This window comes from Nocardiopsis tropica (assembly GCF_042660575.1).
GTDB lineage: Bacteria > Actinomycetota > Actinomycetes > Streptosporangiales > Streptosporangiaceae > Nocardiopsis > Nocardiopsis tropica.
Map to the genome: position 1 here is coordinate 1 of NZ_JBHSUF010000019.1, position 112,687 is coordinate 112,687.

The 112,687-nt window shown below is 73.8% G+C and carries 101 protein-coding genes, 1 pseudogene and 1 riboswitch (1 of these 103 cut by a window edge); of the genes and pseudogenes, 58 read left to right on the forward strand and 44 right to left on the reverse strand.

Annotation, left to right across the window (positions count from 1 at the left end; genetic code table 11):
• Both ACFQBR_RS25745 and ACFQBR_RS25750 read left to right on the forward strand, forming a co-directional pair.
• A pseudogene (locus tag ACFQBR_RS25745) lies at positions 1-934 on the forward strand (hypothetical protein); the annotation flags it as partial.
• Between the two features lie 54 nt (positions 935-988).
• On the forward strand, positions 989-2,179 hold the full coding sequence (locus ACFQBR_RS25750; RefSeq protein ID WP_344184570.1) for a lactonase family protein: 1,191 nt from the start codon (positions 989-991) through the stop codon (positions 2,177-2,179).
• On the opposite strand, the gene ACFQBR_RS25755 is transcribed toward ACFQBR_RS25750, so the two are convergent.
• The 5 genes from ACFQBR_RS25755 to ACFQBR_RS25775 form a co-directional block, all read right to left on the reverse strand.
• Positions 2,168-2,824, reverse strand: a complete 657-nt coding sequence (locus tag ACFQBR_RS25755) for a MerR family transcriptional regulator (RefSeq protein WP_344184571.1) — start codon at positions 2,822-2,824, stop codon at positions 2,168-2,170. The two genes, ACFQBR_RS25750 and ACFQBR_RS25755, sit on opposite strands and share 12 nt — an antisense overlap.
• 195 nt (positions 2,825-3,019) lie before the next feature.
• Positions 3,020-3,811 (reverse strand): AfsR/SARP family transcriptional regulator, encoded by a 792-nt coding sequence (locus tag ACFQBR_RS25760; RefSeq protein ID WP_344184572.1) that lies wholly within the window; start codon positions 3,809-3,811, stop codon positions 3,020-3,022.
• Between the two features lie 350 nt (positions 3,812-4,161).
• A complete protein-coding gene (locus ACFQBR_RS25765; RefSeq protein ID WP_344184573.1) occupies positions 4,162-4,806 on the reverse strand; it encodes a response regulator transcription factor in 645 nt (214 codons plus the stop codon).
• Entirely contained in the window at positions 4,803-5,945 is a 1,143-nt protein-coding gene (locus ACFQBR_RS25770; RefSeq protein ID WP_344184574.1) for a sensor histidine kinase, read from the reverse strand. The genes ACFQBR_RS25765 and ACFQBR_RS25770 overlap by 4 nt, the downstream gene beginning before the upstream one ends.
• A gap of 763 nt (positions 5,946-6,708) precedes the next feature.
• On the reverse strand, positions 6,709-7,299 hold the full coding sequence (locus tag ACFQBR_RS25775; RefSeq protein WP_344184575.1) for a TetR/AcrR family transcriptional regulator: 591 nt from the start codon (positions 7,297-7,299) through the stop codon (positions 6,709-6,711).
• 81 nt (positions 7,300-7,380) lie between these two features.
• Here ACFQBR_RS25775 and ACFQBR_RS25780 point away from each other — a divergent pair, with 81 nt between their 5' ends.
• Positions 7,381-8,274 carry an oxidoreductase gene (locus tag ACFQBR_RS25780; RefSeq protein ID WP_344184576.1) on the forward strand — a complete coding sequence of 298 codons (894 nt, stop codon included), beginning with the start codon at positions 7,381-7,383 and terminating at the stop codon, positions 8,272-8,274.
• 84 nt (positions 8,275-8,358) lie between these two features.
• Here ACFQBR_RS25780 and ACFQBR_RS25785 read toward each other — a convergent pair whose 3' ends face one another.
• Positions 8,359-10,902 (reverse strand): penicillin acylase family protein, encoded by a 2,544-nt coding sequence (locus tag ACFQBR_RS25785; protein ID WP_344184577.1) that lies wholly within the window; start codon positions 10,900-10,902, stop codon positions 8,359-8,361.
• A 142-nt stretch (positions 10,903-11,044) separates the two neighbouring features.
• Complete coding sequence (fepB, locus tag ACFQBR_RS25790; RefSeq protein WP_344184578.1) at positions 11,045-12,034, reverse strand: Fe2+-enterobactin ABC transporter substrate-binding protein; 990 nt, start codon at positions 12,032-12,034, stop codon at positions 11,045-11,047.
• A 58-nt stretch (positions 12,035-12,092) separates the two neighbouring features.
• Between fepB and ACFQBR_RS25795 the strand changes: the two genes are divergently transcribed.
• Together ACFQBR_RS25795 and fes are read left to right on the forward strand one after the other, a co-directional pair.
• Entirely contained in the window at positions 12,093-12,563 is a 471-nt protein-coding gene (locus tag ACFQBR_RS25795) for a MarR family winged helix-turn-helix transcriptional regulator (protein WP_344184579.1), read from the forward strand.
• A gap of 154 nt (positions 12,564-12,717) precedes the next feature.
• Complete coding sequence (gene fes, locus ACFQBR_RS25800; RefSeq protein WP_344184580.1) at positions 12,718-14,091, forward strand: enterochelin esterase; 1,374 nt, start codon at positions 12,718-12,720, stop codon at positions 14,089-14,091.
• A 115-nt stretch (positions 14,092-14,206) separates the two neighbouring features.
• On the opposite strand, the gene ACFQBR_RS25805 is transcribed toward fes, so the two are convergent.
• The 3 genes from ACFQBR_RS25805 to ACFQBR_RS25815 form a co-directional block, all read right to left on the reverse strand.
• On the reverse strand, positions 14,207-15,241 hold the full coding sequence (locus ACFQBR_RS25805) for a nitronate monooxygenase (protein WP_378554641.1): 1,035 nt from the start codon (positions 15,239-15,241) through the stop codon (positions 14,207-14,209).
• A 267-nt stretch (positions 15,242-15,508) separates the two neighbouring features.
• A complete protein-coding gene (locus tag ACFQBR_RS25810; protein ID WP_344184582.1) occupies positions 15,509-16,744 on the reverse strand; it encodes an MFS transporter in 1,236 nt (411 codons plus the stop codon).
• A gap of 72 nt (positions 16,745-16,816) precedes the next feature.
• Positions 16,817-17,743, reverse strand: coding sequence for a LysR family transcriptional regulator (locus tag ACFQBR_RS25815; RefSeq protein ID WP_344184583.1), 927 nt, complete (start codon positions 17,741-17,743; stop codon positions 16,817-16,819).
• 142 nt (positions 17,744-17,885) lie between these two features.
• On the opposite strand from ACFQBR_RS25815, the gene ACFQBR_RS25820 reads away from it, so the two are divergent.
• The 6 genes from ACFQBR_RS25820 (at position 17,886) to ACFQBR_RS25845 (ending at position 23,271) form a co-directional block, all read left to right on the forward strand.
• Positions 17,886-19,148: an MFS transporter gene (locus tag ACFQBR_RS25820; protein WP_344184584.1), complete on the forward strand. Its 1,263-nt coding sequence runs from the start codon at positions 17,886-17,888 to the stop codon at positions 19,146-19,148.
• A 195-nt stretch (positions 19,149-19,343) separates the two neighbouring features.
• Entirely contained in the window at positions 19,344-20,099 is a 756-nt protein-coding gene (locus ACFQBR_RS25825) for an SDR family oxidoreductase (RefSeq protein ID WP_344185201.1), read from the forward strand.
• A gap of 132 nt (positions 20,100-20,231) precedes the next feature.
• Entirely contained in the window at positions 20,232-20,696 is a 465-nt protein-coding gene (locus ACFQBR_RS25830) for a MarR family winged helix-turn-helix transcriptional regulator (RefSeq protein WP_344185200.1), read from the forward strand.
• 317 nt (positions 20,697-21,013) lie between these two features.
• On the forward strand, positions 21,014-22,123 hold the full coding sequence (locus ACFQBR_RS25835; protein WP_378554645.1) for a methyltransferase domain-containing protein: 1,110 nt from the start codon (positions 21,014-21,016) through the stop codon (positions 22,121-22,123).
• A gap of 138 nt (positions 22,124-22,261) precedes the next feature.
• Positions 22,262-22,396, forward strand: coding sequence for a hypothetical protein (locus ACFQBR_RS25840; protein WP_344185198.1), 135 nt, complete (start codon positions 22,262-22,264; stop codon positions 22,394-22,396).
• A complete protein-coding gene (locus tag ACFQBR_RS25845; RefSeq protein ID WP_344185197.1) occupies positions 22,381-23,271 on the forward strand; it encodes a dihydrodipicolinate synthase family protein in 891 nt (296 codons plus the stop codon). The genes ACFQBR_RS25840 and ACFQBR_RS25845 overlap by 16 nt, the downstream gene beginning before the upstream one ends.
• Positions 23,272-23,379: 108 nt before the next feature.
• On the opposite strand, the gene ACFQBR_RS25850 is transcribed toward ACFQBR_RS25845, so the two are convergent.
• From ACFQBR_RS25850 to pfkB, 3 genes are all read right to left on the reverse strand, one after another.
• Positions 23,380-23,577: a hypothetical protein gene (locus ACFQBR_RS25850; protein WP_267947898.1), complete on the reverse strand. Its 198-nt coding sequence runs from the start codon at positions 23,575-23,577 to the stop codon at positions 23,380-23,382.
• A gap of 165 nt (positions 23,578-23,742) precedes the next feature.
• Positions 23,743-24,012: an HPr family phosphocarrier protein gene (locus ACFQBR_RS25855; RefSeq protein WP_267947899.1), complete on the reverse strand. Its 270-nt coding sequence runs from the start codon at positions 24,010-24,012 to the stop codon at positions 23,743-23,745.
• Between the two features lie 64 nt (positions 24,013-24,076).
• Positions 24,077-25,018: a 1-phosphofructokinase gene (gene pfkB, locus ACFQBR_RS25860; protein WP_267947900.1), complete on the reverse strand. Its 942-nt coding sequence runs from the start codon at positions 25,016-25,018 to the stop codon at positions 24,077-24,079.
• Positions 25,019-25,352: 334 nt separating this feature from the next.
• Here pfkB and ACFQBR_RS25865 point away from each other — a divergent pair, with 334 nt between their 5' ends.
• From ACFQBR_RS25865 to ptsP, 6 genes are all read left to right on the forward strand, one after another.
• Entirely contained in the window at positions 25,353-26,114 is a 762-nt protein-coding gene (locus ACFQBR_RS25865; protein ID WP_267947901.1) for a DeoR/GlpR family DNA-binding transcription regulator, read from the forward strand.
• A gap of 145 nt (positions 26,115-26,259) precedes the next feature.
• Complete coding sequence (locus ACFQBR_RS25870) at positions 26,260-27,369, forward strand: PTS mannitol transporter subunit IICB (protein ID WP_267947902.1); 1,110 nt, start codon at positions 26,260-26,262, stop codon at positions 27,367-27,369.
• Positions 27,366-27,674: a PTS sugar transporter subunit IIBC family protein gene (locus tag ACFQBR_RS25875; protein ID WP_267947903.1), complete on the forward strand. Its 309-nt coding sequence runs from the start codon at positions 27,366-27,368 to the stop codon at positions 27,672-27,674. Before ACFQBR_RS25870 ends, ACFQBR_RS25875 begins: the two co-directional genes overlap by 4 nt.
• The gene (locus tag ACFQBR_RS25880; RefSeq protein WP_267947904.1) at positions 27,664-28,107 is read left to right on the forward strand and encodes a PTS mannitol transporter subunit IIA; all 444 of its coding nucleotides are present in this window, start codon (positions 27,664-27,666) and stop codon (positions 28,105-28,107) included. Before ACFQBR_RS25875 ends, ACFQBR_RS25880 begins: the two co-directional genes overlap by 11 nt.
• Before the next feature lie 110 nt (positions 28,108-28,217).
• Complete coding sequence (locus ACFQBR_RS25885; protein ID WP_267947905.1) at positions 28,218-29,258, forward strand: zinc-dependent dehydrogenase; 1,041 nt, start codon at positions 28,218-28,220, stop codon at positions 29,256-29,258.
• 579 nt (positions 29,259-29,837) lie between these two features.
• Entirely contained in the window at positions 29,838-31,538 is a 1,701-nt protein-coding gene (gene ptsP, locus ACFQBR_RS25890) for a phosphoenolpyruvate--protein phosphotransferase (protein WP_344185196.1), read from the forward strand.
• Between the two features lie 179 nt (positions 31,539-31,717).
• Here ptsP and ACFQBR_RS25895 read toward each other — a convergent pair whose 3' ends face one another.
• The gene (locus ACFQBR_RS25895; RefSeq protein WP_344185898.1) at positions 31,718-32,380 is read right to left on the reverse strand and encodes a TetR/AcrR family transcriptional regulator; all 663 of its coding nucleotides are present in this window, start codon (positions 32,378-32,380) and stop codon (positions 31,718-31,720) included.
• A 146-nt stretch (positions 32,381-32,526) separates the two neighbouring features.
• On the opposite strand from ACFQBR_RS25895, the gene ACFQBR_RS25900 reads away from it, so the two are divergent.
• Positions 32,527-34,125: an MFS transporter gene (locus tag ACFQBR_RS25900; protein WP_344185897.1), complete on the forward strand. Its 1,599-nt coding sequence runs from the start codon at positions 32,527-32,529 to the stop codon at positions 34,123-34,125.
• Between the two features lie 123 nt (positions 34,126-34,248).
• Here the strand turns inward: ACFQBR_RS25900 and argJ are convergent, their stop codons facing one another.
• Positions 34,249-35,409 carry a bifunctional glutamate N-acetyltransferase/amino-acid acetyltransferase ArgJ gene (argJ, locus tag ACFQBR_RS25905; protein WP_344185896.1) on the reverse strand — a complete coding sequence of 387 codons (1,161 nt, stop codon included), beginning with the start codon at positions 35,407-35,409 and terminating at the stop codon, positions 34,249-34,251.
• Between the two features lie 210 nt (positions 35,410-35,619).
• On the opposite strand from argJ, the gene ACFQBR_RS25910 reads away from it, so the two are divergent.
• Positions 35,620-36,651, forward strand: a complete 1,032-nt coding sequence (locus tag ACFQBR_RS25910; RefSeq protein ID WP_267947910.1) for a serine hydrolase domain-containing protein — start codon at positions 35,620-35,622, stop codon at positions 36,649-36,651.
• Here the strand turns inward: ACFQBR_RS25910 and otsB are convergent.
• Both otsB and ACFQBR_RS25920 read right to left on the reverse strand, forming a co-directional pair.
• Positions 36,620-37,447, reverse strand: coding sequence for a trehalose-phosphatase (otsB, locus tag ACFQBR_RS25915; protein WP_267947911.1), 828 nt, complete (start codon positions 37,445-37,447; stop codon positions 36,620-36,622). The genes ACFQBR_RS25910 and otsB overlap by 32 nt on opposite strands.
• Before the next feature lie 309 nt (positions 37,448-37,756).
• Entirely contained in the window at positions 37,757-38,041 is a 285-nt protein-coding gene (locus tag ACFQBR_RS25920) for a DUF3263 domain-containing protein (protein ID WP_267947912.1), read from the reverse strand.
• Between the two features lie 230 nt (positions 38,042-38,271).
• Here ACFQBR_RS25920 and ACFQBR_RS25925 point away from each other — a divergent pair, with 230 nt between their 5' ends.
• Together ACFQBR_RS25925 and ACFQBR_RS25930 are read left to right on the forward strand one after the other, a co-directional pair.
• Positions 38,272-39,438 carry a S8 family serine peptidase gene (locus ACFQBR_RS25925; protein ID WP_352982995.1) on the forward strand — a complete coding sequence of 389 codons (1,167 nt, stop codon included), beginning with the start codon at positions 38,272-38,274 and terminating at the stop codon, positions 39,436-39,438.
• 398 nt (positions 39,439-39,836) lie between these two features.
• A complete protein-coding gene (locus tag ACFQBR_RS25930) occupies positions 39,837-40,436 on the forward strand; it encodes a GrpB family protein (RefSeq protein ID WP_344185778.1) in 600 nt (199 codons plus the stop codon).
• A 334-nt stretch (positions 40,437-40,770) separates the two neighbouring features.
• On the opposite strand, the gene ACFQBR_RS25935 is transcribed toward ACFQBR_RS25930, so the two are convergent.
• Positions 40,771-42,207: an alpha,alpha-trehalose-phosphate synthase (UDP-forming) gene (locus tag ACFQBR_RS25935; protein ID WP_344185779.1), complete on the reverse strand. Its 1,437-nt coding sequence runs from the start codon at positions 42,205-42,207 to the stop codon at positions 40,771-40,773.
• Between the two features lie 303 nt (positions 42,208-42,510).
• Positions 42,511-42,652: riboswitch (SAM riboswitch) on the forward strand.
• Between the two features lie 13 nt (positions 42,653-42,665).
• Here ACFQBR_RS25935 and thrC point away from each other — a divergent pair.
• From thrC to groL, 6 genes are all read left to right on the forward strand, one after another.
• Complete coding sequence (thrC, locus tag ACFQBR_RS25940) at positions 42,666-43,925, forward strand: threonine synthase (protein ID WP_344185780.1); 1,260 nt, start codon at positions 42,666-42,668, stop codon at positions 43,923-43,925.
• 79 nt (positions 43,926-44,004) lie between these two features.
• Entirely contained in the window at positions 44,005-44,283 is a 279-nt protein-coding gene (locus ACFQBR_RS25945) for a ubiquitin-like small modifier protein 1 (protein WP_267947919.1), read from the forward strand.
• A 249-nt stretch (positions 44,284-44,532) separates the two neighbouring features.
• The gene (locus tag ACFQBR_RS25950; RefSeq protein ID WP_344185781.1) at positions 44,533-45,132 is read left to right on the forward strand and encodes a PadR family transcriptional regulator; all 600 of its coding nucleotides are present in this window, start codon (positions 44,533-44,535) and stop codon (positions 45,130-45,132) included.
• A gap of 416 nt (positions 45,133-45,548) precedes the next feature.
• Positions 45,549-46,520 carry an ATP-binding cassette domain-containing protein gene (locus ACFQBR_RS25955; RefSeq protein WP_267947921.1) on the forward strand — a complete coding sequence of 324 codons (972 nt, stop codon included), beginning with the start codon at positions 45,549-45,551 and terminating at the stop codon, positions 46,518-46,520.
• A complete protein-coding gene (locus ACFQBR_RS25960) occupies positions 46,517-47,314 on the forward strand; it encodes an ABC transporter permease (protein ID WP_344185782.1) in 798 nt (265 codons plus the stop codon). Before ACFQBR_RS25955 ends, ACFQBR_RS25960 begins: the two co-directional genes overlap by 4 nt.
• Positions 47,315-47,724: 410 nt before the next feature.
• Positions 47,725-49,356, forward strand: a complete 1,632-nt coding sequence (gene groL / locus ACFQBR_RS25965) for a chaperonin GroEL (protein ID WP_378554656.1) — start codon at positions 47,725-47,727, stop codon at positions 49,354-49,356.
• Positions 49,357-49,542: 186 nt separating this feature from the next.
• Here the strand turns inward: groL and ACFQBR_RS25970 are convergent, their stop codons facing one another.
• From ACFQBR_RS25970 to ACFQBR_RS25980, 3 genes are all read right to left on the reverse strand, one after another.
• On the reverse strand, positions 49,543-51,357 hold the full coding sequence (locus tag ACFQBR_RS25970; protein ID WP_378554658.1) for an ABC transporter ATP-binding protein: 1,815 nt from the start codon (positions 51,355-51,357) through the stop codon (positions 49,543-49,545).
• On the reverse strand, positions 51,354-53,102 hold the full coding sequence (locus ACFQBR_RS25975; protein WP_344179982.1) for an ABC transporter ATP-binding protein: 1,749 nt from the start codon (positions 53,100-53,102) through the stop codon (positions 51,354-51,356). The genes ACFQBR_RS25970 and ACFQBR_RS25975 overlap by 4 nt, the downstream gene beginning before the upstream one ends.
• Positions 53,103-53,219: 117 nt before the next feature.
• Positions 53,220-53,651 carry an NUDIX hydrolase gene (locus tag ACFQBR_RS25980; protein WP_344179979.1) on the reverse strand — a complete coding sequence of 144 codons (432 nt, stop codon included), beginning with the start codon at positions 53,649-53,651 and terminating at the stop codon, positions 53,220-53,222.
• A gap of 120 nt (positions 53,652-53,771) precedes the next feature.
• Between ACFQBR_RS25980 and ACFQBR_RS25985 the strand changes: the two genes are divergently transcribed.
• The gene (locus ACFQBR_RS25985; RefSeq protein ID WP_344179977.1) at positions 53,772-54,851 is read left to right on the forward strand and encodes a zeta toxin family protein; all 1,080 of its coding nucleotides are present in this window, start codon (positions 53,772-53,774) and stop codon (positions 54,849-54,851) included.
• 48 nt (positions 54,852-54,899) lie between these two features.
• Here ACFQBR_RS25985 and ACFQBR_RS25990 read toward each other — a convergent pair whose 3' ends face one another.
• The 3 genes from ACFQBR_RS25990 to ACFQBR_RS26000 all read right to left on the reverse strand — a co-directional run bounded on the left by ACFQBR_RS25990 (position 54,900) and on the right by ACFQBR_RS26000 (position 56,480).
• Positions 54,900-55,184, reverse strand: coding sequence for a DUF397 domain-containing protein (locus tag ACFQBR_RS25990; protein ID WP_344179974.1), 285 nt, complete (start codon positions 55,182-55,184; stop codon positions 54,900-54,902).
• Positions 55,185-55,427: 243 nt separating this feature from the next.
• Entirely contained in the window at positions 55,428-55,595 is a 168-nt protein-coding gene (locus ACFQBR_RS25995; protein ID WP_267950229.1) for a DUF397 domain-containing protein, read from the reverse strand.
• Between the two features lie 33 nt (positions 55,596-55,628).
• A complete protein-coding gene (locus ACFQBR_RS26000; protein WP_267947929.1) occupies positions 55,629-56,480 on the reverse strand; it encodes a helix-turn-helix domain-containing protein in 852 nt (283 codons plus the stop codon).
• Between the two features lie 192 nt (positions 56,481-56,672).
• Here ACFQBR_RS26000 and ACFQBR_RS26005 point away from each other — a divergent pair, with 192 nt between their 5' ends.
• The 5 genes from ACFQBR_RS26005 to ACFQBR_RS26025 all read left to right on the forward strand — a co-directional run bounded on the left by ACFQBR_RS26005 (position 56,673) and on the right by ACFQBR_RS26025 (position 58,876).
• A complete protein-coding gene (locus ACFQBR_RS26005; protein WP_344179972.1) occupies positions 56,673-56,876 on the forward strand; it encodes a hypothetical protein in 204 nt (67 codons plus the stop codon).
• Positions 56,873-57,241 (forward strand): hypothetical protein, encoded by a 369-nt coding sequence (locus tag ACFQBR_RS26010; protein ID WP_344179970.1) that lies wholly within the window; start codon positions 56,873-56,875, stop codon positions 57,239-57,241. Before ACFQBR_RS26005 ends, ACFQBR_RS26010 begins: the two co-directional genes overlap by 4 nt.
• A gap of 62 nt (positions 57,242-57,303) precedes the next feature.
• Entirely contained in the window at positions 57,304-57,444 is a 141-nt protein-coding gene (locus tag ACFQBR_RS26015; protein ID WP_344179968.1) for a hypothetical protein, read from the forward strand.
• A gap of 95 nt (positions 57,445-57,539) precedes the next feature.
• A complete protein-coding gene (locus tag ACFQBR_RS26020; protein WP_344179966.1) occupies positions 57,540-58,700 on the forward strand; it encodes a methyltransferase domain-containing protein in 1,161 nt (386 codons plus the stop codon).
• Positions 58,697-58,876 carry a BldC family transcriptional regulator gene (locus ACFQBR_RS26025; protein WP_344179964.1) on the forward strand — a complete coding sequence of 60 codons (180 nt, stop codon included), beginning with the start codon at positions 58,697-58,699 and terminating at the stop codon, positions 58,874-58,876. Before ACFQBR_RS26020 ends, ACFQBR_RS26025 begins: the two co-directional genes overlap by 4 nt.
• A gap of 45 nt (positions 58,877-58,921) precedes the next feature.
• Here the strand turns inward: ACFQBR_RS26025 and ACFQBR_RS26030 are convergent, their stop codons facing one another.
• Positions 58,922-59,926 (reverse strand): R2-like ligand-binding oxidase, encoded by a 1,005-nt coding sequence (locus tag ACFQBR_RS26030; protein WP_344179962.1) that lies wholly within the window; start codon positions 59,924-59,926, stop codon positions 58,922-58,924.
• A 245-nt stretch (positions 59,927-60,171) separates the two neighbouring features.
• On the opposite strand from ACFQBR_RS26030, the gene ACFQBR_RS26035 reads away from it, so the two are divergent.
• The 4 genes from ACFQBR_RS26035 (at position 60,172) to ACFQBR_RS26050 (ending at position 64,315) form a co-directional block, all read left to right on the forward strand.
• Positions 60,172-60,408, forward strand: a complete 237-nt coding sequence (locus ACFQBR_RS26035; protein WP_344179960.1) for a hypothetical protein — start codon at positions 60,172-60,174, stop codon at positions 60,406-60,408.
• A gap of 279 nt (positions 60,409-60,687) precedes the next feature.
• The gene (locus tag ACFQBR_RS26040) at positions 60,688-61,215 is read left to right on the forward strand and encodes a PadR family transcriptional regulator (protein ID WP_344179956.1); all 528 of its coding nucleotides are present in this window, start codon (positions 60,688-60,690) and stop codon (positions 61,213-61,215) included.
• Positions 61,212-61,940 carry an ABC transporter ATP-binding protein gene (locus ACFQBR_RS26045; protein ID WP_344179954.1) on the forward strand — a complete coding sequence of 243 codons (729 nt, stop codon included), beginning with the start codon at positions 61,212-61,214 and terminating at the stop codon, positions 61,938-61,940. The genes ACFQBR_RS26040 and ACFQBR_RS26045 overlap by 4 nt, the downstream gene beginning before the upstream one ends.
• A complete protein-coding gene (locus ACFQBR_RS26050) occupies positions 61,937-64,315 on the forward strand; it encodes an ABC transporter permease (RefSeq protein WP_344179951.1) in 2,379 nt (792 codons plus the stop codon). Before ACFQBR_RS26045 ends, ACFQBR_RS26050 begins: the two co-directional genes overlap by 4 nt.
• Positions 64,316-64,388: 73 nt before the next feature.
• On the opposite strand, the gene ACFQBR_RS26055 is transcribed toward ACFQBR_RS26050, so the two are convergent.
• From ACFQBR_RS26055 to ACFQBR_RS26075, 5 genes are all read right to left on the reverse strand, one after another.
• Complete coding sequence (locus ACFQBR_RS26055) at positions 64,389-66,035, reverse strand: DNA repair helicase XPB (RefSeq protein ID WP_344179949.1); 1,647 nt, start codon at positions 66,033-66,035, stop codon at positions 64,389-64,391.
• Between the two features lie 235 nt (positions 66,036-66,270).
• The gene (locus ACFQBR_RS26060) at positions 66,271-66,732 is read right to left on the reverse strand and encodes a hypothetical protein (protein ID WP_344179947.1); all 462 of its coding nucleotides are present in this window, start codon (positions 66,730-66,732) and stop codon (positions 66,271-66,273) included.
• Positions 66,733-66,874: 142 nt separating this feature from the next.
• Complete coding sequence (locus ACFQBR_RS26065) at positions 66,875-67,327, reverse strand: hypothetical protein (protein WP_378554666.1); 453 nt, start codon at positions 67,325-67,327, stop codon at positions 66,875-66,877.
• Positions 67,328-67,461: 134 nt separating this feature from the next.
• Positions 67,462-67,977 carry a hypothetical protein gene (locus ACFQBR_RS26070; RefSeq protein ID WP_378554668.1) on the reverse strand — a complete coding sequence of 172 codons (516 nt, stop codon included), beginning with the start codon at positions 67,975-67,977 and terminating at the stop codon, positions 67,462-67,464.
• A gap of 45 nt (positions 67,978-68,022) precedes the next feature.
• Positions 68,023-70,584 carry a helicase-associated domain-containing protein gene (locus ACFQBR_RS26075; RefSeq protein ID WP_344179940.1) on the reverse strand — a complete coding sequence of 854 codons (2,562 nt, stop codon included), beginning with the start codon at positions 70,582-70,584 and terminating at the stop codon, positions 68,023-68,025.
• 165 nt (positions 70,585-70,749) lie between these two features.
• Between ACFQBR_RS26075 and ACFQBR_RS26080 the strand changes: the two genes are divergently transcribed.
• From ACFQBR_RS26080 to ACFQBR_RS26095, 4 genes are all read left to right on the forward strand, one after another.
• On the forward strand, positions 70,750-71,544 hold the full coding sequence (locus ACFQBR_RS26080) for an HAAS signaling domain-containing protein (RefSeq protein ID WP_267947944.1): 795 nt from the start codon (positions 70,750-70,752) through the stop codon (positions 71,542-71,544).
• Positions 71,545-72,117: 573 nt separating this feature from the next.
• Positions 72,118-72,501, forward strand: coding sequence for a cold-shock protein (locus ACFQBR_RS26085; RefSeq protein WP_344179937.1), 384 nt, complete (start codon positions 72,118-72,120; stop codon positions 72,499-72,501).
• 185 nt (positions 72,502-72,686) lie between these two features.
• Entirely contained in the window at positions 72,687-73,442 is a 756-nt protein-coding gene (locus tag ACFQBR_RS26090; RefSeq protein ID WP_267950231.1) for a DUF3027 domain-containing protein, read from the forward strand.
• A gap of 150 nt (positions 73,443-73,592) precedes the next feature.
• Positions 73,593-76,853, forward strand: coding sequence for a sacsin N-terminal ATP-binding-like domain-containing protein (locus ACFQBR_RS26095; protein ID WP_344179989.1), 3,261 nt, complete (start codon positions 73,593-73,595; stop codon positions 76,851-76,853).
• A gap of 46 nt (positions 76,854-76,899) precedes the next feature.
• On the opposite strand, the gene ACFQBR_RS26100 is transcribed toward ACFQBR_RS26095, so the two are convergent.
• Entirely contained in the window at positions 76,900-77,760 is an 861-nt protein-coding gene (locus ACFQBR_RS26100) for an MOSC domain-containing protein (RefSeq protein WP_267947946.1), read from the reverse strand.
• 101 nt (positions 77,761-77,861) lie between these two features.
• On the opposite strand from ACFQBR_RS26100, the gene ACFQBR_RS26105 reads away from it, so the two are divergent.
• The 3 genes from ACFQBR_RS26105 to ACFQBR_RS26115 are packed head-to-tail and all read left to right on the forward strand — an operon-like array spanning position 77,862 to position 79,360.
• Positions 77,862-78,281 carry a hypothetical protein gene (locus tag ACFQBR_RS26105; RefSeq protein ID WP_344179934.1) on the forward strand — a complete coding sequence of 140 codons (420 nt, stop codon included), beginning with the start codon at positions 77,862-77,864 and terminating at the stop codon, positions 78,279-78,281.
• 60 nt (positions 78,282-78,341) lie between these two features.
• A complete protein-coding gene (locus ACFQBR_RS26110; RefSeq protein ID WP_344179931.1) occupies positions 78,342-78,701 on the forward strand; it encodes an ArsR/SmtB family transcription factor in 360 nt (119 codons plus the stop codon).
• Between the two features lie 23 nt (positions 78,702-78,724).
• The gene (locus ACFQBR_RS26115; protein WP_344179929.1) at positions 78,725-79,360 is read left to right on the forward strand and encodes an SRPBCC family protein; all 636 of its coding nucleotides are present in this window, start codon (positions 78,725-78,727) and stop codon (positions 79,358-79,360) included.
• 102 nt (positions 79,361-79,462) lie between these two features.
• Here the strand turns inward: ACFQBR_RS26115 and ACFQBR_RS26120 are convergent, their stop codons facing one another.
• On the reverse strand, positions 79,463-80,959 hold the full coding sequence (locus ACFQBR_RS26120; protein WP_344179927.1) for a DUF7059 domain-containing protein: 1,497 nt from the start codon (positions 80,957-80,959) through the stop codon (positions 79,463-79,465).
• A 54-nt stretch (positions 80,960-81,013) separates the two neighbouring features.
• Positions 81,014-81,280, reverse strand: coding sequence for a DUF2530 domain-containing protein (locus tag ACFQBR_RS26125; RefSeq protein WP_267947950.1), 267 nt, complete (start codon positions 81,278-81,280; stop codon positions 81,014-81,016).
• Positions 81,281-81,499: 219 nt separating this feature from the next.
• Here ACFQBR_RS26125 and ACFQBR_RS26130 point away from each other — a divergent pair, with 219 nt between their 5' ends.
• Positions 81,500-82,969 (forward strand): NCS2 family permease, encoded by a 1,470-nt coding sequence (locus ACFQBR_RS26130; RefSeq protein ID WP_267947951.1) that lies wholly within the window; start codon positions 81,500-81,502, stop codon positions 82,967-82,969.
• A gap of 157 nt (positions 82,970-83,126) precedes the next feature.
• Complete coding sequence (locus ACFQBR_RS26135; RefSeq protein WP_344179924.1) at positions 83,127-84,515, forward strand: MFS transporter; 1,389 nt, start codon at positions 83,127-83,129, stop codon at positions 84,513-84,515.
• A gap of 70 nt (positions 84,516-84,585) precedes the next feature.
• Here ACFQBR_RS26135 and ACFQBR_RS26140 read toward each other — a convergent pair whose 3' ends face one another.
• Positions 84,586-85,308, reverse strand: a complete 723-nt coding sequence (locus ACFQBR_RS26140; protein ID WP_267947953.1) for a sulfite exporter TauE/SafE family protein — start codon at positions 85,306-85,308, stop codon at positions 84,586-84,588.
• Positions 85,309-85,398: 90 nt separating this feature from the next.
• On the opposite strand from ACFQBR_RS26140, the gene thpR reads away from it, so the two are divergent.
• Positions 85,399-85,989, forward strand: a complete 591-nt coding sequence (gene thpR / locus ACFQBR_RS26145; RefSeq protein WP_267947954.1) for an RNA 2',3'-cyclic phosphodiesterase — start codon at positions 85,399-85,401, stop codon at positions 85,987-85,989.
• Positions 85,990-86,245: 256 nt separating this feature from the next.
• Here the strand turns inward: thpR and ACFQBR_RS26150 are convergent, their stop codons facing one another.
• The gene (locus tag ACFQBR_RS26150; RefSeq protein ID WP_267947955.1) at positions 86,246-86,971 is read right to left on the reverse strand and encodes a 3-keto-5-aminohexanoate cleavage protein; all 726 of its coding nucleotides are present in this window, start codon (positions 86,969-86,971) and stop codon (positions 86,246-86,248) included.
• Between the two features lie 90 nt (positions 86,972-87,061).
• Between ACFQBR_RS26150 and ACFQBR_RS26155 the strand changes: the two genes are divergently transcribed.
• Positions 87,062-88,129, forward strand: coding sequence for a hypothetical protein (locus ACFQBR_RS26155; protein ID WP_267947956.1), 1,068 nt, complete (start codon positions 87,062-87,064; stop codon positions 88,127-88,129).
• A gap of 152 nt (positions 88,130-88,281) precedes the next feature.
• On the opposite strand, the gene ACFQBR_RS26160 is transcribed toward ACFQBR_RS26155, so the two are convergent.
• Positions 88,282-88,893: a CGNR zinc finger domain-containing protein gene (locus ACFQBR_RS26160; protein WP_344179919.1), complete on the reverse strand. Its 612-nt coding sequence runs from the start codon at positions 88,891-88,893 to the stop codon at positions 88,282-88,284.
• 74 nt (positions 88,894-88,967) lie between these two features.
• Between ACFQBR_RS26160 and ACFQBR_RS26165 the strand changes: the two genes are divergently transcribed.
• A complete protein-coding gene (locus ACFQBR_RS26165; protein WP_267947958.1) occupies positions 88,968-89,417 on the forward strand; it encodes a VOC family protein in 450 nt (149 codons plus the stop codon).
• A gap of 77 nt (positions 89,418-89,494) precedes the next feature.
• On the opposite strand, the gene ACFQBR_RS26170 is transcribed toward ACFQBR_RS26165, so the two are convergent.
• Entirely contained in the window at positions 89,495-90,508 is a 1,014-nt protein-coding gene (locus tag ACFQBR_RS26170; RefSeq protein WP_267947959.1) for a glycerophosphodiester phosphodiesterase family protein, read from the reverse strand.
• Positions 90,509-90,605: 97 nt separating this feature from the next.
• Entirely contained in the window at positions 90,606-91,730 is a 1,125-nt protein-coding gene (serC, locus tag ACFQBR_RS26175) for a phosphoserine transaminase (RefSeq protein WP_344179915.1), read from the reverse strand.
• Between the two features lie 232 nt (positions 91,731-91,962).
• Between serC and ACFQBR_RS26180 the strand changes: the two genes are divergently transcribed.
• The 5 genes from ACFQBR_RS26180 (at position 91,963) to ACFQBR_RS26200 (ending at position 100,953) form a co-directional block, all read left to right on the forward strand.
• Complete coding sequence (locus tag ACFQBR_RS26180; protein ID WP_344179912.1) at positions 91,963-95,487, forward strand: ABC transporter substrate-binding protein; 3,525 nt, start codon at positions 91,963-91,965, stop codon at positions 95,485-95,487.
• Between the two features lie 60 nt (positions 95,488-95,547).
• Positions 95,548-96,201 (forward strand): pyridoxamine 5'-phosphate oxidase, encoded by a 654-nt coding sequence (gene pdxH, locus ACFQBR_RS26185; RefSeq protein WP_267947962.1) that lies wholly within the window; start codon positions 95,548-95,550, stop codon positions 96,199-96,201.
• A gap of 392 nt (positions 96,202-96,593) precedes the next feature.
• The gene (locus ACFQBR_RS26190; protein WP_344179910.1) at positions 96,594-97,295 is read left to right on the forward strand and encodes a metal-dependent transcriptional regulator; all 702 of its coding nucleotides are present in this window, start codon (positions 96,594-96,596) and stop codon (positions 97,293-97,295) included.
• Between the two features lie 152 nt (positions 97,296-97,447).
• Positions 97,448-99,724: a SpoIIE family protein phosphatase gene (locus ACFQBR_RS26195; RefSeq protein ID WP_267947964.1), complete on the forward strand. Its 2,277-nt coding sequence runs from the start codon at positions 97,448-97,450 to the stop codon at positions 99,722-99,724.
• 389 nt (positions 99,725-100,113) lie between these two features.
• A complete protein-coding gene (locus ACFQBR_RS26200) occupies positions 100,114-100,953 on the forward strand; it encodes an NPP1 family protein (RefSeq protein WP_344179907.1) in 840 nt (279 codons plus the stop codon).
• A gap of 100 nt (positions 100,954-101,053) precedes the next feature.
• On the opposite strand, the gene ACFQBR_RS26205 is transcribed toward ACFQBR_RS26200, so the two are convergent.
• Together ACFQBR_RS26205 and ACFQBR_RS26210 are read right to left on the reverse strand one after the other, a co-directional pair.
• Positions 101,054-101,221: a hypothetical protein gene (locus ACFQBR_RS26205; RefSeq protein ID WP_267947966.1), complete on the reverse strand. Its 168-nt coding sequence runs from the start codon at positions 101,219-101,221 to the stop codon at positions 101,054-101,056.
• 32 nt (positions 101,222-101,253) lie between these two features.
• Positions 101,254-102,396 carry an acyl-CoA dehydrogenase family protein gene (locus ACFQBR_RS26210; RefSeq protein ID WP_267947967.1) on the reverse strand — a complete coding sequence of 381 codons (1,143 nt, stop codon included), beginning with the start codon at positions 102,394-102,396 and terminating at the stop codon, positions 101,254-101,256.
• 197 nt (positions 102,397-102,593) lie between these two features.
• Between ACFQBR_RS26210 and ACFQBR_RS26215 the strand changes: the two genes are divergently transcribed.
• Together ACFQBR_RS26215 and ACFQBR_RS26220 are read left to right on the forward strand one after the other, a co-directional pair.
• Positions 102,594-104,624: an MDR family MFS transporter gene (locus tag ACFQBR_RS26215; protein ID WP_344179905.1), complete on the forward strand. Its 2,031-nt coding sequence runs from the start codon at positions 102,594-102,596 to the stop codon at positions 104,622-104,624.
• 79 nt (positions 104,625-104,703) lie between these two features.
• Positions 104,704-105,846, forward strand: coding sequence for an acetyl-CoA C-acetyltransferase (locus tag ACFQBR_RS26220; protein WP_267947969.1), 1,143 nt, complete (start codon positions 104,704-104,706; stop codon positions 105,844-105,846).
• Positions 105,847-105,921: 75 nt separating this feature from the next.
• On the opposite strand, the gene ACFQBR_RS26225 is transcribed toward ACFQBR_RS26220, so the two are convergent.
• Positions 105,922-107,148 (reverse strand): winged helix-turn-helix domain-containing protein, encoded by a 1,227-nt coding sequence (locus ACFQBR_RS26225; RefSeq protein ID WP_344179903.1) that lies wholly within the window; start codon positions 107,146-107,148, stop codon positions 105,922-105,924.
• A gap of 438 nt (positions 107,149-107,586) precedes the next feature.
• Here ACFQBR_RS26225 and ACFQBR_RS26230 point away from each other — a divergent pair, with 438 nt between their 5' ends.
• Positions 107,587-108,420, forward strand: a complete 834-nt coding sequence (locus ACFQBR_RS26230; protein WP_344179901.1) for an exodeoxyribonuclease III — start codon at positions 107,587-107,589, stop codon at positions 108,418-108,420.
• Positions 108,417-109,373: a ribokinase gene (locus tag ACFQBR_RS26235; protein ID WP_344179899.1), complete on the forward strand. Its 957-nt coding sequence runs from the start codon at positions 108,417-108,419 to the stop codon at positions 109,371-109,373. The genes ACFQBR_RS26230 and ACFQBR_RS26235 overlap by 4 nt, the downstream gene beginning before the upstream one ends.
• Before the next feature lie 91 nt (positions 109,374-109,464).
• On the opposite strand, the gene ACFQBR_RS26240 is transcribed toward ACFQBR_RS26235, so the two are convergent.
• From ACFQBR_RS26240 to plsX, 3 genes are all read right to left on the reverse strand, one after another.
• Positions 109,465-110,070, reverse strand: coding sequence for a YceI family protein (locus ACFQBR_RS26240; RefSeq protein ID WP_267947973.1), 606 nt, complete (start codon positions 110,068-110,070; stop codon positions 109,465-109,467).
• A gap of 301 nt (positions 110,071-110,371) precedes the next feature.
• Positions 110,372-112,117 (reverse strand): arginine--tRNA ligase, encoded by a 1,746-nt coding sequence (argS, locus tag ACFQBR_RS26245; protein ID WP_267947974.1) that lies wholly within the window; start codon positions 112,115-112,117, stop codon positions 110,372-110,374.
• A gap of 112 nt (positions 112,118-112,229) precedes the next feature.
• Positions 112,230-112,687, reverse strand: partial view of a phosphate acyltransferase PlsX gene (gene plsX, locus ACFQBR_RS26250; RefSeq protein WP_344179895.1) — the 3' end only. It continues 679 nt past the right edge of the window; only the last 458 of its 1,137 coding nucleotides appear in the window; its start codon lies beyond the right edge, outside the window; the stop codon is at positions 112,230-112,232.

Consider the following 112,687-nt stretch of genomic DNA (forward strand, 5'->3'; position numbering starts at 1 on the left):
CGGCGGCGCGGGGAGCGGGCCCGCGGCCACGGGGCGGCGCCGCCCGGACCGGGGGGCCGGTCCGACGACCGGCGCCCCCGGCCTCCCGTGGAGCGCCGCGGCGGGCGCCGCGGCCGTCGCCCTCACCGCGGCGCTGTTCGCCGACTGGGACACCCTGGTCGGCCCCCTCGCCGGGGCGGTGACCGGCCGGGGCTTCCCCCTGCCCGGAGCCGTCACCACCCCGTGGCCGGACCTGGCGGTCCTGACCGCCGTGCTCGTCGCCGCGCTGCACCCCCTGCTGCGCCGCGGAGCCCGGACGGACACCCTTCCCGGCGCCTGGTCGGTCCCGGTGGCCGCGTTCGCCGCCGCGGGGCTGGCGGGCGCCGCCGCGGGCCTGCTGGCCGGCGGGTCCGCGGGAGGGGCCGCCGCGACGGTGTGGCACCTGCTCGCCCAGACCGGGCAGGGCGGCCTGTTCGGCCTGCTGTTCGGGGCGCCCGCGGCGGTCGCCGTCCTGGCGGCCGAACGCCTGGCCCCCGGGGCCCGGCGGGGCCCCGCCGGGGCGGGGGGACCACGCCCCGGGGCGGCGCCGGCCGCCGGGGACCCCGGCGGGGCGCGGACCCGGGGGCGCTCCCCGTACGCCGCGCTCACCGCGGCCCTGCTCCTCCTCCCGACGGCGGTCATGGGGGCGGGCGCGTACCTGCTCGGCACGGACGCCCCCGGCGACTGCTCCCCGCTCGCCTGCGCCTCACCCGTCGACGAACTCCTGCTCAACGGCGAGGTCGGGCTGCGCCTCGCGGTCCCCGGGTGGGCGGCGGCCGTCGCCGTCGCGGCGGCCCTGCGCGCGCTCCCGCCCACCCGCGGGTGGCCCCTGTGGTCTCACCTCCTGCTCGCGGTCGGCGGGACCGGGCTCGCCGTCGTCCTGCTCTCCGGCCTGGTCGTCGGCTCCGACGTCTGACCCCGGCCCGCCCCGCACCGGCCGCCCGCACCCTCGCACCCCCAAGGACAGACGATGACCGGAAGAAGCCCCGCACCCAGCAGACGCGCCTTCCTCGGAACCGCCGCGGCGGCCGGGATCGGCGGGCTGGCCTGGTTCGCCGCCCGCCCGGCGACGGCCGCCCCGCCCCCTCCCGCGGCCCGCCGCGCCTACATCGGCGGGTTCACCGCCGGCGAGTACGGGCTGCCGGGGCTCCCCGGCATCGGGATCGGCAGCGTCGGCGCGGACGGCTCCCTGCGGATCGACGGCTACCACGAGGGCATCGACAACCCCTCCTACCTGGCGGCGGGTCCCCGGGGCGACGTCCTCTACGCGGTCAGCCAGACCGGCGACGGCCACGTGCACGCCTTCCGGATCGGGGGCGACGGCGGGCTGGAGCCCCTCAACGCCGCGCCCACCGAGGGCGCCGCCCCCGTCCACCTGGCCGCCCACCCCGACGGCCGGTTCCTCATGACCGCCAACTACGACTCGGCGGGTGTCGCCGTCCACGCCCTCGCGGAGGACGGCTCGATCGGGGCGCTGCTGGACCTCGTCGAGCACGAGGGCTCCGGCCCCGACCCGGAGGAGCAGGCCGCCCCGCACCCGCACATGTGCCTCTTCGTGCCCGGGACCCACGACGTGATCGTCCCCGACAAGGGCAACGACCACGTGTACGTCTACTCCCTCGACCCCGGCACCGGGAGGCTCACCGAGCGGAGCCGCACCCTCGTCGCGGAGGGGGCCGGCCCCCGGCACGCCGCGCTCCACCCCTCCGGCCGCCACCTGTACGTCTCCAACGAGCTCGGGTCCACCGTGACCGCCTTCGCCTACGACCCCGTCGGCGCCGTGCTGACCCCGGGGGAGTCGGTGTCGGTGGCCGCCCCGGGCGCCGACCCGCGCAACGCGCCCTCCGGCGTGGTCGTCGACGCCGGCGGCCGGTTCGTCCTCACCGCCGACCGGGGCCTGGACACCGTGGTTTCCTACGCGGTCCGCGACGGCGGCGCCTCCCTGGACCTGGTGGAGTCCCAGCCGGTCACCACCAAGGGCCCGGGGACGCGCTGGCCCCGGGGCATCGCCCTGGACCCCTCCGGCCGCTACGTGTACGCGGCCAACCAGGCCGGGCAGTCCGTCACCGTGCACCGCGTCTCGGCCGCCGGGCGGCTCACCCCCGTGGGCGCGCCGGTCCCGGTGGCCAGCCCCTCGTGCGTCGTGCTGTCAGAGCGCTGACCCGCGGTCGGCCGGGGAGAACTCCCGGTCGAACACCCTCCCGGACGTGTGCTGGCGGGCGATCCGCCGCAGCGCCGCGAGCAGGGGGTCGCCGAACACGGTCCACAGCACCAGCCGCTCGACCAGGGCGTCCTCGTCCGCGTACAGGCCCAGGACCCCTATCTCGGCGCCGGTCATCCGGTCGGCGGCGGCCGCGTAGGCCTCGACCACCACCGCGGTGTCGGCGTCGTCCAGCCAGTGGAGGGTCCTGAGCAGCTTGACCAGCGTGCGCCAGGACGCCGTGTCCTGGTCGACCGTCCACCCGTGCCGGTCGGCGACCCTCCTGGCCAGGGCCAGCGCCTCGTCGTCCGCCGGGTCGACGTCGGTGTGCGGGGCGGAGGAGGCGCCCTCCAGGGTCCGGAGGACCATGCCGAAGGTCTCGTGCGGCGTCCTGGTCCCGCCCGCCATGGCACCCAGCAGGCCGCGTACCTGGTCCGGGTCCAGCCCGCCCACCTCCACCAGCACGCGGACCAGGCGCAGGCGGCGCAGATCCTCGGGGCTGTACCCGTGTCTCTCGGAGGGATGGGAGATCAGGCGCTCCCGCTGGTAGTACTCGACCGTTGCCACGGGCACCGAGGCCCGGTCGCTCAGCTCCGAGATGCGCACAGGTGGCTCGCTTTCCGCTCCGAGGGGCGTCGGCCCGGGACCCTGGGGGACCGGACCGCACGCCGGGCCCTTGTGTGATTGATCGAACGCGGTCAGTGATGACGCGGGGGAGGGCGGTGTCGCCGCGGCCGTCCCTCGGTCCACTCAACCAGCCCGGGGAACGTCCGGACATACCACGAAAGAGGCATCGCGTCCTCAGTTGACGGAGCCGCGGGAGGCGCTCGGGGCTCCGGACGCGCCGGTGAGGATGGCGTGCTGGAGGCGGCACAGCTCCTCGGAGGGCTCCAGCCCCAGCTGGTCGTGCAGGGTGTCCCGTGCCGCCCGGAAGGCGCTCAGCGCCTCGCCGCGGCGTCCGGACCGGCTCAGCGCGTCGATGAGCCGGGCGTGGAACCCCTCGTGCAGGGGGTAGACGCTCACGAGGTCCCGGAGCTCGGGCAGGACCTCGCGGTGGAGCCCCAGCCGGAGGGCGGAGTCCACGCGCAGCTCCCTGACCCGCGTGTAGGTCTCGGTCAGGCGTGCCACGTGCCCGGCCAGGACGCGGCCGGGGCGGACGTCGGACAGGACCGGGCCCCGCCACAGGGAGAGCGCCTGCTCGGCCCGGTCCACCACCTCGTCGTGGCGGTGCTCGGTCCACAGGATCTGCGCCTGGCCGACCAGCTGCTGGAAGGCGAACAGGTCCAGCTCCTCCGGCGCCAGGTCCATCCGGTACCCCGGTCCCCGGGTCAGCAGGACCCGGCGTGCCGTGTCGGCCCCGCAGGAGCGTTCCAGGGCGCCGCGCAGGTGGTAGACGTGCGTGCGGATCGTCTTGAGGGCCGTGGTCGGCGGCTCGCCGTCCCACAGCTCGTCCATCAGGGTGTCCACGCCCACGGTCTGGTTGGCGCGGACGAGGAGGAGCCCGAGGAGCCGGGCGACCTTGGGGCCCCGGCGGAGCGCCTCGCCCCCGCGGGACTCCAGCTCCAGGGGACCGAGGATCTTGAAGCGGGTCATCGCGTCTCTCCTTCTCGTTCTGGGCCCCGGCCGCGCTCCGGTCGGGCTCCCGGGGGCCTCGGGACCGGGACCGCCGGCCGCCCGGGGGCGGCCCCCGCTCGCCCCCGTCCCGGTCCGGTACCGGGAAACCGTGTTCTGACCTGCGGTCACAGGGGAAATCTAGGACCGCCGACGGGCGTCCACAAGCGGATTGTCCGCAAGGTGCCAGGCCTCTACCTCGAAGGAGGTACGGGGCGGGGCGCGCGGGGGAAGGGCGCGGGGGCGCGGGGCCGGCGCTCGGGAAGGGGGCGGGCCGGGGCGCGGGTCCGGGCGTCGAGGGGGAGGGGGCGGCGGAGGGGCGCCGCCCGGGCTCAGAAGCGCGGCTCGGCCTTCTTGCGGTGCGAGGGCAGCGCCCCGGTCTCCACCGCCTTGTTCACGGCGTCGATGCGCGAGACCGCGTCGAGCTTCTCGAAGATGTTGCGCATGTGCCGCTTGACGGTCCCCTCGGTGATGTCCAGGCTCCGGGCGATCTCCCGGTTGCTCATGGCCTCGGACACCAGCCTCAGGACCTCCACCTCGCGCGGGGTGAGCGTCGAGTCGGTCGTCGGCGGCCGGTGCCAGTTCGGGGAGGAGACGACGACCGTCGTGCGGTCGGGGTCGCGCAGCCCCCGGATGGCCGCGACCAGGGTCACCATGTCCACCGTCTTGTGCAGGTACCCGCGCACGCCGAGGGAGAGCAGGTCGCTCACGAGCGCCGAGTCGTCGTGCATGCTCAGGATGACCACGTGCGTGTCGGGCGCGTGGTGCAGCAGCTCCCGCACGGTGTGCCGGGGGTCGTGCTCCGGCATCTCCAGGTCGAGGAGGACGACGTCGGCGCGTGCGGCGACCACGGTCGGGACCAGGGAGCGGGCCGAGCCCACGCTGGCGACCACCTCCAGTCCGGGCTGGGCCCGTAACAGGTCGCAGAGGGCCTCGCGCAGCAGGTGGTGGTCGTCGACCACGGCGATCCGGATCATCGTGCGGACTCCGCTCCGATCGAGGGGGTGGTGATGGGGACGAGGATCATCGTGCGGGTCCCGTCCTCGGGCGAGCTGAGGAACCGGACGCGCCCGCCCAGGGCGGTGATGCGCTCGGAGAGGGAGGTCAGGCCGGTCGAGGCGCCGTCCTCGGAGCCGCGGGCCAGCTGCGCCTCCACGTCGAACCCGGAGCCGTCGTCCGAGGCGATCGCCCGGACCTCGGCGCGGTCGAGGCGCACGGCGATGTGCACCTGGGCGGCCCCCGCGTGCCGCACGGAGTTGCGCAGGCACTCCCGCAGCACGAGGAACAGCTCGTCGAGGAAGTGCGGGGGCACCCACGACTCCTCGCCGGAGAAGTCCATCCGGACCTCGGGCACCGTCAGTTCGAGGGAGTCGGCGTAGGAGCGCAGGGCGGTTTCGAGCGACCCCGCGCGCTCGCTGCGGCGCTGGTCGGAGATGAGCACGCGGAGCTGCTGGTTGAGTTCGAGGAGCGCGCCCTTGAGGGCGCGCAGGCGACCGTTGGCCTTCGCGTCGGGCTTGTGGACGGAGAGCAGCTCGTACAGTTCCAGCTGCCGGTTGGCGAGGCTGACGGAACTGCCGAGGCGGTCGTGCAGCTCGCGGGCGAGGAAGCGCCGGAACTCCTGGTTGGCGGCCTGCTCCTGGCTCAGGAAGCGGGCGTTGGCACGGATCTGGGCGGCCTCCATGCGCAGGGTGGTCTCGTTCTGGGCGGTGACGAGCGCGGCCCGCACCCCGGCCGACGGGGCGTCGGGCGGCAGCGCGGCGGTGATCTCCTCGAAGAGGAAGCGGGCCGCCTGGCCGGTGTGGCGCGGGTGGATGGCCCAGGACTCCTCCTCCAGCTCGGCCCAGTAGGTCTCCGTCATGCGGTTGACGCGCTGGGAGGGGCGGCCGTGGTGGAGGCTCCAGGCGCTGTCGCGGATGACGGAGGCGGCCCACGCGGAGGCGTACGGCCAGGAGTCCGGATCGGTCCTCAGCGGGTTGTGCTCCGCGAAGAGGCGGGCGGAGAGGCGACCCACCAGATCGGGGGTCCTTCTCAGAAAGGAATCGGCGTGGGAGTTCTCCGGGAAGGGCGGCAGAACGCCGTTCTCCCACTCGGGGAAGGCCGAATCCTTACCATGCATGGGATGGTCGTGTCCATTCATTGAGCGCGTCACGAGAGGACCTGTCGTGTAAGGGGACGTGAATGCGGTTCGGGGCCACGGATTCGGGTCCCGAGGACGACCGGTGGGAAGCGGTCCGGGCACGGCCCGGCGGAGGTCCTCACGTTCCTGTGTGTTCGCGCCACCCCCCGGTCAGGCGATTCCCGTCGGACTCCGCAGTGGGCAGCGCTTCCCCGGGCGCTGGTACGGAGTCCCACCCGATTTCTCCCGCGAAGGTCCTTTCTGGGAGGGGTCTGGGCGCGAATGTCCTGTTGGAGCCGGTTGGGGTCCGCGCCCGCCTGGTTCGGGTTTGTGTTTCAGTAGCGTATGTGATGGCGGAGCGGGCGGAAAAGGTTCTCGCGGGCCGGTTCCGGTCAATGGCAGAAGTCGGAAGAATCGCAGGTCAGGACACAATGTCTGACTTGTGGCTTAAGTCACTTTTATCCGTGTTGCGGTGGGGCTTTCGCGGGGGGAGGAACCGGTCCGGGCGACCTGCCGCGCCGCCCCGGGCCGCTGCGGGCGAGGTCCCCTGGGCCGCGGTCGAAGGCGGGCGGGAGGGCCGCCTCGAACCGGGCCACCCGGTCGGCGGGGCCGCCCTCCACCCACGGGCAGTCGCGGACGAAGTGCTCCCACTCGTGCGCCATGGCGTCCCCGGTGAAGCGCGCGCCCTCGCGCAGGTGCCGTTCGTCCAGGCCCGGCTCCCCGCCCGGCGGCGGTTCCGGACGCGGGCCGTCCCGGTCCGGGCTCAGCGCGGGGCGAGGCCCTCGAAGAGGACCCGGACCACCTCGGCCAGGCTCTCCTCGACCTTCTCGGGCGGGGCGGCGGCCTTGAGCGTGGCGAAACCGTGCAGGGCGGCGGAGACGGTCATGGCGACGGGCCAGGGGTCGCCCCCGGCGATCTCGCCGTCGGACTGGCCGTCGACGATGGGCCGCACCACCGTGTCGAGCAGCCGCTCCATGGCGGCGGACAGCTGCGCGGAGGACCGGGGGTCGTGCTTGCGCGCGTACATCAGGTCGAGCAGCGCCGCGTTGTCGATCGCGAACCCCACGTAGGTCCGGGCCAGGGCCAGCACGCTGGTCCGGGCGCCGTCCTCCCCGACGGCGGCCAGGGCGTCTTCGAGGCGTCCGGTGAGGCGGTCGAACCCGGTGAGCGCCAGCGCGTCGAGGAGGGCCTGCTTGTCCTTGAAGTGGCGGCCGGGCGCGGCGTGGCTCACCCCCGCCTCGCGGGCGAGTTCGCGCAGGGACAGCGCGGACGGACCGCGTTCGGCGAGAGCGCGCTCGGCGTTGGCGATCAGTGCGGCGCGCAGGTCTCCGTGGTGGTAGGGGCGGTCGGCCATGCCGCCCAGCATAAACGGAGGTGTCGACGCCCCCCATTGTTGTCATTGACAACTTGTCGGGGGCTCGCCTACCGTGGCGGGATGGACACCTCACAGGTCACCATCCCCGACCTCGGCGGCCGCACCGCGATCGTCACCGGAGCCAACAGCGGCCTGGGGGTCGAGACCACGCGCATGCTGGTCGCGGCGGGGGCCCGCGTCGTCATGGCGGTGCGGGACGAGGTCAAGGGCCGGGCGGCGGCGGACAGCGTCGGCGGCGACACCGAGGTGCGCCGGCTCGACCTCGCCGACCTGGCGTCCGTGCGGGAGTTCGCCGACCGCTGGGAGGGCGACCTCCACCTCCTGATCAACAACGCGGGCATCATGGCGGTCGCGCAGGGGACCACCAGGGACGGCTTCGAGCTCCAGTTCGGCACCAACCACCTCGGCCACTTCGCGCTCACGAACCTCCTCCTGGAGCACATCACCGGCCGGGTCGTCACCCTCTCCTCGGGGCTGCACCGCAGTGCGCCGGGCATCGACTTCGACGACGTCAACCTGGAGCGCGGCTACACCCCCTACCGGGCCTACAACCAGTCCAAGCTCGCGAACCTGCTGTTCACGCTGGAGCTCCAGCGCCGTCTGGAGGACGCCGGCTCCCCGGTGCTGTCCACGGCCGCCCACCCCGGCTACGCGGCGACCGGCCTCCAGAGCCACGGCGCCAACCCGGTCTCCCGCGCCCTCCTGCTCATGGGCAACCGGTTCCTCGCCCAGAGCCCCGCCCACGGCGCGCTGCCCACGATCTTCGCCGCCACCCAGGACGTGCCCGGCGCGGCCTTCGCCGGTCCCAAGGCCATGGGCGGGTTGCGCGGCGCCCCCGCGCTCTCCAGCCGGAGCGAGGCAGCCTGGGACGGGCGCGCCGCCAAGCGGCTCTGGGCGCTGTCGGAGGAGCTGACCGGGGTCGCGTTCCCGCTCCGGCCCAAGGACCGCGGCTGAGCGGGGCGCGCGAGGCGCGGGACCGGCCCCGGGCACGGAGGGTCCCGCCGAACCCGGCGGGACCCTCCGTCGTCCGCCGCCCCGCTACGGGGTGAGGACCAGCTCGTCGACGGCGGCCTCCCGCACCGCCTCCTCGCTGACGACGAACGGCAGGGTCCCGCCCTCGCTCCACGGCTCCAGCTGGTCGTCGTAGTGGGGGTGGAAGGCGTGGCCGGAGTTCCCGGTGAGGTGGATCCACGTGGACGCGTCCCGGTCGGACAGGTCCACCACCATCCGCATCGACGGCACCGCGGTGATCCCGTAGCCCTCGGCGTCGTTCCAGCCGGTGGCGTTCACGATGCCGGAGCCGCCGGAGCTCTCCACCGGGCCCCGGTTGAACAGCCACTCGACCGGTCCGATCCCGGACGTGCCGAACGACTCGTGGGTCGCCGTGAGGGTGTGCAGGTCGCCCCAGCGCCAGTCGGCGGGGTCGTCGCCCAGCAGTTCCGTCAGCTCCGCCGCGGCGGCGTCCATCGCGGCGGCCAGCACCTCGTCGCGCCCGCTCGCCTCCGCGCCCCGCCACCAGTCCGAGTCGGGGTCGTCGAGCAGGCCGCCCACCACGTACATCCCGCGCGAGTTCCCGCTCATCGCGTACGGTTCCAGCTCGTCGAACAGCAGGGGGAGCAGGTGCCGCCAGGTGGCCTGGTAGAACGCGGCCCCGGCCGAGTCCGTGTCGGTGAACAGGTCCCAGTCGCGCAGCTGCTCCTGGGCCCGGGCGGCGGCGCCGGCCACCTCGGCCTCCAGCAGGTGCGGGACGACGTCGACGGCCCCGCCGTGGAACGAGTCCATGTGGATGTCCGACATGTCCTGGCCGTCGACCGGTCCGTCCGCGAGGGCCTCGTCCAGCAGGTCGTTGATCCGCTGGGAGCGGTAGCCGTAGTCCCAGTCGTCGGTGAGCATGTGCTCGTAGTCGGCGTCCACACCCGACTGGTTCGCGGTGACGATGACGCCCGACGCGGGGTTGTACACGCTCGGCAGCTCGTCGAAGGGGATGTAGTCCTCCCAGTCGTAGTCCGAGTCCCACCCGGGGGCGGGGTAGCGGCCGTCGCCCCTGCCGCGGACCGGCACCGCGCCGGGCGCCTGGTAGCCGATGTTGCCCTCGTTGTCGGCGTAGACGAGGTTCTGCGCGGGGACGTCGAACTGGCTCGCGGCCTCACGGAAGCCGTCCCAGTCGCGGGCCCGGTTCAGGGTGAAGATCGCGTCCGCCGTGGTGCCCGGGCTCAGCGCGGTCCACTGGAGGGAGACCGCGTACTCGCCGCCGTCCGCGCCCTCCGGCCCGGCGTCCTCCGCGACGGCGGCCAGCCCCTCGCCCACGGCGGTGTCGGACATCAGCGGACCGTGGTGGGTGGAGCGGACGACGATGTCGACGTCGTCGCCTCCGGCGACCCGGATGGTCTCCTCCCGGGTCTCCAGCGGCAGGGTCTCGCCGTCGACCACGTAGCCGTCGCCGTCGATCTCCTCGACGAACAGGTCCATGACGTCGGGGTTGAGGTTGGTGAACCCCCACGCGATCGACTCGTTCTGCCCGATCACCACGCCGGGCAGCCCGGAGAAGCTGAACCCGCTGACGTCGAACGGGCAGGCGTCGGTGACCTCGGTGCAGTGCAGCCCGATCTGGTACCAGGTGGACGGCATCGACGCGCCCAGGTGGGGGTCGTTGGCCAGGAGCGGGAGGCCGCTCTCGGTGTGCTCGCCGCCGACGACCCACGAGTTGGAGCCCAGGTCGGGGCTGGTGCTGGGGCCGAGCATGCGCGGCAGCGACGCGGCGGCGTCCGCCACCCCGGCCAGGGCCGGGACGACGCCCTCGGGGAGTTCGGGGGCGCGGCGCTCGTCGCCCTCCGGCGGACCGTCCCCGGACCCGCCCTCCTCACCCGGGACGATGTGCTCGCCGGTGTCCGTGATGGGCTCGTGCTCCTCGAACGGGTAGGCCGGGTAGAGGTCCTCGACCTGCTCCTCGGTCAGCCCGGCGTCGAGGAGCTGGGCGCGCTCGGTCTCCTCCTGCATGTTGCCGCCCAGGTCCCAGGCCATGGCCTTGAGCCAGGCGAGGCTGTCGACGGGGCTCCACTCCTCGATCTCGTGCCCCCCGTTGAGCACGGCCAGGAGGCCGTACTCCAGGCTCGCCGCCGCGCCGTCGTGCCCGTCCAGCCACGCGTTGACGCCGTCCGCGTAGGAGTCGAGGTAGCCCCGCGTCTCGGGGGTCAGGAGCTCGTACTCCTGCTCGGCGACGTGCCGCCAGCCCATGGTGCGCAGGTAGACGTCGGTGTCCACCTGGTCGGGGCCGAACAGTTCGGCGGTGCGGCCCGCCGTGACGTGGCGGCGGAAGTCCATCTCCCAGAACCGGTCCTGGGCGTGGGTGAACCCCTGTGCCATGAAGAGGTCGCGGGTGTTGTCGGCGTAGACGTGCGCGACGCCGTTGCCGTCGCGCAGCACGGTGACCTGTGACTCCAGCCCCGGGAGGGCGAGTTCGCCCGAGGTCTCGGGGAAGGATCTCCGGACGGTCCAGACCCCGAGGAGCGCGGCGACGAGCACCAGGGCCGTCACGGTCGCCAGAAAGCCCAGAAGTACACGAACAAGCACACGCTTACGCATTACACCCATGGCGGAACCCTAGAGTGCCTGAGGTCACAGTCTCTAGTGGTCGGCGTGCGTGGGCCCAAGTTGTTACCAACCGGTACGTCCAGGTCGGCGGCCCCGGCACGGGCCGGGGCGGGGCGCGCCCCGGCCGCGGGGGTCAGGAGCCGAGCACCTCCGCCAGGCGCTCGGCGACCATCGGGACGCTGTAGTAGTCCATGCGGAAGGACGCGGCGCCGAGGGTGAACACCCGGTCCTCCTCCCAGGCGGGGAGGTTCTCCAGGGTGGGGGAGACCTCCAGGTAGTCCTCGATCTCCTGGCCCTGGGTATTGACGAACAGCAGCGTGGCGTCGCCGAAGTCCGAGGCGCGCTCGGCCGACAGCTCGACGATGTCGCCGCGCTCCCCGCCCTGGCCGCCCGGCGCGGCGACGTCGTCGGGCAGTTCGTGGACGGTGAGTCCGAGGTCGGCGGCCAGGCGCCCCTGCGCGGACTCCTCGGTGAACACGTTGAACCCGTTCGGGGTGCCGGTCAGGATGACTACGTCGTGCGCGGTGTCCAGGTCCGCGGAGACCTCCTCGACCAGCGCCTCGTACTCGGCGGTGATCTCCTCGGCCCGGTCCTGGCGCGCGAAGGTCTCGGCGTACCGGTCGGTGGTGTCCAGCCAGGCCGTGTCGGACTCGCCGTGCACGACGGTGGGGGCGATTCCGGAGAGCTGTTCGTACAGCTCCTCGGGAACGGTGTCCGCGCCGAACCCGTTGCCGACGATGAGGTCGGGCTCAGCGGCGGCGACCGCCTCCAGGCCGACCTCCGGGCCGGGCAGGGGCTCGACGCCCCGCTCGTCGGCGGTCTCCGCCCACTGGGCGAAGAAACCCTTGTCGTCGGTGAGGGCGGAGGTGCCCGCGACGCCCGACGCGACCACGGGGACGTCCAGGCTCAGGAGGAGGGGCGTGCTGGTGACGCTGACCGAGACGACCCTCTCGGGTTCCGCGGGGATCTCGGTGTCTCCGTAGAGGTGGGTGACGGTGCGGGTCTCCCCCTCGCCGGCGGGGGGCGCGGCGGTGTCCCCGGCGCCGCAGCCCGCGAGGAGGAGGACGAGGGTCGCGGTGGCCGCGCCGGTGGTTAGGGTGGCGGGGACGGGTGCTTGCTTCATGACAAGAATAGTTAGGTATGGCTATCCTAAATGTCAATCCGGTAGAGTGCGAGGAACGATGACCACGTCACGGCCGTCCACCCGGACCACCCCTCCGGCCCGCAAGGACACCGGGGTCCCGTCCGCCCGCGTGGCGGGTGAGGCCCTGCTGCGCGTGGCCCAGCGCCTGGAGCGGCTGCTCGGCGGGCTCGCGGCGGAGCACGGCCTCACCGCGTTCCAGGCGCGTGCCCTCCGGGCCCTGCACGACACCTCGTCGCAGAGCGCGCTGGCCCGGCAGCTGGGCTGCACGGCCTCGCGCGTGTCGATCGTCACGGGCGAGCTGGAGGCGCGCGGGCTCGTGCGCAGGGTCGCCGCGGTCAGCGACCGGCGCATGCGCGTGGCCCGCCCCACGGAGGAGGGCAGCCGCGTGGTCGACGCGATCGGAGCGGGGCTGAACGCCCGGTCGCCGCTCTCGACGGCCCTCTCCGAGGACGAGGTGGTCGCCCTGTACGGGCTCCTCGCCGAGGTCGAGGCCGCCCCCGAGGACTGACGCCGGCCGCCGTCCGGTCCTCCGCCGGGTCCGCTCCCGGTCCTGCCTGCCCCGGGAACGGGCCCGGTCCGCTCCGGCGCCCGGATCCCGCACGCCTCCGTCCGTCCCGCCCGCCCCGCCCACGACACGAGAAGCCGGAGAGGCCGAACCGCCCATGCCGCAGCCCGCCACCTACACGATCCCCCCGCGCCTCAAGCGCACCGTCCGCCCCGAACGGGTCGCCACACCCGGCGTGGACGGGGCCGCACGCGACCCCGAGGCGTTCTGGCGCGGTGTGGAGGCGGGGGGCACCCCCGTGGTGGGCGGGGACGACGGCACGGGCCACCGGACGGTGACCTTCCTGTGGCGGGGCGGGGACGAACTCGCCGACGTCGTCCTCGTCGCGAACAAGATCGCCGACGCCGACTCCTACGAGCACAACCGCATGGAGCGGGTCCCCGGCACCGACGTGTGGCACCTGACCTACCGGATGCGCGACGACTGGCGGGCCTCCTACACGGTCGCCCCCGTGCCCGCCGACGGCGCGCCCGCACCCGAGGGGGCCCTGTCCGCGACGACCCGGCTGCGGCGCGAGCGCGCCCTCGCCGTCGCCGACCCGGAGGACCGCCCCGCCGTCGCCCGCTGGTTCGACGCCCTGGCCCACGCCGTCCCCGACCCCCTCGCCCGGGAGCGGCTGGACGCCACCGCGTCGGTGGTCTCCCTGCCCGGCGCCCCGCCCGAGCTGTGGCGTCCGTCCGGCGGACGGGTCCGCGCGGCCCGCACCGAGGGGGAGGCCCCGGCGGGGGCCGGCACGGTGACCGCGGCACGACTCACCGGCGCCGCGTTGGGCAACACCCGTACCGTGTGGGTCCACCGGCCCGTCCAGGCCCCGCCGGACGGGACCCCCTGGCCGGTCGTCGTCCTCCTGGACGGCCAGGACTGGCACACGCTGCCCCTGGCCCCGCTCCTCGACGGGCTGATCGCCGACGGAACCCTGCCCCCGGCCCTGACCGTGATGGTCGACTCCCTGGACCCCGCCACCCGGACACGTGAGCTGGCCTGCGACGACGCCTTCGTGGACTTCCTCGGGCACGAGCTCCTCCCGTGGCTCGGCGACCGCCACGACGTCACCTCCGACCCCGGGCGCACCCTCGTCGCCGGGCAGAGCCTGGGCGGACTCACCGCCCTCTACGCGGCCCACCGCGCACCGCACCGGTTCGGCCGGGTCCTGTCCCAGTCGGGCTCGTTCTGGTGGCCGAACGTCGCCGCGGCCGGCGGGGAGAGCGAGCGCATGGCGCGCCTGGTCGCCGGGGCGGACACCGTCCCCGGCCGGGTCCACCTCAGCGCGGGCCTCAACGAGTGGGCCCTGCTCGACGCCAACAGGCGCCTGCGCGACGCCCTGGCGGCGCGCGGGGCCGAACTGGGCCGGGAGCCCGGATCGGTGGTGCTCACCGAGTACAACGGCGGCCACGACCGCGCCTGCTGGCGGGCCGGGCTGCCGGACGGGCTGGTCTTCCTCACCTCCGACTGGGAGCGCCGAGGACGGTGACCGGGGGCGGCCGTGCGGAGAGCCCGTCCCTCGCCCCGCGTGCCGGGCCCGGACGGCGCGGTGCGGGACGGCCGCCCGCTCCGTGGCCGCCCCTCCGGCGCCCCGCGGAGCCGCGTCAGATCCGGACGCCCGCCCCGGCGGCCTCGCGGCGCAGCCGCGCCACGACCTCGCCCGCCGGGTCCTCCGAGGCCAGCCGGAACCCCTGGCCCGCCCAGAGGGCCATCCCCCCGGTGTCCCCGGCCCTCGCCGCGGCGGCGCGCAGCGGCTTGGTCATGTGGTGCACGTCCGGGTAGGCATAGGGCCTCTCCGGGTGCTCGGTGATGAACCGGTTGACCAGCCCCCGCGCCGGGCGCCCCGTGAACGCCCAGGTCACCGCGGTCCGGTCGAAGGCGGGGTCGGCGAGCGCCGCCTTGTGCGCGGGGTTGGCGCCGCTCTCCGGGCAGCGCAGGAACGCGGTCCCCAGCTGCGCCGCCGCCGCGCCCGCGCCGAGGACGCGGGCGATCCCCTCCCCGGTCATGAGGCCGCCGGCGGCGATCACCGGCACGTCCACCGCCGCGACCACGTCGGCCACGAGGTCGAGCAGCGGCCGGTCCCCGCCGCGGACCGGGTCGAACGACGCCCGGTGCCCGCCCGCCTCCAGGCCCTGCGCGCACACCCCGTCGGCGCCGCGCTCCACGGCGGTCCGCGCCTCCTCGGCCGTGGTCACCGTGACCACGGTGGCGGTCCCCACGGCGCGCAGCCGGGCGAGGACGGCGGCGTCGGGGCAGCCGAACGTGAACCCGGCCACCGGGACCGCGGCCTCGACCAGCAGGTCGATCTTGGCCTCCCACGCGTCGTCGTCGTGCACCGGCTCGCCGACGGCCGCCCCCTGGCGCCCGGACTCGGACCCCAGCCGCAGCCGGTGGGCCCGGACCGTCGCCGGGTCGGAGGAAGGGCCGGGCACGAACACGTTCACCCCGAAGGCCTCGGCGCCGGCCTCGCGCACCCGCCGGATCTGGTCGCGGACCGCGTCGGGCGACAGGTACCCGGCGGCGAGGTGTCCGATCCCGCCCGCGCGGTCCACGGCCGCCGCCAGGGCGGGCGTGGAGCTGCCGCCCGCCATGGGCGCCTGGACGACCGGGCGCTCCCGCAGTAGTTCCGCCAGACTCATGTGTCCCTCACTTCTCCCGGTTCTCGGATCTCCCGGATGCCGGAGAAATGCTACCGACCGGTGTTTTTCGGGAACGCGCGGACGCCCGGTGTTCGGAGCGGCGCATTTCCGAGAAAGGTGTCCCGGGTCACAACAATGGTTTTCGCGGGGATTCCCGCGCTGCTGCCGGGGCCGGGGAACGGTGGCGGGGCGCCCTTTCGAGGCTGCCCGCGGCGCGCTTGCCCGGGTGGCACCGCCCCTCCCCGAGCGGCCGGGACGCCGCCGGGATCACCCGCGCGGACCGTCCGCCTCCGGCGCGGGCTCCGCCCCCTCGGCGTGCCGCGCCGGGTCCGGAACGATCCGCGCGAGCACCGCCGACGCCACCGCCAGGAGCACGCCGACCGAGGCCAGCGCCGTCGTCGCCCGGGGCAGGCCGAACAGCTCCCACAGCCACCCGAACGACAGCGTGGTCGCCATGAGGAAGACTCCGGCGACCATCGACAGCATCGAGAACATGGTGTTGCGGTTGGCGTCGGTGAACATCGTCTGCTGCCACACGCCCGTCAGCACGCCCGCCAGCCCGATCAGGAACTCGCCCGCGACGAGGCCGGCCCACAGGGGCACGGACCCGTGCGCGGCCAGGGCCACGGGCGCGCCCACCAGGGTCGCGCACGCCGGGCCCCACAGCCGGGGGTCCCGCAGGTCCAGGAACTTCGCGCACAGGGCCCCCGCCGTCAGGGCCGCCGTCATCACCAGCAGCATCAGCCCGTTGAGCCGCACGTCGTCGCCGTGCGCGGCCACCAGCATCGGCTGCCAGGACACCACCAGGAGGGCGGTGCCCACGGCCATCGACGCCGTCAGCGCCACAAGGGGCAGGAACCGGACGCCCGCCACCAGTGAGGCCGACTCGGCGACGATGGCGAGGACCCGGCGCCCCGGCTGGCCCGGCGACGGGGGGAAGCACACCGGGCCGAGCGCCGCCAGCAGCACGAGGAGTCCGCCGCCCGCGGCGACCAGCAGGTCGGCGGGCAGCCAGGCGCCCGCCACCATGACCGAGGCCGCCCCCAGGACCGCGCCGCTCCTCCTGGCCACCTGTCCGTACCGGACCGTCCGCGCGATCCGGGCCGCCCGGTCCCGGCTGCCGATCCGGTTGACCACGAGCGCGGTGGGCGTCCCCGAGTACAGGTGGTAGCCGAACGCCCACAGGACCAGGGCCAGAGCCGTCGTGGCGAGCGCGTCGGCGAGTCCGAACGCCGCGAACCCCGCTCCCCACAAAGCCAGCCCCACCACCATGAGCCGGCGGTGCCCGTAGCGGTCGCCGAGCGCCCCGCTCGGCGCCTCGACGACCAGGCCGACCAGGTGCGCCGCGGCGAGCACCGAGCCCAGGAGCCACGGGTCCACCCCGCGCTCCAGGAGGACCGTGACGAAGACCGCGCCGAAAAGGAAATCGGCCACGGCCGCGGCCAGGACGAAAACGGAGAAACGGCGGAGGAGGGAGTTCTCCCGTAACGGCGCGACGGTCATGGCAGGTGCTTTCCTGTCAGGGGGGTCGTTCCCGTGCGTGAATTCCGGTCAAACTAACACGCGTTCACCCTGTCATCCAGCTGTTTTATCCGTAGCCGTTTCCTGTGAGAAACCGGCCAGGGCGTCCGAGAGGGCCCCCGCCAGGACCGGGACCCCCGGATGCGTGCTCCCGCGCGGCCATACCAGCCCCATCGACGACTCGGGGAGTCCGCTGACCGGCACGAACACGATGTCCTCCCGGCCGTGGTGCCGTGCGGTCGACCCGCACAGCAGCATCGCGCCCCGGCCCGCGGCGACCAGCGACAACCCCTCCTGGAGCGTGTCCACCCCGGACTCGTGCCGGATCGTCCGGCCGAGCGGGGTGACGGTCGGGGAGTGCACGCGCAGCCAGTAGTCGGGCGCTTTCCGGACCGGGACGAGCGGCACCCGCGCCATGTCCTCCACGCCGACCCGGGACCGCGAGGCCAGCGGGTGGTCCGCGGGGAGCACGAGCCGCTGCGGCTGCCGGGAGAACTCCGGCCCCACCACCAGGTCCCGCTCGCGCACGGGGAGGAGCACGACGGCGGCGTCGACCTCGCCCTCGCGCAGCGGCCCGAACGGGTCGGAGAGCGTGATCTCCACGATGTCCACCCGGGACTCGGGGTCCCGCTCCTCGAACACCCGGACGGCCGTGGCCACGGGGCCGTTCACCGACCCCTGGAAGCCGAGGCGCAGCCGGCGCCGCCCGTCCCGGGCGCGCTCGCGGGCCCCGTCCACCACCGCCGCGAGGGTGCGGTAGGCGGGTCCCAGCGCGGCGAGGAACTCCTCGCCGAACGGCGTGAGCGACACGCGGCGGCTCGTCCGGTCCACGAGGGGCGCGCCGACCCGGTTCTCCAGCGAGCGCAGCAGCTGGCTGACCCTGCTCTGCGACACGAACAGCCGCTCGCCCGCGTGGCCGAAGTGCAGCTCCTCCGCCAGGACCAGGAAGCACTCCAGCTCCCGGATCTCGATGCCCTTCACCCGGCCCCGCCCCCGCTCGTGTGCGCGCCGCCGTGGCGCCGGTCACGTCCCGGGCCGCGCACCGGGATCGATGAACCTCCCTCATGGAAGCATGAGCGGTTCGCCGTTGTTCCGGCCGCCTCCCGGGTCTTGGCTGGTGCCCATGACCACCGCGCGTACGGGGGAGACCCCCGAGGGGCAGCGTCACGAGCCCTCACCACCTGTTCCGTCCGACCAGGGCCGCCCGGCGGCCCCGCCCCCGCCTCCGTCCTCCCCGGCCCGGGGATGGGCGGCCGTCGCCGCCGTGGCCGCCGCGACCTTCACCGTGGTCACCTCCGAGATGCTGCCGGTGGGACTGCTGACACCGATGGGGGACTCGCTGGGCGTCACCGGCGGAACCGCGGGGCTCACCCTGACGATCACCGGCCTGGTGGCGGCGGCCTCCGCCCCCTTCGTCCCGGCGGCGGTCGCCCGCGCGGACCGCCGCACGGCACTCGTGGGGTTCCTGCTGCTGCTCTGCGCCGCGAACCTGGTGTCCGCCCTCGCGCCGGACTTCGCGGTGATGGTCGCCGCCAGGGTCCTGGTGGGCGTCGGCATGGGCGGGGTCTGGGCGCTGGCCGCGCCGCTCGGCCCGCGGCTGGTGCCCGGCGGGTCGGTCGGCGCGGCCACGACCGTGATCTTCGCCGGTATCGCGGTCGCGTCCGTCCTGGGGGTGCCCGTCGGCGCGTTCGTGGGCGCACTGGCCGGGTGGCGGGCGGCCTTCGCGGCGTTCGCGGGCCTGGCCCTGCTGGTGGCGGCCGCCCTGGCGCTCCTCCTCCCCGCGCTCCCACCGGAGGGGGCGGCGCGGCCCGGGGGCGCGGCGGGCCTGTTCCGCGACCCCCGTGTGGTCACCGGACTCCTGGTCACCGGGCTGCTGGTGACCGGCCACTTCGCCGCCTACACCTACGTCCGGCCGGTCCTGGCCGACGCGGCGGGCCTCGGAGCCGGGCTCATCGGCACGATGCTGCTGGTCTACGGCGTCGCCGGCGTGCTCGGCAACTTCGCGGCGGGTCCCCGGGCTGCACGGGCGCCGCGTGCCACCGTCGCGGTGATCGCGGCCCTGCTGGCCGGGTCGGTGCTGCTCGTGCCGCTCCTCGGCGGGGGCGCCGTGGCGGCCGGGGCGCTGGTGGCCGTGTGGGGGCTGGCCTACGGGGGAGTGTCGGTGAGCGTCCAGTCCTGGCTGATGGCCTCGGCGCAGGGGGAGCGCGAGACCGCCTCCGGGGTCTTCGTCGGGGTCTTCAACGCGAGCATCGCGCTGGGCGCGTTCGCGGGCGGGCGCGTCCTCGACGCGGCCGGGACCGCGCCGGTGACCTGGCTGGCCGGGGCCCTGGCCCTGGGAGCCCTGGTGGCAGCCCTGGCGGGCCGGGCCCCGTCGAACCCCCGCTGAGGGGCGGGGCGGCGGCGGGCCGCGGTCCCGCCCGGGGCCGCGGGCTCCTCGGCGGCGGGGCCTCGGGCGCGGGGTCCTCGGCGGCGGGGCCTCGGGCGCGGGGTCCCGGCCAGGCGGGTCCGACCTGCCGGGATCGACCCGGGAGGCACCGGATACGCTCGGCGCGACAAGCAGTTTCGCGGGGAGGGAACCACCATGACAGCGACCGCGGTCGTCACCGGGGCCAGCAGCGGGATCGGGGCCGCCACCGCGCGCGGACTGGCGGCGGAGGGCTACGAGGTGGTCCTCGTGGCCCGCCGCGCGGACCGCATCGAGGCGCTGGCCGACGAACTGGTCAAGGAGGGCCACAGCGCCCGCGCCCACGTCCTCGACGTCACCGACCGCCCGGCGGTGGACGCCTTCGCGGAGTCCCTGGACGCCTGCGACGTGCTGGTGAACAACGCGGGCGGCGCCATCGGCACCGAGACCGTCGCGACCGCCGATCCCGCCGACTGGCGGACCATGTACGAGGTCAACGTCATCGGCGTCCTCAACATGACGCAGGCGCTGTTGCCCAAGCTCATCGCCGGTGGCGACGGGACCGTCCTGGTGGTGTCATCGGTGGCCGGGCACGTGGCCTACGAGGGCGGCGGCGGTTACGTGGCGGCCAAGCACGGCGCCCACTCCGTCGCCGCCACGCTGCGGCTGGAGCTGTGCGGGGAGCCGGTCCGGGTGCTGGAGGTCGCCCCCGGGATGGTCATGACCGAGGAGTTCTCCCTCAACCGGCTGCGGGGGGACGCGGACAGGGCCGCGGCGGTCTACGAGGGCGTGCCCGACCCGCTGAGCGCGGAGGACGTCGCGGACACCATCGTGTGGGCGATCACCCGGCCCCCGCACGTGAACATCGACCTCATGGTGGTGCGCCCGCGTGCCCAGGCCGCCCAGCACAAGGTCCACCGCGTGAAGGGCTGACCCGGCGACCGCTGCGGCCCGGCCCCAGACCGGGGTCGGGCCGCAGCGGGTCCGGACCGGGGCCTTGATATCAACCAATGTTGAGGTTCTACGGTGGGGGTCTCGACCGATCCTCCGTGGAAGGCCCCCGCCATGACGACGCAGAACCCCTCCGACGCCGCACTCGCCGCCCAGCCGGCCGCGTACTGGACCGGGGTCGCCTACGAGTCCCTCATCGCGTTCACCCGAGCACGCCAGGCCGAACTCGGCCACACCCAGCCCCAGTTCTGGCTGCTGCGCAACCTGTCGGAGAACGACCTCTCGCCCGACGGGCAGGGGAGGACCGTTCCCGAGCTGCGCGAGGCCATGGCCTCCTACCTCAGGCCCGAGGACGACCTCGCGGCGGAGTCGGAGGTGCTGCTCGGGCGCGGCTGGCTGTCCCGCGACGGCGAGGGGCGGCTGTGGATCACGGAGGCGGGGGAGGAGGCCCGCGTCGGCCTCAAGCGGAACGCCCCGGCGATCCGCGACGCGATCCACGAGGGCATCGACGACGCCGACTACGTCACCGCGCTCAAGGTGCTCCGGCGGATGATCAGCAACACCGGCGGCGCGGTCTGAGCGGCGGGTCCGGCCGGGCCTTCCCGGGTGTGCCCGGCCAGGCGATGGGGCATGATCGGATTCCGTGGGCCGGTCGGGCCCGAGGCGTTCAGTGAAATCACGCTGTTCTTTATCGTTCGAGGCTTTTCAAGGTCGGTGTCCGGCTCTCGACAAGTGAGAGAAATGGCTGCTCGCCGCAGATGAGACGCCAGGTCATCGACTGTGCTCCCCGCGCACGCGGGGATGGACCCCTCTTCAACGACGTGATCCTGAACCACTCGAGGTGCTCCCCGCTACACGCGGGGATGGGTCACCGGCTGCAAGGGAACGGGAGAGAAGTGACAGCTGACCTCGACGCCCTCCACTCCGCCCTGGTGGAACGCCTCGACACCCCCCAGGAGATCCGCGCCGCGTTCGCCGCCCACCCCCGGCACCGCTTCATCCCCGACATGGTCTGGCCCGACGCGACCGGCCTGCCCCTGTACCGGACCGCGGACCCCGACAGGTGGGCGCGACTGGTCTACGGCACCGACGCGGTCACCACCCAGGCCAACGACGGCGGGGGCGGCCCGCGCAACGAACCGACCTCGTCCTCCTCCGCACCCCAGGTCATGGCGGACATGATCGCCGCCGCCGGAGTGGGCGAGGGGATGCGTGTCCTGGAGATCGGCACCGGTACCGGCTGGAACGCCGCGATCCTGTCCTCCCTGGTGGGGGAGAAGGGCGCGGTGACCAGTGTCGAGATCGACCCCGGGGTCGCAGCCCTGGCCAGGGAACGGCTCACCGGGACCGGCGTCACCGTCCGCACCGCCGCCGAACCGCCCACGGGCGAGGTCTACGACGCGGTCGTCGCCACCTGCGCGGCGACCCGGATACCGCGAGCCTGGCTCACCGCCGCCGCCGACGGGGCGGTGCTCGTGCTCCCCTGGAGCCCGCACCCGGCCGCGCACAGCACGCCGATCGCCGCCCTGACGGTGCGCGGGAGACGCGCGTCGGGGCCGTTCGTGCGCGAGGCGGCGTTCATGCGCGACCGCACGCAGCGGCCGGGCGACCTGCCCTTCCCCGGACTCGGACAACCACCGGCACAGGCCCCCGGCTTCCCGGTCGGTTCGGGCGAACTCATCGGTTCGGGAACGCTGACCCGGCTCATGCTCATGCTGCCCGGCGTGCGCCTGGGCACCGGGGTCCGCCCCTTCCGGGGCGGCCACGGCCGCATCGTGTGGACGGGCGCCGGACCGGCGTGGGCGTACGTGTGGCCGGACGGCACCGTGACCGGCGGCGGCGACCGCGACCTGGGCGCAGAACTGGCGGACGCCTACCGGCGGCTCCGGGAGGCGGGTCTTCCCCCGTTGGACGCCTTCACCCTGGAGGTCGACCCCGAAAGGGACTTCTGCCGGGTGTCGTGCGAGGCGGTCGGCCGACACTGGGACCACCCCGTCGCGCCCTGACGCCACCTCGAAAAGCGCGATGCGAAGATCCTGGAAGTCCTGGGCCTGTACCTGTCCGCCACCGCGTTCCTGCGCTGAGAGGATCAGCCGTGTCCACCATGCGTTCCGCCACCGAGGACGCCCCCCGGCGTCGCGTCGATGATCACCGCGCGCTGCGACTGGATGGAGCAGCGCGGATCGGAGTCCTGGCGTGAGAACGTCGACGCCTTCACCGCCCGTCTGGCAACCGCCTTCGCCCCGATCGACCAGGAGACACCGTGTTCACAGGACTGAGCGCCTTCCCCCTGACCCCGCTGGACGACGACCGCTTCGACGAGCGCGCCTACGCCGGGCTCATCGCCCGCCTGGTCCGGGCGGGCGTCGATTCGATCGGCGCGCTGGGTTCGACCGGTTCCTATGCCTACCTGGACCGTGAGGAGCGCCGCCGGGTGGCCCGCGCCGCCGTGCGCTCGGCGGGCGACACCCCGGTGATCGTCGGCATCGGAGCGCTGCGCACCTCCCATGTGCGGGCGCTGGCCCGGGACGCCCAGGAAGCCGGTGCGGCCGGTGTGCTGCTGGCCCCGATGAGCTACCAGGCGCTCACCGACGACGACGTGTTCGGGCTCTACGAGGAGGTCACCGCGGAGCTGTCGGTGCCGCTGGTGGTCTACGACAACCCGGGCACGACGCACTTCACCTTCTCGAACGAGCTGTACGCGCGCATCGCCGCGCTGCCGAAGGTGGCCGCGATCAAGATCCCTCCGGTGCCGCTGGACCCGGCCGCCGCCCGCGAGCACGTCGCCGCGGTCCGAGAGGCTGTTCCCGACCACGTGAGCATCGGCGTCTCCGGTGACGGCGCGGCCGCCACCGGTCTGAACGCCGGCTGCCGGACCTGGTTCTCCGTGCTGGGCGGCACTGTGCCCAACACGGTGTTGCCCCTGGTGAAAGCCGCTCTCAACGGTGACTCCGAGGCCGCCGTCGCCGAGTCCGATCGCCTGCGGCCGTTGTGGGAGATGTTCGCCGCCCACGGCAGCCTGCGCGTGACGGCCGCGATCGCCGAACACCTGGAGCTGGTCCCCCCGCACTGCCTGCCGCGTCCGCTCCTGGGCCTCGCCGCCGCCCAGCGGGAGCAGGTGGCCCGCCTGGTCGAGGAACTGCGCCTGGCCTGAGCCACACGGGCACGTCCACCGGGTGGGTACCGGCCCGCTGCCTCCAGAAGATGAGGGCCGTGCTCCTCGCACACGCCGGGCCGAGAGCGGGAGCGGGCGGGGACCCGGTCAGAAGACGGGGCCGGCGGTGCCGTCCGGGTCGGCGGCCTGGCATTCGGCGCAGTCGCAGTAGTTCGTCATCGACATGGAACGGCACCGGGTGCAGATCTTCCGCTTCGCCCCGGGGGCGTCGTGCTTCCAGTCGTGGTGCCCACGCCGACAGATCCCGGAGGGGCGGAGGGCGGTGTCGTCACGCGAGGAGTCCATGGCGCAACCGTAGCCCCGGCGGGCGGGCGGGGCCAGGGCGAACCGGCCCTCCCCGGCGCGGTGCCGCCGGGCACCCGGGGCATCCCGGGCATCACCGACACCCCGGACAGGCCGGAGCCCGGTGCCGCCGCGCGACGGTACCGGGCTCCGGGGTCCCGACCCGGGTCAGGCGTCCAGGTCGGTGGCCAGCATCTCCACCAGTTCGTCCAGGACCTTGTCGGAGGTCTCGGACTCCTCGGCGGCGAGGGTCACGGTCTCGCCGTGCTTCGCGCCCATCGCCATCACCGCGAGCACGCTGCGCGCGTCCACCGGGTCGCCGCCCTCGCGGGCGACGGTGACGGGCAGGCCGGACGCGTTGACGGCCTGGACGAACAGGGAGGCCGGGCGTGCGTGCAGGCCTTGGGGCGAGCCGATGGCCACGGTGCGCTGGGGCATGTCAGTCCTCGGGGAGTAGTCGTCGGCCGGGGGGAGGTCCCGGCCTGTTCACGGTTTCGGAACGTCAGAGCTGGTCGACCGGCGACAGGGGGTCGGGGTCGGCCACCACGGTGATCGAGTCGGAGGCCACGTCCCCGGGGGAGGGGACGGTCGTTCCCGGCAGGGACACCGCGGCGGTGCCCCAGGCCACGGCGTGCCGCAGCCGTTCGACGGGGGAGTCGCCCGCGCCCAGGAACCCGGCGAGGGAGCAGTCGCCCGCGCCGACCGTGCTGCGCGTGCGGACCTCGGGACCGCGTGCCCACCAGGTGTTCTCGGGGTCCACGAGTATCGCACCGTGGCCCCCCAGGGTCACCAGGGCGGAGCTGTTGCCCCACCCCAGGACCTCGCGTGCGGCGCCGACGACGTCGCCGACCGTCGGCAGCTCCCGGCCGATGAGCCCGGCCAGCTCCTCGTGGTTGGGCTTGAGCAGCGACACCGACCCGGCTCGGGCCGCCGCCTCCAGGGGCTTGCCCGAGGTGTCCAGGGCCAGCGCCACCCCGTAGGAGGCGGCGAGTTCGGCCACGCGCACGTACAGGTCGTCGGGCGCGCCGGCCGGGAGGCTGCCGCTCGCCACCACCCACTCCGGACCGGCGGACAGCTCGTCCTCCAGGGCGGCCAGGAGTGCGTCGGTCTCCCCGGGGGTCAGGGTGGGGCCGGGGGCGTTGAGCTTGGTGGTGGTGCCGTCGGTCTCGGTCACGGCGACGTTGGCCCGGGTCTCCCCGGCGATGGGGACGGTGACGCAGGGAAGGTCGCCGAGCAGGGTGACGAGTTCGGCGCCGCCGCCTCCGCCCACGGGGAGGACGGCCCTCGTGGGGACGCCCGCCACGCGCAGGGCCCTTGCGACGTTGACGCCCTTGCCGCCCGCCTGCGCACGGGTGGCCGACACCCGCAGGACTTCGCCCCGTATGAGGCGCTCGACCTCCAGGGTGTGGTCCACGCTCGGATTGGGGGTGAGGGTCAGGATCATCGGTTCTCTCTTCGAGGTGTCCGCGCCCAGCCCGGCCCGGATGTGGGACTGCCTTTGATTATGTGTGTTTGTCTGTGTATGTCAACACTATTGTGTCCGGGTTTCCGGTTCGGAGGCGGGGCGTCGGGTGCGATGTGTGGTTCGCGGCCCGGACGCCTCCAGGGGTGCTCAGATGTTCACGCTCCGCTCTCCCTGGTCAGACTGCCCGATCGGCGCGCTCCGGGCGTGGGGCTTCGGCGAGATTGCTGCGATATTGGGTAGGGGTACCCCTTGTGTGTCCCAGGCAACACGATTAAACTCACCGAAAACCACACCGAAACACAGGTGATCCAACATGTACGCGGAAGAGCGCCAGAAGGTGATCCTCGAGCGCGCCCGCCGTGACGGCCGGGTCGACGTGACGGGGCTCGCCGCGGAGTTCGACGTGACCTACGAGACCATCCGTCGCGACCTCACGGCGCTGGAGCGCCACGGTGTGCTGCGCAGGGTCCACGGTGGCGCGATCCCCGTCGAGCGGCTGGGCTTCGAGCCCACGCTCAATGTGCGCGACTCCGTGATGACAGAGGAGAAGGAGCGCATCGCCAAGGCCGCCCTGGCCGAACTCCCCGACGAGGGCGCGATCCTGCTCGACGCCGGCTCCACCACGGGACGCCTCGCCGAACAGCTTCCCGCCGACCGGGAGCTCACCGTCGTCACCAACTCCCTGTCCATAGCGCTGACGCTCACTCCGCGCACCAACATCAACCTCATGCTTCTCGGCGGCCGACTGCGCACACGCACGCAGGCGACCGTCGACGCCTGGGCACTGAGGTCCCTCGCCGAGTCCTACGTGGACGTGGCCTTCATCGCCAGCAACGGCGTCTCCGTCGAACGCGGGCTCACCACTCCCGATCCCGCCGAGGCCGAGGTCAAGCGCGCCATGATCAAGTCCGCGCGGCGCTCGGTGCTCCTCGCCGACCACACCAAGGTCGGCAACGACCACTTCGCCCGCTTCGCCGCGGTCGAGGACCTCGACCTGGTCATCACCGACACCGGGCTCGCCACAGGGCTCGCCGAAGAACTGGAGGCCTCCGGACCCCGCGTCCAGGTGGTCTGACCAGACCGGGCGCCCGGCACGGCGCCGGGGACGACGGTTCACCGTCCTGAACCGGCCGCCCCGTCCCTCCCGGGCGCCCCACCCCGTCACCTTCTCCCCACACCGGCGCGGCAGACCGCCCGTCGAACCTCCCAGGAGGTCCCCCATGTCCACACAGCAGAGCAGCGGCAGACTCACCGCGGTGCGCTCCGGCGTCCAGCGCTTCGGCGGGTTCCTTGCCAGCATGGTGATGCCCAACATCGGCGCGTTCATCGCCTGGGGCATCATCACCGCCCTGTTCATCCCCGACGGCTGGCTCCCCAACGAGTACCTGGGCCAGCTCGTCGACCCGATGATCAAGTTCCTGCTCCCGCTGCTGATCGCCTACACCGGTGGAACCCTGGTGTACGAGCAGCGGGGCGGCGTCGTCGGCGCGGCCGCCACCATGGGCGTCATCGTCTCCGCCGACATCCCCATGTTCCTGGGCGCGATGGCCATGGGCCCGCTCGCCGCCTACCTCATGAAGCAGTTCGACCGTCTCGTCCAGCCGCGCATCAAGGCCGGCTTCGAGATGCTGGTCAACAACTTCAGCGCGGGCATCCTCGCCGCGCTCCTGGCGATCCTCGGCGCCTACGTCATCGGCCCGGTCGTCCGGACCATCGCCGACGCCCTGGGCGCGGGCGTGCAGTTCCTCATCGACATGAGCCTGCTGCCGCTCGTGTCGATCATCGTCGAGCCCGCCAAGGTCCTCTTCCTCAACAACGCCATCAACCACGGCGTCTTCACCCCGCTGGGCTCGGCCCGCGCGCTCGCCGAGGGCAGCGCCATCGAGTTCCTCATCGAGGCCAACCCCGGCCCCGGTCTGGGCATCCTCCTGGCCTGCATGCTCTTCGGCCCGAAGGTCAGCCGCGCCACCGCGCCCGGCGCGATCGTCATCCACCTCTTCGGCGGCATCCACGAGATCTACTTCCCGTACATCCTCGCCCAGCCGAAGCTGATCCTCGCCGTGATCGGCGGCGGCATGTCCGGTGTCGCGACCTTCATGGTCATGGACGCCGGGCTCGTCTCGGCCGCGTCGCCCGGCAGCATCATCGCCCTCATGGCCGTCACCCCGCCCGGAGGCCACCTCGGCGTCCTGGCCGGTGTCGTCGCCGCCACCATCGTCTCGTTCGTCCTCGCCTCGCTCCTGCTCGGCTTCGGCCGCTCCGAGCGCAAGGCGGCGAAGGAGGAGAAGGCCAAGCAGGCCGCTGCAGAGAACCAGGAGACCACAGCATGAGCAGCATCCAGGGGTCGGACATCAAGAAGGTCGTCGTCGCCTGCGACGCCGGCATGGGGAGCAGCGTCCTGCTGACCTCCCAGCTGAAGAAGACCCTCTCGCCCCACGGCGTGACCGTCGAGCACTCCGCGGTGGACCGCATCCCGGACACCGCCGACGTCGTCCTGTGCCAGGCGGGCCTGGTCGCGCGTGCGAAGACCCGGGTGCCCGACACCGTCGTGGTCGGCTTCCAGATGTTCCTGGGCGACCCCGCCTTCGCGCGTCTGGAGCAGGCCATCCGGAACGGGGAGACCCTTGCCGACTGACCTCGCCCTGACCGCCGACGCGGTGCGCCTGGGCCGCGTCGCCGCCGACAAGGCCGACGCCATCGACCAGTGCGGTGCGCTCCTGGTCGAGCTGGGCTCCGTCGAGCCGGGCTACGTGGCCGCCATGCACGAACGCGAGGCGTCCGTCCCCACCTTCGTGGGCGAGGGCGTGGCCATCCCGCACGGCACCGACGCCGGGCGGGCCCTGGTCAAGGAGACCGCGCTGGCCGTCCTCCAGTTCCCCGACGGGGTCGACTGGGACGGGCCCACCGTGTACGTGGCCATCGGCATCGCCGCCTCCGGGGAGGAGCACCTGGGTGTGCTCTCGTCCCTGGCGGGGGTGCTCACCGACCCGGAGAAGGCGGCGCGCCTGCGCTCCGCCGCCACCCCGGACGAGGTCATCGACCTGCTCGGCCCCGGCCGGAGCGGTTGAGCGGCCCCACCCACGAGGCCCCCCGCGCCGGCCCACCGGCCGGTCAGTCCACCACTTCACCCGCCGGGCCGGGACCCGGCCCGGCGGGGCACCACCAGAAAGGCCCGAACATGCTCGTCGCCCGCTTCTACGCGCCCGGTGACATCCGACTGGAGCAGGCCCCCGAGCCGACCGCCGGACCCGGACAGCTCAAGATCGCCGTCGTCAACTGCTCCACCTGCGGCACGGACGTGAAGATCTCCCGGCACGGCCACCACCACATCCGTCCGCCCCGCGTGATCGGCCACGAGATCGCCGGGCGCATCGTGGAGGTGGGCGAGGGCGTCAGCGGCTGGGCCGAGGGCGACCGCGTCCAGGTCATCGCGGCCATCCCCTGCGGCACCTGCGTCGAGTGCGCCGACGGCCGCTTCACGGTGTGCTCCAACCAGGAGTCGATGGGCTACCACTACGACGGCGGTTTCGCCGAGTACATGATCATCCCCGAGTCGGTCCTGGCCGTGGACGGGGTCAACCGGGTGCCCGAGAACATCGACCTCGCGGAGGCCTCCGTCGCCGAGCCGCTCGCCTGCGTGCTCAACGGCCAGGAGATCGCCGGGGTCGGCGAGGGCGACACGGTCGTCGTCATGGGCGCCGGCCCGATCGGCTGCCTGCACGTCCGGCTTGCGCGCGCCAAGGGCGCCGCGAAGGTGTACCTGGTGGACATCAACCGCGGCCGCCTCGACATGTCCGCGAACATCGTCCAGCCGGACGCCACCATCTGCGGCGAGGAGGTCGACGCGGTCGAGACGGTTCTCGAGCTGACCGGTGGCCGGGGCGCCGACGTGGTCATCACCGCCGCCGCCTCCGGGCGCGCCCAGGAGGACGCCCTGCGCATGGTGTCGCGCAGCGGCCGGATCAGCTTCTTCGGCGGCCTGCCCAAGGACGCGCCGATCATCCAGCTGGACTCCAACCTGGTGCACTACCGGGAGATCTCCATCTTCGGGGCCAACGGCTCCAGCCCGGAGCACAACCGCCGCGCCCTGGAGCTGATCGCGTCCGGCGCCGTCCCCGTGGCCGACCTGATCACCGAGCGCATGGCCCTGTCGGACGTGCACAAGGCCATCGAGACGGTCGCCTCCGGCACCGCCATCAAGGTCACCATCCAGCCGTAGGCCCCGCACGGGCGCGGACCCGGGACGGAGGCGGTGACGGGCCTCCTCCCGGGGCCGGGCCGTAGGGGGCGGCCCCTACGGCCCGGCCCCGGCGGGGTTGTCCACAGCCCCTACCGGGCGCGGCCGTTCCGGGGTTTGCTTGATACAGGGGGGCCGAAGGCCCGTCCGGCACCGTGCTGCCCGGCAGCCGCCGCCGACCCGGCGGAGCGCCCCGGTTCCCCGACCCGCGACCTCCTCCCGGCCCCTCCGGTGCCCTGACCCCGCACCGGCCCGGCCCGGGAGCCCGACCCGCACCGGCCCGGCCCGGGAGCCCGACCCGCACCGACCCGGCTCCGGTCCCCGCCCGCCAGGCAACCCGGCCCGTACCGGTCCAGGCAACCCGGCCCATACCGATCCGGCCCCCGCACCACCGCACCGCACCACAGCCCAGCACCGCACCACAGCCCAGCCCGCCCCCACTCCCCACCCCCGACCGCACCCGTCCCGACCCGTCCAGGAGTCCCGCGGCGCGATCCGGGGCACAGATCCCTCGGCCCGTCCCCCCGGGCCGCCCACCGCCCACCGACGTACGGAGCGACCATGGCGCAGACCGAACACCCCTCGCCCACCGCCGGTGCCACCCGGCTGTCGGGCATCCCGGCCAGCCCCGGCGTCGCCGTCGGCCCGGTCGCCCGGATGGCCGACCCGCCCGCCCTCCCGGCGGAGCGGCCCGAGCCCGGCGACCCCCGGACCGAGGCGTCCACCGCCCGCGGGGCCCTGGAGAAGGTCGCCGACCTGCTCGACGCCCAGGCCGCGCAGCTCACCGGCGAGGCCGCCGCGGTGCTGGGCGCGCTGGCGCTCATGGCCCGCGACCCCGAGCTGGGGCGGCGGGTCGAGGAGCGCGCCGAGGCCGGCGAGCCCGCCGCATGGGCGGTGCACTCCGCGTGCGGCGCCTACCAGGAGCTGATGCTCGCCGCCGGCGGCTACCTGGCGGAGCGCGCCGCCGACCTCGCCGACATCCGCGACCGCGCCACCGCCCTGCTCCTCGGCCTTCCGATGCCCGGTCTGCCCGACCCCGGTGTCGCGCACGTGCTGGTCGCCGACGACCTCGCCCCCGCCGACACCGTCCGGCTCGACCCCGAGCAGGTGCTCGGGATCGTCACGCGCCTCGGCGGACCCACCAGCCACACCGTGATCCTGGCCCGCGCGCTCGGCATCCCCGCCGTGGTGGGCTGTCCGGGCGCCGAGACCCTGCGCGACGGGGTCCCGGTGGCGCTGGACGGCGACGCGGGGACCGTCGAGCCCGAGCCCGACGCCGAGCTGGCCGACCGGATGCTGCGGCGCACCGAGCGCCGGCGCGCCCTGCTCGCGGAGTCCACGGGCCCCGGCCGGACCGAGGACGGGGTCCCCGTCGCCCTGCTGCTCAACGCGGGGGAGGGCGACCCCAAGGAGGCGGGCGCGCACGACAGCGAGGGCGTGGGCCTGCTGCGCACCGAGTTCCTGTTCCTGGACCGCGCCGACCCGCCGACGGTGGCCGCCCAGACCGACACCTACACGCGGCTGTTCGAGGAGTTCTCGGGGCGGACCGTCACGGTGCGGACCCTGGACGCGGGCTCGGACAAGCCGCTGGCGTTCGTGGAGACGGGCCACGAGGACAACCCGGCCCTGGGCGTGCGGGGGTTCCGGACCTCCCGCGTGCACCCCGGCCTCCTGACCGACCAGCTCGCCGCGATCGCCGCCGCGTCCGAGGAGACGGGCGCGCGGGTGCGGGTGATGGCGCCGATGGTGTCGACGCCCGACGAGGCGTCCGACTTCGTGGCGCTGGCGCGCGAGGCCGGGATCCGCGAGGCCGGTGTGATGATCGAGGTCCCGGGGGCGGCGCTGCTCGCCGACCGGCTGATGAGCCGCGTGGACTTCGTGTCGATCGGCACCAACGACCTCGCCCAGTACACGATGGCCGCCGACCGCACCCTGGGCACCCTTCCCGACCTGCTCGACCCGTGGCAGCCCGCCCTCCTGGCGCTGGTCGGCGCCGTGGGCGCGGCGGGCGAGCGGTCGGGGCGCCCGGTGGGCGTGTGCGGCGAGGCCGCCGCCGACCCGCTCCTCGCCCTGGTGCTGGTGGGCCTGGGGGCGACCAGCCTGTCGATGTCGGCCCCCGCGCTCCCCGCGGTGCGCCACGCCCTGGCCCGCCACAGCCAGGGGGAGTGCCGCCGCCTGGCCGAGCTGGCGACGGCCGCCTCCAGCGCCGGCCGGGCGCGCGAGGCGGTGCGTTCGGCCGCCCACCCGGAGACCGTGGACTGATCCGCTGACACCGGTCCGGAGCCCCACGCGCCCACGTCCCGCCGGGACGTGGGCGCTCTCGTGTGCCGCCGGACCGGCCGGCCCCGGGCCCCGCGTGCCGGGGCGCCCCCGCGCCCGGGACCACCGGCCGGAAGCCGCCGCCAGGGTCCCGCCCCCGGCCCGCCGCCCGCCCCCAGGGGTCAGGGCGCGGTGGCGGCGGGCTCCCAGGCTCCGCAGACCACCTCGGGCACCAGGGCGAGCCGGTCGCGGATCGCCTCGGCCAGGTCGTCGGTGTCCCTGGACCCTGAGCCGCACCACGCCTGGTGGGCGCTGGTGATGACGGAGAGGAACACGGCGGCGAGCACGCCCGGGCGCGGGTCGGTGTCCGGATCCGTGCCGGTGCGCTCGCCGATCACCCCGGCCAGCCGCAGCTGCCTGCTCAGGCAGTAGCGCGCGTTGAGGTCGATCAGCTCGGGGTTGCCGGTGATGACGCCCATCGCGCTGCCCTGGATGTGCAGGGACTCGCGGTCCAGGTAGCCCCAGTGCTCGTGCATCGCGTTGCGCAGGGCCGTGAACGGGGGCTCGTCGGCGGGCCGGGAGCGCAGGGCGGCGTACAGGTACTCGTCCACGCCCTCGACCGCCTCCAGGACGACGTCCTCCTTGGAGGCGAAGTAGCGGAAGAACGTGCGCTGGGAGACCCCGGCGCAGGCCGCGATCTCCTCGGTGGTGGTCCCCTGGTAGCCGCGCTCGTGGAACAGCCGCAGCCCCGCGTCGAGCAGGGACTCCCGCATCCGGGCCTTCTTGCGCTCGCGCAGCCCGGCCTCCGCCGGGGTCTGGCACGGCTCGGCGCTCGTCGCGGCCATGGAGCGGCCTCCCACGTGTCGGTTGCTTCGCCACGAGGATACAACAGTGAAACAGATTACGTCAGTCACTGACAAAAAGCAGTTGCTGTAATCTGTCAGCCACTGTCATAATCACGCTCGCAAGCGGACGACGAGCGGGGGGCCACATGACGGCGGCGACGGAACCGGTGACCACGGGAGCGGAGGGCACGGGTCCGCCCGCTCCTCGGGGACGGCTCCGGGAGAGCCCCTGGGCGACCCTGGTCGCCATCGCCTTCGGGGTGATGATGGTGGCGCTGGACGGCACCATCGTGGCCGTCGCCAACCCCGCCATCGGCGCGAGCCTGGGGGCCTCGCTCGCCGAGCTCCAGTGGGTGACCCACGGCTACCTGCTCGGACTGGCGGTCTTCCTGATCACCGCGGGCAAGATCGGGGACCGGTTCGGCCACCGCAACACCTACCTGGTGGGCGTGGTCGGCTTCGTGCTCAGCTCGGTGGCGATCGCGCTGTCCGCGGGCGTCGCCATGCTCATCGCCTTCCGCGTCCTGCAAGGGGTTTTCGGAGCCCTGCTCCTGCCCTCGGCGATGGGCCTGCTGCGCTCCGGGTTCCCGCCCAGCAAGCTGGGCCGGGCCTTCGGCGTCTTCGGCAGCCTCATCGGGGCGGCCACGGCCGGCGGCCCGATCCTCGGCGGCATCCTCGTGGACGCCTTCGGCTGGGAGGCCGTCTTCTACATCAACGTCCCGGTCGGCGCCGCCGCCCTGGCCCTCGGCCTGTGGCTGCTCGCCGCCAACCGCGCGACCGACCCCGGCAGCCGCATGGACGTCCCCGGCATCGTGCTGATCAGCGTCGCCATCTTCGCCCTGGTCTGGGCCCTCGTCGAGGCGCCCGCCGCGGGCTGGGGCCACCCGGTCACGCTGGCCTCGCTCGCCGCCGCGGTCCTCTTCGGCGGCGCCTTCCTGCTCTGGGAGCGCCGACCGGAACAGCCGCTCCTGCCCCTCGCGCTGTTCGCCAACCCCTCGGTCTCCATCGGAACGCTCCTCACGGTGGCCATGGCGCTGAGCCTGATGGGGTCGCTGTTCTTCATCACCTTCTACCTCCAGGGCATCCAGGGCATGAGCCCCGCCCGGACCGGGCTCCAGCTCATCTCCATGACCGCGCTCATGGCGGTCACCTCGCCCATCGCCGGACGGGTCCTGGACCGCGTCGGAGCCCGTCCGCCCACGACGGTCGGCCTGCTGCTGGCCTCGGCGGGCATGTTCATGCTGTCCCGGCTGGAGACCGACACCGGCGTGGTCTTCATGTCGGCCGCCTTCGTCCTGCTCGGCACGGGACTGAGCCTGATCATGACCGGCGCCACCGCCGCGATCATCGGCAACGCGCCCGTGCGCCTGGCGGGGGTCGCCTCGGCGGTGCAGCAGGCCGCCATGCAGCTCGGCGGCTCCCTCGGCACCGCGGTGCTCGGCGCGGTCATGTCGGCGACCATCGTCTCCACCCTGCCCGGCCACTTCGCGGGCGCGGGGCTCGCCGAGCCCTCCGCGGACGACCTCGTCGACATGCAGAGCGTCGTGGCCCAGGGCGGCGCGGTCCTGCCGGAGGGGGCCTCCCCGGAGGTCGCGGCCGCCGTCACCCAGGCCAGCAACCTCGCCTTCATGGACGGCCTGCACCTGGCCTTCACCATCGCCGCCGCGGTCATGCTGGCGGCGGCGGCGCTGTCGCTCCTCATGCGCTCGGGGAGGATGACCGACGGCCCGGCCGTGCACATCTGAGCCCGCCCGGAGGGGCTCCGGTCCCGCCGCGAACGGGACGGCGGGCGCCCGGCGGGACCTCCGCCGAGCGCCCGCCCCGCGCGGGCCGGGCCGGGACGGCGGTCCCCGCCCGGCCCCGCCGGCTCAGGTGGTGTAGTCGGCGTTGATCCGGATGTAGCCCTCGGTCAGGTCGCAGCCGTAGGCGGTGAACTCCCCGCCGCCGATCCCCAGGTCGACGCCGATCAGGACCTCGTCGCCCTTCATGTGCCGCGAGGCGCGCTCCAGGACCTCGTCCGAGGGCTCGGCGGGGTAGGTCTCCACGTCGCCGAAGACGATCCGCACGTTCTCCGGCAGGATGTCGGTCTCCTCCTCGCACTTGCCGACGGCCATCGCCACCCGGCCCCAGTTCGGGTCGGCGCCGTGCACGGCGGTCTTGACCAGGGGCGAGTTCACGACGGCCTTGGCGACGACCTTGGCCTGCGCGTCGTCGCGCGCACCGGTGACGCGCACCTCCAGGAGCTTGCCCGCGCCCTCGCCGTCCGAGGCGATCATGCGCACCAGCTTCAGGGCCACCTCGTACAGGGCGGCCTCGAAGGCGGCGGTGTCCACCGGACCCGCCAGCCCGTTCGCGAACACCGCCGCCGAGTCGCTGGTCGAGGTGTCGGTGTCGATGCTCAGCGCGTTGAACGTCCGGTCCACCACCCTGCGGAACACCTCGTCGAGCACCGGCTGCTCCAGCTCGGCGTCCGTGAAGAACCAGGCCAGCATGGTCGCCATGTTCGGCTCGATCATGCCGACGCCCTTGGCGATGCCCGTGACGGTGGCGCCGCCCACCCGGGCGGAGGCGGCCTTGGGGTGGGTGTCGGTGGTCATCATCGCGCCCGCCGCGCGGTCCAGGTCCGCCGGGGGGAACTCCGCGGGCAGCCCCTCCAGGTGGGCGCGCACCTTCTCCATCGGGTAGGGGCGCCCGATCACACCGGTCGACGCGACCAGGATCTCCTCCGGGGCCACCCCGGCGGCGCGGGCCACGCCCTCCTGCAGCTCGCGGGCGTGGTCGTCGCCGACCCGGCCGGTGGCCACGTTCGCGTTGCGGGCGATCACGGTGACGCCGCGCGCCCGGCCGTCCGCGGCCGTCCTGCGGCTGAGCAGCACGCTCGGCCCGGCGAACCGGGACCTGGTGAACACGGCCGACACGTTCGCGGGGACCTCCGACACGACCGCGAAGAAGTCGTCCTTCGGGTCCTTGATCCCGATGTTTCCGGCCACGCCGCGGAATCCGGCGGGTACGGGGGTCTGGCTGCTCATGGTCCTCCTCGGGGCTTCTCCGGCGCCACACTACTCCGCGGCCCCGCGGCCGGACGCGCCCCGTGCCCCGGGCCGCGCCCTCGCGGACACGGGGCCGCATTACGGTCTTGACCTGCACGGGTTTCGTCCTGTGTCCCTTGGGCGACCGTGTGACAACGACCGGATAACGGGGTATCCGCCGAGGGGGAGCAGACCGGGGGGAGACGTGTTGTGCGTGATGGTGACTGGCTCACGGAGACCGGGGCGCGGATCCGCGGCGTCCTGAAGGTGATGGTGGACGCCGGATGGCTGCCCGGCGGCGCCGCCGTCATCGGCACCGGCGGCATGTGGGAGTTCGTCGCGGTGGGGCGGACCGACGGCGAGAGCGACACCGCTCCGGACGTCGCCTACGACGTGGCGAGCCTGACGAAGGTGATGGCGACCTGGCCCCTGGTCGGCCGGGCGGTCGCCGAGGGGGTGCTGGACCTGGACGCCCCCATGTCCGAATACCTGGACGCGGAGGGGCTGCCGGGCGCTTCGGTGACCACGCGCCAGATCCTCACCCACACGGCCAGGCTCAACCCGGTGACGTGGCTGGAGCGCTACGTGGGCGCCGACCAGGACCTGGCCGAGGCCATCCTCGCCGATCCGCTGGAGGAGCCCGGGTACCGCTACGTCGACCGGGGGTTCATCCTGCTCGGCCTGCTCCTGGAACGCCTCTACGACACCGGCCTGGACCGGCTCGCCGGCGACCTCTGGGACGAGCTGGGGATGCGCTCGACCGCCTACGGGCCGCTGGCGCGGTCACCGGCCGTGGCGCCCACCGAGCGCCGCCTGCCGGGCGCCGCGCCCGCCTGGGGCGTGGTGCACGACGAGGCGGCGGCGCTGATGGGCGGTGTGGCGGGGCACGCGGGCGTGTTCTCGACCGCCATCGACCTGGGCGCGTACGCCCGGGAGGTGCTGCGGCTCCACGGGGGCGGGTCCGGCCCCGTGCCCTCGCCGTTCGTGCGGGAGAGCTGGCAGCCGCACGTCGACGCCGGTCAGCGCCTGTGGCGCGGGCTCGGCTGGCTGATCACCCCCGAGGGGGTGGTCCACCACAACGGGTTCACGGGGACGAGCCTGTTCCTGCACCCGGAGAGCGGCCGGTACGTGGGCGTGCTCACCAACGCCGTGCACTACGGGCGCGACCGGGTCGGGCTGGGGGACCTGCGCTCGGCGGCGCGCTCGGCGCTCACGCCCCAGGCCCACGGATCGCCGCCGTGAGCTCCCCGAGCAGTTCCGCCAGCCCGGCGGGGCCGGGCACGACCAGGTCGGCGGCCTCGGCCACCGCGGTCACCTCGTCGGAGGAGGAGCACACGGTCAGACCGGGCAGGCCCTTCCCGCGCAGGGCGGCCACGGCCCCGAAGGCGGGCAGGTCGCCGAGGTCGTCCCCGGCGTAGAGCACCGTGCCCGCACCGGTCTCCTCGACCAGCGCGGTGAGCGTCGCACCCTTGTCCACACCCTGTGGACGGAGTTCGACCACCATTCGCCCCGGCTCCAGCCGGAGGTCCGCCCGCTCGGCCAGCTCCGCCAGGGCGGGGGCGACCAGGGCGAGCGCGCCGTCGGGATCGGCGGTGCGCCGCGTGTGCACGCTCAACGACCGGCCCTTGTCCTCGATCCAGGTGCCCTCCGGCGCGCCCACCCGTGCGAGCAGGCCGGGAAGCTCCTCCCGGACGAGGGCCACGCCGGGCGGCGGGTCGGCGGCCAGGACCTCTCCGCCCTCCCAGCGCTCGGCGCCGTAGTGGCCGAGCACGGTGATGCCGGGGACCCGCTCCAGCCCGCCCATGGCGACCGCCGCGGCGGCGGGCCGCCCGGTGATGATCGCGACCGAGCCGATCAGCCCGGCCAGGTCGGCGAGCGTGTCCACGATCCCCGGGTAGGGCGCGGACTCGCGCGGGTCGTCCACGATCGGTGAGAGCGTGCCGTCGAAGTCGAAGGCGGCCAGGGCGCGTCCGGGGTCGGTGACGAGGGCGTCGAGCGCGGCGCGTCCGGCGTCCGTGCTCGGTCGGGGCAGGGTCATGGAGGGCCTTTCCGGTGGGGCCGCGCACGGGGGCGGGGCGGGCGGATCAGGGCGGGTGGAGCGCCGGAGAGCCGGAGTGCCGGAGGGCCCGTGCGCCCGGTCCGGGCCGGGGCCGCGGTGACGGGAGTCCCGGTCTGCGGCGGGATCCCCGGCGGCGGTCGGCGTCCCCGGCCGGGGAGGGGCGGTGCGCCGGGATCGGCCGGTGCGACACGCCCGGGGGATCCGGTGGAGAACGCTGCCCGCGGGGTGAGGTCGTCGCCCCGGGCGGGTACCGCGTTCACGTGACCGAAAAGAGAAGGCGGAAGGGGCTCAGAGCTGGATGCCCAGCTGACGTGCGTTGCGCTGGCGGCGGCGGTCGGCGCGCAGCCGGCGCAGGCGCTTGACCGTCATCGGGTCGAACGCCAGGGCCTCGGGGCGTTCCACCAGCCCGTTCAGCAGTTGGTAGTAACGGGTCGCGGAGAACCCGAACTCGTCACGGATCGCCTGCTCCTTGGAGCCCTCGAACTTCCACCACTGGCGTTCGAAGGCGAGGATGCGCTGTTCGCGTTCGGCGAGGGCCGACTGACCGTCTCCGGTCGGACCGATATTCGGCATGGGACACCCCCTGGACGGGAAATTGGTTTGTCCGGATCGGCGCGACTCATGCTAGCGACTCGACATGCCGTATGCGGACCCGAAAACACAGGACTGGCAGCAGGGATACAGTTACGTTCTCTACCCCTGGGGTCACTTGTCCACGCCTGAATCCTGTGCTCATGACAGGATTGGGGAGGTCCGGGGAGGGCCGCGTGGAACGTCGACCGCATCGTTCGAGGGAGCCAGACGTGCTCGGGGGCAACAGTCGTGACAGGACACACACACGCCATGTTCTTGGTGGGACCGCCGCGGCCTGCGCGGCCGTCGCCGTCCTCGGCCTGACGGCGGTCCCCGCCGCGGCCGATGGCCAACCGGACCTGAGCCCGGAGCAGTGGGGCCTCCAGGCGATCGGGGCCCGGGAGCTCTGGGAGGAGACCCAGGGCCAGGGCATCACCGTGGCGCTGCCCGGGATCGCCGTCTACGAGGACCACCCCGACCTGGTGGACAACGTCACGGTCGACACGCAGTTCGGTGAGGACGGCGACCGGGACGAGGGCAGCGGCGCCGCCGCCCTGGTCGCGGGGCACGGCCACGGCATGGACGCCGACGGCGGCGTGCTGGGGGTGGCGCCCGCCTCCGAGCTCCTGGTGCTGCCCACCGGGAACGAGCTGCCCGCCGCCATCCGCTTCGCCGCGGAGGAGGGCGCCCAGGTCATCCTGCTCCCGGAGACCGACGAGTCGGTGGACCTGACCGGCGCCACCCAGGACGCGGTCCGCAACGGCGCCCTGGTCGTGGGCCCGGCCGGGGGCCGTGACGACGCGAACGTCCTCACGGTCGCCGGCACCGCCGAGAGCGGCGAGCTCATCCCGGGCTCGCCGGAGGCCGCGGGCGTCGGGCTGACGGCCCCCGGGGCCGACCTGGAGACCGCCGGACCCGACATGGGGCAGGTCCAGGTGACCGGCACCCCGTACGCCGCCGCCATGGCGGCCGGCGCTGCCGCGCTCCTGCGCGCGGACTTCCCGCAGCTGCGCCCCGAACAGGTCCGCGAGGCCCTGGTCGAGGGCGCCCAGCAGGGTCCCGGAGGACTGCCCGCCCTGCACCTGCCCAGCGCGCAGACGCAGGCGGCCGGGATCGCGCAGGACATCCCCCTCATCGACGAGGAGCTCGTGAACGAGGGGGAGGAGTCCGGGGGAGTGCCCGTCTGGGCGTGGTTCGTCACCGTCGGCGCCGTCGTGGTCCTCGGGGTCGTCCTGCTGGTCGTCTGGATCCGCCGCAGCACGGCCGACCCCTACGGGGTGGAGGCCGAGCGCCGCGAGGAGGACGAGCAGATCGCCGCCGAGCGGGCCGCCGAGGCCGGTCCCGCGAGCCGCCGCAAGCCGAGGGGCGGCCGCCGCCGCAAGACGCGCGGCGACTGATCCGGGCCGACGCCCGCCGCGCCCGCCCCCGCCCGGGGGCGGGCGCCGGTGTGTCCGGGCGCCGTTCGCGCGTGACGCGCCCCTGCGCCGTGCGGTGCGCCCCTGGGCCGGACGGCGCCGACCCGCGCCGGGGGCCGCCAGGGCCGGCGGCCGCCGTCCCCCGCCCGCCGCCGCCCCCCGCCGGGCGGTGCGCGCGGAGGGCCGCGCCGGATCCGGGCCCCGAGGGCGCGCGGGCCCCCGCGGAGCCCTCCCGGAAGGCACTTCCGGCCCTCCGGGGCGAGAAGCGTCGCGGCTCGTCACACCCGGCCCACAGCCCGTGATGTGACGTCTGCGCGTGCATATGTAAGCACGCTCGGACGCTCTTGACGCGGGCTCCCAGGGGGACAAGGCTTTGGAGAATGTCTCCCCTCGAAGCATCGCCGTTGCCCTCACGAGGTGCTCCGCCGGTCGCCTCCCCCGACTCCCGCAACCTCGTCAACGGCCGCGTCCACATCTCCCAGTACGACGCCAAGTGGCCCTACCTGTTCAAACGCGAGTCGGAGAAGGTCCGCGCAGCCCTCGACGACCGCGTGCTCCTCTTCGAGCACGTGGGATCGACCGCGGTCCCCGGCATGGCCGCGAAGCCGTGCGTCGACCTGCTGCTGGTCGTCGCCGACCCCGCCGACGAGCCCTCCTACCTGCCCGACCTGCTGGCCGCCGGGTACTCCGTGGTGATCAGGGAGCCCGACTGGTACGAGCACCGGGTCCTCAAGGGGCCGGACATCAACCTCAACCTGCACGTGTTCGGGGAGGGCTGCGAGGAGGTGGAGCGGATGCGCCTCTTCCGGGACCACCTCATCGCCGACGCCGGGGCGCGCGAACGCTACACCGCGGTCAAACGCGAGCTGGCCGAGCGCACCTGGGACCGCATCCAGGACTACGCCGACGCCAAGACCGCCGTCGTGGAGCAGCTCCTCGACGAGGCGCGGGCGCGGCGGACGGCGTCCCCGGACGACTGATCCGCGCGGCGCGGGGCGCGAACCCGTGCGGAGCGCCCCGCCGGCCCCCTCCGGCAGGCCGCCGGGCCTCGGCAGGCCGCCCGGGCCCCGACGACGGGCCCCGGCCGGGACGGAGGCGCTCTGCGGGCCCCGTCGGGCGTCCGGGCCCCGGGGGCCCGTGCCCCAGGACCCGCGCCGTCCGTCCCGGAATCCGCACCCGGGGGCCTCTCGCGGTCCGGCCCGGGGCCGCTGGACGCGTCCACCGCCCCCGGATGCCCCTACGGACGTCGAGCAGCTTGAGCGGGGCCGTTGCCGACGGGACTTCGGGCGGTGGCCGTGGCACGGCCTGGCCGCGTCAGTCCAGGGACCGCAGCTGGTCCTGGAACCACCGGCGCGGCGGCAGGGCCACGGCGGCCTCCGCCAGCCCCTCACGGCGCTTGCGGCGCTCGTCCCCGGGCATCGACAGGGCGCGGTGCAGCGCCTCCGCGGTCTCCAGCGTGTCGTAGGGGTTGACCAGCAGGGCGTGCCGCCCCAGCTCGTCGGCGGCGCCGGCCTCGCGCGAGAGCACCAGCACCGCGTCGCGCTCCGACAGCACCGGACCCTCCTTGGCCACCAGGTTCATGCCGTCCCGGGTCGGGTTGACCAGCAGGACGTCGGCCATCTGGAACGACGCCAGCGACCGCGGGTAGTCGTCGTTGACCTCCAGCACCAGCGGCGTCCACTCGGGGGTCGCGAACTCCTCGTTGATCTCCTTGGCGGTCCGCATCACCGCGTCGGTGTACTCGCGGTACTCGGGCACGTCCCCGCGGCTCGGGTAGGCGAACGCCAGGTGCGTCACCCGGCCCCGCCACTCCGGGTGGGAGGTCAGCAGCTCCCGGTACGCCTCCAGCCCGCGCACGATGTTCTTGGACAGCTCGGTGCGGTCCACCCGCACGATGAGCCGGGTGTCGCCGACGGCCTCCCGCAGGGTCTCGCCGCGCGCGGCCACGGCCGGCTCGGCGGCGCTCGCGCGCAGCCCCTCCTCGTCCGCGCCGAGCGCGTGCACGCCCACGCCGACCAGACGGCCGCCGTACTCCACGGTGCGCCGCGCGAAGTCCACCTCCGCGCGCAGGATCTCCGCGCAGCAGCGCAGGAACGCGTCCGCCCAGCGGGGGCTCAGGAAACCGAGCCGGTCCGCGCCGAGCATGCCCTCCAGCAGCTCGCGGGCGACGTGCCCGGGCAGCATCCGGAAGTACTCCGGCGGCGCCCACGGCGTGTGCGAGAAGTGCGCGATGCGCAGGTCGGGGCGGCGGGCGCGCAGGATGCGCGGCACCAGCGCCAGGTGGTAGTCCTGCACGGCCACGCGGGCGCCGTCCGCGGCGCCGGTGACCAGGGCCTCGGCGAACGCGTTGTTGTAGGCGGTGTAGTCGTCCCACTGCCGTCGGAACTCCGAGCCGAACGACGGCTTGTTCGGGATGTCGTACAGCATGTGCTGCACGAACCACAGGGTCGAGTTGGCGACCCCGGTGTAGGCGCCCTGGAAGGTCCGCTCGGGGATGTCCAGCATGTGGACCCGCATGCCGTCGAGGTCGTGCGCGCGGTCCAGCCGGGCCCCGGGCGCCTCCTCGGCCGCCCTCCTGTCGGCGTCGGACAGGGCGGCGCACACCCAGAGGCTGTCGATCTCCGTGGCGACGGAGATCATGCCGGACACGAGCCCTCCCCCGCCCCGGCGCTGTTCCAGCGAACCGTCGTCGCCGGTGGAGAAGGACACCGGTCCCCGGTTGGAGGCGATGAGGATCTGGGCCTTGTCCACGTGGTCGTCCTCTCGAAGGTGCGGATGGGCCGTCGCCGCCGCCGGGGCGGTCGGGCGCGGCCTGCGCGGAAGCGGATCGCACCTTATGTCTCGCCGGTCGACAGCCGCCCCAAACCCCTCGGGGGCCGACGGTGCCGGGCGTCACGCTCCCGAAACAGGCCACGCGCGCCCCGGCGCGCCGACCGGCGGCGTCTCAGCATGTGAGCGGGTTAGTGTTACCCGGATCACCAGCCGTGGAAAACCGGCCGACGAGTCCGTTACAGTGACCGTGCGGATCCGACAGGACCGCCCACAACTTCATATTGCTCATCCAGAGGGGTGGAGGGACCGGCCCTGCGAAGCCCCGGCAACCATCCCAGCACGCACTACTCACGAACCCGTGAGGCGGCTGGGGCAGGTGCCAACTCCGGCCTGGGGACAAGGTGTCCGCCAGGGAAGATGAGGGGAGACGCCTCGCCATGGCGATCACTGCCGCCGAACCCACCTCCGTCCGCGCCTTCGGCCCCGGAACCGCGCTCTCCTGTCGCGAATGCGGCCGGCGCTACGAACTCACCCCCAAGTTCGCCTGCGAGTTCTGCTTCGGCCCCCTCGAGGTGGCCTACGAGTTCGGTGACGTCACCCGCGCCGACATCGAGAGCGGCCCCAACAGCATCTGGCGCTACCGCTCCCTCCTCCCGGTCCCGGACAACGTGGCCGAGCTGCCCAACATGGCCCCCGGCCTGACCCCGCTGGTGAAGGCCGACCGCCTCGCCGCCGAGCTGGGCATCGACTCCCTGTACGTCAAGGACGACTCCGGCAACCCGACGCACTCCTTCAAGGACCGCGTGGTCGCCATCGCGGTCGAGGCGGCGCGCACCTTCGGCTTCACCACCCTGTCCTGCTCCTCCACGGGCAACCTGGCCGGCGCGGTCGGCGCCGCCGCCGCGCGCGCCGGGTTCGACTCCTGCGTGTTCATCCCCGCGGGGCTGGAGGAGGCCAAGGTCGTCATGGCCGCCGTCTACGGGGGCAAGGTCGTCGCCATCGACGGCAACTACGACGACGTCAACCGCTTCTGCTCCGAGCTGATCGGCGACCCGGCCGGCGAGGGCTGGGGATTCGTCAACGTCAACCTGCGCCCCTACTACGGCGAGGGCTCCAAGACGCTGGCCTACGAGATCGCCGAGCAGCTCGGCTGGCAGCTGCCGGAGCAGATCGTCGTCCCGATCGCCTCCGGCTCCCAGCTCACCAAGATCGACAAGGGCTTCCGGGAACTGGTCGAGCTCGGCCTGGTCGAGGACCGCCCGTACCGGATCTTCGGCGCCCAGGCCACGGGCTGCTCCCCGGTCGCGCAGGCCTGGGAGAAGGGCATCGACGTCATCCAGCCGGTCAAGCCCGACACCATCGCCAAGTCGCTGGCGATCGGCAACCCGGCGGACGGGCCGTACGTGCTCGACATCGCCCAGCGCACGGGCGGCTCCGTGGAGCACGTGGGCGACGACGAGATCGTCGACGCCATCAAGCTCCTCGCCCGCACCGAGGGCGTGTTCGCCGAGACGGCGGGCGGCGTCACCACGGGCGTGCTCCGCAAGCTGGTGCGCGAGGGCAGGCTCGACCCGAAGGCGCGGACCGTGGTGCTCAACACCGGGGACGGGCTCAAGACCCTCAACGCGGTGGACGCCGGCGTGACGGCCACGATCAAGCCGTCCCTGAGCGCGTTCGCCGACGCGGGCCTCGTCTGACCGCCGCTCCGCGAGCACAGTCCGTCCCGGCGGGGCCGTGCGACGGCCCGCCGACCACACCAGAAGGAAGAACACCGCCATGAGCGCCAGCGTCCGCGTCCCCACCATCCTGCGCACCTACACCGACGACGCCTCCGAGGTCGAGGCGAAGGGCAGCACCCTCGCCGAGCTCCTGGACGACCTGGAGGCCAACTACCCGGGCATCCGCGCCCGCATCCTCGACGACAACGGCAAGGTGCGCCGCTTCGTCAACGTGTACGTCGGAGACGAGGACGTGCGCTTCGAGAAGGGCCTCCAGACCGAGATCGCCGACGGCGCCAAGGTCTCCATCATCCCGGCCGTCGCCGGGGGCTGCTGACCGCTCGCCGCGCGCCGTCCCGGCGCCGCCCGCCACCGCCCGCGAGGGGGCGGCCCGGCCCGCCGCGAAACGCGGGGGCGGGGCCGCCCCCTCGCGGCGTCTCCGGGCCCTCCCCGCGCCCGCCGGTCGCGGTCGGCGGGCCGACCGCGCTCCGCGCTCCGGGCGGCGGTCGGCCCGGTCGTCCGTGCGGGAGGGGCGGTCCCGTCACTGCTCGTATCCTGGGGACGGCGGAGACGAGTGAGGACGGCGATGTCGGCGACGAGGCTGCTGGTGCTGGGCGCGGTGCGGATCCACGGGGGGACCCACGGGTACCGGGTGGGCCGCGAACTCATGTCCTGGGGCGCCAAGGAGTGGGCCAACGTCAAGTGGGGGTCCATCTACCACGCGCTGAACAAGCTCACCTCCGAGGGCAGGCTGCGGGAGTTCACCGCCCCCGGCGACGAGGAGGTGGGCCGCACCTCCTACGCGCTCACCGACGAGGGGGAGGCCGAACTCCGCCGGCTGATGGGCGAGGCCCTGCGCCACACCGGCGACGACCACGGCCTGCTGTGCGCCGGGATCACCCTGATGACCTCGCTGCCGCGCGCGGAGGCGGTCGGGCTGCTCAAGGAGCGGCTCGCCGCACTGGAGGAGGCGTCCCCGGGGCTGGGCGACGCGGCCCGGGCCACGGACGCCGAGTGGGGCAAGCCCCCGCACGTGCGCGAACTGTTCACGCTGTGGCGGCTCACCACGGACGCCGGCGCCGAGTGGACCCGTCAGCTCATCGCCTCGCTGGAGGCCGGGAAGTACACGATGGCCGACGACAGCCCCCGCGCCTTCGGGTTGCCGCCGGTACGCGACGACGCCTGACCTCCGGCAGCCAGGCCCACGGCGCCCGTCCGGCCGCCGACCCGCTCGCACGCCGTTCCTGTGGCGACCGTGCCCGTGCCCGGTCCCGGATCCTCGGCCCCTTCGCGCACGGCCGCCCCGTGACACGACTCCGCCCCGCGCTTCCCCCGCACGCCGCGCTTCCGGCGACACGGACGCCCCTCACCCTTCCCGGGTGTGGCCGGGGGGCTGGTTCCGGCCCTCGCTTCCCGGGCGCCCCTCCTCGTGCTCTCCGTGTCCGGCCCGGCGGAACCCGCCTCCGAGCCCCGCACCCCCGGCCCCGTCACCGCCCCGCGCGCCTGAGCAGGGACAGTCGCCGATTTTAATATTCAAGTTTGAACATCTGCCGGGGATGGGGCAGACTCGTCGCCGCATTCAAGTTTGAATAAGGAGGCGGGATGATCCACACGCACGAGCTGGCCCGGACGTTCCGGGTCGGCAAGGACGTCGTCGAGGCCGTGCGCGGCGTCGACATCGACGTCGAGGAGGGCGAACTCGTCGCGCTCCTCGGGCCCAACGGGGCCGGGAAGTCCACCACGCTGCGCATGCTCACCACACTGCTGGAGCCCACCTCGGGGACCGCCACGGTCGCCGGGCGCGACATCCGCACCGAGCCCGCCGAGGTCCGCCGCCGGATCGGGTTCGTCGGCCAGGGGAACGGCGCCGGCGGCGACCAGCGGGTCGGGGAGGAGCTGCGCACGCAGGGACTCCTGTACGGGCTCGACCGGCGCACCGCGCGCCGCCGCGCCGACGAGCTGCTCGACCTGCTGGACCTGGGAGGCGCCTCCGACCGGGAGGCGGGCAAGCTCTCCGGCGGCCAGCGCCGCAGGCTCGACATCGCCATGGGGCTCGTCCACGAGCCCGGCCTGCTGTTCCTGGACGAGCCCTCCACCGGCCTCGACCCGCACAGCCGCGCCAACCTGTGGGAGCACGTGGCCCGGCTGCGCGAACGGCTCGGCACCACGGTCGTGCTCACCACGCACTACCTCGACGAGGCCGACGACATGGCCGAGCGGGTCCTGGTCATCGACCACGGACGCGTCATCGCCGACGGCACCGCCGACGAGCTCAAGGGCAAGGTGTCCGGGGACCTGGTCACCTTCTCCGTGGGAAGCGAGGAGGACGCGCGCACGGGCGCCGGGATCGCCGAGCGGGTGCCCTCCGCCGGGCCCGCCGAGGTGGTCGCCGCCGTGGGCCGGGACCCGGAGGTGCGCTTCCGCGTGGAGCGCGGGGACGGCGTCCTGCCCGAACTGCTGCGCACCCTCGACGCGGCCGGGGTCGCGCTGCTCTCCGTGCGGGTGCAGCGGCCGACCCTGGACGACGTGTTCCTGACCCTGACCGGGCGCAGCCTGCGCGAGGAGGAGGCATGACCGTGAGTGAACAGCCGAGGACCGGGGCGGCCCCGGCGCGCGGGTCGGGCGTCGCGCGCGACACCTGGACCGTGTTCGTCCGCCAGATGCGCCCGCTGCTGCACCGGCCCCTGCTCCTGGGCTTCGGGATGCTCCAGCCGATCCTGTACCTGGTGCTGTTCGCGCCCCTGCTCACCGGGCTCGCGGGGGCCGAGGGCGAGAACCCCTGGCAGTGGTTCGTGCCCGGCCTGCTGGTCATGGTCGCCCTGTTCACCACGGGGTTCGCCGGGTTCGGGCTGCTTCCGGAGATGGCCTCCGGCGCGCACGAGCGGATGCTGGCCACCCCGGCGAGCCGGGTGTCGCTGCTGCTCGGCCGGGTGCTACGGGACGTGGCGCAGATGATGGCGCAGATGGTGCTCATCATCGTGCTGGTGATCCCCTTCGGACTGCGGATCTCCGTGGCGGGCGCGGTGGTCGGCCTGCTCCTGCTCGCCGTCCTGGGGATCGGCCTGTCCACCCTGTCGTACCTGACGGCCATGGCGGTGAAGCAGACCTACGTGTTCGCTCCGGTGCTCCAGACGGTGATCATGCCGCTGATGCTGCTGTCCGGCGTGCTGCTGCCGATGGAGCTGGCCCCGTCGTGGCTGTACGGCCTGTCCCGGCTCAACCCGGTGGCGTACGTGGTGGACGCCGAACGGGCCCTGTTCGCGGGCGACTGGGACCTGTCGGTCGGGATCGGCTGGGCCGTCGCGGTCGCGCTGGCGGTCGCCGCGCTGGCGTTCGGCTCGCGGGCGATGCGCAGGCTCAGCTCCTGAGGGCCGTGCTTGTTCCGGGCCTCCGCTCCGCTTCGGCCCGTGCCCGTTCCGGACCTCCGCTCCGGCCCGGGGCCTGCACCGGGCCCCGGGCCGGAGCGGGCCGTTCGCGCAGGCACGGAGGGTGCCGGAGCCTGTCCGCTGAGCGCGGAAAACCGCTCATCACGGGGTGTATGTGCAGGTAGATGCTGGTAGGAGGGGAGGGGAAATCGTGACCACATCGTTTGCACTCTCCATGGTCGAGTGCTAAAAAGGGACCTGGTTAGCACTCGCCTTCCTTGAGTGCTAACCGGATCGAGGCTGCGAGACCGTGGCTCCCGACAGCAGGGTTGTCGGAGCGCTCCGGTCGTCCGTCGCGGGCGCATGCCTCGTCCCATCGCGTATCAGCCCGGTCACGGGAGGACAAGAATCCAATGGCAGCCAAACTGATCGCGTTCGACGAGGAGGCCCGTCGCGGCCTCGAGCGCGGCATGAACCAGCTCGCGGACGCCGTCAAGGTCACGCTCGGCCCGAAGGGCCGCAACGTCGTTCTGGAGAAGAAGTGGGGCGCCCCCACGATCACCAACGACGGTGTCTCCATCGCCAAGGAGATCGAGCTCGAGGACCCCTGGGAGAAGATCGGGGCCGAGCTGGTCAAGGAGGTCGCCAAGAAGACCGACGACGTCGCGGGTGACGGCACCACCACCGCCACCGTGCTCGCCCAGGCCCTCGTCCGCGAGGGGCTGCGCAACGTCGCCGCCGGCGCCAACCCGATCAGCCTCAAGCGCGGCATCGAGGCCGCCGTCTCCCGCATCAACGAGGAGCTCGGCAACCTCTCCAAGGACATCGAGACCAAGGAGCAGATCGCCTCCACCGCCTCGATCTCCGCCGGCGACCCGCAGATCGGCGAGACCATCGCCGAGGCGATGGACAAGGTCGGCAAGGAAGGCGTCATCACCGTCGAGGAGGGGCAGACCTTCGGGCTCGAGCTGGAGCTCGCCGAGGGCATGCGCTTCGACAAGGGCTACATCTCGCCCTACTTCGCCACCGACCTCGAGCGCATGGAGACGGTCCTCGAGGACCCCTACATCCTCATCGTCAACTCCAAGATCTCGAACAACAACGAGTTCCTGCCGGTCGTCGAGAAGGTCCTCCAGGCCGGTCGTCCGCTCGTCGTCATCGCCGAGGACCTGGAGGGCGGCGCCCTCCAGACGCTGATCGTCAACAAGATCCGCGGCACCTTCAAGTCCGTCGCCGTCAAGGCCCCGGGCTTCGGTGACCGCCGCAAGGCCCAGCTCGGCGACATCGCCGTGCTGACCGGCGGCCAGGTCATCACCGAGGAGGTCGGCCTCAAGCTGGAGAACACCGAGCTCGACATGCTCGGCCGTGCCCGCAAGGTCGTCGTCACCAAGGACGAGACCACCATCGTGGACGGCGCCGGTGACGCCACCGCGATCGCCGGTCGCGTGAACGAGATCCGCAACGAGATCGAGCGCACCGACTCCGACTACGACCGCGAGAAGCTCCAGGAGCGTCTCGCCCGCCTGGCCGGCGGCGTGGCCGTCATCAAGGCCGGCGCCGCGACCGAGGTGGAGCTCAAGGAGCGCAAGCACCGCATCGAGGACGCCGTCCGCAACGCCAAGGCCGCGGTCGAGGAGGGCATCCTGCCCGGCGGTGGCGTCGCGCTGCTGCAGGCCAGCGTCCCCGCGTTCGCCAAGCTCGACCTCGAGGGCGACGAGGCCATCGGCGCCGACATCGTGCGTCGCGCCATCGCGGAGCCGCTGAAGCAGATCGCCATCAACGCCGGCCTCGAGGGCGGCGTCGTGGCGGAGAAGGTCCGCAACCTGGAGCCCGGTTTCGGCCTCAACGCCGCCACCGGTGAGTACACCGACCTGTTCAAGGACGGCGTCATCGACCCGACCAAGGTCACCCGCTCCGCCCTGCAGAACGCGGCCTCCATCGCCGGTCTGTTCCTGACCACCGAGGCCGTCATCGCCGAGAAGCCGGAGAAGGCGTCGGCTCCCACCGGCGACCCGACCGGTGGCATGGGCGGCATGGACTTCTAGGACCTCCTGGAGTTCTGGGGTCCGGTACGCGACCTCGCCCGCGACGACCGGGCGGCCCTTCGGGGCCGCCCGGTTTCGCCGTTCCCGGGGCCGGTGCCTCTGGGGACTACCGGCGCGGGGACCGTCGGGCGGTGTCGGCACGGGACCGGCCCCGGGCCCCGGACGGCTGTAGCCGTGTACGCGGGCTCAGACCTCCCCGTGCCAGGCGCGCCACAGGTCGGCGTACGAGCCCCCGCGGGCCAGCAGCTCGTCGTGGCTGCCCAGCTCGCTGACGCGGCCGTCCTCCACCACCGCGATCCGGTCGGCGTCGTGCGCCGTGTGGAGCCGGTGCGCGATCGCCACCACCGTCCGCCCCGACAGCACACCGGCCAGGGACCTCTCCAGGTGGCGGGCCGAACCCGGGTCCATCAGCGACGTCGCCTCGTCCAGCACCAGCACCTCCGGGTCGGCCAGCACCACCCGGGCCAGCGCGAGCTGCTGCACGTGGGCCGGGTCCAACGTGAGGTCGCCCGACCCCACCCGCGTGTCCAGCCCGCCCGGCAGCGACCGGACCCAGGCGTCGGCGTCCACGGCGGCCAGGGCCTCCCACAGCCGGTCCCGGTCCACCTCGGCGGCGTCCAGGGCCAGCGCCAGGTTCTCGGCCACGGTGCCGCGGAACACGTGGCTCTCCTGGCTCAGCAGGATCGCCCGCTCGCGCCGCAGCTCCGGTGACAGCCCCGCCATGTCCACCCCGCCGACGCGCACGCTCCCGGAGGTCGGCCCGTGCACGCCCGCGATCAGCTTGCCGAGGGTCGACTTGCCCGCGCCGCTCGGCCCGACCACCGCCAGGCGCTCGCCGGGGCGCAGGACCAGGTCCACCCCGTGCAGGACCTCGGTGTCGGTGTAGCCGAACCGCGCGCCGCGCACCTCCACCGTTCCGGGCACGTGGTCCGCGTCCGCCTCGGAGACCCCCGGCCGCTCCTCGGCGAGCCGCACGCCCAGCAGGCGGCGCAGGCTCGTGAAGCCCATCATCAGGCTGTCCACCTGGTCCACCAGCTGTTCCACCGGCCGGGTCATCTGCACGGACAGGAACACGGCCGTGGCGATCTGGCCGACGGTCAGCATGCCGTTCGCGTGCAGGTACCCCGCGACCAGGAACGTGCACGCGGTCGCGAACAGGTAGGCGAACTCCAGCGGCGGGTACCACACGCACCGCAGCCACAGCGTGTACCGCTCTGCCCGGTAGGCGCGGCGGATCTTGGCGTCGGCCCGCGCGGTCTGGCGGAGCTGGCGTCCCAGCGCCTCCAGGGTGTGCGCCCCCTCGACGGTGTCCGTGACGCTCTGCGTCAGGTCGGAGTAGGTCGCCAGCTCCCGGATGTAGCCGTCGGGGGCGCGGCGGGCGTACCAGCGGGTGGACACCCAGATGATCAGCAGGGTCGGCGCCCAGGCCAGGAGCAGCGCGGGGTGCAGCAGGCCGATCGCGGTGACGATGACGGCCACCGTCACCGTGCTCACCGCCATCACCGGCACCGAGTGGCGCACGGTGTGGCTCAGGTGCCCGATGTCGCGGCCCGACCTGGCCACCAGGTCGCCGGTCCCGGCCCTCTCCACCGTTCCGAGCGGCAGGCGCAGGACCGCGCGCACGAACTCCTCGCGCAGCTCGGCCAGCACCCCCTCCCCGAAGCGGATCGACTGCGCCACCGACACGAGCGTGAACCCGGCGTGGAACAGCAGGCCGACGACGATCACCACGGCCAGCAGATCGATCCGGCCGGGGTCGGCCCCGCCGCGGACCGCGTCGATGACCATGCCGAGCACCCACGGGGCGACGAGCGCGGCCAGCGCCGCCATCCCGTACAGGGCCACGACGGCGAGCAGCCGCCCGCCGTGGTCGCGACCGGCCCGGCGCAGGCGTGTCCAGACCATGGACACGGGCGCCACGGGCAGGGCGGCGGTCTCCGCCGGCATCGGGAGCTCGGGGTCGTCGGTACGGGGGAGGGCGTGTTCGGTGGTCCGGGTCATGGCTTCCCACTCGTGGAGACGGTGCGCAGGACGGTGTCGGCGTAGCCGGGGGCGCTCGCGAGCAGGTCCCGGTGGGAGCCCTCGGCTACGACGCGCCCGCCGTCCACGAACAGCACGTGGTCGGTGTGGTCGAGCAGGAGGGGGCTGGTGGTGATCAGGGCGGTGGTGCGCCCCTTCCGCTCGGCGGCCAGCCGTGCGCCGATGGCCGCCTCGGAGTGGGCGTCCACGGCGGAGGCGGGTTCGACCAGGACCAGGATCTCGGGGTCCAGGCCGAACGCCCTCGCCAGCCGGAGCCGCTGCTGCTGTCCGCCGGAGTACTCGCGCCCGCGCTCGGTGAGGAGCGCGTCGAACCCCGCCGGGGACTGCCGTACGACGTCGTCGGCGTACGCGGCCCGGACCACCGCCGCGAGGCGGTCGTCGGACAGACCCTCGTCCGGGGACAGCTCCTCGCGGAGCCTTCCGGAGAACAGGTGGGCGCTGTTGGAGGCGACCAGCACGCGGCGGCGCACGTCGCGCAGCGGCAGGTCGCGCAGGCGCACCTCGCGGCCGGTCGCCGTCTCGACGAGCAGGGCGTCCGCACCGTCCCCCTCGTCCTCGCGGTACCGGCCCAGGCGCTCGGCCAGGGCGGTCGCCCCGGCCGCGTCGGAGCACACCACGCCGGTGGTGCGCCCGGCGGCCACCACGACCCCGCTGGCGGGGTCGCGCAGGTCGCACGGGGCGGCCGGGGGATCGGCGGGGTGCTCGGGGTCGGGGTGGTCGTGCTCCAGCGAGAGCACGCGGACCACGTGGTCCGCCGCCACCCGGGCGGAGATGAACAGGGAGGAGGCGTGCATCAGGTACCGGATCGCCACCGCCAGGTTGCCCGTGTACCCGTAGAACGCGACGAGCTGGCCCACGGTGATGTCCCCGGCCAGGGCCAGGCGGGCGCCGTACCAGACGATGCCCACCAGCAGCAGTCCCGGATACAGCTCGCGGACGGCCTGGAGGGCGGCGTCCATCCACCCCACCCGCACGCCGGCGGCGCGCACGCGCTGGGACTCCTCGCGATAGCGGTCGCCGACGGTGCGCTCCCCGCCCACGCCCCGCAGGACCCGCAGCCCGGAGACCAGGTCGGTGGCCCGCGTGGTCAGCTCGGCCTGCCTGGTGCGGTGGTGCTCCTGGCGCCGGGAGAACGGGCGCAGCAGCGGCACCATGCCGACTACCATGACCGGCACCGCGACGAGCACGATCAGGCCGAACGTGACGTGCGACGACAGCATGAGGACGCTCACCGCGCCGATCGTCACCACCGACGCGGGGACGAGCGCGGAGTCCTCGTAGAAGTCGCCCACCCGGTCGATGTCGTCCGTGCCGACCGCGACCACCTCGCCGGACGGGAGCCGCCGGGTGAGGGTGGGGCCCAGGGCGACCGACCGCGCGATGACGACCTGCACGGTGCGGTACGCGGACGAGTACCAGTTGAACGCCATCGCCCGGACGCCGACCGGCACCAGTGCCGTGCTCAGCAGGGTCAGGCCGGTGAGGACGCCGAACCAGAGGAGCAGCGACCGCGGGTCGCCCTCCACCACGCCTGAGTCCAGGGTGGCGCCGACCGCCGCGGACATGAGGACGCCGCAGAGCCTGTAGGCGCTGTCCACGCCCCCCGCCCACGCGAGCGGGCGCCACTCCGCTCGGGCGAGCCACAGCAGGAAGCGGTTGGCCGAACGGTGGTCGGGAATGCCCGGAGGCTGAGGAAGTACGCGCACAGTTCTCGGACTGTAACCAGAGAACCGGGCCGGGTCCACTCATTTTTCCGGGACGGGCCAGGGGTATCGTGCCTGGTCGGGCGGGGTGTCATCACCGGGCGCACGCGCCCGGCGGGGTCACCTGACGGCGCCCTGCCCGTGCAGCAGCTCGACCAGGCGGAGCACCGCCGGGGCGCACCGCTCGCGCTCGGCGAAGCCGATCCACGCCAGCTCCGCGATCTCGTTGTCGGCGGTCGGCTCGCCGTCGTGCTCGGCGGAGTAGCAGGACAGCCGCACCCGCGTCCCCGGCGCCTTGTCGTAGGCCAGTTCGTCGATGACCGCCACCTGCCGGAAGGTTCCCGGGCGGAGCACCACGCCGACCTCCTCCTCGGCCTCGCGCGCCACGGCCGCCTCGTCGCTCTCGCCGGGCTCGCGCTTGCCGCCCGGGAGGTAGAACCGGTCGACGCCCTCGGTACGGACGCACAGCAGACGTCCGTCCTTCACGTGCACCCAGGCCAGGGCGTCGATCACGGCGGGGGTGCCGGACTGCGCCGGCGGAGTCGAGGTCATGGGCCCACTGTAGGACGGGGAGGGAACCGCCGAACCCGTGCCCCCGGGGTGACCTGACGCACTAGCATCCAGTCAGCGGCGGACGGCGCGGGCCCCGGGGGCCCGGGAGGGACGGACGGCATGGAGACGCGGACCCGGGGAACGGCCCCGGCGGGGACCGCCGGAGCGACAGTCGGACCCCTCCTCGCGGAGATCGCCGCGGGCGGCGGAATCCCCCCGCAGTCCGACGCCCACAGGGAGGCCCGAGAACAGGCGTACAACCTGTACAGCGCGGCCGTCGGGGCCTGTCTGAGCCGCGCGGACGCCCGGCCCGAGCTGAGGGGGAGGGCCGCCGCGCTCCTGGCGGAGGAGGCGCGCCTGCCGTTCCTCTCCCCGGACGGGGTCGACGCCGTCAACGCAGAACTGCCCGCCGTGCTCGCCGCGCTGCGCGCCGAGCCCGTGCCGGTCCCCGACGGGGCCACGCCCCGGGACCCCGGACGCGTCCTGGACGACGCGGACCTGGGCGCGCTGTTCGACCTGGCCCTGCGCGACCGCCTCACGGGTGGCGCGCGGGAGCACCCCAGGCTGCTGCTACTCGGCGGCCAGCCGGGGGCGGGCAAGTCGACCCTGCAACGCCTGCTCCTGCCCGCCCTGCCGGAGGGCGCCGTCAGCTACGACGGGGACGACCTCCTGAGGCTCGCGCCCGACTACGAGTGGGCGATGGCCGCCGACGACGCGGTTGCCTCGGACTCCCTCGCACGCCAGGTCGCCGGTCTGCACGGGCTCGCCCTGGAGCACGTCCGGTCGGGGCGGTCGGACGTCGTGTGCAGCCACCCCCTCGGCCGCGCCGACTGGGCGGCCTCCTGGGTGGAGGGGTTCCGCGAGGCCGGGTACCGGGTCGAGGTGGCGTTCGTGGCCACGCACTCCTCCAACAGCCGCTTCGCGATCGCGGAGCGCCACGCGCGGGCCCGCGCCCACCAGGGTTTCGGCCGGGTCATGTCGGAGGCGCACCACGACCGCTTCTACCTGGGTGTGCCCAACACGGTGGAGTTCCTGGAGACCCACCGGCTCGTGGACTCCCTCTACGTGCTCTCCCGGGACGGCGACGTGCTCTACGCGAACCATCTGAGGGACGGCGACTGGCGCACCGAGCCCTTCGGGCGCATCGCCCTGGAGGCCGAGCGCGGCCGGCGCGACCTCTGGCGCGACGCCGAGGGGTGAACACGCGCAAGCCCTCGCCCGGCCGAGGGAGGGCTTGCGCGCGTGCGGCTACTCCTCGCGCCGGGCGGTGCCGAGCAGCGCCCGCCACTCGGAGGAGGGGAAGGCGAGATGGCCGAGCTGCCTGTTCTGGGTGTCGCGGACCAGGCTCGCGCCGTGCACGTCTGCGACCTCCACGCAGTTCTGACCCTGCGGGGTGCTGTAGGACGACTTGCGGAAGGCAACCTCGATGCAGTTGTTGCGGTCGCTGTAGCTGGACTTGTGGAAGGCAACGTCCACGAGCTTCTGCGGGGTGGCTTCGTTGGAACCGGACCTGAGGGGCGCGAGTTCGCTCATCTCCGGGATGTACCCGCTGACGTGGTGGTGTCGGTGGCCAGATGCGGTCAGGGACCGGCAAGCTGGGGCCCGTCGCGGGGGAGTGGGCTCTGGCTGGATAGCTGGGTTGGCTTCGTTGGTGTGAGGCTCAGTGGTGACCCACTTCGAGTCCTACCGAGCTTCGGAGCATGGGGGGTAGAGTTGCAGCGTTCTGGTACACGAAGAGGCCCCGGTTTGGTCACCGGGGCCTCTCGTCGTCTACAGCTACTTCTGGAGCAAAGTGCTCAGGAAGGCCTGCCACTCCTGGCCGCCGAAAGCGATGTGCCCGAGTCCACGATTCTGGGTGTCCCGGACAGCGGCGCCGTCGGGTAGGTCAGCGATCTCCACGCACTCGTTCGCGGTTGCGCTGTAGGACGACTTGCGGAAGGTCATCTGGTCGTTCTGGTTCTGGTACACGTTGGCTTCCTACTCGTACTTCTTGATGATCTGACCCATACGGTCAGCGCTCGCATCTGGGTGAAGGGCCATCACCCGGATTTCGTCCCAGGCACCCCGATACACCTGGACCTCGTCATCATCCTCGAGGTAGAGGCCGTCGGTACGTGTCTCGATATAGGCGATGGAGGGGTCCAGCGGATTCGTGAAGTCCAGGATGGTGAAGCTTCCCGCGATTCCAGGGTGCAGTCCCACTTCAAGCGGGAGCAGCTGGATTTTGATGTGGTCCGCTGTCTCGATGAGGTGCATGAGCTTGGCGATCTGGTCGCGCATAACCTGTCTGTCGCCAGCCGGGCGCAGCAGAACACTCTCATCCAGCACACACCACACCTTCGGCGGCTCATCCTGGTCGAGAATCTCTTGGCGAACGAGTCGAGCCTGGACGACGCGATCGATGATCTCCGGCGACCGAGAGCGGCCGCTCCGTGTCGATGCCGCAGCATACTCCTGGGTCTGAAGTAGACCCGGTATCACCATGGTCTGATACGTGCTCACAGCGGACGCCTCTGCCTCGAACCCCACGTAGGCATCGGTGAATACATCGCCGTAGCGGGTCCACCAGCCCTTTTCGCGGGACTGCCGGGCGAGCAGGACCAGCCCCTCGGTGACGTCTGGTGGTGCCTGGTAGAGGGTGGCAAGAGCCCGGATGATCACCGGGTCTGGCCGCTTCCACTTGTTCAGCTCCATGTTAGTGAGCCTCCCGCGCGACCAGCCGAGCTTGTCTCCCACCTGCTCGGCAGTGAGGCGGGAGGCCTCGCGCAAACGTCTCAATTCGGCTGAGAGACGGCGGCGCCTGATCGTGGGGCTGTAGCGATCCGTCACAGCGCGCGCTCCTCGGCTCTTCCTGCGGGTTCGTCGGTCTGTCCCGATGGTAGATCACCCCTTTCGCGAAACTTTTGAAGGCAGCATCTCATCAATCCAAAGCTTTGTATTGAAAATTTGGATGCGGGGCGTCACTATGGGTGCACCAGAACTCACGCGGCCTGACCAGCCGCAGACCCAGGAGGCTGCCCTGTGCGCTACCTGAACCCCTCGGCGCTCGTCGCCGTCCGCCACCTCGCGTCCGAGGCGATGAGGGCCCGTCGGCCCCGGCGCGCGGCCCGCGTCAGGCACTACGTCCCCGAGCCGTCCGCCTTCCGCGTTCCCGTCGCCGTTCCGGCGTTGGACGTCCTCGGTTCGGTGCTCGACGGCCTCCGCCGACTGGAGGTCCTGGCATGACCCGGGTGTGCGACCTCCGCGAGCTTCCGACCATGGCGGCGCTCACCGCGTGGGCCACCGCCCACGGGGCGGCCGTCACCTACCTGGGCCCCGACCTCCAGGGCCATGCGGTCTACGCGGCCCGCCGGGGACCCGTGACCCGGGTGGTGACCGTCCCCGGACCGGACCCCCATCCGCACCCGCTGACCTGGCAGTCTCCACTGGAGACCCTGCCCGCCGACGCGCCGGCGACGGCAGCCGGGGCAGCCGTCTGCGTTCCCGCAGCCCGATCCGGCGACCCCGACCCGTCCGGTGACCCCGGCGTCCCGGCCAGGGGCCTTCGCGCCGTGTGGGCGGCGGCGATCCGCGCCGTTCCCGTCCTCTGAGACCGGGCGCGCCCTGAGCGGGGGCCGGGGCGCGCCCTTCCACACCTCCCGAGGAGCACGGCGTGGACGGCAGGACCAGGTGCGAGAAGACCACCAGCGGCCAGCACGACTACATCGCGGACCCGGCCGATCCGCGCTACCCCGACATCCGGACCATGCAGTGCCGCCACTGCGGCGACAGCATCACCGTCACCCGAGGGTGACCGACCAGAGAGCAGGTCAGCATGGCCACAGCCACAATGACCATCACAGGTACGACCACAGCGACGATTTGCAGCGGCACGGGGAAGGTGCGCTGATGAGGAACACTCCTGATAGGGACCACCTCCCCCTCGCCCGGGCCCTGGCCGACCGGCTCCGCGCGGACGGCGCTCCGGAGCACATCGCGTCGCTGTTCCTCCGGGTGCCCCGGCACGAGTTCCTGCCCGACGTGGTGTGGGGCGAGGACCGCACCCGCTACGACCGCGCCGAGGACCCCGACGCCTGGCTCCGCGCGGCCTACAGCGACCAGGCGCTCACCACCCAGCGCGACGGGGGCCGCGAGGGCGGCATGGGCCTGCCCACCTCCTCCAGCTCCGCGCCGACGATCATGGCGCGCATGCTCGCCGCCGCCCGGATCGAACCCGCCCACTCGGTGCTGGAGATCGGCACGGGGACAGGGTTCAACGCCGCGCTGCTGTGCGAACTGGTCGGGGACGAGCGCGTGGCCACGATGGAGGTCGACCCGGCCGTCTCCGCCTCGGCCCGGTCGGCGCTGCACGCCGCCGGGTACGCGCCGGAGGCCGTGCACGCCGACGCCGAGCACGCCCGCCTGTCCGCTGCACCGGCGTTCCACCGGGTCGTCGCCACGTGCCAGGTGGCGGACGTCCCGACGGGGTGGCTCTCCCAGCTCCACCCGCGCGGTCTGCTCGTCACCCCGTGGGCGCCCACCCCGGGCGCGCCGTCCGGCGCGCTCGCGGTCCTGGAGCAGCGCGGCGGGGGGCTTCGGGCCGAAGGCCGCTTCGAGGGGAGCCTCGCGTTCATGTGGGCGCGCGGCCAGAGCAGGCCCGGCGGGCGGATCCCCGACGCGGTCCCCGACCGCACCACCCGGGCGGAGGGGGACCCCCGCTACCTCCTCGACGGCGAGGGCGGCCTCCTCCTGGCGCTGCTGGTGCCCGACTGGGCGCACGGCATGGGCCGGGAGCCGGGCGCGTCCGACCTGTTCATGTGGGTGGTGTCCACCCGCTGCGGGGCGTGGGCGCGGCTGCACCCGGACGGGCGCGTGGAACAGGGGGGAGGGTCCCGGCTCCTGGTGGACGAGTTCGAGGAGGCGCTCCTCCGGTGGCGCGAGCAGGGGGAGCCGGGCGTCGCGGAGTTCGGGCTGACGGTGGACGACGCGAGGGGGAGCCGGTCCGTGTGGCTGCGCGAGCCGGAGGCCGTCCTGTGGACCTGCCGACGCGCCGCCGAGGAGGCCCGGTGACCTCAACCGAGTTCGAGGAACTGCTCACCCCCGCCGAGGTGGCGCGGCTGTTCCGGGTGGGCCCCAAGACCGTCGCCGCGTGGGCCAGGACCGGACGCCTCACCTCGGTCAAGACCCTGGGCGGCCACAGGCGCTATCGCGAGAGCGAGGTCAGGCGACTGCTCGGATACCGGTGACCCCCGCGCCCGGCCCCGACCGGGGTCGGGCGCGCCACCGCGTCCCTACCCGCCGGTCAGCCCGGCCATGGCCTGCCGGTCCTCCTCGCCGAACCTCTCCTCCAGCTCCTCCGGGGCGGCGTCCACGTCGATCCGCGACAGCGGCACCCCGCGCGCGGACTCGATCGCGCCGAGCCGCCGCAGCGCCCGGTCGCCGGCGTACCTCAGCAGCTCGCCCGGCGGCAGCTCGTAGCGCCGCGACCCCGAGGACCCCGGGAACTCCTCGCCCCGCTCCACCGTGGACATCACGTGCGGCAGCAGTTCGTCCAGCCGCTCCCGCACCGCGTCCCAGTTGGCGTCGTCGGCCGCGACGTGCCTGCGGCACGTGAAGGTGCCCCACGCCATGTGGCGGCGCTCGTCGTCCCCGATCCGCCGCACGATCTCCCGCATCCCCGGGAACAGGTTCCGGACGGTGCACACGTGGTTCCAGGCGTAGTAGCCCGTGAGCGCGAGCGAGCCCTCGATGACGTGGTTGTAGGTCACCGACGCCCGCACCTGGTTGCGCGGGCTGGGGTCCTCCAGAAGCGCCTCCAGCGAACCGGGCAGCTCCTCGTAGAACAGCGCCCGGTAGCCGGGGTTGTCGTCCACGTACCCGTGCAGGTCCTCGTGCACTCCGAGGGCGTCCAGCCACAGCCGGAACGCCTGCACGTGCTTGGCCTCCTCGAAGGCGAACTGGGTCAGGTACATCTCGTCGCCGAGCCGGCCCTCCGCCGCCATCGCGCGCAGGAACGGCTGGAGGTCCTCGGTCACGGCCTCCTCGCCCGCCACGAAGAACGCGCACAGCCTGAGGATGCGCTCGCGGGCCTCACCGCCGAGCCCCTGCCAGTCCTCCGCGTCCCGGGAGAGGTCGACGTCCGCCGGGTTCCAGAAGCGGGCGTTGCCCTTGGAGAACAGTCTGAGGGGGAGGGAGTCCCAGTTCAGGCCGCCGTTCCGGAGGGTGTGGAACCCCGTCCGGTGTCCGGAGGGGGCGGGGGTCGGCGTTCCGGTGGCGGGGGCGGGCTCGTCGGGCACGGGAGGACCTCCAGGGGGTGGACTGACCTCATGATTGGACACGGAAGGCTCTCGTGTAAAGGGATTGGACGGCATCCGCCCCGCGAAAACCGAATTCGGTTCGGTCGGAAGGCCGCTCCGCCTCCCCGTGCGGCGATCCGCTTCCCAGTACGGCGACCCGGTCGGCATCACGGCGAGCCGCCCCCCGCCGAAACGGTACGGTCGGGGAGTACCGCCCGCACTGAACGATCCGATCGGGGGACGACGTGTTCTGTGGTGATCCCGGCACCGCCGGTTACGCCGCCTGCGCCGCCCAGACCCAGCTCTTCGCGTTGGCCTCCGCCATCCCCGCACTCCTCGGGATGGCGCTCCTCATCGCGGCCTTCACCGCCCCGTCCGTCCGCGGGGACCGGATCCTGCGCACCCGCACCCTCAGCTACTCCCTCGTGGCGTGGGGCATCGCGGCGGGCACCTACGTCATGGGCGGGCTGCCCTCCGTCTGACGGTCCCGGGCCCCGGCCCTGCGCCCGGAGAGGGCGCGCCCTGCTCCCGTCCCCGGAGGGGACGCACCGGGCCCGGCGTCCCCACCCCGCCCCACTCGCCCCCGCCCCCCTCTGCCGTGATCTTGTACTTATAGCGAGGTTCGGCGTCGAGAACGTCTATAAGTACAAGATCATCGGGGGGTAGGTCGGGGGGTGGGTAGGTGTGCGGCCCGCTCCCGTCGGCCTGTGCGGCCACCACTCTATACACGGCGAGTATACGCGGCGTGTATAGTCGCCGACATGACTCTCGGCCAGACATTCCTGGGGCTGCTCGAAACCCGCTCCCAGCACGGATACGACCTGAAACGGGCCTACGACGAGCGCTTCGCCGGCCAACGGCCGCTCGCCTACGGGCAGGTGTACGCCACCCTCTCCCGCCTGCTCAAGCACGGGCTGGTGGAGGTGGAGGCGGTCGAAGCCGGCGCGGGCCCCGAGCGCAAGCGCTACACCGTGACCGACGCCGGGGTCACCGACGTCGAACGGTGGCTCGCCACACCGGAGAACCCCGAGCCCTACCTCCAGAGCACCCTGTACGCCAAGGTCGTACTCGCCCTGCTCACCGGCCGTCCGGCCGACGGGATCCTCGACGTCCAGCGCGCCGAGCACCTGCGCCTGATGCGCGAGCTCACCCGCCGCAAGACCGCCGGGGACCTGTCCGACCAGCTCATCTGCGACCACGCCCTGTTCCACCTGGAAGCCGACCTGCGGTGGCTGGAACTGACCGCCGCCCGGCTGAACGACCTCGCCGACGAGGTGCGCGGCCGATGAGACGACCCGCCCCCCGCGCCCTCCCCGACCGCCTCCCCGAGGCCCCCGGAACCCCCCTGCTCACCGGCTCCGGCCTGCGCAAGTCCTTCGGCCTCACCCGGGCCCTGGAGGACGCCTCCCTCGACCTGTACCCCGGCGAGGTCGTCGCCGTCATGGGCCCCTCCGGCTCGGGGAAGTCCACCCTTCTGCACTGCCTCGCCGGCGTGGTGCGGCCGGACGCCGGGTCCATCGAGTACGACGGACAGGACCTGGTGGCCGCCTCGGACTCCCGGCTCAGCGCGCTGCGCCGCTCGGAGTTCGGCTTCCTGTTCCAGTTCGGCCAGCTCGTCCCCGAACTGTCCTGCCTGGAGAACGTCGCGCTCCCCCTGCGGCTCGGCGGGCGGCCCCGCCGCCGGGCCGAGCACGACGCAGCCGAGTGGCTGGACCGGCTGGACGTGGGCGAACTCGCACACAAGACCCCCGGCGAGTGCTCGGGCGGCCAGGGCCAGAGGGTCGCGGTCGCCCGCGCCCTCATCACCCGCCCCCGGGTGGTGTTCGCCGACGAGCCCACGGGCGCACTCGACTCCCTGAACGGGGAACGGGTGATCCGCATGCTCACCGACGCGGCCCGGGAGTCCGGGGCCGCCGTGGTCGTGGTGACGCACGAGGCCCGGGTGGCCGCCTACGCCGACCGCGAGGTCGTCTGCCGGGACGGCCGCACCCTCGACACCGGAGGGCCGGGATGAGCCCGCGAGACCGCGCACCCGCCGGAACCGGTCCGGAACGCGACCGCCCGTCCCCCCTCGGCGAACTCCTGTTGGGCGCGCAGCTCGCCCTGCGCGGCGGCCGGGAGGTCGTCCTCCGGAGCGTCCTCACGGCGATCGGGGTCGGCGTGGCCACCGCCGGGCTGCTCCTGGCCGCCGGCCTGCCGACCGCCCTGGACCACCTGTCCGAGCGGAACGCGGCCCGCATGGACCACCAGGTGGCCCCCCACCCGGTGCCCCCGGCGGGCGACGACACCCTGCTGATCGGCATCGCCACCACCGTCCACGAGGGGCAGGAGGTCCACGGGCGGCTCCTCCGGGCCGAGGGGTCCGACCCCCCGCTCCCGCCCGGCGTGACCGAGATCCCCGGGCCGGGCGAGCTCCTCCTCTCCCCCGCGCTGGCCGACCTGCTCGACGCCCCCGGCACAGAGGCCCTCCGGAGCCGGTTCGACCACCCCGTCGTCGGGGAGATCGGCCCCGAAGGGCTCCTGGGACCGCACGAACTGGCCTACTACCTCGGCAGCGCGGACCTGGCCGTGGAGAACGCCGGCATCCGGATCACCGGGTTCGGCGGGGAGCCCGGCCCCGTCGTGCGGGGGCCGGTCGTCGTGCTCCTCGGCCTGGTGGGCGTGGTCGTCATGCTCACCCCCGTCGTGGTCTTCCTCGGCGCGGCGGTGCGCTTCGGCGGTGAACAGCGTGAGCGCCGTCTGGCCGCGCTACGGCTCATGGGGGCCGATCGCCGCGCCGTCCGGCGCGTCGCGGCCGGCGAGACCCTTCCCGGTGTCGGGCTCGGCCTGGTGCTCGGGGCGGTGCTCTTCCTCGCCGGGCGTCCGATCGTGGAGACGGTGGGGGTGGGGCCCGGTCTGTACGCCGGGGACGTGGCACCGCACCCCGTGCTCGGCGCGCTGGTGTTCGCCGGGGTTCCGCTGCTCGCCCTGTGGGTGGTGCTCGCCTCCCTGCGCGGGGTCGTGGTCGAACCGCTCGGCACCGTGCGCCGCGCCGAACGGCCGCGCCCCAGGGTGTGGTGGCGTCTGCTGCTCCTGGTGCTCGGCGTGGCCCTGATCTGGCTGAGCATGGACCTGCATATGGCCGGGCGCCTGGGCCTGGACGGCGGCGGGGGGCTGCCGATGACGATGATCGGGCTCCTGGCCGCGCTGTTCGGCACGACCGCCGTGCTGCCCTGGCTGGTGGACCGGCTGTTCCGACGCGCCTCGGGCGGCCCCCTCTCGCTCCAGCTCGCCCAGCGCCGGCTGGCGGCGGCGGGCGGCGGGCCCACCCGGGCGGTCGGCGGCATCGTGGTGACCGTCGCGGGGGCCATCGCGCTGCAGAGCCTGTTCGCGAACGCCTGGGCCGATGCGTCGGTGACGCTCGCGGACACCGCCGCCGAGGCGTACGCGGAGAACGAGTTCGGTCCGTCCCGGTTCCAGCTCCAGGCGGACCTGTGGATGCCCCCCGCCGACGACGACCCCGCCGGGGCCGTCGAGCGGGTGCCCGGTGTGGAGGCGGCGGCGGCCTTTCGCACGGTGTGGGGCGCGATCGGCGACGACACCGGCGTCCCGGTCCGGATCGCCGACTGCGACGTCCTGCGGCAGATGGCCGACCTGCCCGCCTGTTCCCCGGGGGACGTCTTCAGCGCGCTGCCCGGGCTGGAGGCAGGCGACACCCTCATGGTCCGCCCGAGGGAGGACGCGACGGCGAGCCCCTGGGTGCTGCCCCCGGTCTCCGGTTTCGAGGGGGAGCTGGTCGAACACCCCTGGAGCGCAGTGGGGCACACGGCGCGGGACGTGGTCCTCGCGACCCCGGAGGCCGCCGCGGTGCCCGAGGAGATCGCCGCCCGGAGCACGATCTGGATCAGGGCCGACCCGGCCGCCCCCGGAATGGAGGTGGGGCTCAGGCACACCGTCGGGTCCCTGGACCCGACCTCGCGCCTGGACGTCCCGATCACCACCGTGGTCAACCCGGCCATGGCCGACATCCGCGACGCGCTCGTGGCCGGAGCCCTGGCCTGCCTGACGGTGATCGCCGCCGGGCTGGTGGTGGGCACGGTCGAGCAGGTCCGGGAGCGCCGGCGGGTGCACGCGGTGCTCACCGCGTTCGGCGCCCGGCGGAGCACACTGGTGGCCTCGGTGGTGTGGCAGACCACGCTGCCCGTGCTCCTGGGCATCGTGCTGGCCACGGCGGTCGGGACCGCCCTCGGGGTCATGGTCCAGAGGGTGGCCGGGCTCCCCGTGCGCTTCATCCCGGTGGAGACCCTCGTCATCGCGGGCGCGGGCCTGGGCGTGGCGGCCCTGACCACCCTGCTCGCGGTGCCCGCGCTGCTGCGGACCATGCGTCCGGAGGGCCTGCGCTCGGAGTGAGCGGGGCCCGGTCGGGCAGCGCGGGTCCCCGGTGACTGTGCCGGGGACCCGCCGCCCGGGCCCGGGCCCGCCCCTAGATCTCCTCGCCGGACAGCAGGTCCGACGCGTCGGTGATCCGGTACGCGTACCCCTGCTCGGCGAGGAAGCGCTGCCGGTGCGCGGCGTAGTCCTGGTCGAGGGTGTCCCTGGCGACCACCGCGTAGAAGCGCGCGGCGCGGCCGTCGGTCTTGGGCCGCAGGACCCGGCCCAGGCGCTGGGCCTCCTCCTGCCGGGACCCGAAGGAGCCGGACACCTGCACCGCCACGCCCGCCTCGGGCAGGTCGATGGAGAAGTTCGCGACCTTGGAGACCACCAGCGTGCGCAGCTCGCCGGAGCGGAAGGCGTCGAACAGCCTCTCGCGCTCCTTGTTCCTGGTCTCGCCCTTGATCACGGGGGCGTCCAGGGAGGCGCCCAGCTCGTCCAGCTGGTCGATGTAGGAGCCGATGACCAGCACCTGCTCCTCCGGGTGGTGCTCCACGATCTGCCGCACCACCGAGGTCTTCGTCTCGGAGGAGGCGCAGAACCGGTAGCGGTCCTCGGGCTCGGCGGTCGCGTAGGCCAGGCGCTCGGACTCCGACAGGTCCACCCGGACCTCCACGCAGTCCGCGGGGGCGATCCACCCCTGGTTCTCCATGTCCTTCCACGGGGCGTCGTAGCGCTTGGGGCCGATGAGCGAGAACACGTCGCCCTCCCGGCCGTCCTCCCGCACCAGCGTCGCGGTGAGCCCCAGGCGGCGCCGGGCCTGGAGGCTCGCCGTCATCCGGAAGATCGGCGCCGGCAGCAGGTGGACCTCGTCGTAGACCACGAGCCCCCAGTCGCGGGCGTCGAACAGCTCCAGGTGCGTGTACACGCCCTTGCGCCTGGCGGCCATCACCTGGTAGGTCGCGATCGTGACCGGCCGGATCTCCTTGCGCGTCCCCGAGTACTCGCCGATCTCGTCCTCGGTGAGGGAGGTGCGCCGCAGCAGCTCCGTCTTCCACTGGTGGACCGACACGGTGTTCGTCACGAGGATGAGGGTGGTCGCCCCGGTGAGCGCCATCGCCGCCGCGCCCACGATGGTCTTGCCCGCGCCGCACGGCAGCACGACGACGCCGGAGCCGCCCGCGTGGAAGCTCTCCGCGGCCTCCTTCTGGTAGCCGCGCAGCTCCCAGCCGTCCTGGTCCAGGTCGATGGCGTGGGCCTCGCCGTCCACGTACCCGGCCAGGTCCTCGGCGGGCCAGCCGATCTTCAACAGCGCCTGCTTGAGGTTGCCGCGCTCGCTGGGGTGCACGGCCACCGAGTCCTCGCCCAGCCGCTCGCCGAGCATGCCCTTGAGCTTCTTGGCCCGGACGACCTCCTCCAGGACGGCCCTGTCCGAGGACTCCAGGACCAGCCCGCGCACGGGGTCGCCGACGATGCGCAGGCGCCCGTAGCGCTGCATGGTCTCGGCGATGTCCACCAGCAGGGAGTGCGGCACCGGGAACCTGGAGAAGCGGATCAGCGCGTCCACGACCTGCTCGGCGTCGTGTCCGGCGGCGCGCGAGTTCCACAGCGCCAGCGGAGTGATCCGGTAGGTGTGCACGTGCTCGGGTGCGCGCTCCAGTTCGGCGAAGGGCGCGATGGCTCGGCGGCACTCGCCGGCGAGCTCGTGGTCGACCTCGAGCAGGAGCGTCTTGTCGGACTGGACGATCAGGCAGGACACACGGACCTTCAATCTCGCGGGGCGGGGGCGGCCTCAGGTGCAACGCGTCCGGGCCCCTGATCATGCCCTGCCGCCGAAATGCCCGCCCGGCCCCGTTCCAGGCCGCCGGAACGGCGTCCTCCAGGGTCCGCGCGCCCGCGTCCGCCGCTGTTCGGGTGGCGTGGAGTCCCGGGCAGGGCCCCGGGTCCGCGTGGCCGTGTCCGCCGCACCGGCGCGGTCCGCGCGGCGCGGTCGGTCAGGTCTCGGAGGTGGCGATGGCGAAGCCGATCAGGCACGCGAGGACGGCCATGACCGCCAGGATCACCCCGTTGGAGATCCAGGCGTAGCGGAGGTGCCGCCGCGCCTTCTCCCGGTCGACCTTCTCCGTGAGGGAGAGCGCCGAGAACACGAGGCCGATGACGCCCAGGAACCCGCAGCAGGTCACCACGAGGAGGATCGACACCACCAGGGCGGCGATGGCGCTCGTCTGGCTGGGCGGGGCCTCCTGGTACGGGGCGGCGTACGGCTCCATGCCGTGGGCGTGTCCGGCGGCGGGGCCGCCGTAGCCGTCCGGGGGCGGCGGGTACCCCGCTGGGCCGCCGTAGCCGCCGGGCGGCTGCGGATAGGGGCTGCCGTAGGGGTCGCCCTGCGGGTGGGGCTGCCCGGCGTAGGGGTCGCCGTAGGGGTCGTTGGGACCGGACTGCCAGTTCTCGCTCAAGGTCGTGACCTCCGGGAGGTGTCGGTGTACGGGGGAGCCGTCGGGGACGGCGGGGAGGGGGAGGGCGGCGCTCGGGGCCGGCCCGCCGCCGGGGGCCGGGAACCGGTCCGCGCGGCCGGTCCGCCGGTACCTGCGGGCCCGGTCAGACGCTGAGGATCACCACCGCCAGGAGCATGAGCGGGATGAAGAACACCACCGACAGCGCGGCGTAGGCGAAATTGCACGCCCACGCGTACCGGAGGTGGCGCTCGACCTCGGCCGCGTCCGGGTAGCGCCTGACCGCCATGACCCCGAAGCCGATGCCGGGCAGGTTCGCCACGAGGAGGAAGAACCACATGCCCAGGTACAGGCCCAGGACGGGCACCACCAGGCTGAGCAGCGCCGCCACCAGGGCCGCGACCGCTCCCCCCAGCCGGGCCGGGGGGCCCGTGGGGCCGGCTCCGGGGCCGGCTCCGGGACGGGGGCCGGGGCGGTGGCCGAACGGCCCGCCGGACGCCGGACGCGAAGGGCCCGCCGGCCCCGGGGGCCGCACCGAGCCGAGCGTGGAGCCCTGCTCGCGCTCCCAGAAGGCCTTGGGTCCGCCCTGGCCGCTCATCACCGCTCGTCCGCCTCCCGTCGGCCGCGGGGGCCGTCGTCGCCGAGCCGCCCTCGCGGCCGTCCCATACTGCCGCATACCCAGCCCGCCGCGCGCGGACCCGGCGCCCGGCGGCACGGTTCGTCAAACACCGGTCAGTAGTTGGTCACCGGGACGATCCCCTGGATCCACGAGCCCGCCTGGGTGAACATCACGAACGTCAGCACCAGCATCACGAAGAACATCACCCCGGCGGCGCCCAGGCAGTACCAGGAGTAGCGGGTGAGCGTCTCCGCCTGGACGGGGCGGCCCCGGTCGCGCGCGTGGGCGGCGCGCACCGCGAACACGATCCCGGCGACCCCGAACAGCCAGTTCGCGCAGCACAGGAACGTGAGCGCGTGCAGGATCAGGGCCATCGTCGAACTGTTGGCCCCGCCGGGGAGCGGCGTCCGGGACCCCTCGCGGTCGTCGTCGCGCCCGTCCCACTCCTCCCGCCCGTCCGGTTCGTCGGCGCGGGGGCGGTCCCGGGCGGCGCGGTCGTCCGGACCGCCGCCGCGCCGGGGGTCCCGGCGCCCCTCCCCGCGGCTCCGCCCACGGCCGCCGTCGCGGTCGTCGTCGCGTCCGTGGTCGCGGGGGGACGATGCCCCGGGGGGCAGCGATGTGTCGCTCATGGGGGTGTCTCTCGCTGTCGGTGGGCGGACCGGCTCGCACCCACCCTAGTGCGGCCCCGCCGCCTCTCGCCGGTCGCCGCCGGGGACGCCGTTCCCGCCGCCGGGCTCCGGCCCGTCCAGCTCGGCGACGGCGTTCACCCGGTGCACGGCGAACCGGTGCACGGACGCGCGCGTGGCGTCGTAGGCGGTGAGGAAGCCCCCGTCCACGCTTGAGGGCTCCACGATCCGGCTCACCTGCCGTCCGTCCGTGTCCGTGTAGCCGATCCACACCCGGCGGCCGTCCTTCGCCGCCCGGGTGAGCGCCTCCAGCACCGCCGCGTTCCTCGACCCGGGAGGCCCGTCCTCCGGAAGGGGGATCGGCGTGCGCGCCGCGTTGGACGCCTCGTCCCCGGCCCGCACGGCCCGCACGGCGGCGCGCGCCATGTCCCGGAACGACCCCCCGGGCGGCGGCGGGACGTCCGCCGGGTCGGACCGCCGCGCCTCGGGACGGCTCAGCCGCATGGTCCCGTCGCCGCTCTCGGGCACCGGGTGGTAGCCGAGCCGGCGCAGCCGCTCCAGGAGCGCGGCCCGGTTGGAGCGGCTCGCCACCACGGTGGGGGCCAGCCGGAACAGTCCCAGGTCCTGGGCCCGGCGGTCCCCGAGCAGCTCCTCCAGCAGGGCGGGCTCGTCGCAGCGCAGGTAACCGGAGGCCGAACCGGCCCGCAGCCGCCCGTGCCGGCGCCCCACGTCCGACACCAGGTAGCGCAGCGCCTGCGGAAGGGGGGTGCGCGAGTGGCGTTCGAGCAGGGCGGTGATGTCGGCGACGCCCTGCCCCGCGTCCAGGGCGCGGCGCACGGACTCCTCCGTGAAGCGGTACACGGTGGCGCCGCCGGTGGACTCCACGTCCGCGACCAGCGCGAGGTCGCGGGCGAGACCGGTGACGAGGGGGCCGGGGGCCACCGCCGTCAGGTCGCCCTGCACCAGCACGTAGTCCAGCGGCTTCGGCATCTCCGCCGCGAGGACCCTCGCGGCGTCGTCGTCCTCCCCCTCCAGCAGGGGGCGGGTGTGCCCGGCCAGCGCGCCGCGCCCGGTCAGCCCGAGCGCGGCGGCCTCCGCGGCGGCGATCTCCACCAGTTCGGCGTAGACCGGCGACTGGCGGCGCGGGCGGCGCCACGACAGGCGCGAGGCCAGCGACCCGGGCAGCGGGGCGAACCCGGGCGGGGCGGTGGCCATCTCGCCCAGCAGGTCGCGGCGGGCCTGGGGGGCCGCGGGCCGGACCAGCCCGGACCCGAGCACGTTGCGCACCCGGCCGCCGGAGTCGCGCGACCCGTTGAGGGAGGCGACCCGGTCGGAGTCCAGCCAGGCGGAGGCGAGCCGCAGCCAGCGGCGCTCGGGCGGGGTCTCCCGCCACAGGTCGTAGGCGCGGGTGGGCAGCCACTCGCCCTCGACGCGGTCGTCGGCGCCGAGCAGCCCGGCGGCGTGGGCGACCTCCACGAACAGGGCGGCGGTGGTCTCGTCGGTGTCCATCGCCTGGGCCGCGCGGCGGAGGTCGCGTACCCCCAGGCCGCCGTTGCGGAGCACCGCGGCCGGCTCCAGCGACCAGCGTTCGAGCAGTTCCTCGATCGCCCGCAGCACCGTGAACGCCTGCCCGGCGGCGGCCCGGGAGACGGCCTCGCCGGGGTTCGGGGTGCCCTCGAACGGCGGCGGCGCGGTGGTGACCTCGCGGAACAGCAGCCCCGAGCGGAGGGCGAGGGCGGCCTCGCGCGGCAGGGTGAGGGTGTCGTCCCCGCTGGGGAGGAGCAGCGCCCGGGCGATCAGCGTCTCGACCGGGGAGGAGGCGCCCGCGAGGGTGACCTCGCGGCGGGCGTCGGAGACGGTCCCGTTGGGGGGACCCCACGCCATGCCGTCGAGCAGCCTGCGCGCCTGCGGGCCGACCTGCCCGATGAGCCCCAGGACGCGCCCGGGGTCGGACAGGAGCGTCGCGACCGTCTCGACGGGCGTGTGCGCGGTGCTGTCGGGGACCAGGTCGCGGGCGAGCCGCGCGGCGGCGCCGTGCGGAAGGCCGGCGAGGAGCACGCGCGCCGGAGGTCCGAGCTGTGCCGGGTGGGGGATCAGGTCGCGCAGCACCTGGACGGGGCGGAGCCTGCCCCTGTCGGGCCAGACCAGGGCCAGTTCGAGCAGGGTGTCCAGGGCGGCGGCGAGGGGGTCCCCGGCGGGGCCGTCCTCCGCCGCGCCCCCCTGGGACCCGGAGGCCCCTCCGCCGTCCGCCGCGCCGGGGAGGGGGAGCGTGCCCAGCGCCCCGGCCAGGTCCACGGTCTGGACGCCCACCGGTTCGGACAGCCGGTCGTCGCCGAGCGCGATGACGGCCTCCAGCACCTGGAGGGTGAACCGGTCCAGGCGTTCGAGGACCCTCAGGACCGCGTTGCGGCTGGTCGCGCGGGCCGCGAGCGCGCCGATGTCGGACGGGACCGGCTGTGCCAGGTCGGGCCGGGCGGACAGCAGGGCGGCGAGCTCCCCGTCCGACCGGCTGCGCAACCAGGAGGTGAAGGTGGGGGGACGTCCCGGGGCGGGGGCCGCGGGGCTCCCCCCGCCGGGCACGTGCTCGTCGGGTGCTGCGTTCTCGGTCATCGGGTCCACGCTAAGCGATGCCGGGTCCCGTGTTCGCGTGAGTCCCGGCGGTTCCCCCTTGTCACCACCCGTCACCGAGGGTGAGTCCGTATCCGAAGACGATTCGGTGACCGAAATTGGGAAGGGGGGTTAAATGCCAGGTCGTTGTCGGCCAATATTGGAGTCATGACCCAGCGCTCGGAACAACTGGTACTGGACTATCTGTCCGAGGTCGGCCTGGTCCTGCACGGTCGCATGTCGGCGAGGGAGCGCACCGCCTTCCTCGCGGAGCTCCGCTCGCGGATCGACGCGCGCCGCGCGGCGGCGGAGGGCGACGGCCCCGAGGCCGTGCGGGGAATCCTCCGGGGCCTCGGCAGCCCGGAGGACCTGGTGGAACGCGAGATCGCCGGACGCGACCTCGACATCGAGGACACGGAGCTGATCCCGCCCAGGCCGCGTCACGCCGACCGGCCGCCGCCGCCGTGGCGGGGCGGCCCCAGCCGCGGGCTGATGTCCCTCGTGGAGGGCCCGCGCCAGACGGACATCCACGTCACCGGCCGCCGGGCGGACCGCGCGGAACGCGCCGCCCGCAACGCCGGGAGCCGGAGCGGTCCGCCCGGGGTCGTGGCGCTGGTGCGCCGGCACCCCGCGGAGGCGGCCGCCCTGGGCCTGATGCTGCTCACGGTGCCGTGGTCCCTGAACCTCGCCTACCTGTGGGTGCTCGGCGCCGTGCTCGTCGTGCTCAGCCAGGTGTGGAGCGCGGTGGACAAGTGGGTCGGCGTCGGCCTGCCCCTGGCGGCCTGCCTCGTCGGGATGGCCCTGTGGTCGGGGGAGGCCGAGTTCGTCGACCAGTACGTCCAGGAGTCCCTGGCCGCCACGGGCGTCGTCGGCCTCGCCGTGGGCTCCCTGGTGGGCGTCGTGTACCTGTACCCGAGGGCGCGCCGCTCCGCCGGCGCGGAGGAGCGCCGGGCCCGGGAATGACGCCCCGGCCGCCGCGGGCTTTCGCCCCCGCCGCCCCTTCCCGCGTTCTCCGGAGCGGGGCGGGAACGCGGTCGCGCCGTTCCGGCTGGTCATTGCTTGGCAAACGCTGGGGAATAACCTTTTACGGTCCGCCCGTTACTACGAGTCCTGGACCACGGATTCGGGTAGGCATGTCACTACACCGCCGTTTTCGCTTCGCGGCGGTCGTATCGGTAACGGTGGCCCGACGGCCAGTTCGGGCGCCACTTCGGTCGAGGCGGCCCGCTTCACCGCCGAGTCCCGTCCCACACTCCGCACCCAGCGGTGGGGGCCGCCAGCACCGCACGAGGCCCGGGTGAGCCGTATCCGGGCCTCGTTCCCGTTCCCGGGGAGCCATTCCGTGTTCGGCGGGGAGTTCCTCCCGCCTCCCGGAGGCGGAGAATTATGCCCTCGCGTCCGGATGCCCTTCCGCACTAACCTGGTAAGCCCATGGAAACCACGGGAGCCCGGGACGGACGGGTGGGCCGGGGGCCGCCTGTGCGCCTTTGCCGCCCCCTGCCCCGGGGCCCGCCAGCGAAAGCACGAGGTCTCTACGTGCCCACCGGCAAGGTCAAGTGGTACGACGGCGACAAGGGTTTCGGATTCCTCACGCGCGACGACGGCGGCGAGGTCTTCGTGCACTCCTCGTCCCTGCCCCCGGACACCGTGTCGCTGCGGCCCGGGCAGCGGGTCGAGTTCGGCGTCGCGGACGGCCGCAAGGGCGCCCAGGCGCTCCAGGTCGTGCTCCTGGACGCCCAGCCCTCCGTCGCCAGGGCCCGCCGCAAGTCGCCCGACGAGATGGTGGCCCTCACCGAGGACCTCATCAAGCTCCTGGAGGGCCTCTCCACCGGCTACCGCAGGGGCCGCCACCCGGAGCGCAGGGATGCCGCGCGGATCTCCTCCGTGCTGCGCGCGGTGGCCGACGACCTGGAGGCCTGACCGCCGCGGGCCCTTCCGTCCGCCCACGGAAGGGCCCCTCCGACACCACAAGACTTGATCAAGAGGATGTATCGGGCGAACCTTGACCCGCGTTATGGTCAAATCGGTGCTCGCGATCAGTGAGAATGGGGAACGTGAGCCCTTCTCGACGTTCTCCTGTACCGGACAAGGCCTGTGTCGACGCGGTGGAGTTGGCCCGCTCGGTGGCCGCCGAGGCCGGGCGACCCGAATGGGTGGGTGACGCGCTCACCCCCCAGGTCGAGGACACGCGCCTGGTCACCCACTACTTCACCTGCCTCGACCCCGCCTACCCGGGGTGGAACTACGCGGTCACCGTCGTCCGCGCCTCGCGCGCCAAGGACGTCACGGTCAACGAGGTCGTTCTGCTCCCCGGCGAGGGCGCCCTCGTGGCGCCCGAATGGCTGCCCTGGAAGGAGCGGCTGCTCCCCGGCGACCTCGGCGTCGGCGACCTCCTGCCCACGGAGGAGGACGACGAGCGCCTCATCCCCGGCTACGCCCAGGTGCCCGACAGCGAGCTGGACGCCGAGGGCGTGGACCAGCAGATGGTCTGGGAGCTGGGACTGGGCCGTCGCCAGGTCCTCTCCGAGGTCGGACGCGAGCAGGCCGCCGAGCGCTGGTACAACGGCGAGGCCGGGCCGCGCAGCCCGATCGCCGCGGCCGCTCCGGACCGCTGCATCACCTGCGGCTTCATGACCCCCCTCGCCGGTGAGCTGCGCCAGATGTTCGGCGTGTGCACCAACGAGTACGCCCCCGACGACGGCCGGGTGGTCTCCATGGACCACGGCTGCGGGGCCCACTCCGAGGTGCGCCGTCCCGAGCCGCAGGCCGGCCCCAGCGGCCCGGTCGTCGACGAGATGGGCTACGACCACATCGTCTTCGACGACACCGCCGAACTGGAGCTCGTCTCCTCCGAGTCCTGACGGGCCGTGTCCTCCTCCGGAGAAAGCACGCCCCGCCGCGCTGTCGGACCCTGGCCCCCCGTCCCGGTGGGCTAGGGTCTTCCTACCGCACCCACCCTCGCCCCGGGTGCACCGTGCCGGGTCGTGCCCGCAGCGCAGGAGGAACCCACCATGGCCGAGCCGGTGACCGCTTCGGCGGTCGACCCCTACAACACCGCCGAACTGCGACGACGCGTCCTCGCGGCGTGGGCCGACGCCCCGGCCAGGTTCCGGGAGGACGCCAACGCGGAGGAGGACTTCGCCCTCGGCGGCTACCGTGACCGCGTCGTGGTCGAACTCGCCCAGAACGCCGCCGACGCGGCGCGCAGGGCGGGGGTCCCGGGAAGGCTGCGCCTGGCGCTGCACGGCCTCCGGCTGACCGCCGAGAACACGGGCTCGCCGCTGACCCCCGAGGGGGTCGAGTCGCTGGCGACCCTGCGCGCCTCCACCAAGCGCGGCGAACAGGGCGCGACCGGGCGCTTCGGCGTCGGCTTCTCCGCGGTGGCGGCGCTCAGCGACGACGTCACCGTCGACTCCGGCGGCGCGGCGGTCCGCTTCAGCGCCGAGGCCGCGCGCGAGGCCGTCGCGGAGCTGCTGGCCGGGGGCGGGGCCCACGCCGACCTGGCGGACGAGGTGGGGCGCCGCTCCGGGCACGTGCCCATGCTGCGGCTGCCCTTCCCCGCGCGGGCGGCGGCCCCGGGGGACTACGACACCGTCGTCACCCTCCTGCTCCGCGACGACCAGGTCCGCCTGCGCGTGCGCGAACTCCTCGGCCGCACCGGCGAGGCCCTGCTGCTCGCCCTGCCCGGTCTCGCGGAGGTCCGCGTGGACGTGGACGGCGAGGAGCACGTCCTCACCCGGCAGGAGGTCCCGGCGGACCCGTCGGCCCCGGACGTCCCCGGTACGACCGCGCCGCCCCTCCCCGGGGGCCCCGCCGACGCGACCTCGCTCGCATCACCAGCCGCTTCCGTCCCCGCAACCACATCTGCCACACCGGTGGCGGGGACCGGCGTCGCCGACCTCGTCACCGGCCGCCGGGACGCCGAGGGCACGCGCACCACCCTGTGGCGGGTCCTCGGCCGCTCGGGCGAGTTCGACGCCTCCCTGCTGGCCGACCGTCCCACGGAGGAGCGCGACCGCACCTCCTGGTCGCTGACCTGGGCCGTCCCCGTGGCCCCCGACGGCACCGTCGCCGCACTGCCCGCCGACGTCGAGAACGTCGTCCACGCGCCCACCCCCACCGACACGGAGCTCGCCCTCCCCGCCGTCCTCATCGGGAGCTTCCCGCTCGGCAGCGACCGGCGCGGCGTCCAACCCGGAGCGGCCACCGACCTGCTGCTCACGGAGGCGGCCCACGCCTACTGCGCGCTCCTGCGCCGGTTCGACGGCCGGGCCGCCCTCGACCTCGTACCCGGCACCCGCGTGGGGGGCGGCGCCGTCGACGCCCTCTTCCGCGCGCGCGTCGCCGAACCCCTCCGGGACACCGCGTTCCTGACCACCGCCTCCGGGGCGCCCGTCGCCCCGCGCGACGCGGCCCTGCTCGACACCGGCGGGTCGGGAGGCGCCGCTGACCTGGCGTCCGTCCTCGCCGAACTCGTCCCCCAGCTGCTCCCCGGGACGTGGAGTCCGCGCCACCCGGCGCTCGCCGCCCTGCGCGTCCACCGCCTGGGCCTGGCCGACGTGGCCGACCTGCTCGCGGACACCGACCGGCCGCCGCGCTGGTGGGCCTCGCTCTACGCCGCCCTGGACACCGCCGGGAGCGGCGGGGCCGACCTCGACGAGCTCGGCTCCCTCCCGGTGCCCCTGGCGGACGGCCGCCTCGTGCGCGGCCCCCGCTCCCTGCTCCTGCCCGGGGAGGACTGGGCCGGGTCCGACGGCGCCGGGGGCCACAGGATCTCGGCGGAGACCGTCGCCGCGCTCGGCGTGCGCGTGGTCCACCCCGAGGCCGTCGACCCGCTCCTGCGCCGCCTGGGCGCGGTGGAGGCCGGTGCGGCCACCGTCCTGTCCGACCCCCGGACCGAGGCGGCCGTCCGCGACTCCCTCGACGCCGACGACCCCGAGCCGATCGCCGAGGCCGTCCTCGACCTCGTCGCGGCCTCCGGCACGACCGTCGCCGACGCGCCCTGGCTGGCCGAACTCGCCCTGCGCGACGACGAGGACGGCTACTCGGTCGCCGCCGAGCTCCTCGTCCCCGGCGCTCCGCTCGCGGACCTGCTCGTCGACGACGCCCCCTTCGGCACCGTCCACGAGGACCTCGTCGAACGCCACGGGACCGACGCCCTGCGCGCGGTCGGCGCCCTCTGGGAACTCGGCGTGGTCCGGGTCGAGGAGGCCGCGCTGGGGGAGGACCTGGTCGCGGAGTTCGACGGCGCCGCCGGCGAGGACGGCCCGGACGGCCTGGAGGACTGGGCCGACGAGGTCCTCGAACGCGTCGGCGACCCCGAGCTGCCCCCGGTGGTGCCCGAGCTGGTGGTCGTCGCCGACCTCGACTGCGTCGCGGACGACAGCTGGCCGCAGGCCCTGGCGATGCTGTCCCGGGGCCCGCTGCGCGAGGCAGTGACCGAGCCCGCGCGGCTGCTGATGCCCGACGGCCGCGTGGTGGACGTGCCCTCGTACACGGCGTGGTGGCTCCGGTCCCGGGCGCTGCTGGGCGGCAGTGCGCCGGTCGAGCTGCGCACCGCCGACGCCGACCCGTCCCTGACCGGCCTGTACGACGAGGTCCCGGCCGACGTCGACCCCGAGTTCGCCCGCGCGCTGGGGGTGCGCGCCACCCTCGCCGACCTGATCAACGACCCGGAGGGGCCGGACGACCTGCTCGCCCGCCTGGCGGACCCCGACCGCCACGTGGACCGCGCCTCGCTCCGCCTGGTGTGGACCGCGCTCGCCCTCGTGGACGCGGAGCTGGTGACCCCGCCCTCCCGCGTGCGGGCGGTGCGCGGCGGCGCGATCGTGGTGGCCGACGCGGAGGAGGCCGTGGTGGTGGACTCCCCGGACCTGCTGCCGCTGCTGGAGGACCGCCCGCTGGTCCTGGCCCCGGACGACTCCGCCGAGGCCCTGGCCGACGTCCTCGACCTGGACCTGGCGAGCGAGACGGTCACCGGCAAGGTCGGGTCGGCCGGCGAGGTCCGCCCGGTCCCCGGCGAGGCCGACCTGTTCCTGGACCCCGCCGGGGAGCCGGACCGCACCTACATGCACCACCGGACGCTCACCGTGGACGGCGTCGAGCTGGAGTGGTACGTCGGCGACGGCACGGCGCACGCGTCCACCACCGACGGCCTGGCACGGGCCCTGTGCTGGCGCGCCGGGCAGTGGTCCCGCCGGCACCTGGTCGCGGCCGCCCTGCGCGACCCGTCCGCCGCCGCCCGGCTCCTCGCCGAGGCCGACCTGGAGTAGCGCGGCTCCGGGCGGGACGCGGCCCCCGGCGACCCCGGGGGCCGCGTCAGGCCAGGACCTCGGCGAGGCGCTCTCCCAGCCCCTCTTCCGGCTCGTCCCACTCCAGGACCTCGACCGCGTCGCCCACCGCCGCGCTCCCCGGCCGGGTGACGGCGAACAGGGAGCCGAAGGACACCCCGCCGCGGTCCGCGCGCCGGTAGCCCGCCAGGGTCCGCAGCGGCTCCGGGCCGCTCCTCTCGCCCCGCGCCTGGTCCACCGTCGTCCCCACGCAGCGGATGCACACCTTGGCGTAGCCCAGCTCGGCGTCCCCCAGGCGGACGGAGCGCACCCGGTCCTCGGTGTGCGGCTCCTCCCACCCCGACACGACGACGTTGGGCCGGAACCGGTCGATCGGCACGGGTTCGGCGCCGCGCTCCAGGATGCGCGCGCCGAGCAGGTCCAGGGAGGACGCGGACGCCATCAGGACCGCCGTGCTGTCCGCGAACCCGCTGGTGCCGGGGGTCCTCCCCCCGGTCAGGCGTGCGTGGTCGTCGGGCACCCGCACCAGGCGGCTCGGCGCGCCCAGCACCTCGGTCAGCCACCCGGAGACCTCGTCCCCCTGGTCCACGCCCACGAACGGCTTCCCGTGCAGGACGACGTCCAGCCGGGGTCCCCCGGGGTCGACCCCGACGTCGACGTGGCCGAACCCGTCCGTGTCCAGCCGCAGGCGGGCCCCGTCGCCGGTGATCCCGGCGCGCACGCGCGCCAGCCGCGGGTCGTTGCGCTGGCTGCGGAAACCGCCGCCGCCGTCGACCACCATGAACGTGCGGTCGTGGGCGATCCCGGCGGGGGTCACGAGGGCGGAGCGCAGGGAGGTCCCGGCGCACCCCTTGACGGGGTAGTGGACGAGTTCGGAGATCTGGGCCATGGGCAGACGCTACCGTCCGGCCCGCCCTCGGCTCCCGGGGGAGGCCCGGACCGGGTAGCCTCCTCTTCCCCCGCACCGCCCCCGACACCGACGGGACCCCCATGCGCGCCACCCCCTCGCTCCTCGCCCTGGGCGCCCTCCTGCTCGCCGCCGGCTGCGGCGGCGGGGAGGCGCAGGACCCGCCCGCCGCCACCGCGGAGGCCGAGCCGACGGAGTACGTCTTCGCCCCGGGGGAGCGGATCACCGTGGAGCTCACCATGTACGACGGCGAGGACGGCCGCCGGACGCCGTTCTTCTCCGGGTACCGGCCCTCGGTCGAGTTCGGGCACGGGGGGCCGGCCGTCGAGTGCGGCGCCCACCTGCCGGTCGAGCTGCGGGAGTTCCCGCCGGGGGAGACCCACACGATCGTGCTGGAGTGCGGCTCCGAGGTCGCGGTCCCGGTGGACGAACCCGGGTTCGCCCTGGTGGAGGACGGCGTCGAGCGGGGTAGGGGTGAGGTGGTCCCCACGGGGGAGGGGTGACGGGGCGTCCGCAGGGTACCGCCCTTGCCTTATATAAGGAGTTACTTATATGGTGGGGGCATGCACGCCTTCGACGTCCTCGGGGACCCCGTCCGGCGCCGCCTGCTGGAGCTGCTCAACGACGGCGAGCGCTCCTCGGGGGAGCTGACCGGGATCGTGCGGGACGAGTTCGGGATCTCCCAGCCCGCCGTCTCCCAGCACCTGCGCGTACTCAGGGAGAACGGGTTCGCCACCGTGCGCAAGGACGGCAGCCGCAGGCTGTACACCGTGGACACGGGCCCGCTGCGTGACGCCGACGCCTGGCTGAGGCGCTTCGCCGCCCGCTGGGAGCCGCACCTGGCGGCGCTCGACACCGAGCTCGCCAGGGGGAGGCGCGAACGCCGCTCCGGCGACCGCGCGGGCCCCGGACGGGAGCCATGACTTCCACACCCAGGAGGAGCACGATGGACATCGAGCACGAGATCGACGCGGTCGGCCGGTCGGTCGGCGTCCGGCGGACCGGCTCGGGCGCCGAGAGCACCGTCACGGTCAGCCGCGCCTACGACGTCCCGGTCGAGGACCTGTGGGACGCCTGCACCAGCCCGGAGCGCATCCCGCGCTGGTTCCTGCCGGTCGCCGGCGACCTCCGGGAGGGCGGCGCCTACCAGCTGGAGGGCAACGCCGGAGGGCGCGTCCTGTCCTGCGACCCGCCGCACTCCTTCCGGGTCACCTGGGAGTACGGCGGCGAGAGCAGCGAGGTGGAGGTCCGCCTGACCGCGGAGACCGCCACCCGCTCGCGGTTCGAGCTGTCCCACACCGCGCCGCTCGACGAGTTCTGGGAGCGGTACGGCCCCGGGGCCGGGGGGATCGGGTGGGACCTGGGGCTGTTCGGCCTGACCCTGCACCTGCTCCACGGGGCGAGCGTCCCGCCGGAGGCCGGGGAGTGGGCGGGCTCGGAGGACGCGCGGCGGTTCACGGAGCTGAGCGGACGCCGCTGGGCGACGGCGCACGCCGAGTCCGGGGAGGACCCGGACCGGGCCGAGGCCGCGGCGGACCGGACCGTCGACTTCTACACGGCGCCGCCGGAGGGTTCTGCCTGAGACGGACGGGCCGGGGCCGCCCGCGCCCGGGCGGACGGCGGTGGTCGTCTCCGGCCCCGCCGCCCGGGACCGGCGGGCGCCCCCGCGCGAGCGGACGGCGGCTCAGCGGGCGACCCGGAAGAACCCCTCGGAGATGAGGGTGCGCAGCGCGTCCGGCGTCCGCTCCCGCACGACCGCCTGGTCCTCGCCGATGAGCTGGGCGATGGCGTCCAGGAGCGGCCCCACGGGCATGGTGCCGTCGCACACCCCGGCCAGGGCGGCCTCGACGGTCCCCACGCGGGCGACCCTGCGCAGCCCGTTCTGCTGGCGCAGCACGATCTTCTCCGGGTCCGGGGCGCCCGGCCTGCCCACCCGCTCCTCCACGACCCCGGGGGCGAGCGCGACGTGCGCCGACAGCAGTGCGGCGTCGGTTAGCCGCAGCGCCGTCATCGCCCCGTCCACGACGTCGGGCAGGTACGGGCCGACCGGCTGCTCGATGTCGTGCCGCAGCTCCTCCACGCGCACTGTCGCGTCCTGGGCGACGTCGTTGCGCAGGCTGATCCACCCGAACCCGATGCCCTTGATGCCCTCGCGCTCGAAGTAGTCCAGCCAGGCGTCGTAGCGGCGCGTGTACTCGGGCGTGCCGTGCTCGCACGAGTCGCGCAGCCACAGCTCGACGTACTGGGCGGGGTCCTGCACGTCGCGCTGGACCACCCAGCCCGAGCAGCCGGTCCCGGTCACCCAGCCGCCGACGCGGTCCTCCCAGTCGTCGCCGTCGGAGTGCACCCAGTTCGCGAGGATCTGGCACCAGCCGCCCTCGGTGAGGTGCGCGGGGGCCTGCCGCACCAGCTCGGCGCAGACCGTGTCGCCGGGCAGGTCGGACTCCCGGTAGGTGTACCGGGAGGAGTCGGGGGTGATCACGAACGGGGGGTTGGACACGATGAGGTCGAACCGCTCGCCTTCGACCGGTTCGTAGAGGGAGCCCTGGGCCAGGCGGGCGCCCGCGACCCCGGACAGGGCCAGGCTGATCCCGGCCAGGCGCACCGCGCGCGGGTTGAGGTCGGTGGCGACCACCTCGCGGGCCCGCGACGCCAGGTGCAGCGCCTGCACCCCGCAGCCGGTGCCGACGTCCAGGGCGCGGTCGACCGGGCCGTCGACGATCAGCTGGGACAGGGTGGCGGACGCGTTGCCCGCGCCGACCACGTGGTCGTGGCGGGGGACGGCCCCGGTGCCCGGGCGCACCTTGGGGTCGGAGACCACGAAGCCGGGCCGGCCGTCCTCCAGGTCCCACGGTCCGAGGTGGACCAGGGCGCGGACGACGGTCCCGTGGGGCCCCTCCTCGACGGTGACGAGCCCCGCCTCGGCCAGTTCGTCCACGGGGAGGACGGCCCGCGCGGCCCGCGCGGGGATGGGCGATCGGAGCCACCACAGGCGCAGCAGCAGTCCGAGCCGTTCCTCCCCGCCGGTGGCGCGCAGGGCGGGCACCAGCTCTTCACGGGCCAGGGCTCGGGCGGCGGCGTCGCCGAGCCGGTCGCGGACGCCTGACACCGTGTAGTCGGCGTCGATGAGGATGCCGCGGAGTCGGTCGGCGAGGCCGCGCGGGAATTCAGTCTCAGACACCCGCCCATTATCAGGCAGAACGGCGGTGCCCCGCTGACAGGCGGTCCGGCCTGGTCAGGAGGGCTCGGAGAAGCGGGCGGCCCCGCGCTCGGCCGACTCGTCCCTCTTGCGGAGCAGGCGCGGGATGTAGAGGTAGCCGAACACCCCGAGGGCGGCGCCGGTCGCGCAGACGCCGATCCACCAGCGCTCGGCCTGGGGGAGGGAGTCGCCCATGGCGACGAGGACGACGAGGGCGACGGCCCACGCGAGGGTGCCGATGGCGGCGGGCACGCGGTAGTCGCTCTCGTGGACTTCGGGATCGGGCCGGCGAGGTGTGCGCACGGTTCCAGGCTATCCGCTCGCACGCGGCCGGCGTCGGCGTGTCGGCGCCGACCGCTCCGACCAGGGAAGCGTTCGTCACACTCCCTGCTCCGATCATCCGGTCATATGGCGATTTCTATGAAACTCCCGTGAAACGAGTGTCAGCTGTTGTATGAAGATGCAACTAATCTGGCGCAGAATCCTTGTTGTCCGGTAACACGACCAGGTCAGGCTGACGACGTGAACGCACCAACTCCATCCCCCACCGACGACAGAGCGGCCTCCGCACCCCGGGGCCGCGTGGACCGCTTCTTCCACATCTCCGAGCGCGGCTCCACGTTCGGCACCGAGATCCGCGGCGGTCTGGCGACCTTCTTCGCCATGGCCTACATCATCGTGCTGAACCCCCTGATCCTGAACGGCACCGCGGACGTCAACGGCGATGTCCTGGAGGTCCCCCAGCTCGTCGCCGTCACCGCCCTGGTCGCCGCGATCAGCAGCATCCTGATGGGCATCGTCAGCCGCTACCCGTTCGCGCTCGCCGCGGGCATGGGCCTGAACGCCGTCGTCGCGTACGGGGTCGCCCCGCTGATGGCGTGGTCGGACGTCTTCCTCCTGCTGATCGTCGAGGGCCTCATCCTCACGGTCCTGGTCATGACCGGCTTCCGCACCGCCGTCTTCGCCGCGATCCCCGGCGGGCTGAAGATCGCCATCGGCGTCGGCGTGGGCCTGTTCCTGACGATCATCGGCTTCGTCAACTCCGGCTTCATCCAGGGCGGCGGCGGCACGATCGTCAGCCTCGGCAGCGGCGGCCTGAACACCCTGCCCCTGCTGGTCTTCGTCATCGGCCTCCTGGTCACCATCGCGCTCTACGTCCGCAAGGTCCCCGGCGCGATGCTGCTGGGCATCATCGTCTCCACGGTCGCCGCGATCGTCGTCCAGGCGCTGTTCGGCGACCGGGGCGAGGGCCTGGCCTGGCAGCTGCCGGGCTCCACCCCGAGCCTGCCGACCTCGGTCGGCGACGTCGTCGCCCTCCCCGACTTCTCCCTCATCGGCCTGTTCGCCGAGGGCGGGTTCAACATCGCGGCCCGCTGGTCCGACGTGGGCGTCGCCACCGTCGTGATGCTGCTGTTCACCCTGATGCTGGCCGACTTCTTCGACACCATGGGCACCATGGTGGGCGTCGCCCACCAGGCGGAGCTGACCGACGAGGACGGCAACCTGCCCCGGACCCGCGAGGTCCTGGCCATGGACGCCTTCGGCACGATCTTCGGCGGCGCGGCCTCCGCGTCCATCGCGACGGTGTACGCCGAGTCCGCGGCGGGCGTCGCGGAGGGCGCGCGCACCGGCATCGCGCCCATCGTCACCGGTCTGATGATGGTCGTCGCGACCTTCTTCGCGCCGCTGGTCACCATCGTGCCGTTCGAGGCCGCCACGCCGGTGCTCGTCATCGTCGGCTTCATGATGCTGCTGCCGGTCGGCAAGATCGACTTCACGGACCCGGCCGTCGGCCTGGCGTCGTTCTTCGCGATCGTGATCATGCCGTTCACGTACTCGATCGCCAACGGCATCGGGATGGCGTTCATCGTCTACACGTTCGTGCGCCTGGTCGAGGGCAGGCCGCGCCACGTCCACCCCCTCATGTGGGTGGTCTCCGCGGTCTTCCTCCTCCACTTCGCCGAGGCCCCGATCTACGCGCTCATCGGCTGATCCCGCGCGCCGCCCTCGCGCGGGGGCGGGAATTCCTGCGACAGTGGACGGCGTTGACCCGAGTGATGAGTCAACGCCGTTTACTTATGTGTCCGCACCATGGGTCGGTGGCCGCATCGGTCCCTCCCCGGCGACCCGTCCGGGAGGGGAGGAACTGATGCGGCGTATCGCCATGTTCCGCTCACTGGCCGTCCGCAACTACCGGCTCTACGCCCTCGGCCAGCTACTCTCCAACCCCGGCACCTGGATGCAGCGCATCGCCCAGGACTGGCTGGTCCTCCAGCTCAGCGGCGGCAGCGGCATCGCGCTCGGCATGACTACCGCGCTCCAGTTCCTGCCCCTGCTCCTCTTCGGGCTGTGGGGCGGCGCGCTGGTGGACCGCCTGGACAAGCGCAGGCTCCTGATCTGCACCCAGAGCGTCATGGGAGCGCTCGCCGTCGCCCTGGGCGTCCTCGCGACCGCCGGCGCGGCCGAGGTCTGGCACGTGTACGTGTTCGCCTTCGCCCTCGGCCTGGTCACCGTGCTCGACAACCCCGGCCGCCAGGCCTTCGTCCCCGAGATGGTCGACCGCGAGCACCTGTCCAACGCGATCGCCCTCAACAGCGCCAGCTTCCAGCTCGGCAGGGTCACCGGCCCCGCCATCGCGGGGCTGCTCATCGCCGTGATCGGCAGCGGTCCCGTGTTCCTGATCAACGGCGCCTCGTTCGGGTTCACGATCATCGCCCTGGCGATGATCCGCACCGCCGAGCTCACCACCACCGAGCCGGTGCCCCGGGGCAAGGGCCAGATCCGCGAGGGCCTGCGCTACATCGGGGGCCGGCGCGACCTCGTGCTGCTGCTGGTCCTCGCCGCCGCCACCCAGTTCTTCGGGGCGAACGGGCAGAACCAGATCGCGCTGGTGGTCAACAACGTCTTCGAGGCCGGCGCCGCCGCGTTCGGGGTGGCCGCCGCCTTCCTGGCCGTGGGCGCCCTCATCGGGGCCCTCCTCGCGGCCCGGCGCGACCGGCCCCGGATACGCCTGGTGCTGATCGGGTCGATGGCCTTCGGCCTGCTCCAGGTGGCGGCGGGGCTGATGCCCGGCTACGTGTCGTTCGTCGTGGTGCTGGTGCCCATGGGCATGGCCTTCCTGACCTACGTGACGACGCTCAACGCCACCTTCCAGCTCAGCGTCGACCCCCAGATGCGCGGTCGCGTCATGAGCATGTTCCTGCTGGTGTTCATGGGCGTGACGCCCATCGGCGCCCCCGTGGTGGGGCTGCTGGCCGACGCGTTCGGCCCGCAGGCCAGCCTCGTCATCGGGGGCACGGTCACCGTGCTGGTGGTCGCGGCCCTGACGGGACCGCTGTTCAGGGTCCACGGAGTCAGGGTGCGCGACCTCCTGCCGGGGCGCCGGCGGACCGCCGCGGCCGCACCGGCCCCGGCGGAGGAGGCCGGAGCCGGACGGGCCCAGGACGTGCACGACGCGGACGGCGCGACCGCGGCCGGACCCGCCCGGGGGACCGACGGCCTCGGACGGCCCCCGGAGGACGCGGTCACCCGCACCTGAGACCCCGGCCGTGCCCCGCCGTCCTCGGGGCACGGCCGGAGACCGCGTCCCGCCGACCGCGCCGGACCGGTCAGGAGGTGACCACCCGCGTCACCACCGACACCGAGCTGATCAGCAGCAGCCACAGGACCGCGCGGCGGAACAGCTCGGCGTCCAGCCGGCGGAAGACCCGCTCGCCCACCGCCATGCCGACCAGCATCGCGGGGACCCCGACCAGCAGCAGCGAGCCGACCTCCGGCGTCAGCCTGCCGCTGATCCAGAACCCCGCCAGCGAGGCGGCGCTCGTCGCCGAGAACATCACCGACAGGGTCGCCCGCTGCACGCGGGGCTCCAGCCCGCTCCCCTGGAGCGCCGCCACCATCAGCGGGCCGTCGATGCCCGTCGAGGCGAACGACGCACCCGACAGGGCGCTCACCCCCGCCAGCGTCGGGGTCCCGCCGGGGATGGGGGTCCTCCGCCACACCAGGAACGTCCCCACCAGGACCATCACGGCGATCGCCACCATCAGGGCCCGCTCGGGCAGCACGGCGAGCAGCCACACGCCGAACGGCACCCCGGCCAGCCCGAACCCCAGGAACAGGGCCGCCAGGCGACGGTCCACGTGGTGGCGGTCCCGGGCGGTGATCCACACGCTCACCGGCGCCGACATCAGCCCGGCCACCACCACCGCCGTCACCGGGTCCGCGAGCAGGGCCAGCGGCGGCACCGCCACCAGGGAGAAGCCGAACCCGGTCGTGGTGCGCACCAGGGACCCCAGGGCGAGGACCACGAAGACACAGGAGATGACGAGCATGGGCGGGCGGCTCCGGGGGCGCTGCGGCGGGGACCCGCAGACCCTACTCCCCGGGATGCGGACGCGGACACGGGAGGGAAGGATGGGGGGATGAGACTGTTCGTTGCCCTGGCGCCTCCCCCGGACGTGGTGGAGACGGTGCGCGAGGCCGTCGACCGGGGGCGCAGGCACACCCCCGACCTGCGGTGGACGCCTCCCGGTGAATGGCACCTGACCCTGCTCTTCCTCGGCCGGGTCGACGACGACCTGCTGCCCGGCCTCACCGGGGCGCTCGGGAGGGTGGCCCGCAACAGGCGGCCCCTGGAGCTCGCGGCGCGCGGCTGGGGGACCTTCCCGCGCAGCAACGCCCGGACCTCCGTGCTGTGGGCCGGCGTCAACGGCGACACCCAGGCGCTCGGCATCCTCGTCGGCCGCCTGAGGGCCGCCGCCGACCGGATCGGGATCGAGGTCGACCACCGCCCGTACGTGCCGCACATCACGGTCGCCCGCAGCCGCCCCGCGCGGGACCTCTCCGGCACCGTCCACTCCCTCGGGACCCTGCGCAGCCGCAGGTGGGAGGCGCAGGAGATGCACCTGGTGGAGAGCCGGCCCGAGTCGGCGGACCGCTACCGGACCGTCCGGACCTGGGCGTTAGGCTGGGAGCCGGATCCCACCCGACCACCGGAGCGCAGCACGTCATGAGCATGCTCACCAACAACCGCAAGCAGCGGTGGCTGCTGCCCGTGGTCCTCGGCTCCATCATGCTGATCGTGGTCCTGGGCGCCCTCCTCGGCTGAGCCCCGCCCGGCCGGCGGCCTCCCCAGTGCGGAACGGGGCGTCCTGCCCCGCCCTGCCCACCCCACCCCACCCCCGATGATCTTGTACTTATAGACGGTTTCGGCGCCCAACCTCGCTATAAGTACAAGATCATCGGGGCGGCGGACCGGTCCGGCCGGGGTCAGGCGGCCGCGGCGGCCAGGCTCGCGGCGTGCGCCACCAGCGCCGCGTTGTCGTACGCCTCCGTGCCGTCCGGGAGGCGCATGGTGTCCTCCAGGCCGATCCGGAGGTCGTGGCCCGAGGCCACGGCGGCCTCCAGCATCGGCCACGCGGTCGCGTCCGTCCCGTGCAGCATCCGGGGGGCGCCCACCCGCGCCCGGTCCAGGAGGGAGAGGATCGCGTTCGCGTTGCGCTCGGCGTCCTCCACCGCGACCTGGGTGGGCTCGACCAGGACGGCGGACACCCGCATCTTCGTGGCGACCAGGATCCGGGCCGCCTCCACGGTCCACACGCCCGCCTCCACGTCCACCCTGCGGTCCTCCAGGAGGTGGGCCAGGTCCACCGAGCCGGCTTCGTGCAGGTTCAGCGTGACCGAGTCGGGTAACAGCGGGGACGCCCATCTCTGGACCAGGTCGTAGCGGCGCCACGGGTCCGACTCCGCCGACAGCGACGTGGTCAGGGACACCGGGACGTCCGGCCCCTCGGACCGCAGCGCCTCCATCAGCGACGCGACGACCTGCGGTTCCAGCGACTCGGCGCCCCCGGGGTCGCGCGGGTGGACGTGGACGGCGTCCGCGCCGGCGGCCACCACGGCGTGGGCGTCCGCCACCAGCTGGTCGACGGACACGGGCAGGGCGGGGTGCGCTCCGGGGCGGCGGTCCCCGTTCAGGCAGGCGACGATCCTCATGGGCTCTCCTCACGGCGCTCCGTAAGCCGAATGTGCCCGTTCGCACCCGGGCGCAAGCCACCCCCGCCGTCCCCTGGCAGGATGTCGTCCATGAGAAGACCGCTCGCGCTGGTCGCGACCGCACTGCTCGCGGCCCTTCCCGCCGCCCCGGCTTCGGCGTCCCCCGAGGACCCGGGCGCGCCGAGCGGCGGGGTCGACTACCCGAGGGGCGGGGAGGGGCCGGAGGGCTCGGAGGTGGCGTTCGAGTTCCAGGACGCGAGGATCTCCGAGTCCAGCGGCATCGCGCCCTCCGCGCTGCACGAGGGCGTGTGGTGGACGCACAACGACAGCGGCGAGCACCCGAGCGAGGTGTACGCGGTCGACGGGGACGGGCAGACGCTCGCCACGTTCTCCCTGGGCCTGGAGCGGCGCGACTGGGAGGCGGTCGCCGTCGCGGAGGGGCCCGACGGGGAGCCGGCGGTCTTCGTGGCCGACATCGGCGACAACTTCGGCGGCAGCTGGGCCGAGTACAGGGTGTACCGGTTCCCGGAGCCGGCGGTCCTCGCCGACGGGGCGGTCGAGCCGGTGACGCTCACCTTCACGTACGCGGACGGCGGCCGGGACGCGGAGTCGATGATGATCGACCCCCGCGACGGGCGCGTGTACGTGGTGTCCAAGGAGTTCTCCGGCGGCCTCTACGCGGCCCCCGAGGTCCTGGACCCCGAGGGCGCGAACGTCCTGGAGCGGATCGACTCCGCGCCGCTGTTCGCCACCGACGCCGCGTTCGGCCCGGACGGCACCCGTTACGTGATCCGCACCTACTGGGGGGCCACGGTCTACGACTCCACCGACGGGGTGCCCGGGCGGCCGATCGGCTCCTTCGACCTTCCCGAATCCGACCAGGGCGAGTCGGTGGCGTTCACCCCCGACGGGACCGCGCTCATGGCGGGCACCGAGGGGCCGCACGCCCCCGTGTGGCGGATCCCCCTGGAGGACCGGTACCTGACCGACGAACCGGTGGAGGTCGAGGCGGAGGCCGCGCCCTCCGACGGGGAGGACGGCGGTACCGCGGCGGAGGGCGGCGGCGGGGACGGGAGCGCGCTGCCGTTCATCCTGGGCGGGGCCGGCGTCGCGGCCGTGCTCATCGCCGGGATCGTCCTGCTCGCCCGTCGGGGCTGACACCGGGCCCGGGGACACAGCGGGCCGACGCCCGGTCCCGGGACACGCGGCGGGGACGTCGCACCGCGCGGACACCGGTCCCGAGGATCCCGCCCGTGGCGCTCCCCACCGCCGGTTCCCGTCGCGGACGCGGGACCGCGGTGGCCGCGCGGTCACCGCGGGTCCTCCGCCCCCTCCCTGCGGGCGCGCAGCGCCCGGACCTTCTGGCGGTTGCCGCAGCGCTCCATCGAGCACCAGCGCCGCCGGCCCGGGCGCGAGGTGTCCACGAAGACCAGCCGGCAGTCGTGGGAGCCGCACTCGCGGATCCGGTCGGCGTGGTCGCCGGTGAACAGGTCGACCGCGTCGCGGGCGATGGTGGACAGGACGGCGGTCGCACCGGCCGGCTGGACCCAGGACCGGCCCGCGCCGGCGTCCATGGCCGGGACCAGGGGAGGGTGGGACGCGGCTAGGTTGACCTCGGCGACGTCCTCCGGCGGGAGGGGGCGGCCGCCCGTGCGCGCGTCGGCCAGGCGCCAGAGCGAGTCGCGCAGGCGCCGTGCGGCACGGAGTTCCGCCTCGGTGACCCCGACCAGATCCGGGTCCAGGCGGAGCCGGGACAGGGCGAGCCAGTCGGCGAGGTCCCGGGGCCCGTGGAGGATCTCGTAGTGCGCGTACGCGCCGGGGGCGCCGGTGACGAGCAGTTCCAGGCACAGGGCGCCGGGGTCGAAGACGAAGGGGGAGCCGTGCAGGGGGCGCATCGGCAGGCCTGTTGTGTCCCGGGTCATGTAACCACTATAACTGGAATCAACGGTCGGGGCCATGTCCGGAAGGTCCCGCCACAGAGCCGAGGAGAACCCCGATGGCAGTCGAATGGCAGCTCGTGGTGGACTGCGCGGACCCCGTCGCCCTCTCGCTGTTCTGGGCGCAGGCGATGGAGTACGAGCCCGAGGACAACACCGTGCTCATCGACCGCCTGCTGGCGGAGGGGCTCGTGAAGGAGGGGGACCTCCGGGAGGTGGACGGGCGCAAGGTCTTCGCCACGGTCGTCGCCATCCGCCACCCCGACGACCCGGTGGACGGCAGCACCGGCATCGGGCTGGGGCGGCGCGTGCTCTTCCAGGTCGTGCCGGAGTCCAAGACCGTGAAGAACCGCCTGCACGTCGACCTGAAGGTGGGGGCCGCGCGCCGGGCCGACACCGTCAGGCGGCTGGAGGGCCTGGGGGCGACCTTCGTGCGGGCCGTGGACGAGCCCGGGGCCTCGCACGTCACCATGCGGGACCCCGAGGGGAACGAGTTCGACGTGCAGTGACGCCCGCCCGGGGCCGGGCGGCGGCGCGCCTCCCGCGACACGGGGCCGGCGCCGGAGCGGCCCGGCGGCCGCGGCCGTCAGTCCTCGACGGGCTGGGGGTCGAGGAAGTGCTCGCGCGCCAGGAACGCGTGCCGGGAGAAGTCGGTGAACACGCCGTCCACGCCGAGCTCGAAGAACGCCTCGTACTCGGCGGCGAAGCCCCCGTAGTCGCTCGGCCCGCGGTCCGAGCGCAGGTCGGGGGGCAGGAAGTGGTTCTCGCTGCGGAACGTGTACGGGTGCACGAGCAGGCCGGCCGCGTGCGCGTTCTCGACGAGGTCGGTGGGCTCCCCGAGGTTGCCGTCCTCGTCGGTGGGGATGACCAGGCCCTTCGCGGGGCCGATGGCCCGGGCGAAGGCCGCGACCTCGGCCAGGCCCTCCGGGGTCGTGTAGTGCAGCCAGCGGTCCTCGGTGCCGAGCAGGAACACCAGCGGGAGCTCCGTCCCGGCGAGCTTGCGCAGGCTCTCGGCCTCGAAGGACTGGAGGAACACCGGCAGGGCCGGCTCGGGGCCGGTCAGCCCCGCCTCGCGCAGGGCCCCGATCAGGGCCGGCTCCAGCTCCAGGCCCTGGGCGGCGTGGTACGCGGGGTGCTTGGTCTCGGGGTAGATCCCGATCGGCCGCCCCAGCTCCTCGGTGAGCGAGAAGGCCAGCCCGATCACCTCGTCCAGGGTCGGGATCCCGTAGTCCCCGTCCATCAGGGCGTTCATGGCGCGCACGTCCCGCATGCGCTCCACGGCGCGCAGGGTCCGGATCTCCTCCAGGGTGAAGTCCTGGGCGAAGAACCCGGTGGTCTCGCGCCCGTCCACGGTCCGGGTGGTGCGCCGGTCGGCGAACTCCGGGCGCTCGCCCACGTCCGTGGTGCCGCCGATCTCCTGCTCGTGGCGGCAGATCAGCTTCCCGTCCCGGGTCGCGACCAGGTCGATCTCGATGAAGTCGCCGCCGTACCGGGCGCCCAGCTCGTAGGAGGCCAGCGTGTGCTCGGGACGGTGCCCCGACGCACCCCGGTGGGAGATGATCTTGATGGGGATTTCCTGCTTGTTCTTGTTCCTGCGCACAGCCGAACCGTCCTGAGAAGCCGAGATGCCGGGAAAGAGGGTGGCCGACCCGTGGGAACACGGGTCGGCCACCATTGTGCAACGTGGGGCGAACGGGTCAGGACAGCTCGGTGAGCACGTGGTCCACGCACGCGGTGAGCGCCTGGACGTCGCTCGGCTCGACGGCCGGGAACATGGCCACGCGCAGCTGGTTGCGGCCGAGCTTGCGGTACGGCTCGGTGTCGACGACGCCGTTGGCGCGCAGGACCCTCGCGACGGCGGCGGCGTCGACGTCGTCGCTGAAGTCGATGGTGCCGACCACCTGGGAGCGCTTGGCCGGGTCGGTCACGAACGGGGTCGCGACCGGGGACTTCTCGGCCCAGTCGTAGAGGATGGAGGAGGACTCGGCGGTGCGCGCCACCGTCCACTCCAGCCCGCCCCGCGTGTTCATCCACTCCAGCTGCTCGGCGAGCAGCAGCAGCGTGGCCACGGCCGGGGTGTTGTACGTCTGGTCCTTGCGGGAGTTGTCCACCGCGGTGGTCAGCGAGAAGAACTCGGGGATGTACCGGCCGCTCGCGGCGATCTCGTCCACCCGGGCCAGGGCGCGGGGCGACATGACCGCCAGCCACAGCCCGCCGTCGGCGGCGAAGCTCTTCTGCGGGGCGAAGTAGTAGACGTCCGTCTCGGTGATGTCGACGGGCAGGCCGCCCGCCCCGCTGGTGGCGTCCACCAGGACGAGCGCGTCGTCGTCGGCGCCCGCGACCCGCTTGATGGGGGCGGCCACGCCGGTGGACGTCTCGTTGTGGGTGAGGGCGTACACGTCCACACCGGCCTCGGCGACGGGCTCGCCGTGGCTGCCGGGGTCGGTGCTGATGACGGTGGGCTCCTCCAGCCACGGGGCGCCCTTGGCGACCTTCGCGAACTTGCCGGAGAACTCGCCGAAGGACAGGTGCTGGGACCTGGAGCGCAGCAGGCCGTGCGCGGCGATGTCCCAGAAGGCGGTGGTCCCGCCGTTGCCGAGGACGACCTCGTACCCGTCGGGCAGGGAGAAGAGGTCGCTCACGCCGGCGCGCACCCGGGAGACCAGGGACTTGACCGGCTTCTGCCGGTGGGAGGTCCCCATGTAGCGGGAGCCGGAGGAGGCCAGGGCCTCCAGCTGCGCGGGGCGCACTTTGGACGGGCCGCTGCCGAAACGGCCGTCGGCGGGCAGCAGGTTCGCGGGGATCTGAATCTCGTCGGTCACGGTCCCCAGGGTAGTGGTGGGAGTGGTGACGCAGCCGGTCAGGGCCTCCGTTCACGGCGTGCATGCGCGTGACCGGAGGATCGAATTGTCACATTCTCGGAAGTTCTGGCCGGTATGGGTCAGTGTCAATTCCGCCAAAACGGATGAATCTTCCGACGCCTTTGTTGTCTAATGAGAAACAGCTTCGGGGGGAGTGACGGGACCGACACGAGCCGTGAAGGGGTTTTCGCGAGTGGTTGACGACGAGTCCGGCGACCGGACCGCCGCCCCCGGGGCGCCGCCCCGTTTCCTGGCCGTCTTCGACGCGCTGCGGGCCCGCCCCCCACGCCGCAGGTACACCCTCCTGGCCCGCATGGAGCGCCGCGTGGCCCGCCGGCTCCCCGCGGACAAGCACGACGGCCTCCAGCGCGGCGACGTCGCCGAGCCGCCCCCCGTCCTGGACCTGGCCGTGCGCGGTACGGCGGACCGCTCGGAGGTCCTGCGCATGCTGGTCGAGCGGGGCGGGGCGAACCTCGTGTGGCGCCTGCCCGAGGCGGAGGAGCCCGCGGAGCCGCTTCCGTCCGGCGGGGCCGGGGGGAGCGCGGAGGCCGGAGGGGCGGCCGCCGCTCCTCGGCCAGGCGACGGCGGCCCTCCCGCTGGGAACGGGGCCGGGAGGCGGTTCGGGCGGCGCCGGACCGCGCCGCACCCGGGCGTCGAGAGCACCGGCGCACCGCTGGCCGCCCCTCCGGGCGCCGGGCCCCCGGGCGAGGACGCCCCCGTCACCACCGACCAGCTCTACGACCTGATGGAACGCCTGGTCGACGGCCGCCTCGCCCGCCTCGGCGACCAGCCCGGGCAGAAGTGGTACCACAAGCCCCCCTCCCCTCCCCGCTTCGCCCGCCTGAGCTCCCTGCTGTGGCTGCGCAGGTGCGAGCCGGCCACCGTGCAGGCCAACGTGTCCGGCTCCGAGGTCCCCCAGGACGGCGTCGCGCTCACCAGCGACAGCAAGACCCAGGTGGAGGTCATCAACGAGCTGCGCCGGGTCCGGCTGGACAGCGCCAGGGAACGGCGCGAGCGCCTCCTCGACGCGGCCGGAGGGCGGAGCCCGGACACCGGGGACGACGGCGCCCCGGCCGGAGCACCGTCACGGTGGGAGCGGTCCCGGCTCTCCTTCGTCGTGCGCCGGCGCTGGCTCGCCTCCGCCGCCTCCCGCACCTCCCGCTGGGCGACCCGCGTCTCCGACCGGGTCACCTTCGGCAAGCTCGACGAGAGACTGCTCACCCCGCTGGCCTTCGTCGTCTCCCTCGTCGTCACCGCCACGCCCTTCGCCGTCCTGGGCCTGGTCGCCCAGCAGGTCAACGAGCTGATCGGCCTCCTCGCCGGCGTCGCGCTGACGGCCGCCTACGCGGTCGTCGCGTTCTTCGTGCTCCTGCCCTGGTGGCCCTACCGCTGGCTCAACCGGCACCGCTACGTCACCCACGAGGCGGGCGGCGACAAGGCCCTCCCCAACCACCGCGAACGCGGGATCCACGTCCTCAACCAGCTCAACGACCGCGACGCGGGGGGCGGGCGGATCAGCGCCGACACCAGGCCGCCCGGCGTCCACCGGCTCGCCGTCAACGCCTTCCTCGACGACCTCCACCGCGCCTACGGCGCGGCCGGGCGCCGCAGGCGCAAGCGCAGGCAGCGCCCCGTGCTCCTCCTGGAACAGGAGCGCCTCGACCCGGTGGCCCGCTACCTCGTCCTCCTCGTCGAGGACGAGCGGCTGCGCCGCGGCTTCCCCGACCCCCTCCTGATCGTGCAGGTCCGGTGCGGCTCCACCCCTCCGCTCGTGCGGGGAGGGGTGGACACCGCCCGGTACCCCTCCCTCCCCGAGGGGGAGGGCGCCGCGCAGCGGGCCCCGGAGGTCGGCCGCTGGACCAGGGCGCGCCACGCCGCCGGGCGGCTCGGCGCCCACCGGCTCGTCGCCCTGGACGTCGGTCCGCTGCGCGGGGACCGCCCCCGGGGCTCCTTGCGGCCCGAACCCGTCCGGGTGTTCACCGCCCCCGCCCTCGCGGGGCTCTGGACGGCGGGCGCCGCCGCCTGCGTCGTCCTGGCGGTCCTCCTCGGGACGGTGGTCGTCCCCGCCCTGCACCCCTGCGTGCAGCGGGGCCTGGTGGTCCCCGCCGGGATCGACACGAGGAACGGCCAGTGCGTCGGCGTCTCCTTCGGGGACTTCGTGTTCCACGAGCGGCTGGAGGAGGTGACCGAGCGCATCCGGGACCAGAACCGGGCGGTCGACGACAGCGGGGACCCCTACGTCACCATCGCCTACATCGCCGAGCTGGAGATCGCCGACCCCGGCGACCCCTCGCTCTCCGGGGTCCAGGGTGAGCTGCTGGGCCTGGCCTTCCAGCAGGACCAGCACAACGAGCTGGTCGGCAGGGACGGCACGCCCAAGATCAAGATCCTGATCGGCAACGCGGGGGAGGCGTGGGCCCACGCCGAGGAGACCGCGCGGGAGATCGCCGCGCGGTCCGGGAACACGTACCTCGGCATGGACCGCCCGATCGGCGCCGTCGGCTTCGGGCACAGCGTCGCGCCCAACAGCGAGGCCATCCGGATCGTCGGCGACGCCGGGATACCGATGGTCGGCACCACCGCCACCTACGACGACGTCGCCCGGTCCGGCGAGCGGCAGCACAACGAGTTCTTCTTCCCCGTCGCCCCCGCCAACAGCCGCATCGCCGAGCAGGCGGCGCACTGGGCCTACAACGGCGTGCCGTGGACCGGCGACCGGGGGGTGGAGTACGGGCTGGAGCCCGCCCGCACGGCCGTGGCCATCGCGAGCGCGGGGGCCGCGGAGGACGGGGGAGCGCACGAGCAGTACGGCCCGCACCTGGCCGAGCTGTTCATGGCGGCCTTCCAGGAGGAGGGCGGCTCCGTCTGGGAGGGCGCGCGGGGGCTCGGGCCGGAGGAGTACGCCGACGGGACCCTCCTGTACGGGAGCGGCGACCTGGAGGAGGACACCACCTTCCGGGACCACCTCGACCGGCTGTGCACGGAGGACCCGCCCGACCTGCTCTACTTCGCCGGGCGCTCCGCGGACTTCACGGCCTTCCACGACTACTTCAGGACCGCGGGCGGCGCGGCGTGCGTGGGAGGGGACATGACCATCCTCGGCGGGGACGACATCGCCAAGTTCGTCGCCGACGAGGAGGACCGCATCAGCCAGTCCCTCCAGCACCCCGTGTTCTACACGCCGCTCGCGGCCAGCGGGTCCTGGGGCGAGTCGGAGGCGCTGGCGGAGGAGGACTCCCAGGGGTTCTACACGGCGGTGGACGACCTCGTGGAGGAGCTGTACCGGGAGGACGGGGACGAGGAGGGGGAACCGGTCCCGCGGACCGAGCTCCCGTCGATCGCGCACGCCGCGGTGGCCAGCGACGCCCTCCTCGTCGTCTCGCGGGCGATGCCGCACACCGGCCTGACCCCCGAGGAGCTCGCCGCGCGGGGGCCGCTGGGGTTCGTCGGACTGGAACGGCGGCCGTTCCTCCGGACCCAGGAGGACTACGAGGCCAAGCGCGACCAGCTCCTGGGCGGGATCCGGGACACGCGCGGCCTGACCGGCATGTCGGGCTACCTCGAGTTCGACAGCTCGGTCGACGGCCACTGGTTCCCGGAGCGCCTGGTGCAGCTGGTCCTGGTGGGACCCGACTCGGGCGGGGACCGCCAGCACGTCATCCACAGGTGCGGCATGAGCAGCGCGGACCTGCCCCCGGCCGACCCCGGCTGCGTATGAGGGGGAACGGGGGGCGGGGCGGGGTGGCGCGGGACCGCCCGACGCGAGAAGATGCCCGTTGTGGACCACCGAAACCCCGCCGAACTGCGGAAACCGTACACGGGTGAACCCCTGGTGCGCTCCTCCCTCGCCGCCCATCCGATGACGCAGTTCCACCTGTGGTTCGAGGAGGCCTACGAGTCGGGGCTGGCCGAGCCCAACGCCATGGTCCTGGCCTCCGTCGAGCCCTCGGGGATGCCCAGGGCCAGGACGGTGCTGCTGAAGGGCTACGACAGGACCGGGCTGCGCTTCTTCACCAACTACACCTCCAGGAAGGGGGAGGCGCTGGACGCGGACCCCCGCGCCGGCCTCCTCTTCCCCTGGCACGCCATCCGCAGGCAGGTCCTGGTGGCCGGTCGGGTCGAACGGCTCTCCGACGCGGAGAACGACCGCTACTTCGCCACACGGCCGCGCGGCTCGCAGCTCGGGGCCTGGGCCAGCGAGCGCCAGTCCCGGACCGTGGAGGACCGCGCCGAGCTCGACCGCCTGTACCGGGGCTTCGAGACGGTGTGGGCCGAGGACGAGGAGGTCCCCAGGCCCTCCTACTGGGGCGGCTACCGCCTCGTCCCGGAGGAGGTCGAGTTCTGGCAGGGCGGCCCGGACCGCATGCACGACCGCTTCCGCTACCTGCGCGGCGACGGGGACGCGTGGGAGATCGACCGCCTGTCCCCCTGAACCCCGCCGCGGAGGGGCCGGTGCGGGCGCCCCCGGAGTGATCCCCGTCGCGTCCGGTGCGCGCCCCGGGCCCGTGTGGCGCCGGAGGGCCCTTCGCAAGGGTCCGTCGGGCATTCCTCCAGGGGCGAACGGCCCGGAGGGGCCGGGACCAGCGACTCCTGCGCCGAGGGGCGGACGACGCCCCTCCGCTGTCCACATTGTGGGACGGTGGAGAAATTCGGGCTCGCCGATGCGCGATATGCTTGCCGTATCGGTGGTCGCTCCCGCGGTCCTGCGGACGCCCCGGTCCCCACTCGGCCCCTGGGAATCACGTGGTCCCGGCCTGTGTTGTGAGAGACCTGCCGTGCCCGCTCGCGACCGCGCGTCGGGCGCAGAGCCTTGGGAGGGGAGACTTGACCGCACACGGGCTGATCGACACCACGGAGATGTACCTCCGGACGGTTTTCGAGCTCGAGGAGGAGGGCATCGTCCCGCTTCGGGCGCGTATCGCCGAACGCCTGCACCAGAGCGGACCCACGGTCAGCCAGACGGTGGCCCGCATGGAGCGCGACGGCCTGCTGCGGGTCGAGAACGACAGGCACCTCGTCATGACGGCCGAGGGCCGTCGACTGGCCACGCACGTCATGCGCAAGCACCGGCTCGCCGAGCGCCTGCTCGTCGACGTCATCGGGCTGCCCTGGGAGGACGTGCACATCGAGGCCTGCCGCTGGGAGCACGTGATCTCCGAGGCGGTGGAGGAGCGCCTCGTGACGCTGCTCAACGCCCCCTCGGTGTGCCCCCACGGCAACCCGATCCCGGGCCTGGACGAGCTCGGCCTGGAGAACTACTCGCCCGAGCCCTTCACCGACGACTCGATCGTTCCGATGATCGACGTCGCGGGCAACAGCGAGACGACCGTGACGGTACGGCGCATCAGCGAGCAGATCCAGTCGGACGCCGACATCATGCTCACCTTGCGCGAATCCGGGGTACAACCCGGGCAGGAAGTGGTGCTCAGGGCCTCCGACGGGGGCGTCCACGTGATCGGCGGCGAGTCCGAGGGGACCGACCTCTCCGAGGTCGTCGCCGGACACATCTTCGTCGCCAAGCCGTGAACCACGCGAACACGTTGATTGGTTGCTCATCGGGATTGTCACATTGCGCTGCGGGAACGTTGACGGTGTTGCTACGCTCGCCCCAAGGTGCGGTCGTTCGGGGTACCCGGAGCGGGCATGTATGCAGCTCATGACGGCGAGGTGGCGGCTAGATGACACGGTGGGGTGAGCCCTTCCGGGAGAGCGGCGCGCTGACCACGGCCGCTGTGGTGGACCAGGCGCAGATCGCCATCGTCGTCATCGACAGGTCCAGCCTGCTGCGCTACTGGAACCCCTTCGCCCGCGAGCTCTTCGGGTTCGTCGGCGGCCGGGACTACGTCGGCCTCTCCCTCCTCGACATCGGCATCCACGAGTCGGACCGCGAACACGCCTCCCAGCTGGCCCGCCGCGTCCTGCGCGGCGAGCACTGGGAGGGCACGTTCGCCGTCCTCAAGGGCGACTCCACGTGGATCCACGTGCGCGCCCAGGCCGTGCCGATGCGCGACGAGTCCGGCGAGATCGACGGCATCACCCTCATCGCCCGCGAGGCCCTGCGCAGCGGCCGTGTGGAGGAGCAGTACGGACTGCTCGAACGCATCGGCAGCCGCCTGGCCAGCTCCCTGGAGTTCGACTCCACGGTCAAGGGCGTCGCGGGCATCCTGGTGCCGCAGTTCGCCGACCACTGCTTCATCGACCTCTACGACCACGACCGCCTGGTCAGACAGGTGTCGGTGCACGCCGAGGGGTGGACGCCGCCTCCCCGCACGTGGTTCGGGGTCGGCGACGAGGTCCGCTACCCCGAACGCCACTTCGTCACCCAGGCGCTGCGTCGGATGGAGACCGTCGTCAGCAGCGACTACCTGTTCGAGAACTCTCCCAGCACCCGCTCCGACACCGTCTCCCGGCAGGTCGGCGTCACCTCCGCCATCGCCGCCCCCCTGCGGGCACGCGGCGAGGTCCTCGGCGTGCTCACCCTGGCGCTCTCGGGGCTCTCCCCCCGCCAGAAGAGCACCTACGGCGGGTTCGACCGCGACCTCGTCGGCGCCATCGCCTCCCGGGTGGCCCTGACCATCGACAACGCGCGCCTGTTCGAGGAGGAGCGCAGCACCGCCCTCGCCTTCCAGCGGAGCCTGCTCCCGCACCACTTCCCGCACCTGGACGGGCTGACCATCGCCCACCGCTACCAGCCCGCCGGGCCCCTCCAGGCGCACGGCTACGGTGTGCAGACCCAGGTCGGCGGCGACTTCTACGACGCCATCCCGCTCTCCGCGGGACGCGTCGGGCTGGTCATCGGCGACGTGGAGGGCCGCGGTCCGCACGCCGCCGCGGTCATGGGTCAGCTGCGCGCCGCCCTGCGGGCCTTCGCCCAGGCCGACCGCGAGCCCGCGGACATCCTCCGCGAACTCGACGAGTGGGTCCGCCAGCTCGGCCAGCCGGACGAGGACGGCGGCGGCACCTGGATCCCCAGCGTCAGCTGCCTGTACATGGTCTACGACGCGTGGTCGCGCGAGCTGTCCTACGCCAACGCCGGGCACGCCACACCGCTGCTGGTCACCTCCGACTCGGTCGACAAGCTCGACCTGGCGGCGGCCGACCGCATGCTGGGCGTGCGGGCCAAGGGCGGGGCGGCCGAGGACGTCGTCTACCACCAGGCCGAACTGCGGCTCCCGCTCGGCGCGACCCTGGTCATGTACACCGACGGGCTCGTGAACCGGCACCCGGTCGGAGGTGCGCCCGACCCCGAGCGCGCCCTGGCCAGGCTGGCCGAGCGGGTCTCCGAGGTCGCGGACAAGGACGTCGACGAGATCGCCGAGGCGGCCCTGCACGGCGTCCCCGGCGAGCTGGACGACGACACCGCGCTGCTGGTCGTGCGCACCCACTCCGACGCACTGGCCCTGCGCGAGGGCTGGTTCCCCTCGGAGGCCTCCACCGTGGGCGAGGCGCGCCACCTGGCGGCCAAGACCTTCGACGAGTGGGGGATGGACCGCGACCAGTCCGAGCTGGCCTGCCTGCTGGTCTCGGAGATCGTCACCAACGTCGTCATCCACGCGACCCCCCACCCCGTGCACCGCGAGTTCACCGGCAACGGCGTCCTGGACTCGGAGACGCCCCTCGGCGCGGGGTCGGCGGCGGACGAGTTCGACGAGGACTGGACGGACCTGCTGGAGGCGGCGGCCGAGGAGGACGACGAACCCGCCGAGGACACCGCCGACAAGGAGTTCCTGCTCCGGTTGCGGCGCGGCGCCTCCGCCGTGTGGGTGGAGGTCTTCGACCACGACCTGCGCCTGCCCCGCATCCGCAGCGCGGCCGCCGACGACGAGGGCGGTCGCGGCCTCTACCTGGTGGAGCAGCTGGCGAGCCGGTGGGGCTCCCGTCCCACGCCGGACGGCAAGGCGGTCTGGTTCGAGATGCCGATGCACGGTGAGGACGAGGAGGGCTCGCAGGGCTGAGCCCTCCCGCGGGCCGCGGCGGCCGACCCCGTCGGCCCGCCCGGTTCCGTGACACGGGGGCCCCGTGCGTCCCAGCGGTTCCGCGGGCCCCTGCGGTCCCGCCCCTCCCACCGTCTCCCGGACCCGGCGGACGCGGCGCCGCCCCCGCCAGCTCCCCCCGGGCGTCCCCCGCCGTGCGGTCGGCCGGGCGTCGAATTCCCGGAGAACAATGCGTTTTCCGCCCTGCCCTTCTTGTCGTGGACGACCGTCGCGGTTAATTTGTCCGACGACAACAGAAAAAGATGAACCGATTCCCGGGCAGGGAGTGGAGGACATCGATGGAAGAAGCAGAAGTGGTTCCCCGTACCAATTCTGCAGGTCCGAGAATCGCCGAGTCCGCCCGGAGGGGCGTGGGTCCCCGTTCCCCACGCGTCCCGGCGGACCGCAGGGCTCCCTCCCCCGCCACGGGGGCCGGAGCCGCGAGGAGGGCAGGCCGCCGTGTCCCGCGCCTGGCCCTCCGCTCCCTCGTCGGGGCCCTGGCGCTGGTCGTCGCGCTCCCGGCCCACGCCTTCGCGGCGCCGCCCCCCGCGCTTCCGGCGAGCCACGCGGAGGCGGACGGGAAATGGCAGCCCGCCTTCGACTACGACACCGACGGCTGCTATTCGTCCCCCGCCATCGGATCGGACGGGACCATCGCCGAGGGGCTGAAGACCTCCGGCGCCCTGAACGGCAACTGCCGTGACCGTTCCGACCTCGACAACACGAACTCGTATTCGCGCTCCAAGTGCGACGCGAGCGGATGGTGCGCGTACATGTACGCGCTCTACTTCGAGAAGGACCAGACCGTCCACGGCTGCTGCGGACACCGGCACGACCTCGAACACGTCGTGGTGTGGGTGTTCGACGACGAAGCGCGCCACGTCTCGGCGTCGGCGCACGGCGACTACGACACGAGGCCGGCGTCCGAGGTGCTGTGGGAGGGCACCCACCCCAAGATCGTCTACCACAAGGACGGCGCCTCCACCCACGCCTTCCGGTTCGCGGCCGGGCACGACGACCCGCCGGAGAACCACTACGGCGTGTGGCAGTACCCGGACCTGGTGAGCTGGGACCACTACCCGCCGGGCATCCGGGAGGCGTTCACGTCGGCGGACTACGGGAGCGCGCAGCTCGACCTCAGGGACGGCTCGTTCCCGGGGGCGCTGGCCAGGGCGCAGCCCGACGGCATCGAGTTCGACCCCTACGCCTAGACCGCGGTCGCCGGGCGCCCGCCCCGTCGCGCGACGGGCGGGACCCGCCGGCCGCGTCCGTGCTCCGCCCCGCCGTGGCGGGGCAGGCGGCGCGCCGTCCCTACCGCCAGGACCACGCCCAGAGCAGCAGGCACACGAAGACGAAGAAGACCACGATCCCGCTGGTCGCCCAGGGGATGTGGATCCTGGGCCGGAGTCTGCGCACGCCGATCACGAGCAGCACGACCAGCAGGCCCATGACGATGAGGCCGTCCCACGCACCGCTCATGACTGCTCCGACCCTTCCAGGGGGTTGTCAGGTCACAGGCCGAGGCCGCGTCCCACGATCTCCTTCATGATCTCGGTGGTGCCACCGTAGATCGTCTGGACGCGGGTGTCCTGCCAAGCCTGTGCCACGGGGTATTCCATCATGTACCCGTACCCGCCGTGAAGCTGGAGGCACCGGTCCACGGCCCTGTTGCACATCTCGGTGGTCCACCACTTGGCCATGGCGGCGTCCTCGACGGTCAGCTCACCCCGGTTGAGCAGCTGGATGCCCCGATCCACGTAGGTGCGGGCCATGTCGACCTCGGTGGCAATCTCGGCCAGAACAAAACGACTGTTCTGGAACCGCCCAATCGGACGCCCGAAGGCGGTGCGCTCCCGGCAGTACTCGACGGTGTGCTCCAGCACGGCGCCGGCGGAGGCGACCGCGCAGGTGGCGATGGACAGGCGCTCCTGCGGCAGGTTCTCCATGAGGTGGATGAAGCCCTGGCCCTCCGTGCCGATCAGGTTGGCCGCGGGGACGCGCACGTCGTCGAAGAACAGCTCGGCGGTGTCCTGCGCCTTCATGCCGATCTTGTCCAGGTTGCGGCCCCGGCTGAAGCCGGGCATGCCGCGCTGGACCATGAGGAGGGAGAAGCCCTGCGCTCCCGCGTCGGGGTCGGTCCGGCAGACCACGATCACCAGGTCGGCGTTGACGCCGTTGGTGATGAAGGTCTTGGAGCCGTTGACCACGTACGCGTCGCCGTCGCGGACCGCCGACGTCCGGATGCCCTGGAGGTCGCTGCCGGTGCCGGGCTCGGTCATGGCGATGGCGGCGATCAGCTGGCCCGAGGCGAATCCGGGCAGCCAGCGGCGCTTCTGCTCGTCGTCGGTCAGCTTGACCATGTACGGCGCCATGACGTCGTTCTGGAGGGTCATCCCGAGGCCGCTGGCGCGGGCCCGGCAGATCTCCTCGTTGACGACGGCGTTGTACCGGTAGTCGTCCAGGCCGGTGCCCCCGTACTCCTCCGGCACGCCGTGGCCGAGGAGCCCCACCTCGCCCGCCCGGGTCCACACCTCGCGCGGGACGATCCCGTCCTTCTCCCACTGCGCGTGGAAGGGGACGACCTCGCGCTCGAGGAACTCGGCCACCGATGCGCGGAAGAGGTCGTGGTCGGCGTCGAAGAGTTCCCGCTTCATGCTCTGCTCCGGACGTGTCGGGGATCACTGGCTGACGCCACAGTAACCGAACCATATTCGGTTTTGAAGGGGCGGCTCCAAGCCACGGCAAAGTTCCTGTTCCGGTGGGCGGTTCCCCGCTCACGGGAGCTCCCGGGTTCCTACTGTGGCCGCAGCGGGGCCGTGAGCCGTGCGCGGCCCGACACGGGGGAGAGCCGATGGCGCAGCACGAGGCCGACCACCGGGAACGCAGGGAGCACCGGGGCGGCAGGATCGCGGTGATCATGACCGCGCTGATGCTCACCGTGCTCCTGGCCGCCCTGGACCAGACGATCGTCTCCACCGCGCTGCCGACGATCGTGTCCGAGCTCGGCGGGCTCAACCACCTGTCGTGGGTGATCACCGCCTACCTGCTCGCCGTCACCGCCGTCACCCCGCTGTGGGGCAAGCTCGGCGACCAGTTCGGCCGCAAGCGGCTCTTCCTCCTGTGCATCGGGATCTTCCTGGTCGGCTCCGCCCTGTGCGGCATCGCGCAGGACATGCTCCAGCTCATCGTCTTCCGGGCGGTGCAGGGGCTCGGAGGGGGAGGGCTGATGGTGCTCGCCTCCGCGATCATCGGCGACGTCGTCTCGCCCCGGGAGCGGGGGAAGTACCAGGGGCTGTTCGGTGCCGTCTTCGGCATCTCCAGCGTGGCGGGGCCCCTGCTCGGCGGCCTGTTCGTCGACCACCTGACCTGGCGGTGGGTGTTCTACGTGAACCTTCCCCTGGGGGTCCTCGCGTTCGCCACGGTGCTGGCGGTGCTGCCCGCCAGCACGCCGACCGGTCGGCGCCGGGTCGACTACGCCGGGATCCTCCTGCTGGCCGCCACCGCCGTGTGCCTCACCCTGGTGGCGGCCTGGGGCGGCAGCGTCTACCCGTGGGCCTCGCCCCAGGTCGTGGGGCTCGCCGTCGCGGGCGCCGTCCTCGGTGTCGGATGGTGGCTGACCGCGAGGAGGGCCGCCGACCCGGTCATGCCGCTCAGCCTGTTCCGCAACCCGACCATCGTGGTCGCCATGGCCATCGGGTTCTGCGTGGGCTTCGCGATGATGGGGTCGATGGCGTTCCTGCCGCTGTTCCTCCAGATCGTGCACGGCCTGTCCCCGACGGCCTCCGGCCTCCACCTGATCCCGATGGTGCTGGGCATGTTCCTCACCTCGATCACCAGCGGTCGCCTGGTCACCCGCACCGGCCACTACAAGGCCTATCCCGTGGTGGGCATGGCCGTCACCTCGCTCGGACTGCTGCTCCTCTCCCGCCTCGGCCCCGAGAGCTCGCTCTGGGAGATGGGGTTCTACTTCTTCGTCCTGGGGTTCGGCCTGGGGCTGGTGATGCAGGTGGTGGTCGTGGTCGTGCAGAACGCGGCCGACTACGCGGACCTCGGGGTGGCCACCTCCTCGGCGACGTTCTTCCGGTCGATCGGCGGCTCGTTCGGCACGGCCGTGTTCGGGGCGGTCTTCTCCGGGCAGCTGGCGGCGAACCTGGCGGCCCGCGCCGGGGAGATCCGGCTGCCGCCGGGGGTGGACCCGGCGTCCCTGGAGAGCGACCCCCGCAGTCTGGACCGGCTGCCCCCGGAGGCGCAGGCGTCGTTCCTCCAGGCCTACGCCGACTCCGTGGACACCGTGTTCCTGTGGGCGGTGCCGGTGGCGGCGGCCGGGTTCGTGCTCGCGCTGTTCCTGCGGCAGGTGCCCCTGCGCACCACCGTCGGCTCCCCCGGGCTGGACGAGTCGATCCCGCCCGTCGCCGCGGGGAGCCGCAGCGCGATGGAGCACGTCGAGCGCGAGGTGTACCGGGCCTGCGGCAGGGAGGGCGCGGACGAGATGTACGGGCGCCTGCGCGAGGCGGCGGGGCTGGAGATCTCGCCGCGCGCGTGCTGGGCGCTCAGCCACCTCGGCGTCACCGGGCCGCTCACCGGGACGGAGCTCGCACGGATGTCGGGGCTGGGCGAGGACGCCTGGGAGGGTGTGCGCCGGGAGCTGGAGGAGGCCGGATACCTGACGGGCGGGGGCGGGGCCTGGGAGCTGAACCGGCGCGGGGCGGACGCGGCCCGGCAGGTGTTCGACGCCCAGCGCACCGCGCTGCGCTCGCTGCTGGCCGACTACGGGCCCGGGGAGCACCCGGAGGTGGTCGCCGCCCTGGAGCGGATGACCGCGGACACCCTCGGCGACGAGGGGGACGCCTCGCGCCTCGGCGAGGGGGCCCACCGGCTGTAGCAGCACGGGGGCGGGGCTTGCCGGATCCAGGGAACCGAATACAGTTCGGTTATCGTCACCCACGCTCTTGGAGGACACCGTGGCCGAGGCATACATCGTCGGCGCAGTACGCACCCCCGTCGGTACCAGGAAGGGCGCCCTCGCCGCCGTGCACCCGGCGGACCTGGGCGCGCACGTGCTCAAGGAGCTCGTCCGGCGCACCGGGGTCGACCCCGCCGCCGTCGAGGACGTGGTCATGGGCGTGGTCAGCCAGGCGGGCCCCCAGGCCCTCGACCTGGCCCGCACCGCGTGGCTCTCCGCCGGCCTCCCCGAGAGCGTCCCCGGCGTCACGGTCGACCGCCAGTGCGGCTCCTCGCAGCAGGCCGTCCACTTCGCCGCCCAGGGCGTCATGTCCGGCACCCAGGACCTGGTCGTGGCCGCCGGCGTCGAGAACATGGGCATGGTCCCCATGGGCGCCAACGTCCAGTTCGCCCTCGACAACGACCTCCCCCTCTACGGCGAGGGCTGGACCGGGCGCTACGGCCTCCAGGAGATCTCCCAGTTCCGCGGCGCCCAGCTCATGTGCGAGAAGTGGGGCTACAAGCGCGAGCGGCTGGAGGAGTTCGCCCTGGAGAGCCACCGGCGCGCCGCCGCCGCGCAGGAGGAGGGGCGCTTCGACGACCAGATCGCCCCCCTCGCCGGGGTGAGCCGGGACGAGGGCGTCCGCGCCGACACCACCCTGGAGAAGATGGCCGCCCTCAAGCCGCTGCGCGAGGGGTGGGAGCTCACCGCGGCCGTCGCGAGCCAGATCTCCGTGGGCGCGGGAGCGCTGCTCATCGCGTCCGAGCGCGCGATCGAGCAGCACGGGCTGACCCCGCTGGCCCGCGTCGTCCAGCTGGCCCTGGTCGGCGACGACCCCGTGTACATGCTCACCGCGCCCATCCCCGCGACCAGGGTCGCCCTGGCCAAGGCCGGGCTGGGCATCGACGACATCGACGTCACCGAGATCAACGAGGCGTTCGCCCCCGTGCCGCTGTCGTGGATCGAGGAGCTGGGCGCCGACCCGGCCAAGGTCAACCCGAACGGCGGCGCGATCGCCCTGGGCCACCCGCTGGGCGCCACCGGCTCGATCCTGATGACCAAGCTGATCGCCGAGCTGCACAGGACCGGCGGACGCTACGGCCTCCAGACCATGTGCGAGGGCGGCGGCCAGGCCAACGTCACCGTCATCGAACGCGTCTGACCCGGAGCGCCGGGGCCGCGTGCCCGCCCGCGGGCGCGCGGCCCCCGCCCCGGACCCGCCGTCCGCGCCCGCCGCTCACCGGCGGGCCAGGGCGGGGCCCCCGACGCCGTTCTCCAGCCCCAGCCAGGCGGCCATCCCGGCCAGCTGCTCCACCAGCTCCGGCACGGTGTCGGCGGGGGCGCCGTCCTCCAGGGTGATCCTCTGGGCCAGGAGCGTCCCCGACGCGCGGTCCGCCTTGAGGTCCACCCGCGCGACCAGGTCCTCGCCCAGCAGGAACGGCAGCACGTAGTAGCCGTGCACCCGCTTGGCGGCGGGCACGTAGATCTCCAGCCGGTAGCGGAACCCGAACAGCTCCTCGGCGCGGTCGCGCGTCCACACCAGGGAGTCGAACGGGCTGAGCAGCGCCCGGGCCGCCATCGAGCGGGGCACCCGGGCGTCCCGGTGCAGGTAGGCGGGGCGGTTCCAGCCCTCCACCCGCACCGGGACCAGCTCACCGGAGTCCACGAGGTCGGCCACGGCGGGCCTGGACTCGGCGGACTTGAGCCGGAAGTAGTCGCGGAGGCAGGGCTCGGTGGCGACGCCGTGCGTGCGCGCGGCGATGGACACCAGCTCCCGGTGCGCCTCCTCGGGCGTGGTGGGCGGGGCGTCGCGCACCTCCGGCGGGAGGACCCGCTCGGGCAGGTCGTAGAGCCGCTCGAACTGCGAGTTGCGCCCGTTGGAGGTCAGGTCGCCGATCCAGAACAGGTACTCCAGGCACTTCTTGACGTCGGACCAGTTCCAGCCCCAGTGGTCCTTGGCGCGCGGCGCGTCGTGCGCGAGGGCGGCCTCCACGCCGCGGGCGGTGGCCGGGCCGATCCGGACGACCTCCTCCAGGACCGCCTTCAGGAGTTCGGGCCGCTCCTCCCGGATGCCGTTCATCCAGCCGACCCGGGTCTGGGCGCGGTTGCGGTCCATCCGGTGGCGCATGAGCTGCCGCGTGGCCGGCGGCACCAGGCTGGCCTCGTGGGCCCAGCACTCCACCAGGCGCGCGCCGCCCGCCCCCGCGGCCGTGGTGGCGGCCCGGTCCAGCAGCGCGGTGTCGTAGCTCCCCAGGCGGGCGAACACGGGCAGGTACTGGCTGCGGGCGAGCACGTTCACGCTGTCGATCTGGAGGATCCCCACCCGGCGCACCACCCGGGCCAGGTGGGACAGGGTCGCCCTCCCCTTGGGCCGCGGGTCGGCGAAGCCCTGGGCGGCGAGGGCGATCCTGCGCGCCTGGGAGAGGGAGAGGTCCGCGTCTCGGCGGGGGTGCGGTTCAGCCATGCCGCCACGGTAGCCCCCGGTGGCGACAGTCGGCCCGCCGCGGTCGGCGCCGGGGCGGGGACGGGCCTTCCGCGGACCGGTCGGCGCCGGAGCCGGGAGGTCGGCGGGCGCCGGCGCCCGCCCCTCCGGTCGGTGTGTCCTGCGTCACGTGGCCGCCGCCGTCGTGCCCGGTGACGCGCGGATCGACGACTCGCCGTGGCCGCGCACGGCGGTTCCGTGGAAAAAACCTTTGGCCCAATGCGAACCCCGAGGGGGTCCCGGCCGTCACAACAGAGGCGACACGAACGACCGGACACGTGCCGGGAGTCGCACACGCCCCGGTGCGGAGGACGGCCGCACCGGGGCACCTTCTGTTCCTGCCCGCCCAGCTGGGCGTTCCCCCCTCGTGCACAGCCCGCGTCGAACACCCGGGCCCCCTCCATGGCCTAGCCTTCTGCTGTGCGTATCGCGACTTGGAATGTGAACAGTGCCAGGGCCAGGGTCGACCGGATCGGGGCCTGGCTGGACCGGAGCGACGTCGACGTCCTCGCCATCCAGGAGACCAAGGCCAGGGACGACCAGTTCCCGGCCTCCGTCTTCACCGACCGCGGCTACGAGGTCGCCCACCACGGCCTCTCCCAGTGGAACGGGGTCGCGATCGCCTCCCGCGTCGGACTGGAGGACGTGCGGGTCGGCTTCCCCGGCCAGCCCGGATACGGCGACCCCGAGGAGTCCGAGGCGCGCGCCGTCGGGGCGACGTGCGGCGGTGTCCAGGTGTGGAGCCTGTACGTGCCCAACGGCCGCGAGGTCGACCACCCCCACTACGCCTACAAGCTGCGCTGGCTGAAGGCGCTGCGCGAGGCGGGCGCCGCGCGCCTCGCGCAGGACCCCGACGCGCAGATCGCCTACGTCGGCGACTTCAACATCGCCCCGCAGGACGACGACGTGTGGGACATGGCCGCGTTCGAGGGCAGCACCCACGTCACCGCGCCCGAGCGCGCGGCCTTCGAGGAGCTCGTCGGCGCGGGGTTCCGCGAGGTCGTCCGGGAGCACACCCCGGGACCCGGCGTGTACACCTACTGGGACTACAAGGGGCTGGCCTTTCCCAAGCGCAGGGGCATGCGCATCGACTTCGTCCTCGCCTCCCCGGCGCTCGCCTCCCGCGTGAGCGGCGCGAGCATCGACCGCGAGGAGCGCAAGGGCAAGGGGGCCTCCGACCACGCACCGGTCATCGTGGGGCTCGACGGGAACGACGGAGCGTCCGTCGCCAAGGTGAAGGAGGCCGGGGCATGAGCGCCGGGAGCAGAGCGGTCGGGACCACGGACGGCGGGGGCACCGCCGGCGGCGCGCCGCGCGTGGCCGTCTTCGGCAGCGTCAACATGGACCTGGTCGCCTACGTGGACGAGGTGCCCGCGAGCGGTGAGACCGTGACGGGCACCGACTTCCGCCAGGTGCCCGGCGGCAAGGGCGCCAACCAGGCGGTGGCCGCGGCACGGGCGGGGGCCGACGTGGCCTTCCTCGGAGCGGTGGGCGACGACGCCTTCGGCGAGGAGCTGCGCGCCAACCTGGCAGCCGCCGGGGTCGGCGTGTCCGGTCTGCGCACGGTCCCCGGGGTGTCGGGCGTCGCCCACATCGTCGTGGACGGCAAGGGAGGCAACTCGATCATCGTCGTCCCCGGCGCCAACGGCGGGGTCGCCGGCGTGGCCGACGGCGACGCGGCGCTCATCGAGGGGAGCGCGGCCCTGCTGCTCCAGCTCGAACTGCCGATGGAGGCCGTGGTCTCCGCGGCGCGGACCGGCCGCGCGCTCGGTGTGCCGGTCTACCTGACCCCGGCCCCCGCGCGCGACCTGCCCGCGGAGCTGCTGGAGTCGGTGGACGTCCTGGTCCCCAACCAGCACGAGGCGGCCGCGATCACCGGCCGCACGGACCCGCGCGAGGCGCTGGCCGCCCTGCTGGAGCTGGTCCCGGAGGTGCTGCTGACCCTGGGCGAGGGCGGCTCGCTCCACGGCCGCAGGGGCGGGGCGGCGGTGGCCTCGCCCGCACGGCAGGTGAGGGCGGTGGACACCACGGCCGCGGGGGACACCTTCTGCGGTTCGTTCGCGGTGGCGAGGGCGGAGGGCCGGTCGCCGGAGGAGGCGATGGCGTTCGCCGCGGCGGCGGCGTCGCTCTCGGTCCAGCGGCCCGGCGCCAGTTCGTCCATGCCCACCCGCGAGGAGGTCGAGGCGCTGCTCGGCGGCGTCGCCTGAGGCCGGTCCGGGGCGGGGGCGGACGGGTTCCGGGGGACGGTCCCGGGACGTGTCGGCGCTCGCCCCGTGCGGTTCCCGGGACGGGCGCCCCTCAGGCCGTGTGCCCGATCTGCTGGAGGAACGGGCGCGGGTCCTGGTTCTGGAGGCGGACCTCCAGCACGATGTCGACGGTGTCGCCGACGAGCCGGCCGCCCCACGGGACCTCGCCGCCGTCGCCCACGCCGAAGTCGGAGAGGCGGATCCGGGTGTTCGCGGAGAAGAAGTGCCCGTAGGTGTCGGCGGGCGACACGTAGTCCGGGGACTCGCCGACCCACTGGGAGTCGAGGGTGACCGGGAGGGTCGTCCCGTGGATGGTCAGGTCGCCGAACAGCCGGAAGGAGTGCTGTCCGCGCCGGCTCGGCTCCAGCCCGGTGGAGGCGAAGCGGATCTCGGGGTGGTGGTCCACGTCCAGGAAGTCGGCCGAGCGCAGGTGGGCGTCGCGCGCGCCCACGCCGGTGTTGACGCTGGCCGCGTCGAGGACGACCTCCACCTCGGACCGCGCGGGGTCCCCGGTGACGAGCACATGCCCGCGCGCCCGTCCGAACGTGCCCTGGACCCGGCCGAAGCGCAGGTAGTGGGCGACGAAGATCAAGCTGGAGTGGAGCGGGTCCAGGTACCAGGTGCCCGGCCCCGGTCCGATCTCGGGGGTGGATGTCATAGCCATTTGCTCCCTATTTGTCCGGTCTGTGGCTTTTGTCCACATACCTTAGGTCTGACGTCCACCCGGAACGCGAAGTTCTGGCGCGACCTGGCACGAGACATTGGACTCTGTCGTCCCCGACGGCGGCGAAACCCCCGCTGACGAGGCACGTCACCCCTTCGCGGCCCCGGGCCGGGAGCGGGGCCGGAACCGGCCAGGCGTGCCCGCGGACGGCGGAGGGGGCCGGGGCGGTCGTCCGCCCCGGCCCCCTCGGGTCCGGTGGTCGTGCTGCGTGCCGGACCGGTGCGGTCCGCCGCCGCTACATGTGCTCGGGAGCCTCCACGCCCAGCAGGTCCAGGCCCTGCACCAGGACCCGGAAGGCCACCGACACCAGCGCCAGGCGCGACTCGCGCTCGGCCTCGGTCGGGGCGGTCAGCACCGGGCAGTGCTCGTAGAACGCCGTGAGCGTCTGCGCCAGCTCGAACAGGTACGCGGAGAGGCGGTGCGGCTGGAGCAGGGCGCCGACCTGCTCCACCACGGCGCCGAACTCCAGCAGCTTGAGCGCGAGGTCGCGCTCCGCGCCCTCGGAGACGGTGATCCCGCCCCGGGGTGAGGACAGGTCCAGCCCGCCCTTGCGGAAGATGGACCGGATCCGCGCCTGCGCGTACTGGAGGTAGGGGCCGGTGTTGCCGGTCAGGGCCAGCATGCGGTCGAAGTCGAACGTGTACTCGGTGTCGTGGGAGACCGACAGGTCCGCGTACTTGACCGCGCCGATGCCCACCTGGCGGGCGATCTCGGCCTGCTCCTCGGCGCCGAGGTCGGGGCGGTTCTCCGCCACGACGGCGGCGGCCCGCTCGACGGCCTCGTCCAGCAGCGCCATCAGGCGGACGGGCGCGCCGCTGCGGGTCCGCAGGATCTTGCCGTCGCCGCCGAGCACGTTGCCGATCTGCACGTGGGTGACCTCGACGCCGTCCGGCAGCCACCCGGCCTTGCGGGCGGTCGCCCACACCATCTTGAAGTGCATGGCCTGCGGGGCGCCGACCACGTACAGGATGCGGTCGGCCTTGAGGTCCTCCACGCGGTGGCGGACGGTCGCCAGGTCGGTGGTGGCGTAGCCGTAGCCGCCGTCGCTCTTGCGGATGATCAGGGGGACCGGCTTGTCCTCGCGGCCGATGAAGCCCTCCAGGAACACGCAGAGCGCGCCCTCGCTGACCTCCGCGATGCCCTTGGCCTCCAGCTCGTCGCAGACGTCGGCGAGCACGGCGTTGTAGGTGCTCTCCCCGGCGAGGTCGTCGTCGGTGAGGGTCACCCCGAGCTTGGCGTACACCTTGTTGAAGTAGACCCTGGACAGCCCGACGAGCTCGCGCCACAGGCGCAGGGTCTCCTCGTCCCCGCCCTGGAGGGCCACCACCCGGCGGCGCGCACGCGCGGCGAAGTCGTCCGCGCCGGGCCCGGAGGAGTCGAACTTGGTGCGCGCCGACTGGTAGAAGGCGTTGGGGTCGCTGGTGAGCAGGTCCGCCTCGGCGGACTCCTCGCCGACCTCCAGCAGGTGCTCGATGAGCATGCCGAAGGGGGTGCCCCAGTCGCCGATGTGGTTCTGCCGGATGACGTTGTGGCCCAGGAACTCCAGGGTGCGGGCGAGGGAGTCGCCGACCACGGTGGTGCGCAGGTGCCCGACGTGCATCTCCTTGGCCACGTTGGGCGCGGAGTAGTCGAGGGGGATGTCGAGGCGCTCCTGGACGGGGACGCCCACGCGCGGGTCCTCCAGGAGCAGGCGGGTCTGGTCCGCGATCCAGTCCTCGCGCAGCGTCAGGTTGATGAAGCCCGGCCCGCTCACCTCGACGGCGCGGCAGACGTCGGCCACGTCGAGGTGCTCCATGATCGCCGCGGAGACCTCGCGCGGCTTTCGGCCCAGGCGCTTGGCGAGCGCGAGGGCGGCGTTCGCCTGGTAGTCGGCGAACTGGGACGGGCGGATGACGGGGTCGGTGTCGGCGAACTCGGGGCCGAAGGCGGCGCCGAGGGCGGACTGGACCCGTCGCGAGAGTACTTCCTGCGGGTCGGCCATGCCCCTAAGCGTACCGACCTGAGCCCCCTGTCCCCGCCCCTCGCGAGGTGACACGGCACGGGGCCCTCTCCTGCGCCCGGGAGCGGGGCGCGAGGCCCGGCCCGGATCCCGCTCAGCGGCCCTCCGGGGCCGGCGGCAGGGCGCCGGGAGGGGACGGGGGCGGGGCCTCGGACTGGGCCAGGCGGTGGAGCCAGTTGGAGGAGCGGTGGTGCACCCGGCGGCGGATCTGCTCGCCGATGCGGCCGCCGGCCAGGTCGTGCGCCAGCTGGCAGGCCCGGGCGACGCCCTTGGCGTGGCTGCCGCCGTGGGCGATGACCACGGTTCCGTTGAGGCCGAGGAGGGCGGCGCCGCCGTAGGTCTCGCTGTCGAGCCGTTCGCGCAGGCGGCGGAGCGCCCTGCGCTGGAGCAGGGCCCCGGCCTTGGCCGCGGCGGTGGAGGTCAGCGCGTCGCGGACGAGGTCCATGGCGAAGGCGGCGGTGCCCTCCACGGACTTGAGGGCGACGTTGCCGGTGTGGCCGTCGGTGACCACCACGTCGACCTTGCGGGCGAGGAGGTCGTGGCCCTCGATGT

Bases quoted from the DNA above. Each gene is read 5' to 3' on its own strand.
- ACFQBR_RS25750 (WP_344184570.1), top strand. From the start codon at position 989: ATGACCGGAAGAAGCCCCGCACCCAGCAGACGCGCCTTCCTCGGAACC.
- ACFQBR_RS25760 (WP_344184572.1), bottom strand. From the start codon at position 3,811: ATGACCCGCTTCAAGATCCTCGGTCCCCTGGAGCTGGAGTCCCGCGGG.
- ACFQBR_RS25765 (WP_344184573.1), bottom strand. From the start codon at position 4,806: ATGATCCGGATCGCCGTGGTCGACGACCACCACCTGCTGCGCGAGGCC.
- ACFQBR_RS25770 (WP_344184574.1), bottom strand. From the start codon at position 5,945: ATGCATGGTAAGGATTCGGCCTTCCCCGAGTGGGAGAACGGCGTTCTG.
- ACFQBR_RS25775 (WP_344184575.1), bottom strand. From the start codon at position 7,299: ATGGCCGACCGCCCCTACCACCACGGAGACCTGCGCGCCGCACTGATC.
- ACFQBR_RS25780 (WP_344184576.1), top strand. From the start codon at position 7,381: ATGGACACCTCACAGGTCACCATCCCCGACCTCGGCGGCCGCACCGCG.
- ACFQBR_RS25785 (WP_344184577.1), bottom strand. From the start codon at position 10,902: ATGCGTAAGCGTGTGCTTGTTCGTGTACTTCTGGGCTTTCTGGCGACC.
- fepB (WP_344184578.1), bottom strand. From the start codon at position 12,034: ATGAAGCAAGCACCCGTCCCCGCCACCCTAACCACCGGCGCGGCCACC.
- ACFQBR_RS25795 (WP_344184579.1), top strand. From the start codon at position 12,093: ATGACCACGTCACGGCCGTCCACCCGGACCACCCCTCCGGCCCGCAAG.
- fes (WP_344184580.1), top strand. From the start codon at position 12,718: ATGCCGCAGCCCGCCACCTACACGATCCCCCCGCGCCTCAAGCGCACC.
- ACFQBR_RS25805 (WP_378554641.1), bottom strand. From the start codon at position 15,241: ATGAGTCTGGCGGAACTACTGCGGGAGCGCCCGGTCGTCCAGGCGCCC.
- ACFQBR_RS25810 (WP_344184582.1), bottom strand. From the start codon at position 16,744: ATGACCGTCGCGCCGTTACGGGAGAACTCCCTCCTCCGCCGTTTCTCC.
- ACFQBR_RS25820 (WP_344184584.1), top strand. From the start codon at position 17,886: ATGACCACCGCGCGTACGGGGGAGACCCCCGAGGGGCAGCGTCACGAG.
- ACFQBR_RS25825 (WP_344185201.1), top strand. From the start codon at position 19,344: ATGACAGCGACCGCGGTCGTCACCGGGGCCAGCAGCGGGATCGGGGCC.
- ACFQBR_RS25830 (WP_344185200.1), top strand. From the start codon at position 20,232: ATGACGACGCAGAACCCCTCCGACGCCGCACTCGCCGCCCAGCCGGCC.
- ACFQBR_RS25840 (WP_344185198.1), top strand. From the start codon at position 22,262: ATGATCACCGCGCGCTGCGACTGGATGGAGCAGCGCGGATCGGAGTCC.
- ACFQBR_RS25850 (WP_267947898.1), bottom strand. From the start codon at position 23,577: ATGGACTCCTCGCGTGACGACACCGCCCTCCGCCCCTCCGGGATCTGT.
- ACFQBR_RS25855 (WP_267947899.1), bottom strand. From the start codon at position 24,012: ATGCCCCAGCGCACCGTGGCCATCGGCTCGCCCCAAGGCCTGCACGCA.
- pfkB (WP_267947900.1), bottom strand. From the start codon at position 25,018: ATGATCCTGACCCTCACCCCCAATCCGAGCGTGGACCACACCCTGGAG.
- ACFQBR_RS25865 (WP_267947901.1), top strand. From the start codon at position 25,353: ATGTACGCGGAAGAGCGCCAGAAGGTGATCCTCGAGCGCGCCCGCCGT.
- ACFQBR_RS25870 (WP_267947902.1), top strand. From the start codon at position 26,260: ATGTCCACACAGCAGAGCAGCGGCAGACTCACCGCGGTGCGCTCCGGC.
- ACFQBR_RS25875 (WP_267947903.1), top strand. From the start codon at position 27,366: ATGAGCAGCATCCAGGGGTCGGACATCAAGAAGGTCGTCGTCGCCTGC.
- ACFQBR_RS25885 (WP_267947905.1), top strand. From the start codon at position 28,218: ATGCTCGTCGCCCGCTTCTACGCGCCCGGTGACATCCGACTGGAGCAG.
- ptsP (WP_344185196.1), top strand. From the start codon at position 29,838: ATGGCGCAGACCGAACACCCCTCGCCCACCGCCGGTGCCACCCGGCTG.
- ACFQBR_RS25895 (WP_344185898.1), bottom strand. From the start codon at position 32,380: ATGGCCGCGACGAGCGCCGAGCCGTGCCAGACCCCGGCGGAGGCCGGG.
- ACFQBR_RS25900 (WP_344185897.1), top strand. From the start codon at position 32,527: ATGACGGCGGCGACGGAACCGGTGACCACGGGAGCGGAGGGCACGGGT.
- argJ (WP_344185896.1), bottom strand. From the start codon at position 35,409: ATGAGCAGCCAGACCCCCGTACCCGCCGGATTCCGCGGCGTGGCCGGA.
- otsB (WP_267947911.1), bottom strand. From the start codon at position 37,447: ATGACCCTGCCCCGACCGAGCACGGACGCCGGACGCGCCGCGCTCGAC.
- ACFQBR_RS25920 (WP_267947912.1), bottom strand. From the start codon at position 38,041: ATGCCGAATATCGGTCCGACCGGAGACGGTCAGTCGGCCCTCGCCGAA.
- ACFQBR_RS25930 (WP_344185778.1), top strand. From the start codon at position 39,837: ATGTCTCCCCTCGAAGCATCGCCGTTGCCCTCACGAGGTGCTCCGCCG.
- thrC (WP_344185780.1), top strand. From the start codon at position 42,666: ATGGCGATCACTGCCGCCGAACCCACCTCCGTCCGCGCCTTCGGCCCC.
- ACFQBR_RS25945 (WP_267947919.1), top strand. From the start codon at position 44,005: ATGAGCGCCAGCGTCCGCGTCCCCACCATCCTGCGCACCTACACCGAC.
- ACFQBR_RS25950 (WP_344185781.1), top strand. From the start codon at position 44,533: ATGTCGGCGACGAGGCTGCTGGTGCTGGGCGCGGTGCGGATCCACGGG.
- ACFQBR_RS25955 (WP_267947921.1), top strand. From the start codon at position 45,549: ATGATCCACACGCACGAGCTGGCCCGGACGTTCCGGGTCGGCAAGGAC.
- ACFQBR_RS25960 (WP_344185782.1), top strand. From the start codon at position 46,517: ATGACCGTGAGTGAACAGCCGAGGACCGGGGCGGCCCCGGCGCGCGGG.
- groL (WP_378554656.1), top strand. From the start codon at position 47,725: ATGGCAGCCAAACTGATCGCGTTCGACGAGGAGGCCCGTCGCGGCCTC.
- ACFQBR_RS25970 (WP_378554658.1), bottom strand. From the start codon at position 51,357: ATGACCCGGACCACCGAACACGCCCTCCCCCGTACCGACGACCCCGAG.
- ACFQBR_RS25980 (WP_344179979.1), bottom strand. From the start codon at position 53,651: ATGACCTCGACTCCGCCGGCGCAGTCCGGCACCCCCGCCGTGATCGAC.
- ACFQBR_RS25985 (WP_344179977.1), top strand. From the start codon at position 53,772: ATGGAGACGCGGACCCGGGGAACGGCCCCGGCGGGGACCGCCGGAGCG.
- ACFQBR_RS25990 (WP_344179974.1), bottom strand. From the start codon at position 55,184: ATGAGCGAACTCGCGCCCCTCAGGTCCGGTTCCAACGAAGCCACCCCG.
- ACFQBR_RS25995 (WP_267950229.1), bottom strand. From the start codon at position 55,595: ATGACCTTCCGCAAGTCGTCCTACAGCGCAACCGCGAACGAGTGCGTG.
- ACFQBR_RS26010 (WP_344179970.1), top strand. From the start codon at position 56,873: ATGACCCGGGTGTGCGACCTCCGCGAGCTTCCGACCATGGCGGCGCTC.
- ACFQBR_RS26020 (WP_344179966.1), top strand. From the start codon at position 57,540: ATGAGGAACACTCCTGATAGGGACCACCTCCCCCTCGCCCGGGCCCTG.
- ACFQBR_RS26040 (WP_344179956.1), top strand. From the start codon at position 60,688: ATGACTCTCGGCCAGACATTCCTGGGGCTGCTCGAAACCCGCTCCCAG.
- ACFQBR_RS26045 (WP_344179954.1), top strand. From the start codon at position 61,212: ATGAGACGACCCGCCCCCCGCGCCCTCCCCGACCGCCTCCCCGAGGCC.
- ACFQBR_RS26050 (WP_344179951.1), top strand. From the start codon at position 61,937: ATGAGCCCGCGAGACCGCGCACCCGCCGGAACCGGTCCGGAACGCGAC.
- ACFQBR_RS26065 (WP_378554666.1), bottom strand. From the start codon at position 67,327: ATGAGCGGCCAGGGCGGACCCAAGGCCTTCTGGGAGCGCGAGCAGGGC.
- ACFQBR_RS26070 (WP_378554668.1), bottom strand. From the start codon at position 67,977: ATGAGCGACACATCGCTGCCCCCCGGGGCATCGTCCCCCCGCGACCAC.
- ACFQBR_RS26075 (WP_344179940.1), bottom strand. From the start codon at position 70,584: ATGACCGAGAACGCAGCACCCGACGAGCACGTGCCCGGCGGGGGGAGC.
- ACFQBR_RS26080 (WP_267947944.1), top strand. From the start codon at position 70,750: ATGACCCAGCGCTCGGAACAACTGGTACTGGACTATCTGTCCGAGGTC.
- ACFQBR_RS26095 (WP_344179989.1), top strand. From the start codon at position 73,593: ATGGCCGAGCCGGTGACCGCTTCGGCGGTCGACCCCTACAACACCGCC.
- ACFQBR_RS26100 (WP_267947946.1), bottom strand. From the start codon at position 77,760: ATGGCCCAGATCTCCGAACTCGTCCACTACCCCGTCAAGGGGTGCGCC.
- ACFQBR_RS26105 (WP_344179934.1), top strand. From the start codon at position 77,862: ATGCGCGCCACCCCCTCGCTCCTCGCCCTGGGCGCCCTCCTGCTCGCC.
- ACFQBR_RS26110 (WP_344179931.1), top strand. From the start codon at position 78,342: ATGCACGCCTTCGACGTCCTCGGGGACCCCGTCCGGCGCCGCCTGCTG.
- ACFQBR_RS26115 (WP_344179929.1), top strand. From the start codon at position 78,725: ATGGACATCGAGCACGAGATCGACGCGGTCGGCCGGTCGGTCGGCGTC.
- ACFQBR_RS26135 (WP_344179924.1), top strand. From the start codon at position 83,127: ATGCGGCGTATCGCCATGTTCCGCTCACTGGCCGTCCGCAACTACCGG.
- ACFQBR_RS26140 (WP_267947953.1), bottom strand. From the start codon at position 85,308: ATGCTCGTCATCTCCTGTGTCTTCGTGGTCCTCGCCCTGGGGTCCCTG.
- thpR (WP_267947954.1), top strand. From the start codon at position 85,399: ATGAGACTGTTCGTTGCCCTGGCGCCTCCCCCGGACGTGGTGGAGACG.
- ACFQBR_RS26150 (WP_267947955.1), bottom strand. From the start codon at position 86,971: ATGAGGATCGTCGCCTGCCTGAACGGGGACCGCCGCCCCGGAGCGCAC.
- ACFQBR_RS26155 (WP_267947956.1), top strand. From the start codon at position 87,062: ATGAGAAGACCGCTCGCGCTGGTCGCGACCGCACTGCTCGCGGCCCTT.
- ACFQBR_RS26160 (WP_344179919.1), bottom strand. From the start codon at position 88,893: ATGACCCGGGACACAACAGGCCTGCCGATGCGCCCCCTGCACGGCTCC.
- ACFQBR_RS26165 (WP_267947958.1), top strand. From the start codon at position 88,968: ATGGCAGTCGAATGGCAGCTCGTGGTGGACTGCGCGGACCCCGTCGCC.
- ACFQBR_RS26195 (WP_267947964.1), top strand. From the start codon at position 97,448: ATGACACGGTGGGGTGAGCCCTTCCGGGAGAGCGGCGCGCTGACCACG.
- ACFQBR_RS26205 (WP_267947966.1), bottom strand. From the start codon at position 101,221: ATGAGCGGTGCGTGGGACGGCCTCATCGTCATGGGCCTGCTGGTCGTG.
- ACFQBR_RS26210 (WP_267947967.1), bottom strand. From the start codon at position 102,396: ATGAAGCGGGAACTCTTCGACGCCGACCACGACCTCTTCCGCGCATCG.
- ACFQBR_RS26215 (WP_344179905.1), top strand. From the start codon at position 102,594: ATGGCGCAGCACGAGGCCGACCACCGGGAACGCAGGGAGCACCGGGGC.
- ACFQBR_RS26225 (WP_344179903.1), bottom strand. From the start codon at position 107,148: ATGGCTGAACCGCACCCCCGCCGAGACGCGGACCTCTCCCTCTCCCAG.
- ACFQBR_RS26235 (WP_344179899.1), top strand. From the start codon at position 108,417: ATGAGCGCCGGGAGCAGAGCGGTCGGGACCACGGACGGCGGGGGCACC.
- ACFQBR_RS26240 (WP_267947973.1), bottom strand. From the start codon at position 110,070: ATGACATCCACCCCCGAGATCGGACCGGGGCCGGGCACCTGGTACCTG.
- argS (WP_267947974.1), bottom strand. From the start codon at position 112,117: ATGGCCGACCCGCAGGAAGTACTCTCGCGACGGGTCCAGTCCGCCCTC.